This window comes from Streptomyces sp. MCA2 (genome assembly GCF_023544705.1).
In the GTDB taxonomy this organism is placed as follows: domain Bacteria; phylum Actinomycetota; class Actinomycetes; order Streptomycetales; family Streptomycetaceae; genus Streptomyces; species Streptomyces decoyicus.
Map to the genome: position 1 here is coordinate 1 of NZ_JAMJFM010000004.1, position 113,632 is coordinate 113,632.

Below are 113,632 nucleotides of genomic sequence, written 5' to 3' on the forward strand. Positions count from 1 at the left end.
GATGCACTCTCTCTCGTCGACGAGTGGGGCCCCGAGAAGATCGTCGTCGTCTCGCACCGGCGCACCGGCATGAAGGGCGTCCTGGTGATCGACAACACCGCCCGCGGCATCGGCAAGGGCGGCACCCGCATGAGCCCCGGCGTCACCGTCGACGAGGTGTCCCGGCTGGCCCGTGTCATGACGTGGAAATGGGCCGCGGTCGACCTCTTCTACGGCGGCGCCAAGGCCGGCATCGTCGCCGATCCCGCCTCCCGCGACAAGGAGGCGGTGCTGCGCGCCTTCGCCCGCGCGCTGTCCAACGAGGTGCCCCGCGAGTACGTGATGGGACTCGACATGGGCCTGACCGAGAGCGACGCCGCCATCATCCAGGACGAGCTGGGCGACCGCGGCGCCGCCGTCGGCACCCCCGAACATCTCGGCGGCGTGGCCTACGACAAGCTCGGTATCACCGGCTACGGCGTCGCCGAGGCAGCCGACGCCGCGGCACAGCACCTGGGGCTGCCACTGAGCGGCTCCCGGGTCGCCCTCCAGGGCTTCGGCGCGGTCGGCAGCGCGGCCGCCCGGCGCTTCGCCGAACTCGGTGCCACGATCGTGGCGGTGTCCACCGCCCACGGGGCGCTGCACGACCCCAGCGGCCTCGACGTCGACGCGCTGCTGGCGGCGCGCGACGAGCACGGCGACCACTTCGTCACCCGCCACTCCGCCGCCACCACGCTCGCTCCGGGCGCCGAACTCGCCGTGGACTGCGACATCTTGGTGCCCGCCGCCCTCCAGGACGTCATCACCCGCGCCACCGCGCACGAAGTGAAGGCGAAGATCCTCGTGGAGGGAGCCAATCTGCCCACCTCCGCGGAGGCCCAGGGCATCCTCGCCGAGCGTGGTGTCACCGTGCTCCCCGACTTCGTGGCCAACGCCGGAGGCGTGGTCGCAGCCGCCTTCGCCATGGACGCCCGCTACTCCGGCTTCCGGCCCGACACGGCCGGCATTGTCGAGACGGTCTCGACGAGGCTGCGAGCCAACGCCGTGACCGTCCTGGACGCAGCCCGGCGACAGGACGTCACTCCGCACGCCGCCGGCCGCCGCCTGGCCGAGGAGCGCGTCCGCACCGCCATGCAGAGCAAGGGGCGCATCCCGCGCGACTGACACCCGGCCGGCGGAACGGGCGGGCGCACCGCTACCGGCACGACTCCTCGCGCTTGACCACGGTGAGCGTGACCCGTCGGCCCTGGAGGGGGGTGCCCGCCTCCGGGTTCTGCGCACACACCTTCCAGGCCGCGGGCCACAGCACATGGCGGCCCGCGCCGCGCCCGTCCTTCAGCTGGACGGAGGTGTCGTAGCGGAGGGCGGCGTAGGCGGGGACCAGCCCCTGGCCCGCCACGTGCGGCATCTTCTCGGGCCCGTCGGCATGCGCCGGAACGGCGGGAACGAGACAGAACAGGGCAAGGACCGAGGCAGTGACGATTCTCTTCATCACCGGAGAACGATCACCGAGGGCAACGGTCACCGCAGGACCTCACTCTTCCGGGCCCAGGATCATCAAATTCCCGGGATGCGGAAAGGGGACGAAGCCGGCCTTGGCATACACCTCGTGAGCGTCGAGGGTGGACAGCAGCACCCGCTTCAGCTCGTAGGGGGCGAGGTGGTCGCGGATCGCGGTGGCCAGCCAGGTGCCGAGCCCGTTGCCGCGATGCGCGGGGGCGACGTAGACGTCGCAGAGCCATGCGAACGTCGACAGGTCCGTGACGACTCGCGCATAGGCAGCCTGCGCCCCGTCCGCGTCGTAGAGGCCGAAGTTGAGCGAAGCATGCACCGACCGCCCAACGGTTTCGCGGCTGCGTCCCAGCGCCCAGAACGCATCGGTCGAGAGCCAGTGGTGAATCAGTTCGATATCGAGACGGTCCGGATCGATGGCTATCTCGTACCCGTCATCCCTGCGCGCGATCATGCTCGTGGAGGGTAGTGCACGGCGGTTCCTGCGGTGCGCGGAACGGCGAGGCATCCGCTCGGCGGCCGGTCCGCTCTCCTGACCGCTCCCCGGCCGTCGTTGTGGGGAAGGCCGACGACGCGTCACCGTCGTCGCGGCCGTGCGCCTCTGCCGTTATGACAGGGGCCGGCAGAGCAGGGCATCGGGGCTGCCCTGGTGTCCGAGGCGGCTGGTGTAGGCGATGCCTGCCGCGTAGGCGTCGGTCGGGCACTGTCCTTTGTAGTGGCCGTGGGCGAAGTCGCCGCCGGGGTCGCCGGGCGGGCGGTGGTCGCCGCGGTCGAACCAGGGGGTCTCCCCCGCCCTGCCGAGCGAGGCGCGGGCGGGCATGCACAAGGCGGCGGAGACCTTCGTCCCGCGCAGGCTGTAGCCGGTGAGGAAGTGCCGTTCGGGGCACTGGAGTTTGCTGTAGCCGGGGGCCCAGTCGCCACCCGCGGGGACGTACCGCTCGTCCCGTACGACCTCGGGGGCGCTGCCGGGGGTGCGCAGATCGCCGGCGGTGGGCGCATCGGTGCACAGTCCGCGGCCCTGGGTGTGGCTGAGGCCGATCAGCCGTTCGCCGTCGGGGCAGGCGGCCTTGCGGGCTCCGCTGTCCCAGTCGCCCAGGGCGCGTGTGCTCAGGGACTGGATGAAGTCGCGGTGGTCGAGGGTGAGCATGTGCCAAGCGGGGGTCGGCGGCACCGCTCCCGTCCGTTGGGGTGCCGTCGTCAGCCGGTGCCACGCGGCCGCCCGCCAGTCGCCGCCGTCCAGGACCCCGGTACGGCCCCCGGCGTTGTCGTACCGCAGCAGGGCCCAGCTGTCCCCGGCCGGGCGGCCCTGGCGGTCGGTGCTCCAGCCGACGAGCGGCCAGTAGGCGAAGTCCGTGTCGGTGGCGGCAAGGTAGTCCGTCAGACCGGCGAACCAGGTGCGGGCCGCCGTTCCCGACTCGTCGGAGCCGATACCGAATTCGCTGATCCACAGGGGTGCGGTGAAGTGCTGCCCGCTCTCGGCGGAGACGAAGAACGCCTGGTCGTGCAGTACGGCGCGCAGCTGATCGCCCGTCAGATCCTGATAACGGGGGTCGCTGGTCTCCCCCACGCCGGTGGCGCCGCTGTGGTGCGGGCCGGTGTAGCCGTAGAAGTGGGCCGAGTAGACGAGCCTCCCGGAGCGGACGAGGGTGTGCGAGAGCGTACGGGCCGGGGCGAGGGTGGGGCGGCCGTGCGGCAGCCCGTCCACCGGCACACCGGTCCAGTTGATGCCCTCGATGATGAGGAGAAGACGGGGGTTGGCCTCGGTCTGGATCCGGTCCGCCGCCTCCTGGGCGGCGGCCTGCCAGTCGTGGTTGTCGCCCAGGCCCCAGTTGGGGTCGTCCCAGATGTCGCGGCGCACCTCGTTGTAGAGGTCCGCTCCCACGACACGGCTGTTGTCCTGGTAGCGGCGGGCCATGAAGACCCAGTCGTCGGCCCATTGCCGCGTGGTCCGGCGGCTGTTCCATCGCTCGTTGCCGTCGAGGCCGCAGCACCAACGGGTGCTGTTCGTATGGTTGTTGAGGATGACGGCGAAGCCCTCCGCGGTCAGGGCCGCGATCACCGCGTCAAAAATTTGGAGCGGGGTCTTGCCGCGCAGCTGCGGGTTGGCGGCGACCGCGGCATCGGGCACCGGGGCCACGGAGTGGATCATTTCGTTGGAGAACGGCAGCCGGATGCTGTTGAGGCCCAGTGCGTGGAAGTCGTGCAGCAGCGAGGCGATGTGTACACGGTCGAGGCCGAGCGGGATGCCGTGGGAGTTCTGGCCGCTGTGGTGCGCGGCGTCGTCGCCGATGTCCCCCGCACCGTTCCAGGAGCCCTGCGCGCCGTCCCAGTTCCCCGACTTCAGCCGGAACCGCTTGCCGTCGGCGTCGACGATGTAGCGGCCCCTGGTGGACAGCGGGGCCGTCCACGCCGCGGCGGGTTTACGGGCGGCCGACGGTCCGGCGGCGGAAGCGTCCGGCATGGCCTGCGCCGCGGCCGTGCCGGGGGCGCCGAGGCCCGCCATGACAAGGGCGAGGCAGAGCGTCACGGCACCGCACGCCGAGCGTAAGAAGGGCTTCACGTCATCTGCCTGTTTCGTCGGTGGTGCCCGTCGGTTCCTCCGGCGAGCAGCCCTCGGTGGCGACACCGCCGTCGGGGCATCGACAAGTTACCGACGAGTGGCTGACGGGGCCATACCCATGCGACCGCTTTCGGCCCCGGACGCGGCACGACCCGGCACGGTACGGCGCGATGCGGAGCGATGTGGCGCGATGTGGGTACGTGTCGGCCGGGCCCTGAGGGAAGCGCCGGCCACCTGCCGGACATCCGCCGGCAGGACGGCGCGGCCATAGGGCTGGGCGGCGTACAGCCCGGCCTGGCGCACCACGGCCGCCACGGAACCGCCATGGTGAGCACATAGAGTGACCACTCCATCACGGAATCGAGTGCTGCGTAGGCATCCGTTGGCACTCGCTCCCACCGGAGAAAGGGACATGCATGCGCGCTCGCCCTCTCGCCACGGCTGCCGTTCTGGCGCTCACCACCGCTCTTCTCTCAGCCGCCGCTGCCCCGGCGTGTCCTTCCGCCGCCACCGCCGCGTCCGACGGCCGGGCCGTCACCACCGCCCGCCTCGCCGGAAACACCGAGGTCCCCGTACGGGGCGGCTCGGCCCGCTTCGACGCGCCGCCGGCCCTCCTCGCCGCGCTCAGAGCCCGCGGCGTGGCGGTAGCGGAGATCGACGCCCAGGGCCAGATCAGCCCGCACTACTCCACCGGCGGCATGAGCCTCGGCATCAGGAGCGGTGCGGTCACCAACAGCGGCGGCAAGGTCGGCGGCGAGCTCCGGTTCACCCGCGCCGGTATCGCGTTGATCAACATCAAGACCAAGAAGGTCGCCCGGGTCACCGGCTTCGTCGGCAACCTCAGCCAAGGCACCCTCAGCGCCGTCGTGAACCGGGGCGCGAGAATCACCCTCGGCACCTTCACCCGGCCGCGTACCCATGCGTCCATCGACACCGAGGCCGCCGCACTGCGGATGAACATTGGCATCACGGTCACCGCGGCCGCCGCCGCCCGGCTCAACGCGGCCCTCGGCACGACAAGTTTCCGGGGCGGCGGGCCGCTGCTGGACGTCCGTATCAACGCCTCTCTCGACCCGTCCGTCGACCTCCCCACCGCCCTCAACCTGGGTCACGGTGCTCGCCGGGCCGGCCAGGAAGACCAGGAGGCCCATGGCGCATGGGGATGAGCGGAGCCCGCCCGCCCCGGCCGCCCGCCCCGGCCGCAGCAGCAGTGACGGGGTGAAGGAGCTGCCGGCGGCGCTCTCTGCACAGGTCGGCGGCCCCTTCACCCCGTCACTGCTGCTGCGGGGTCCAGGGCAGCGGCAGACCGTCGCTGTGGCGTCGGGGGACCAGATGGACATGGGCGTGGAAGACCGTCTGTGTCGCCGCCGGACCGACCGCCGTGATGAGGTTCAGGTCGCCCGTCAGTTCCGCGCCGAGCTCCGCCGCGCGCTGCATCACCGCGGCCGTCACGGCGGGGTCGGTCGTCACGTCCCGTACATGGCGGCGCGGCACGACCAGGAGGTGGCCGGGTGTGACCGGGCGGCGGGGCACGATCGCCAGGGCCTCCGGCCAGTCACGGACGAGCTGGGCGGGCGCGGCGCCGGCGGCAATGCGGCAGAACACGCATGACTCCAGTTGTCTGGCGGGTTCGCGGTGGATCAGCGGGCGGGTGATGTCGCGGTGCTCGACGTCGGCGGCGGTACCGTGCGCGGCCAGCCAGTCGGCGACCGCCCGGGCGACGGCGGGAGCGCGGTGGCGGCCGTACCAGCAGGCGACATACAGGTGAACAGCCTCCTCAACGACGGCCCGTTGCAGGGCGAGCACCTGACGGCCGGTGCGCTCGATGGCTCTCCGCGCCTCCGGATCGGACAGGACATAGTCACGTACGTCGGGGTCCAGGCCCGTCAGCGGGACCAGCGGCGCGGTGACCGCGGTGTCGGCCGGGTCCCATTTCCAGTCACGCACGTCCAGCACGAGTGCGCCGGTGTCATGCCGGGGCGGGGCACCCCAGCGGGCGCCGTAGGACGTGATCCGGACCGGGGCGACGGTAGTGGGCATGACCTCTCCTGTCATGGGGGACGGGGGACCGCATGAACGGGAGACCCTTGCCGCGTGGTGCCGGCGCGTGAATACCGTCGGCGGGCGCGGATTCCCCTCCGACAGATGTACATGACATGGCGTCGGCCGGCCCATGAGATCGGCACACAGCCAGGTCCTCTCCACTCCCCTGGGGCCCGTGAACGCCCCTTCCACGACCGCTCCATCCGGAGGCAACGGCGGGGAGGCCGGAGCCCGGAGGCCATGGCCCGGAGACCGCAGGCCGTAGCCCGGAGCCCGGAGGAGCGCGTTCCGGTCGCCACGGCCGAGGGGCCGCCGCCCATACCGACGGGCAATAGGTGTGCCCAGTTCCGGGACCGTTCAGCTTCTGGCCACGCTCACCCCGGAAGCTTTGGAATGAGACATTCCGCTTGGTGACACATGGCTGTGGTCAGGCAGACCGACCACGGCTCGGAGGGCCTCATGGCCGGTATGCCGACCCACCTTTCCCCCAACCGTCGTCGCTTCCTTCTCACCTCCGGTGCCGCCGTCGCCGGAACCGGCGCCGCCCTGGCACTGCCGGGCCAGCGCAGCAGCAGCGGGGCTCCGGGCACCGCGCACGCACAGTCGCTCAGCCGTACGTCGCCGGCCCGCCCCGGTGGGCGGCGAGCGGCACCGTTCGCGGCCACCACGCTGGACACCGCAGCCCGACTCGTCGGCAGCGGCGGCTACCGCCGCCTCGCCTCCGGACCCGGATGGCCCCTGGCCGTCCGGGGCGAACTCGCCTCCGCCGCGACCGGACGCCAGGACCGGCGGACCGCTCTGGCGTGCTTCGTCCAGTTCACCGACCTCCATGTGGCCGACGTCCAGAGCCCGTTGCGCACCGAGTACCTGCGCGCCGGATCGCCGGGATCCTGGCGGGCGCAGGAAGCACTGTCGGTGGCCGGGGCGGTGTCGCTGGTGGAGCAGGCCAACGCAGTCGGCGGCGGACCCCACACCGGGCGGCCGCCGGCCTTCGTCATGTCCACGGGCGACAACATCGACAACCACTCCATGAGGGAGCTGGAGTGGTTCCTCACCCTCATGAGCGGCGGCCGCATCACCCCCAACACCGGTGACCCGACGTCGTTCGAGGGCGTACAGAACTCCGGACTGGCGCTGTACTGGCACCCGGACGACACCCTGCGCGACCAGGACAAGAGACGCGGCCTGCCGGCGATCCCCGGCTACCTCGAAGCCGCGATGCGCCCGGTCGTCAGCCCCGGATTGCGCGTTCCCTGGTACTCGACGCCCGGCAATCACGACGACCTGCCGGGTGGCTGTCTCGCCCCGCAGGACCCCATGCTCGCGGAGTACGTCACCGGGGCACGCAAGCTGTTCACCGTGCCGGACACCGACGTGGCCGCCTTCGCCAAGGTGCTGAAGACCGGCGGCGACCCCAAGAGCACCGTGCTCAAGGAGATCCTCCGCAACAACGCCGCCCGCGCACGCACCGTGACCGCCGACGAGCGCCGCCGGATGTTCACGCCTCACGAGTACCTGCGGGCACATCTGAACCCGGCCTTCGCCGGAGCGGGACCGGTCGGACACGGCTACACCGAGGACCACCTCGACGACGACCGGATGTACTACTCCTTCACCGTCGCCGAGGGTGTCATCGGCATCAGCATCGACACCACGTACCGCAGCGGTCACTACGAAGGGTCCCTGGGCACCGGGCAACTCCAGTGGCTGGAGCGGACATTGGCCGCCCACAGCTCACGCCACTACGACGCGGACGGCCGGCTGGTGCGCAATACCGGCGCCGACGACGCGCACATCCTGGTGTTCAGCCACCACCACAGCCCGAGCATGACCCGGCGCCCCGACGCGGCCCGTGCGGAGGAGAAGCGGCACGACGGCCAGGAAGTCATCGCCCTGCTGAGCCGGTTCCCGAACGTGGTGGCCTGGATCAACGGCCACAGCCACGTGAACCGCATCACGCCGCATGCCCATCCGACGGCCGCCCGCTCCTTCTGGGAGGTCAACACCGCCTCGCACGTGGACTATCCCCAGCACGCACGGATCATCGAGCTCGTGGACAACCACGACGGCACGCTGTCCCTGTTCACCACCCTCATCGAGTCCGCCGCCCCGCACCGCACGGACTTCGACGACCTCTCCTCCGTCGGCCTCGCTTCGCTCTACCGTGAGCTGTCGTACAACGCTCCCGGCCTCGCCGCGGGGCTGACCGACGGTGTCCACGAAGCAATGGCGGGCGCCGCGACGGACCGCAACACCGAACTCCTGGTCCGCCGGGCCTGACACGGGCCACGGGCCCTCTCCGCCATCCGCAGCTCCTTACCGGTCCCCGCCGGTCGTCCTCAGCCACGCCCCGACGGCACCGGCGGCGGGCCGGCCACGCAGCTCACATCACGGTCCGGAGCCGCTCCGCCGAGGAGATAGGCGTCCACGATGCCGTCCACGCACGCATTGCCGTTCTGGTACTGGCCGTGGTCGCCGCCGCCCGTCACCGTGACCAGCCGTGAACCGCGCAGCGCACGGTGCGCCGCGCGGGCGCCTTCGTAGTACGTGGCCGGGTCGTGCACCGAGTTGAGCATCAAGGTGGTGGGCAGACCCCGTCCGGTGACGCGGACGCGGGGCGCGGCGGGCACCGGCCAGGCCGCACAGGTCGCCGCGTAGGCGAGCTCGCGCGCCCCGACGAGCGGGTGGGCCGCGGTGTCCTTCGCGCTGCGGTCGAGCCAGTAGCCGATGTCACGGCGCCACGGCGTGTCGTTGCAGGTCACCGAGAAGAACGCGGCGGCGAAACCCGGGGACAGATAGTGCTCGAAGAGCTTCGCGACCAGGGCGCGCTCGGCCGGTGTGGCGGACGGCCAGTGGTCGAGGGTGCTGAGCGCGGCGGCCAGTTGCGGGAACTGCCGATGCGCGTTGTAGATGTTCTGGATCGTGGCGTTGTCCAGCTGGTTGGGCCCGATCGTCAGGGCACCGACGGTCAGCGGATGGTCGCGCAGGGCACGGCGGCGCGCCTCCCACCTCGCCTTCGCCTCTGCCGCGGTGCGCCCGTAGTGGTACGTGGCGTCGTTCCGTGCGATCCAGGGCAGGAAGTCCTGCTCGAAGCGGCGCTGGAAGCTTCGCGGCTGGCCTCCTTCGGCCTCCTGCCATGTGCCGCTGAAGTCCAGGTTGCTGTCCAGTACGGCGCGCTCGATGCGCCCCGGGAACACCGTCGCGTAGTACGCACCGAGCCAGGTGGCGTACGAGGGCCCGTAATAGGAGATCTTGCGCACGCCGAGCAGTGCGCGGAACAGGTCCATGTCGCGCACCGCCTGGTCGGTGGTCAGCCAGGGGACCAGATCGCCGCTGTGCCGCAGACAGCCGGCGACGAGCCGCCGCGACCGGTCCAGTACACCGCGGAGGGCCGCGGGCGAGCGGTCGCGGAAGTCGTGGGCGTAGAAGTCCTCGAATTCGGCGTCGGTCTGGCACTGCGCGGGCGTGCTGCGGCCGACGCCACGCTGGTCGAAGCCGACCACGTCATACCCGGCCCCCACCGCGGGCGAGCGCGCCGCGAAGTCCGCGGGCCGGGTCAGTCCCGACGCCCCCGGCCCGCCCGCCGCCATCATCAGCACCCCACGCCGCCGGGCAGGGTCGGCCGCCCGGTGCCGGGACACCTCGACGGTGAGATCGGCCCCGGTGCCCGGATGGTGCCAGTCGCGCGGCACGGTCATACGGGCGCACTCCAGTGACGGTTTCGCCGCGCAGGGCTGCCAGTTCAGGTGCTGCTGGACATAGCGCGCCGGTACGGACGACCCGGACGGGTCCGCCGCCCGGGCCGGCGGCGCGGCGGGCAGCACCGCGGACATCAACACGGCGGCCACCGCTCCCGACAGGGCGGCCACCGGCCACCGTGTTTTTCTGAACGCGGACATCGATCCTCCCATCGGCGCGCGGGGTGCGCTGCCATGACAGAGATCCTCGGCTCTCCGGGGCCCACGTTCGATCCCCCTGGTGCCCGCTTACGGGGTGGCACCAGCACCACCCCCTCGGGACGCGCCATGGCCCTGCGACCGCGCGGACAGGCCCACCCGGGGCGGCTTTCGCCCCGCCCGGGTCGCGTGCCCCGGGCCGGTGCGCTGAGGCGTCCGGGGGACCCCGGCCGACGTGGTGCGCCCCTGCGGTAGTGGTGAGCAGTACCTTCAGGGGGCTGATAGCGGTAGATATACGACAGATCAACACCATTGGTGGAGTCTGCATGTCACCCTCCGTCCCCCGCAGGACAGCCCGAAGGCGTATCGCCGGCACCGTGGGCGTCCTGCTGGCCGTCGGCGTCGTCATCACCGGCCTCGTCCAGGCCGCGCCGTCCTCCGCGCCCCCCACGCTCGATCCCCGGATCACGTCGATCCTGCGGAAACCGGAGTACCGGCACGCCCAGTGGGGGCTGTTCCAGCAGAACCCGCAGACCGGCAAGGTGACGCAGTCCCGTTACGCCGACCAGTTCTTCATCCCCGGGTCAACGGCCAAGCTGTTCAGCGTCAGCGGCACCTGGCACACCCTCGGCGGCGGCCACCGGTTCGTCACACCCGTGTACGCCGTCGGGCAGCGCCGGGGCGCCACGCTCAGGGGCGACCTGGACCTGGTCGCGCAGGGCGACCTGACCCTCGGCGGCAGAACGCGCAAGGACGGTACCGTCGCCTACACCCCCATCGACCACACCTACGCCAACGACGTCCCGGGAGCCACCCTCACCCCGCAGGACCCGCTGGCCGGTCTCCATCAGCTCGCCCAGCAGGTGCGCAAGTCAGGGATCCGCCGGGTCGACGGTGACGTGGTCGTCGACGCACGGCTGTTCCGGCCGGACCCCGCGCTCGTCCCGAGCCCCACCCCGCTGATCATCAATGACAACCTCATCGACCTGCTGACCTCCCCCGGCGCCCGGGCGGGCGCCCCCGCCGGCCTCCAGTGGCGTCCGAAGGTCGCGCCTTACCACGTCACCTCCTCCGTCCGTACCGTCGCGGCGGGCAAACCGGCCGACATCACCGTGAGCAGCTCCGCCGACGGCACCCGTATCCGCCTGACCGGCACCATCGCCGCCGGCTCCGCTCCCGTTCTACGGGTGTCCGCCGTCAAGGACCCCAACGCCTTCGGCCGGACCGCCATGATCGAGGCGTTGAAACGGGCGGGAGTCGAGGTCCGCGCCAAGGCCATCGGCCCCAACCCGTCCGGCCAGTTGCCGAAGTCCTACCAGGGCGCGCCCGTGGTGGCCCGGTACACCTCCCCCGCATACGCCCAGTACGCCAAGCTCATCCTCAAGGTGAGTCACAACCTCGGGGCGAATCTGGGGATCTGCCTGATGGCCACCACCACGGGAAGCACCAACTGTGAGGACGGCTTCCCCGTACTGGCCAGGTTCCTGGAACATGCGCGGGTGGACCGCAAGGCCGTACAGCTCGCCGACGGCCGCGGCGGCAACCCGGCCGACCGGACAACACCCCGCGCGCTGGCCCAGATCCTGACGTACTGGCAGCACACCCCCGACGCGCTGCGCTTCCGTATGGCGCTGCCGATTCTGGGGGTCGACGGGACGCTGGCCGATTCCTGCCACAGCTGCCCGTCGCGCGGCAAGGTCTTCGCCAAGACCGGTACCGCGGCGGGCGGTGACACCCTCAACGACCGGGTGGCCGTGGGCGCCGAGACCGCGGCCGGCTACCTGGAGACGCGTCCGGGCCGGTTCGATGTGTTCTTCACCGGAGTGAACGGAGCCTCGACACCCGACGCCGATATCAACGGCGTCCTGGCCATCGGCAACGATGTGGCCGATGTCGCCGCCCGCCTCCAGCAACAGGCCTCCGCCCGGCACTGAACAGCCGGGCGGGCGCACCCGGGCGGGGACGGCGCTGGGCCGTCGCCCTTCCGGATGGCTCTGGACCGCTCGTTCCTCCGGCGCGGGGAGGAAGGGGGAAGGGGGCGCCGCCGTATGCCCGTTGGAGACGTACGGAGACACGGACCACCGGTTCGGCACCTCGCCGTCGATAGCCTCGGGCCATGCAGCGAAAGTCTGAAGGTACGCAGCGCCTCCGGCGGTCGGCGCGCACGGCCGGAGCCGTGGTCGGCTCGGCGGTGGGTGACGCCCTGGGAGCTCCCTTCGAGTTCGGCGCCGCGGGTGTGTTCTCCGCGCGCTTCCCTGATTCCGTCGCTGCGGACGAGATGTGCGGAGGCGGCGGCTGGGACCCCGGCGAGGCCACGGACGATACGCAGATGGCCGTCCTGGTGGCCGAATCGCTACTGGAGCGCGGCGGACCGGACCTGCCGGACATCTTCGCCCGTTTTCAGCGGTGGGCCGCGTCCGGGCCCAAGGACGTCGGCCTGCAAACCGAAGACGTCCTCACCAACGGCATGCCCTGGGACAGGGCCGCCCCGGTCCACTTCCAGGTCAACCGACGCGCCGCGGGCAACGGTTCCTTGATGCGGGCCACCACCTCCGCGGTCCACTTCGCACCTGCCGGACAGCAGGCCACCATGAGCGCCGCCCGGCGCATCGCCGCGCTCACCCACGGCGACCGCGCGGCCTGGGAAGGCACCGCCGTCTTCCACGAACTCATCCGGGTCACGCTGGAAGGCGCCGATCCCCTGGCCGCGCTCCCCGACATCGTGGGGCTCATCGACCCGTCCCAGCGCCCGCGCTACGCCACGGTCCTCGCACCCGACTGGCACCCCGACCAGGCCACCGAGTTCAACGGAGCCGTCTGGCCATGCCTGGGCTCCGCCGTATGGGCCCTGCGCACCACCGCCACCTACGAAGACGCGATACGCGCGGCGATCGACCTCGGCGGCGACACCGACACCGTCGCCGCGGTCACCGGCGGTCTCGCGGGCGCCTGTTACGGCGTGGACGCGATCCCCGCGCGCTGGACCGCGCCCCTGCATGTTCCGCTGCCGGGCTTCGGTGGACGGGTCCTCAGGCTGCCGGAACTTCTGGACCTCGCACACCGCCTCACGGCATGAACCCCCCTCCTCGCGTCCGCGCACGGTCGCTCCGCTCGCGGTCCCTCACGTTCCCTCCGCTCGCGGTCCCTCACGTTCCCTCCGCTCGCGGTCCCTCACGTTCCCTCCGCTCGTAGTCCCTCACGTTCCCTCCGCTCGCGCCCCCTCACGCTCCGTCCCGTCCGTCTTCGCCGCGCTCCTTCACCCGCGTCCTCAGTCACGCCCCCACCCCCCTGCGAACCATAAATTGGCATCTTGGATACCACTTCAGTAGAGTGCGAATGTGCGACTCACCAAGAGCACTGACATCGCCCTGCGGATCACCATGCGCCTCGCGGTCCTCGGCGCCACGGACGATGCGCCCACCACCCGCGAGGTGGCGAGCGCCGTCGAAGTGCCGTACACCCACGCAGCCAAGGTCGTGAGCAAGCTTCAGCATCTCGGTGCCGTCGAGGCGCGGCGCGGGCGGGGCGGAGGCCTGACGCTGACGACCGCGGGGCGTACGGGCTCGCTCGGGCGGTTGGTGCGGGAGCTGGAGGGGGTCGATGACGTCGTGGGGTGCGAGGACGACCCACCCTGTCCGCTACGCGGTGGCTGCCGACTGCGCGGCGCACTGCGCGCGGCCCAGGAAGCCTTCTACGCCTCGCTCGACCCGCTCTCCGTCGCCGACCTGGTCGAATCCCCGACCGGGCCACTCCTCCTCAGCCTGACACCCCGGCCCACGGACTGACCGCACCGGCGCGGACGAACACACCCGACGACCCGGGTCCGCCGCACGAAGCCCGTACCCACTCCGCACGCACGCACGTCCCACACCGCCCCGCCCACGCCCACGCCCACGCCCAAAAATACGAATCCAAGATACGAGTTTTCCCACCCTTCCCCCTCCCCCTCCTTCCCTCCCCACCCCAAGAGTCCAAGAGTCTGGAGTTGCCGATGCTGTCGCCGAAGTCCGCCGAGACCGTGCATGCCACACTCCCCGCCGTCAGCGGATCCCTCAGTGAGATCACGACGCTCTTCTACGAGAAGCTCTTCGCCGCCCACCCCGAGCTGCTGCGCCACCTCTTCAACCGCGGCAACCAGGCCAACGGCAGCCAACGACTGGCTCTCGCCGGGGCCGTCGCCGCCTTCGCCGGTCATCTCACCGAGCACCCGGACCGCCGGCCGGACACCATGCTCACGCGCATCGCGCACAAGCACGCCTCTCTCGGGGTGCGTGCGGACCAGTATCCGATCGTGCGGGAGCACCTCTTCGCGGCCATCGCGGAGGTACTCGGCGAAGCGGTGACCGATGAGGTGGTCCGGGCCTGGGACGAGGTGTACTGGCTGATGGCCCACGCCCTGATCGCCATCGAGAAGCGGCTCTCGGCCGAGGCCGGCGTCGCGGAGGACGGGGTGTGGCGTCCGTACCGAGTGGCCGCCCGCGTGCAGGAGACCGACGAGGTCGCCACCTTCCTCCTGCGTCCGGCCGATGGCGCGCCCGTCCCCCCGGCCCGCCCCGGCCAATACGTCTCCGTACAGGTGCAACTCCCCGACGGTGCACGGCAGATACGCCAGTACAGCCTGTCCGGGCAGCCGGACGGCGGCTTGCAGATCTCCGTGAAGCGGGTGGCGGCGGCCGGCCGGCCCGGCGCCCCGTCCGACGCCCCCGCGGGCGAGGTCTCCGGCTACCTGCATGCGCACGTCCATGGCGGCGAGACCCTGCACGTGAGCCCGCCGTTCGGTGACGTGGTGCTCGACGACGGCGACGGCCCCTTGCTCCTGGCCTCGGCGGGCATCGGGTGCACTCCGATGGTCGGCATGCTCGCGCACCTCGCCGCCGCCGGCTGCCGACGCCGCATCATCGCCGCCCACGCCGACCGGTCGCCCGCCACCCACCCGTTCCGTACGGATCTCCGCCGGCTCACCGACAAACTCACCGACGCGACAACGGAACTCTGGTACGAGGAGGGAGTCCGGTACGAGGAGGGAGTCCGTCACGCGGACGGGATTTGGTACGAGGACGGGGTCCGGCGCAAGGAGGCGGTCCGGCACGGGGAGGAGCGCGCGGAGGCGGAGACCGGCGGCGCGGCGGATCCGGTGACCGTGCGCACCGGGCGGATGGATCTGACGCGGATCGTCGTTCCGGCCGGTACCACCGCGTATCTCTGTGGACCCGTGCCGTTCATGAAGGCCGCCCGCGCCCAACTTCTGGCATCCGGCGTACCCGCCTCGAACATCCACTACGAGGTCTTCGGGCCGGATCTCGGGCTGTAGAGGAAGACACCCCCTGGGCACAGCCGGCGGCGCGATGCGCTCCGGGGCCCGCTACGCGTCTGCGAAGCGCCGTACGTAGCGTCGCTGCCACGGGGTCTCCACAGCGCGATGGTGGTAGTGCCGGCGGACGAACGCCACGGCTCGTTCTGCCGGCACTCCGTCGAGAACGGCCATGCACGCCAGGGCTGTTCCTGTCCGCCCGCGGCCACCGCCGCAGGCGATCTCGACGCGTTCGTTCGCTGCCCGGGCAAGCGCCTCCTGGAACACCGTCCGAGCCTGCTGACGGTCCTTGGGGAGCCGGAAATCGGGCCAGTGCAGCCATCGGGCGTCCCACTCGGTTCGGGGAGGCTGCTTGCCGAGCAGATAGAGCGCGAAGGTTGGTGTCGGTCCTGTGGGGAGGGGGTGACGCAGGCCCCGGCCGCGCACCAGAGCGCCCGCGGGGAGCCTCATGACCCCGAGGTCCGACGAGCTCCAGTTCTCCGCCATATACGCAGCCTATCGGGGCCGGTGCAGGCCCCAGCGAGGGCAAGCACTACCGCCCGCTCCCCTCCACGAGCCGCTATCTTGCAGCGGTGACCGGTCCCGCGGAACGCCCGCTCCTCTTTCTCGACGTCGATGGACCACTCCTTCCCTTCGGGGCGGCGAACCATCAAAGTGCGGGCGGGTATCCGACTTACCCCACGGCCCACGACCCCTCGGAAACCGGCGCGAATCCCCTGCTGGCCAGGATCGACCCCGCGCTCGGGCCCAGGTTGGCGGCGCTGCCGTGCCACCTCGTCTGGGCAACGACATGGATGGCGGAGGCGAACGAGTGCATCGCGCCGCGACTCGGGCTGCCGGAACTGCCCATGGTGACATGGCCGGACCCGTCCTTCGACGAGGAGCGAGACACCCGGGCAGGGCTGCACTGGAAGACCCGCACGCTCCTCGACTGGGCTGCCGGGCGGGTATTCGCCTGGGTCGACGACGAGATCACGGACACCGATCGGACGTGGGTGTCGGCGCACCACGGTGAGCGGGCCCTGCTCCACCGCGTCGATCCCGGCCGTGGCCTCACGGACGCCGACTTCGCCCTCCTCGACGACTGGTTGCGCAGATGGGCAACGGGCTGACCGGGAACTGCGGGCGCCGCTGCGGCGGGTCGCTCCCCGGTGCCGCGCTTGTCCGCGAGGCCGACAGCGTCGACAAGGGCATTGTCCGCGGCGGGTACGGACAGCATGATGCGGATCATGACCACACACCTTCCTCCGGCCTCGTTCACCGCCGTCCGGCTCGCGCGCTACACCAAGACGGAACTGAGCGAGATCGTCGGGGACGACGACGACCCCTTCGGAGTCTCCGAGGCCGGTCTGACCTGGCTGCCCAAGCAGGAGCACTTCGGCATCAGACTCGACGGCCGCCTCGTGGCACACACGGGCCTCCTGCCGGTTCCGCTTTCGGTCGGCTCGGCCGAAACGCAGGCCGTCGGCTTCGGCGGGGTGGTCGTCGCTCCTGACCTGCGCGGGCACGGACTGGCACGGCTCGTTGTCACCTCCGCCCTGGAACACGCCCGCACGATGGGACCGCAGTACGGAATCCTCTTCTGCCGGCCGCATCTCGTCCCGCTGTACCAGCGGCTCGGCTGGCGGACGCTGGAAGGGGACGTACACGTCGAGCAGGCCGAAGGTCCGGTGGTCATGCCGCTGCGGACCATGTGGACGCCGCTGCGCGACGGGGCACAGTGGCCCGTGGGGCCGGTACGTCTGCTGTCCTTCCCGATGTGATCGACCGCCCCCAGGCCTCGTCGGCGGTCCGTCCGTGGCGGCTTGCGGCCGCCGATGCGGTGCGTCGGCGGCCGCCTCGCCTCCCTCCCGTCCCAGGGCTCACCGTCCCTGGGACGGGAGGGGAACGGCCTGGCCCGAGACCCGCACCCGCGGGTCATCGGGGTGGAGGTCGACGTAGAGGTCGCTGGGCCGGCCCATGTCCTCGCCCTGCCGGATATGCACCCGCAGGGGCTCCGTGACCAGGCCCAGGGCGCGCAGATAGCCGCCGAAGGCCGCGGCGGCGGCGCCGGTTGCCGGGTCTTCCACGACGCCGCCGACCGGGAAGGGGTCCCGGGCGGAGAAGTCGAGGCGGTCGGGTGCCGTGCGATGGACGAGGTGCACGGTGGTCCAGCCGTGGTGGCGCATGAGGTCGTGCAGCGCGTCGAAGTCGTAGTCGAGGGCGGCCAGTTGCGCCCGGCTCCGGATCCCCAGGACGAGATGGTCGTTGCCCGCGAAGGCGATATGCGGCGGAAGGCTGTCGTCCAGGTCGGCCCTGGTCCAGTGCAGAGCCCGTAGCACCGGCTCGACCTGGGTGGTGTCCTCGGCCGGGCGGGAATGCGCCGGGACGCTGGTGAGCGTGGCGCGGATCAGCCCGTCGACGAGGCTGGTCCCCACCCGGATCTCGCCCACGGGCGTGTCGAACAGCAGCTCACCGGTTCCGGTGCGTGCGGCGAGGGCAACGGCCGTGGCGATCGTGGCATGTCCGCAGAAGGCGACCTCGGCGCGCGGGCTGAAGTAGCGCAGCCGGTAGCGGCGTGCGGCGGTGTCCTGTGCCGTGATGAACGCGGTCTCCGAGTACCCGACCTCCGCCGCGACGCCGAGCATCCGCGCGTCGTCGAGGTCCGCGGCGTCGAGCACCACACCGGCCGGGTTTCCGCCGGCCGGGTCGCTGGTGAAGGCGGAGTAGCGCAGCACCTCGACGGTGCCGGAGCTCTGGAGGGCGTCCGGGCTCTCGATGGCGTCCGGGCTCTCAGGGGTCTCCGGACTCGCGACGGGGTCCGGACTCTCGACGGTGTCCGGGAGCGGGGTGGGGCCGGTGGGCGGCGTCTGTGTGGTCATGGCTTCACGATGGCAGCGCGATCCGATCGCGTCCAACGATGGTTCTCGCTTGCTGCCATCGGATATCGCGATAGCGTGCGCCGGTGGACACCAGACTCCTGCGTACGTTCGTGACGCTCGCCAGAGCGGGAAGCTTCACCGCCGCGGCCCGCACGCTCCATCTCGCCCAATCCACGGTCACCGTCCAAATTCGTACCCTGGAAAAGGAGTTGGGGACCCCGCTGTTCGACAGACTGCCCTCGGGGACGGTGCCGACCCGGGCCGGGCAGCGCCTGCTGGAAGAGGCCGAAGAGGTGCTCGACGCGGTGGCCCGGCTCCGCGCGACGGCTTCGGCCGGACGGCGCGACGCGGACGGCGGGACGGTCGAGGGCCAGGTCGCCGTCGGCGCGGGCGATTCGCTGTGCTCCTCACGGCTGCCCGCGGTGATCGCCTCCTTGCGGCACGCCCACCCCCGACTGGATGTCCATCTGCACGCCGTCAGCACGGACTCGGCGGTGGACGGACTGCGGACCGGCCGGCTCGACCTCGCACTGCTGCTGGAGCCGGAGGTCGGCGAGAGCGATCTGCTGGCCCGCAGGATCGCGGACGAGCCGCTGGCATACGTGGCGGCACCCGGTCATGCGCTGGCCGGGCGGGCGGCCGACTGGGAGGCGCTGGCCCGCGAGAGCTTCTTCGTCCATGAGGAGGGGTGCTCCTACAGTGACCGGCTCGTACGCACCTTGCTGAGCCTGCCGGGTGCCGCACCCCGGATCACCCGGTTCGGCAGTATCGATGCCGCGCGGTCGTGCGTCGCGGCCGGTCTCGGCCTGACGCTGCTCCCGCAGGTGACGGTCGAACGCCACCTCCACGACGGCCGGTTGACGGTCGTGGAAGGCCCCGAGGCCCAGCCCGTTCCCGTTCAGCTCGTCCGGCACCGGAGACGGTGGTTCGCGCCGGGCGCGCAGATCGTGGCCGAGGAGCTGACCCGCGCCTTCGCGGCGGCGTGAGTGCTGCATACGGGCTGAAGGCCGTACGGGGGTGACATCGCGTCAGCCGGGAGCCCCACAGGAGTTCGGTGTGGTCCTTCGTCCGCGTGGCCGCTCGGCGCGTCGTTTGGACAGTCCGCGGGCCTCCGACACCGTGAGGACGTGCGCCTTCTACTGCTTCGCCTCGCCGCAGCGGCGGCCGTCCTCCTGACCACCAGCGGCTGCGTGTCCCTTCCGGCCGGCGGATCCTTGCACGAGCCCGGTCGCGCACCGGGCGGACGCACCGTCGCTCCGGCCCGGCCCTCACCGCTCCTGCTGCCCACGCAGGGTTCGTCACGTGAGCGGCTGGTGGATGTGGCGTCCGCCGGGCGAAAGCCGAAACGGCCCTCGAAGTCACACAAGAAAGATGCCACCTCGCGGCACGCAACAGCCGTGCCCCGACGGCAACGGCAGGTGGTCCAGGCGCCACCGCACCTCTCGCACGCCAGGCCGGCGAGGCCCCGTCCGGTACCGGCACGCACGACACCCCGGCAGGGACACCACGCGCCCGCGCCCGCACAGGAACGCCCGCGGCAGTCCCGGCCACGGCCGACGATCGATCCCGGCGTGGTGTGCCGGATGGCATCCGGCCGCGTCCGTCCGGATCTTTTGCGGCTGTGCCACAGGACGTACGGACGCTGAGGGGTCTCCGAGGGATCTCCGAGGGGCGTCCGTAGGCGGACATCCGTCGTGGCCGCGGATGCCGGCTGGTTTTGGCGTCAGCCGGCGGCCGGCAGGTCAGGACGGAGCTTTGCCCTCAGCTGCTCGAAGGCGGTAGGAGCGGGTCGTCGCGGCAGGAAGTCCTTGATCTGCCGCGCACAGTCCTCCGCGTCGGCCGCGGCGGTGTCGCACTCGATGTCGTACAGGCCGTGGGCGTGGACCTGATCCCACTGACGGGCCGCCAGCCCTGCCGGACGGTCGCCTCGTTGGGTCTCGCGCCGTTCCAGTTCCCGGAGCGGACAGCGCACGCCGACCAGGACGACATTCCGGGGAGGGAAGAGCTCGAGGCAGTCCAGCAGACGCCACGGCTCGCTCAGCACATGGTCCACCACCACGTTGTTGCCGCCTGCCGCCATTCCGGCGACCGCGCGGTGGAAGCCCCTCCATGTGCGATGAAGAACGGCGGGCAGCTCTTCCGGCGATATCTCGTGGCGGGATCGCATGGCGTGGAAGGCATCGACGGGCATGTGGAAGTACGTCTCGTCCAGGGTGCGAAGGAGTTCCCGGGCGATGCTCGACTTTCCGGAGCTGGAGGTGCCGTTCAGGAAAATGATGCGCCCGATGTGCCCGCCATGAGGGGTGTCCGCGCCGTCGGCGTCGGACGTGGACGACCCGGTCGGGTGTCTGCTTCCTTGGGTCATCTCGGCTCCCTCTCGGCTCCCTTTCGCTGACGTGCCCGGCGGTCAGGAGAAGATCGCGTGGACCTGGTCAACCGCTTCGGGGCCGTAGCCGACCACCCCCACGGGGACCGCGCCCTCGATCGCCTCGATGATCCGCCCGGCCCATACCGGCCCAAAACCGCCGCACAGTTCGATGAGTTGCGCCCCCTCGTCGACGAGGCGGCGCGCGGCCTCGATGCCCTCCTCCGGCTTTTCGACCCCCACCAGCACGGTGCGGCACCGGCCGGTGTCGACCACGTTGATGCTGTTGCTCGCGTCGCTGCCTGCCGCGGTGTAGATGAAGCCCCAGTGCGTGAGCGCCATGAGCTCAGCCTCCTCGTTCCTTGTCGACGTCTTCGCCACCCAACCAGACGCGAGTGAGCTCGCCCTCCGAGTGGCCGGAAAACGCTGCATCGTGACCCGCGCCGCCGGGACGGTCGGCGCGCGCAGTGTCCCTCCGCAGGCGCCCCCGGCAGCCGTGCGTCACTCCAGCCGGATGTCCGACCCTGCCGACTGTTCGCGGGCAGCCGCGACGACCAGGGCGGCGGCTGCCGCGTCCTGCACCGCCACGCCTACGGACTTGTAGAGGGTGATCTGGTCCGGAGAGGTGCGGCCCGGCTTGCTGCCGGAGATGAGTTCGCCCAGCTCGGCGTGCACATGGGCTTCCGTGATGACGCCGTCGCGAAGGGGGAGCAGCAGGTCGTTGCTGCCCGCCGGGAAAGGTGCCAGGGCCGCCTGCCGCGACTCGACGCACACCAGCGCTTCGGCGATCGTGGCGTCGTCGATCTCGCGGCCGTCCGGGTTGAAGCCCACCGAGGTCACATGCACGCCCGGGGTCAGCCAGGAACGGCGGATCACGGGCTCGACGGCGTGGGTGGTCGCGGCGGCGATCTCGGCGCCGTCCAGTGCCTCGGCGTAGCTCGCTGTCGCCTCGGCGGGGACCTGGAGTTCGGATGACAGTACCTCGGCCAGGGCGGTCGCCTTCGCCCGGTCGCGGCCCGCCACGCGAATGTGCCGGATCGGGCGGACCCGGCACATCGCCTCGGCATGCGACCGGGCCTGGGCTCCGGTGCCCAGGACCGCCAGCACCGAGGCGTCCTCCCGGGCCAGCAGGCGCGCGGAGAGAGCCGAACCGGCCGCGGTCCGCGCGGCGGTGATGGCCGTACCGTCCAGCAGCGCCGCGGGCTCCCCGGTGTGCGGGTCGAAGACGACGATCAGTGCCTGGTGGGTCGGAACAGGGGTACCGCCGTTGTGCGGGAAGACGGAGACCAGCTTGCTCATGAGGACCCCGGCCGAGGGTACGTAGCCCGGCATGGCTGCCAGGAAGCCGTCCCGTTCGGGTACCAGGGCGGCGACGCGGTCCGGCGAGGAAGCGCGGCCCGCGCTCAGGTCCGCCATCGCCGACGCCAGGGCGTCGATCAGCGTATCCGGGTCGAGCAGCGCCTCGACCTGCGAGCGCCCGAGAACCAGCATTCGTCTCAACCTCCTGATCACAGCCGTACGGCACCTCCTGATCACAGCCGTACGGCCGACGTTACGCCGGGACGAGGGAGCGGCCGTAGCCCCTTGCGTGATCTTTCTGGGATGGACGGGGGATGTCTCCGAGCAGGCCGTTGACGAGCACGGTGACCATGGAGCGACCCTGAGGCGCTCTCCCGGCGGCTCCCGGGACCTCGGCCGCGAGACCGGTGCGGCCCCGTGGCCCGCGCGGTGCAGGAGTGCCGCGTGGAACTCGGGGTAGGCGGCGCGGTGGCCGAACACAACGGTGATCGCGCCGCGCCCGACCGGATACGCCGGCCGGCGACGGCGGCGCATTGCGGGCGCAGGATCGGGCACGCGAGGACAACAGGACGGCCGGGCACGGCAGTTGAGGACGTGCACAGCGCCCGGCACCTCGCCGTAGTGGACTCGACCGCGCTCGGCCGCGGAGAACGGAGGCAATCATGGACTGGCGTCACGACGCGGTGTGCCGCGAAGTAGATCCCGAAATTTTCTTTCCGGTCGGCAACACCGGCCCGGCGCTCCTCCAGATCGAGGAGGCCAAGGCCGTCTGCCACCGCTGCCCGGTGATGGGGCAGTGTTTGCAGTGGGCGCTGGAATCCCGCCAGGACGCAGGTGTCTGGGGCGGGATGAGCGAGGACGAGCGGCGCGCCATGCGGCGTCGGGCCGCCCGGAACCGGGCCCGCAGCGCTTCCGCATAGGGGCGCCGGGCCGGGCAACGGCTCCTGCGGGCCCGGAGTCGGCCAGGACCCGGTGGAGCCGGTCAGGACATGGCGTGGTGGGTACCGGGTGTGCCGCCGGTGCGCCTGTACGCTTTCGTCACCCCAGGCGGTGGCCGTGTGAGTGCGGCAACGGGCACGCGCATGCATGTGCCGGAAGGACGTCACCATGCCCACGGATGCACACCCCGGACCGCTGCGCGTCCTTGTTCTCGGCGCCTCGCTGCGGGCCGGATCGAGCAATGCCCGGCTGGCTTCCCTTGTCGGCCGCATGCTGACGGACGCCGGCGCCGTCGTCGACCTCGCCGCGATGCGGGACTTCGACATGCCGCTGTACGACGGCGACGTGGAGGCCGCACACGGGCTGCCGGCGGGTGCTCTGGCGCTGCGTGACCGGCTGGAGCGATGTGACGCCTTCGTGCTGGCCTCCCCCGAGTACAACGCGTCCGTGCCGGGAGTCGTGAAGAACGCGATCGACTGGGTGTCGCGGGTCCGGCCGCAGCCGTTCAAGACCAAGCATGCGCTGCTGGTCTCCGCTTCCCCCTCACTCGTCGGCGGCAACCGGGGGCTGTGGGCGCTGAGGGTTCCGCTGGAGCACCTCGGCACCCGCGTCTACCCCGACATGTTCAGCCTTGCCGCGGCGCACCAGGGCTTCACCGAAGACGGGCAGCTGACCGATTCCGCGCTGCAAGAGCGGCTGAGTGAGACCGTTCTTGCCTTCCTCCGTCTCGTCGAGGCCGATGCGCGCTATGTCTGTCTCCGGCGCCGGTGGTACGAGTTCCCGGGAGACCGCACCGAGGCTCCTGTCACGCAGCGGGCGGAGGACTGAACCGGGTCGCCGCACCCAAGTCGGCGGCCCTGCACAGGTGTTGGCGTCGCACCGTGTGCTGCCCCTGTTCCCCGTACGCCCCTCCGGCACGGTGGGGCGTACGCGTCGTCTTCGGTGCGGGCTCAGCGGTCCGCGGCCGTCTCGGAGTCCGCGGCCGCGGCCGCGCTCTCGGCACCGTCCACCAGCTTGCGCATGTCCGACAGATCGGTGGGGGCCGGCGAGGCGGGCGACGGTGTCGCGTGCGGGGTGTCGCCCTCGGTGCGCACCCCGTTGCCGCATCCGGCGACGAGCAGCCCGCACAGGAGGGTGGTGGCCGCGAAGACGGCGGCCTGGCCGGCGCGGGTCACGACGAGGCCGCGTTGTGGTGGGTGCGGCACCAGGTGGCGACCTTGGCGAGGTCCTTCTGCCGCTGCTGGAGGGTGGGGACGAGGGACTTGCGGCGGGTGAGCTTGTGGTCGAGGAAGTTCGCGATCTCGGTGTGCCCGGCGGCCTTGGCCTTCTCCAGCCGCTTCTCCAGGCGGGCGACGGAGCCGCGGCGCCCGGCCTTGCCCTCCAGCCGCTGAAGTGCCCGGTGGATGCGCTTCTCGATCTTCGGGACGCGCTTGCACAGGGCCTGCGCACCGTCGCCGGCGCCGGACTTGGCGGCGGAGGTGGAGGTGGAGGTGGAGGGCGCCGGGGTGCTGTCCGCGGCGGCGGTGCCCGCGACGCCGAGCAGGGCGGTGGCCGCAGCCACCGAAGAGAGGGCGATGTTCCGGGTGCGCATGAAGGTCCTCCTCAGGTGCGTGGCGGGCACGGTGCCCGCCTGCGAGGAGAAGTTAGAGATGCTCTTTGTGGAAACCTTGTGGCCGGTCACCGGGATCCGCCAGCCAGTCCCGGTGCGCGGGCAGTGCTGTGTGCTGAGGGCAGTGGGCGGGCGCGGCGGGGAACGTCACCTCGAAGCGGGCGCCCCGGCCCCCGGCGCCGTCCAGGACCCGCAGCCTCGCCCGGTGCAGGGCGGCCTGCTGTGCGACCAGGGTGAGACCGAGACCGGAACCCGGGCTGTCCGCGCGGCGCTGGAAGCGCTGGAAGATCGCCTCCCGACGCTGCTGCGGTACGCCCGGCCCCCGGTCCTCGACACCGAGGACGACGCGGGGCGAACCGCTCTCCTCTCCGGCGCGGAGGCAGAGCGCGACATGGGCCCGCTCCTCGGCGGACCGGCCATGGACCAGCGCGTTCGTCAGGAGGTTGTCCAGCATCGAGCGCAGACCGGGCTGCCATCCGTGGACCGTCAGCCCCGGGCTGCTGTGGACCACCACCTCGGCCCCGGGGTGCCTGCGCCGGATGTCGGCGACCGCCTCGTCGGCGAGCTCTGCCAGGTCGATGGCGGCAAAGGAGTCCGCCTCGACCAGATCGCCCTGCGCAAGTGCTCGGAGCATCACCAGGAGGCCCAGCAGACGGGCGTGTTCGTGCCGCAGATCGTCGACGGTCTCCGCCCGGTCGGCGGCGTCGAGATCCTGGAACGCGTCGAGGATGTCGAGGTTGGTCTGCATGCTCATCAGCGGTGTGCGCAGTTCGTGGGACGCGGCGGCGGAGAACGAGCGGGCCGAGGCCAGCGCCTCGGCGGTGCGGGCGGCCTGCTCGTCGTACCGGGTCAGGAACGTCTGGAGCGTGCGGGCGAGGTCGTCGACCTCGGTGATCCGGGTCGGGGCGTGATCCAGCCGAGCGGCGCTGGTGTGCGGGTCGAGACCGCCGGCCGCCTGCTGGAGGCGCCGCAACGGGCGGGCCGCGCGGGCGGCGAGCAGCCAGGCCGCGGCGCCGGCCAGGGGTGCGGCGAGCAGCGCCACCGTGACGACTCTGCGGCGCACCATGCCGAGCTGTGCGTCGCGCGCCGTGTCCGGGGAGAACAGCCACAGCGTCCCCCGCACTCCGGCGCCGCGACCGGTGACCGGCACGGCGAGCACCCGCCAGCTCCTGCCCTGTGACCGCACGGTGGAGGGGTGATGCGTCCTTCTGGGCAGGGGAACCGACGCCGCGGGTTGCGGGCCGTCCATGACGGTGCCCTCGGGGCCGGACAGCCGGACGCCGACGTCCAGCGCCGCGGTGAACAGCTTCCGCTGGCGGGCCTGCTCGGCGCGCGGGCGGTCGTGGGAGGTGGCGCGCAACAGGCCGCGCGCGGCGACGGCGACGCTCTGCGCACGTTCGGCGAGACGCTGATCCGCCTGGGTGCGCAGATCCTTGCCCACCAACTGCACCAGGAGCCAGCCGGACACCACCACCAGCAGCGGCACCACCATCCCGACCACGAGCGCGATCCGCGTCGACAGCCTCATCGCGCCGCCCCGCTCTCGTCGTCCCGCAGTACGAAGCCGACGCCGCGCACCGTGTGCACGATCCGGCTCCGCCCGCCGGCTTCCAGTTTGCGCCGCAGATAGCTGACGAAGGTGTCCACGGCGTCGGTGCGCACCTCGAAGTCGTAGCCCCATACGCGCTCCAGGAGCTGGTCGCGGGTGAGCACCTGCCCGGCGTTCCGGGCCAGGACCTCCAGCAGGGCGAACTCGCGTCGCGTCAGCGCCACTTCCCGGTCGTCGAGCCGTGCGCGGTGCGCCGCGGTGTCGAGCGCGAGGCCGCCGACGCGCACGGCATCGGTGGGGGCGGGCGGCCTGCGCCGCAGCAGTGCGTGCAGGCGCAGCACCAGCTCGTCCAGGGCGAACGGTTTGACGAGGTAGTCGTCCCCGCCTGCTTGCAGTCCGGCCACCCGGTCGGTGACCTCGTCGAGCGCGGACAGCATCAGCACGGGTATGTCGTTGCCGTTCTCCCGGAGCCGCCGGCACACCGCGATGCCGTCGAGGCCGGGCATCGAGATGTCGAGGACCATGACGTCCGGCGGCGTCTCGGCCATCCGCTCCAGCGCGGCCCGGCCGCCGTCCGCCAGGCCCACGGTGAAGCCGTTGAGCCGCAGGCCGCGCCCGAGCGACCGCCGGATCGCCGCGTCGTCATCCACCAGCAGGACCCGGCCGGTACTGCTTTGTCCGTACATGCGTGCCTCCGTGGTACCGCCGCCTGACGACATCATCCGTCATGGGCTCCGCGGGGCATCGGCCACGGTCCGGGCCTGGGCGTGCGGCTGTGAACTGCCGGTTGCGGGCCGCGTCGGCTCCGGCAGGCCGGCTGCCGGGCGCCGGCAGGGGCGGGGAAGGGCAGGGGAAGGGGCGGGGCAGGGGCAGGGCCGGCGCTACAGGAGGTGCTCGATCCTGATCGGCAGTTCCCTGGCCCGGTAGCCGGTCGCGTGGAAGACGGCGTTGGCGATGGCCGCCGCGGCGCCGACCATGCCGACCTCTCCGAGGCCCTTGACGCCCAGCGGGTTGACGACCGTGTCCGTGACCTCCACGAACTCGATGTCGACGTCCGGAGCATCGGCGTTGACCGGTACGAGGTACTCCCCGAGGCTTGCGTTCGCCCAGCGGCCGTCGCGGGTGTCGACCAGACTGCCCTCCAGCAGTGCCTGGCTGAGACCCCAGAGCATGCCGCCCATGACCTGGCTGTGGGCGGTCCTGGCATTGAGGATCCGGCCCGGGGCGAAGGCGCCGACCATCCGGCGTACGCGGACGATCCCGAGGTCCGGATCGACGGCGACCTCGGCGAACTGGGCCCCGAAGGTGGCGAGCCCGTAGGGCACGTTCGGTGCCGGCGGCTGCCAGCTGCCGAGCGCGTCCATGTCGGTCATGGAGTGACGCTGCATCAGGTCACGGTAGGACTCGCCGCTGCCGGGCTCGTCCCGCAGCTCCATCCGCCCGCCGCGGACCACGACGGCGGCCGGGTCCGCCTGGTGCAGCGGGGAGTCGGGGTCGGCGATCGCCTGCTCGATCATCTGGTCGCGGAGCGTGGTGACCGTCGTGTGCACCGCGGCACTGAGCATGCCGGCGCCCGCCGAGCCGACCGCGGCCGCGACGTTCGGCAGGTCGGTGTCGCCGTACTCGAACCGGACGTTCTCCACGGAGACGCCCAGGCCGTCGGCGGCGACCTGGGTCATCGCGGTACCCGATCCGGTGCCGAAGTCCTGTGTGCCGGCCTGCACCACGGCGGACCCGTCGGCGTACAGGCGGGCCCGGGCGCGTTGCGGCTGCATGGGGAAGAACACCGGGTATCCGGAGGTGGCCATGCCCTTGCCGATGAGCCAGTTGCCGTCCCGCTCGGAGCGGGGTTCGGGGTTGCGCGACTGCCAGTCGAAGCGGGCCGCGCCGCGGCGGTAGCACTCCTGCGCGCCGTCGCTCGACCACGGGTGGCCGGTGTTGGGGTCGGCCTCGGCGTGGTTGCGCAGCCGCAACTGCACCGGGTCGACGCCGATGCGGTGCGCGAGCTCGTCCATCAGGCATTCCAGGGCGAACATGCCCGTGGTCTCGCCGGGGCCGCGGGTGAAGGTGGGCGTCATGGTGTTGCCGCGGATCAGCCGGTAGACGCCCTCGTAGTGGGGGCAGGCGTAGGCCTGCGAGGCGATGCTGAGCGAGGGTTCGGCCCATTCGTCGAAGGGCGAGGTCAGCGAGAGCTTGTGGTGGCGCAGGGCGGTGAGCCGGCCGTCGTCCGTGGCGCCGAGTTCGACGCGTTGCTCCTGCTCCTCGCGGTGGCCGCAGGAGGTGAACATCTGCTCGCGGGTGAGCGCCAGCTTGACGGGGCGCCGCACATGCCGTGCGGCCATGGCCGCGAGGGTGACGTGCGGCCAGATCATGGCTTTGCAGCCGAATCCCCCGCCGACGTACGAGGCACGGACCCGTACCTTCGACGGCGGGATGCCCAGCAGCGCCGCCACGGTGCTCTGGCTGGCCACGATCCCCTGGGTGGCGTCGTAGAGAGTGAGCCGGTCGCCGTCCCAGACCGCTGTGGTGGCCGAGGGCTCGATGGGGTTGTGGTGATTCGCTGCGAAATGGTACGTCGCGTCGAGCCGGTGGGTCGCCGCCTCGAAACCGGCCTCGACATCACCGCGCACGCTGCGTGCCGGGATGAACCCCGCGAAGATCGCCTCGGGTTCATAGGCCTGGTCCCGGCCCTCGTCGAGGGTGGTGATGGAGGCGCTCCGCTCGTAGTCGACGTGCACCTGCCGGGCCGCGAACTGGGCGCGTTCGTGCGAGTCCGCGATCACCATGGCCACCGGCTGTCCGAAGTAGTGGACGACGTCGCTCTGTAGGGGGAAGAAGCTCTCCCCGGGGGCGGCGTGGCCTGCCAGGGACGGCAGCAGGTGGGGCGGGGCGGCGATCTTCGGCAGGTTACGGTGCGTCAGCACGGCGAGCACACCGCCGGCGTTCTCCGCGGCACTGGTGTCGATTCCGACCACCCGCCCGCCGGCCGTGCGGGCGCCGACGAGGGCGGCATATGTGGTGCCGGGCAGCGTGAACTCCGCTGCGTAGCGGCCGCTTCCGGTGACTTTGGCGGGACCGTCGACGCGGGCGAGGGGCCGGCCGACGGCCGTGAGTGTGGCGCCCGTGGTCATGCCGTCCCTCCTCCTTGCGCGGCGACGGTCTGTAGCGCCCGGACGAGGGTCCGCCGGGCGAGTTCCGCCTTGAAGCCGTTCATCGGGCGGGTGACGGCGGGGGCCAGCTCGGCGGCCGCGGCCCGCACGAACACCTCCACGTCGGCGCGCTCGCCCACGAGGATGTCCTCGGCCCGGTGCGCGCGCCACGGCTTGGTCGCCACGCCGCCCAGGGCGAGCCGGGCCTCGCGGATCACGCCGTCCTCCAGTGCCAGCGCCACGGCTGCCGAAGCGAGGGCGAACTCGTAGGACTCACGGTCGCGCACCTTGAGATACAGCGATCTGCGCGCCATCGGGACCGAGGGCACCTCGATCGCGGTGATCAGTTCGCCGGGGGTGAGGGGGTGCTCCCGCTCGGGGGTGTCCTCCGGGAGCAGGAAGAAGTCGTCGACCGGGATGGTGCGGGATCCCTTGGTGCCCTCCACATGCACGACGGCGTCCAGGGCGACCAGCGCGACCGCCATGTCGGAGGGGTGGGTGGCGATGCAGTGCTCGCTCGTGCCGAGGATCGCGTGACCGCGGTGGACGCCTTCCAACGCGGAGCAGCCGCTGCCCGGAACGCGCTTGTTGCACGCGGATTCGGGGTCGCGGTAATAGGAGCACCGCACGCGCTGCATCAGATTTCCGCCCATGGAGGCCATGTTCCGCAGCTGGGCGGAGGCCCCGAGGAGCAGCGCCTGGGAGAGCATCGGGAAGCGCTCCACGACCGCGCGTGCCTGCGCCACCTCGCTCATCCGGGCCAGCGCGCCGATCAACAGTCCCCCGTCGGAACGGTCCTCGATGCCGGCCAGCGGCAGTCGGTTGATGTCCACCAGACGATGGGGGCGCAGCACATCCAGCCGGAGCAGATCGACTTCCGTGGTGCCGCCCGCCAGGTAGGAACTTCCGGGATCACTCGTCACCGCCGCGACCGCGGCGGGTACGTCCGTCGCTCGGGTGTAGCTGATGGCACGCACGTCACTGTCCTGTCTTCCGGCCACGCACCTGACGAATGGCGGCGCGGATATGGGGATAGGCCGCGCACCGGCAGATATTGCCGCTCATCCACTCGGCGATCTCGCTGTCGCTCCCGGCATGTCCTTCGTCGAGCAGGGCGACGGCCGACATGATCTGCCCGGGTGTGCAGTACCCGCACTGGAAGGCGTCGTGTTCGAGGAAGGCGCGCTGCATCGGGTGCAGCTCACCGTCCTCGGCGAGGCCTTCGATGGTGGTCACTTCCCGGCCTTCGCAGGTGAGGGCGAGCGTCAGACAGGCAAGCACTCTGCGCCCGTCGACCCAGACCGTGCACGCCCCGCAGGTTCCCTGGTCGCAGCCCTTTTTGGAACCGGTGAGAGCCATGTGCTCACGCAGGGCGTCCAGGAGGCTCACCCGGGGTTCCAGATTCAGTACGTGGGAGATGCCGTTGACGACGAGGTCCACTTCCACGCTGTCGGGCCCTCGCGTCAGCAAGGCGGAGGACTCGGCGATGGATATTGACGCGCCTTTGTCTGCCACGACACTCACCTCGGAGTCGATGCCGTACGTCGAGCCTCCGTCCGGTCGTCCGGGCTCGCAACCGGACGGGGAGGCTCCGGGGCAGCGGGCCCGGTCGCACCCGGAGGTCCCGCGCGGCGCCCCTTACGGGATAATGCGGGGCATGCGGATTTCAGCCAGAGCGGACTATGCCGTGCGGGCGGCGCTGCAACTCGCCACCGCCCGGGACGCGGGGCCGCTCAAGGCGGAGGCCATCGCCCAGGCACAGGACATTCCGCATAAATTCCTCGAAGGCATCTTGAACGACATGCGCCGGGGCGGGCTCGTCGACAGCCGGCGCGGCGGCAACGGCGGCTACCGGCTGGCCAAGCCCGCCGAGGCCATCAGCATCGCGGATGTCATCCGGGTCGTGGACGGTCCGCTGGTGTCGGTACGCGGAGTCCGCCCGCCGGAGTTGTCGTACACGGGGCCCGCCGCATCGCTGCTGCCGCTGTGGGTCGCCCTGCGGGCCAACGTCCGCCAGATCCTCGACGGCGTATCCCTGGCCGATGTCGCCTCGGCCGAGCTGCCGGCCCAGGTGTCCGCACTGACCGAGGACCCCGCTTCCTGGACGAATCCCTAGGGGGTGTCGTTTTGCCAGACCCCGTGAACCCGGCCTGATCCAAACGCCAGGCCCTGGGACCGTCCGGCCGGTCGGACGCGTAGCCGGGGCCACCAGACGCCCCGTCCGGATGCCGAGACCGGACTGTCCACCCCTCGAACGCCCCTTGATCCGCCCGCAGTCCGGCAGCATCCTATTCCCTATCAATCCAGTGGGAAAACTAGGGAAGCCGGGTGGGCGAAGTGGGCGTGCGGGCAGCGAGGCGTTCCGCTCCTCCGGTCGACGGCCCGTTCTCCCGGCCCGCGCCGGAGACACCCGACAGGACGGTGAACGGCGCCATGCCGAAGAAATCCGCAGCACGGCCCGCCTTCATGGAGCTCAACCACCTTGCCGATGAAGGGATCCGGCTCCGGGTCACCCGGGAGATCGCGGATGACCTCGCCGTCGACGCCCTCAGCCGCGACCGGGCGGGCAAGCCTCCGTTCGACGAGGTCTCACGGCTGCGCGAAGCGGGGCTGCCCGCGCTGCTGACACCACCCGGCCCGGCCCGGCGCGGCGTCGACTGGCGCACCGCCTGCGCGGTCATCCGGGAGATCTCGGCGGCCGACAGCTCCATCGGTGAACTGCTGGCCCGGCACTACGTGTTGTCGTGGAGCGCACGGTTCTTCGGCACCCCGGAAAAGGCCGACGGGCTGGAGCTCCGGACGGCCGCGGAGCAGTGGCTCTGGGGCGGGAGCGCCGACATTCCGGACCCGGAGCCGACGGCAGGCCCCGACCTCACTCTCACACCGGCCGACGGCGGGTACCTCCTCAACGGGTGCAAGGCCCTTGCCTCGGGCGTCCTTGTCGCGGACCGGCTGGTGCTCGGCGCGGTGTGCACGGATACCGGCGATTCGCTGATCGTGTGTGTCGACCCGGACCATCCCGGTGTGGTGGCCGACCCCGAGGACGACCGCCTCGGCCAGCGGCTCACCGGCGCCGGCCGTATCAGTTTCGACAGTGTCCCGGTCCCCGCCGATCACGTCCTCGGTGCCGTCCCCCGTGACGAGCACGCCGTCTCCCCCTTCGCCACGCTCGCCCCGCTGGCCCTCCGGCTCGCCCTCGTCCACGTCGGTCTGGGAACGGCCGAAGGCGCCCTTGCCGAGGCACGGGACCTCGACCTGGCCGCACCGCGCGGCTGGCCGGCCACGGGCCAGGACGCCGACGCGTACCCGGAGCGGCTCGGTCCGGATCCCTACCTCCTCCTCGCGTACGGGGAATTGGTGACGGCCGCTCACACCGCCGCGGCGGTGGTCGAATCGGCGACGGAGGCGCTGGCGCGGGGCCTGCTCGCGGGGCAGGAGCTCGGTGTGGACGAGCGTGCCGACATCGCGGTCCTCGTGGCCGCGGCCGAGGCCGTCACCAGCAGGTCCGCGATGGAGATCACCACCCGTGTCCTGGAACTCACGCGGGGCGCCGACTCCCCGGCCGGCGCTCCGGGGTTCGACCGGTTCTGGCGCAACGCACGCATCCTGACAGCGCAGGCCTCCCCCACCCACCAGCTCCGCGACATCGGCGACCACTATCTGAACGGCACACACCCGCCCCTGACCATGCGTGTCTGACATCGCTGCCGCGGCCCGCAGGGTGGAGCCCGTCCGCACCCGCGATGCCGTACTGCCGCGACGCGGGGGTAATTCGACGGCGCCGTCGGCGTAGCTTCGGACCGATCCGCGCTGTGGGCTGCTACATCTCGTGGATGCCCCCGGAGCGGGGGAAGCCCCGTCGGTCCTGTGAGGTGGCGCCTTGTCCGTAGGTCGCAGCGATTCCCTGCCGCCCGGCAGACGGGCGGAACCCCTCCAGCGACTGCTGTTCGGCGGGGTCTACGGTTCGGTGCTCGCCAGCGCGCTGGCCGCCGCGCTGAGCCATGAAGGCACACCGGCCAACCCGGGGTACGACGCGCTGTGGGTGGCGCTGTCGGCAGTGGCGTCGGCCGCGGCACACGGCTACGCCCACTCCGTCGCGCACCAGACGGACGAGGACACCCACGTCACCACCAGCGCGGTCCGTTCGATGCTGACGGAATGGCCGCTGGTGGCCGCGGTGGTGCCGACGATCGCCGTGCTGCTCGGTTCGCACGCGAAGTGGTGGGGCGAGGCGAGCGCGATCGACGTCGCCCTGACCATCAATACGGTGGCGTTGTTCGGCTGGGGGGTGTGGGCGGCCCGGGTGGCGGGCCGGAACTGGCCGGGGTCCTTCCGGGTCGGTGGGGTGGATGTGCTGATCGGGCTGTTCATCGTGTTCGCGAATGTTCTGAGCAAGTAGCCGGGAGGCGGCAGACGGCTGGGGCGCGCCGGGCTCGGGGGTCGGCGCGCCGGGACCGCGTGGACGAGGCAGGGTGCACAGCCCTCTGGCCTCGCGACGCCGCGGTCCCGGCGTCCGGCTCCGCTGCGGGTCAGGTGGCGGGTTCCACCGCCAGCCAGGTGGCTATGGCCTGGGCGATGGGCTGATCGGTCTCCAGTTGGACGAACCCGAACTGCCCGCCCTGGTTGCATTCGAGGAACCACCATGCTCCGTCCGGGTCTTCGGCGAAGTCAAAGGCACCATAGGCAAGTCGGGCGGTTTTCATGTAGTGGTCCACCGCCCGGTGGATGGAGTCGGGCACCTCGGCAGGCTCCCAGGTGCCGTTCTGGGTGAAGCGGCTGTCCACTTCCTCGGGATCGGCTTTCTTGCGGGCGGCGAACAGATGCTCACCGACGCAGGTCAGCCGGATATCGGCCTCCTTGGGGATGTGCTGCTGGAGCAGGGTCGGACCGGCCGCGACGCCGCTGAAGTCCGCGTCCGGGCTGATGCGTGTGGTGGGCAGCACCAGCGGCGGGTCGCCGGGGTGCTTTCCGCTGACCGATTTCACCACCAGGTCCTGGTGGGCGGCCGCGAACTGCCGGGCAACCGCCGGGAACGTGGTGATCAGTGTGGGGGGCACGAGGAAACCGCTGCGGCGGGCGATCTGGAGCTGCCACGGCTTGTTGCGTGCCTGCACGGACGCGGCGGGATGGTTCATCCAGCGTGCCGGGGTGCAGGCGAGCATGCCGTACAGCGCCTGCTCGGACTCGGCCGTGATCCAGGTGGACTGTTCAGGGGCGCGCGCGCCGGGGGTGCCGGGGCGGCGGACCCAAACCGAGCGCAGACTGCTCAGGCTCACCATGCGTTCGCCCGATTTGAGATATCCGTGGAAATCGTTCTCGGCGAACTCCGCCGACAGGGCAACCCGCCCGGGCAGGTCGGCGGGGTCGAGGCGGACGAGCGGGACACCGAGGTCCTGCAACGTCGACACCACGATGTCCGCCGTCAAATCTTCCTCGCAGGTAAGGACCAGGACGGTCATCGGCGCTCAGTCGTCGAAGTGGGTCTTGGAACCGGCGGTGGAGGCGGTGGTTCCGGTTGCCAGCAGCACCGCCCGGCTACAGGTAGCCGGGCGACCATCCGGGAGGACGTTGAGTTGCCGTGTGGCGTCATAGCTGTAGGGGGTGGTGGTCGGTGATTTCACCGCCGGACGGGCGTAGCTCAACGCAAACGGTCGCATACCTTCTCCTTCGGAAGCCCGGTTTCTGAGCCCTTGGCACGGGGCATACATCAAGGCCCCGTTTGATGACTCTGCACGGAAGACGCGACAATCTGGTCAGTAAGTTGCCTCTTTTGCTCGTTTCCGGCGATCCTCTTGACTGAAAAGCGACGATCGCGTAATCGCCGGCCTTGCCAAGTACCGCCGTCGAGGCATGCCCTGACGGCCCGTTCGGGCAGGGGACACTCACTTGCCCCCACCCTCAAGAAGGCTTCCCCGCCCGGGAGTTGGGCACGCGGAAGGGGCCCCGGCACGGCGATCCAGGGGCGCGCTGCCGCGCGCCGGATCGCGCACTTCCGCCTCCCTCTCACCCCGTGAATAACTGACGAGACGTCAGAAAAAAGTGTGGCGTGTGGGGCTGCTGATACGCGTGGTGCGGGTGGTTCAGCCGGGGAACCGTCCGTCGGCCGATACCTCCAACGGTGTGCCGGCCAGGATGGCGACGACGAGATCCACGGTCAGGCGATGCCACTGGCGGGCGCCACGGAGCATGGTGTGTCCGCCGCGCGGCATGGCGACCGAGTGGGCCCGGGCCCCCGACTGCCGGGCACGGTCGGCGAAGGCCCACGAGCCCTCGGCGTCGGTGACCCGGTCGTGCTTGTCGTGCAGCAGGACGACGGTCCTGCCGCGCAGATGGGAGACGGGTTCGCCGGGCGGGCACCAGGGGGCGAGCGCCACGATGCCGCGGACTGCCGGGTGTCCGCCGGTGAGCAGGGCGGCCCTGCCGCCCATGGAGTGGCCGACGAGCACGACCGGTACGTCCGCGGCGAGCGCGGTCAGCTCGTCGAGCGCCCGGCGGGCGTCCTGGGCGGCGTCCGCCTGGGGACCGTTCCACCCCCGGCAGCGGTAACGCACGGAGGCGAGCAACAGATCCCGGCCGCCGGGTGGCCGGGACATCGCGGAGCCGAAGGGCCGCATCCGCAGTGCGGGGAGGTTGAGCCGTGGTGGCGGGGTCAGGCCGTCGGCCCGCCCTCCGTGCATCAGCAGCACCGCGGCCCGCGGCACTTCCGGGCGGCGGTGGACCACCAGCGGACGGTGCGCGCCGCGCTGTCCGCCGCCGCTGTCGGGGTGTGCGGGCCGTGCCGGGCCTGTCCTCATGGGCGGTGGTCCTCCGGGTGGGGGCGTCGGCGCGGTGGCAGCGGCAGGAAACCGCTGGTGCGGGCCGTGTAAGCGGCGTAACCGGGGCGGTCGGCCAGGTGGTTCTCCAGCAGTCGCTTACCGCTGCCGCAGATCAGCAGGTACGACATCACCAGCGGCGAGACCACGGCGACCGCGCCACTTTGCAGGGTGCCGCAGGCCGGCAGGAACAGTCCCCACCAGACGAGGAAGTCGCCGAAGTAGTTGGGGTGCCGGGTCCAGCCCCACAGGCCCCGGTCCATCACCCGGCCCCGGTGGGCCGGGTCGGCCTTGAACCGGGCGAGCTGGAAGTCCCCGACGCTCTCGAGGACACAGCCGGTCGCCCACAGCAGCCCGCCGGCGACGGCGCTCGCCCCCAGCGGCACCGCCGCATACTGAGCCACCTGCACCGGCAGCGAGATCAGCCACACCAGTGCGCCCTGCGACAGGTACACCGTGCGCAGGGCGTAGGCGTCGCGGCTGCCGGGGGCCTTGGCCAGCATGCGGGCGTAGCGCGGATCCTCACCGTGCCCGCGCCCCCGCCGGGCGATATGGACGGACAGCCGCAGCCCCCACACCGCCGTGGCGGCCGTGACCAGGATCCGCCGGCCGTCGTCCCCGTAACCGGCGGACAGGGCACACGTCGTCAGGGCCACCGCGGTGAAGGCCGCTCCCCATGCGATGTCCACCAGCCGGTGCACCCCTTTGGCCCGGGCGACGGCGAACGTGATCAGCATGACGGCGAACGCGGCACCGGCCGCCACCGCGAGGCTGACGGCGAAGGCCGCCCAGGGGAATCCGGTCATCGCCCGCCGTCCCGCGCGTACCAGTCGTACGGCGTCGCCGGCAGGCCGGACTCCCCTTCCGGTGTGGGGCGTACGGCGAGGATCTGGTCGACGCCCATCCGGCGCTCGGTGAACGCCAGGCCGGCCCCGGCCAGATACAGCCGCCAGACCCGGGCGGTCGGTTCCCCGGCCAGTGCCACGAACTCCCCCCAGCAAGCCTCCAGTGTGCGGTGCCAGGCGGCGATGGTCCGTGCGTAGTGTTCCCGCAGCGACTCGACGGACCGGACCTCCAGCCCGCCGGCCTCCAGCAGGCCGACGGTCTCGCCCAGCGGGCGCATATGCATGTCGGGAGCGATATACGACGCGATGAACGCGCCGCCGCCGGGTGCGGCGACGCCGCGGGACATCTGCTGGACGAGCACCCGCCCCCCGGGGCGCAGCAGCGCGTGCAGCCGGGCGGCGAAGGCCGGGTACTCGGCGTCGCCCACATGCTCGCCCATCTCGATCGCGCTCACCGCGTCGTAGCCGCCTCCCTCGATGTACCGGTAGTGCCGCAGCTGGACCTCGACCTGATCGCTCAGGCCGAGCTCCTGGACGCGAGCGGCCACAAAGGCGTGCTGCTCTCGCGAGAGCGTGACCGCGGTGACCTGCGACTGGTGCTCCCGCGCCGCGTGGAGCGCGAGACTGCCCCAGCCGCAGCCGACGTCCAGGAGGCGGGCGCCGGGGCGAAGGCCCAGCTTGCGGCAGACCAGCTCCAGTTTGTCCCGCTGGGCGTCGGCCGGTCCGTAGGAGGGGTCGGCGGGGCGCGTCCAGTAGCCGCAGGAATAGGCCATGGTCTCGTCCAGCAGCAGGGCGTACCAGTCGTTGGACAGGTCGTAGTGATGGCTGATGGCGGCCCGGTCACGGACGGTGCTGTGGAGCGTGCCCCGCAGCCGTGCCCGCGGGGCTCCGGGAGCGGGCGGGCGCGGGCCCAGTGCGCCGAGCCGCAGTGCGGTGACGGCCATCCTGGCCAGTTGCCGGGGGCCGGGGGAGCCGGGGGCCGGGCCGTGTTCCCGTACCGAGCGCCACACTCTGCTCAGGCCGTCGGCGAGGTCACCGTCGATGTCCAGCTCGCCCGCGATGTAGGCCTGGGCCAGCCCGAGTTCACCGGGCTGCCACAGCAGACGGCGCAGGGCTCGCGGTGAGCGCAGCACCACGACCGGCGCGGCCTTCGGCCCGGCCTCGCTGCCGTCCCAGGCCCGCAGCCGCACCGGCAGGCTGCCCGCGAAGTGGCCTGCGAGCAGTGCGGCGAGACGGGGCGCGACGCGCGTCATCGGACCCCGCCGTCCCGCGCCGTCGTGGCGGCCTTGGTCAGGAGCAGCTGGCGTACGTCCAGGTAGCCGGCGCGGAATCCGGCCTCGCAGTAGGCCAGATAGAACTCCCACATGCGGCGGAACACCGCGTCGAAGCCCAACGAGGCGACCGTGGCGGGCTGGTCCGTGAAGCGCTCGCGCCACAGCCGCAGCGTTTCGGCGTAGTGGCCGCCGAATCCGTCGTTCTCCTGTACCCGCAGCCCGGCGGATGCGGCGCACTGCCCGATGGCCTCGACGGAGGGGATCAGACCGCCGGGGAAGATGTACTTGTGGATCCAGGTGTAGGTGGTGCGGGTGGCGCGCATCCGGTCGTGCGGCATGGTGATCGCCTGGAGCGCGATCCGGCCGCCGGGCACCAGCAGGCGTGCGAGGGTGCCGAAGTAGACGGGCCAGTAGTCCTCGCCGACGGCCTCGATCATCTCCACGCTCACCACGGCGTCGTACACACCGGTCACCTGCCGGTAGTCACACAGCTCGACCGAGACCCGGTCCGCGTAACCGGCCTGCGCGAGACGCGCCATGGCGAGCTCGCGCTGCTCCTGTGACAGGGTCACGGAGACGACGCGGGCACCGCGGGCGGCGGCGCGCAGGGCCAGCTCGCCCCAGCCGGTGCCGATCTCCAGCAGCCTGGTGCCCTCGCCGACGCCGGCCAGGTCCAGGAGCCGGTCGATCTTGCGGTGCTGGGCGTCGGCGAGATCGCTCCAGGTGGCGGGACGCTTGCGGAAGAGGGCCGAGGAGTACGTCATGGTCCGGTCCAGGAAGAGCGCGAACAGCTCGTTGGACAGGTCGTAGTGGCGGTGGATGTTCTCCCGTGCGCCCTCCAGCGTGTTGCGCTGTCCGCTCGGCCTGCGGTGCGCCCAGGCGCCGCGGAGCCGTTGCAGGGGGCGGGGCACCAACGCGGTGAGATGGCGGGCGAGCACGGTCAGTGCGCCGACCGGATCGTCCGCGTCCCACTCCCCCGCCATATAGGACTCGCCGAAGCCGATGAGCCCGTCGGTACCGATCCGGCGGAAGAACGCGTCCGGGTCGTGTACCCGTACCAGGGGCCCTTCCTCGCCCGTGGCCGGGGCCTCGCCGAGCGCGACGCGCAGCGGCAGCGAGGCGAGCGCCCGTCGGACGATCAGCCGGGTCACGGCGGTACGGACGGCCGAGCCGCGCGGACCGCGCGCCACATCCGGCCACCTGGCCGCGTCCACCCGTTCCCGGGCCGTCGTGCGTGCGGCGAACGGGGCGAGGGCGGCCCCGGTTTCGGTGCGGTCCGAGACGGAAGTCTTCACTGCATACCTTCCTGGAGACGGTGACGGGGGCGGGGCTGGACGGGCAGGCCGCGCAGGAACAGCGCGATGCCGTGGCGGCGGATCCCGGCCGTGAGGGCTGCTGTCGACCAGGGGTGGCGCAGCACCGTGGCCAGCAGTTGCCGCGTGGTCGCGGGCCGCCGGGTGCCGCGCACGGTCGCGGTGAACGGCCGGGTGTCGCCGCGTCGCAGCTGTACGGTCAGATCGAGCCGGCCGGCCGGCTCGGGCAGACGCATCCGGTAGGCGCCGTCGACCGGGAAGAACGGCGAGACATAGAACTCCTTGGGGACGTCCGCCCGGCCCCGCTCGTCGGTGTGCAGCAGATAGCAGTGGCGCTCGCCGTAGGTGTTGTGCACCTCGGCCACGACGCAGACGGGCGCGCCGGACCGGTCGTGGCACCAGTACAGGGTCAGCGGATTGAAGACATGGCCCAGGACCCTGGCGTGGGTGAGCATCAGCACCCGGCCGCCGTCCAGCCGCACTCCACGGCTCGTCAGGAACCCTTCCAGTCCGGCCCGGAGGGACGGTGCGGTGCCGGCGAAGTGGTCCCGTGGGTCGAACCGGGCCAGCGGGCGCAGGGCGACGGGGAGGCGCGGCGGGCGGTCGAGGTCGACCAGCCACATATAGGTGCGGTGGCGCAGGGAGTGGTGCACCGGGGCGGTGCGGGCGTGGGAGACCAGGCACTCGTAGAGCGCGGGCGTGCGGACGCCGGTGGCGGGAGCGGCGGCCGGTGCGGCCGTACGGGGCGTCACCAGCGCACCCCCAGTGCCGCGGCGGCCTGGACCCCGGAGCGGCAGCCGTCCTCGTGGAAGCCCCAGCCGTGATAGGCGCCCGCGAAGGCGGTGACGGCCGTGTTCAGCTGCGGCAGACATTGCTGGGCGGCCACCGACTCCGGTGTGTAGAGGGGGTGTTCGTAGACCATGCGCGCCAGGACCCGGTGGGTGGCGACCCGGTCGGTGGCGTTGAGGGTGACGAGGTAGTCCTCCGGGGTGTCCAGCCGTTGCAGACGGTTCATGTGGTAGGTGACCTGCACCTTGTCCGCCGGGGTGGTGCAGGAGGCCATCAGGTAGTTCCACGAGGCCCGGGCCCCGTGGGCACGGGGCAGCAGCGAGGTGTCGCTGTGGAGCAGGGTGGAGTTGCGCGAGTAGGAGAACGCGCTCAGGACCCGGCGTTCGTCCTCGGTGGGGTCGGCGAGCATCCGCAGTGCCTGATCGGGGTGGACGGCCACCACCACCGTGTCGTACGTGCGCTCCGTGCCGTCCTCGGTGACGACCGCGGCCCGGTCGTGGCCGCGGTGCACCGCCCGTACCGGCGTGCCGGTGCGGACCACCGTGAGCTGTTTGCCGACCCGGCCGACGTACTCCACCGAGCCGCCGGTCACCGTCTTCCACTGCGGCGACCCGCTGACGGACAGCAGCCCGTGGTGGTCGAGAAAGCGGAACAGATAGACGGCCGGGTACCGCATGGCGGTCGAGGGGGCGCAGGACCACACCGCGGAGACCAGCGGTGTGACGAAGTGGGTGACGAAGTACCGGGAGAAACCGCAGTCGGCGAGGAAGCGCCCGAGGGTCAGGGTGTCAGCGCGGTCCGTGGCGAGCGTGGTGCGCGCCGCGCGGTGGAAGGCCCGGATCTCGGTCAGCATCCGCAGATAGCGGCCGCGCAGCGCGCTGCGCGGCTGGGCGAACAGGCCGGCCGGTCCGCGGGCGCCGGCGTACTCCAGGCCGCAGCCCTCGCACCGTACGGACATGCTCATCTCGGAGTCCTGGGTGGCCACCCCGAGTTCGCGGAACAGCCGCAGCAGCAGCGGATAGGTGCGTTCGTTGTGGACGATGAAGCCGGTGTCCACCCGTACCACCCGGCCGTCCCCCGAGACCGTGTCGTGGGTGTGGGCATGGCCGCCGAGGCGGTCCTCGGCCTCGTACAGCGACACCTCGCATCCGCCTTGCTGGAGCACATACGCGGCGGTGAGGCCCGCCACTCCGCCGCCCACGACAGCTATCCGTCGACGCTCCACAGCAGGTGCCTCCTCGTCTCGGGGCGGGGCCGCGTTCCGGGGGCGGCAGCCCGCTCACTGAGGGATTCGGTGCCGGGGGCGGCGCGGATTGGTCCCGGTCTTCCGGGCCACCGCGACGCGTGGGACTGCGTGGTGCAGGGTGCGCCGCAGGCCTCGGCGGCGTGGGCATCGGGTCTGGTGGCCCGGACCGGACACACCGACGGGACCGGCGGCCGGCCGTGGCGGGCCGGCCGCCGGTCTCACCCGTCGTCTCCGGAGGTCACACCCGCAGGAGGCCCAGCGGCGCACTGGTGGGACTGCTGGAGCCGCCCGGGGGTTCGGCCGTGACACCGACCCCGTCGGCGCCCTGTGGTCCGCCGGTCAGCAGCATCGTGCCCGTGGAGCGGCCGGGTTCGACGAGTCCGGCGGGCACCATGGTGCCGTTGCGGCTGTACCAGAGTTCGTACACCCGCTGACCGGAGAGGGCCGGCAGGCCGTGGTACAGGAAGGCGGCCCGTCCCAGTCGCTTGGAGGCCACCACGGTCCCGTTGCCGCCGCCCTTGAAGGCCGTGGTGTGGAAGGTGGCGTCCGGGGCGGCCATCATGGCGCTGACCGCGGCCGCCTGTGCTTCGGCCCGGGTGGTGCGGTCCCGCTGCTGGTCGGCCTCGTGCCGGGCGTTGACGGCCAGACCGCCGGCGACCGCGGCGACGGCCAGACAGGCGGCGGCCGCGAAGTAGGGCAGGCGAGGGCGCGCGCGTCGGCGCAGCGGAACCACGGTCGCCTCGTGCCGTACCGGCGGCAGTTGCCGGACCTCGGGCAGGGCCGCCATCACCCGGAGCCGCAGATCCGCCGGGGGCACCTCGGCGACCGCCAGGGCGAGCCGGGCCGCGGTTTCCTGCAACTCCCGCACTTCCTGGGTGCAGGCCTCGCAGTGGGCGAGATGGCGGGTGAACTCCGCCGCCTCCTGCTCGGACAGCGCGCCCAGGGCGTAGGCGCCGGTGAGTGTGTGCAGATCGACGGTGTTCATGCCGACACCCCCAGGCAGTCGCGGAGCCGGATCAGACCGTCGCGCAGCCGGGTCTTGACCGTGCCCAGCGCCGTGCCCAGCAGGTCGGCGGTCTCCCGGTAGGTGTAGCCGCGGTAGTAGGCGAGCGTCACCGACTCCCGTTGCAGTTCGGTCAGCTGTCCCAGGCAGCGGCGCACCTGCTCGCGCTCCAGCCGCCGCTCGACGTGCTCGCTGACCTCGTCGAAGGCCGCGGTGTAGGCGTGCAGCCCGGCCCGGTGGTCGCGGTCGGCCGCCGCCTGGACCGAGCGCACCCGGTCCACCGCGCGCCGGTGGGTCAGAGTCATGATCCAGGCCATCGCGCTGCCCTGCCGTGCGTCGTAGCGGGCCGCGGACCGCCACACCTCGATGAGCACCTCCTGCGCCACCTCCTCGGACTGGGCCGGATCCCGGACCACCCTGCGCACCAGTCCCAGTACGGAGCCGGCCACCGCTGTGTAGAGACTCTCGAACGCTTGCTGGTCACCACGTGAAACGCGGTCGAGCAGTGATTCCAGCGCACCGGAATGGGGCGCTGAGGATCGGTCGCCGCGGGCTGCGACGGGCATGAACACCTCCGGACTGTGACGTGGTCACCAGTGATTCGGCGCCGGGCGACACCCGGATTGGTCGCAATGGATTCTGGCCCATGCCACGGCGGACACCGCAGGCGGGCCCGGCGCACGATGCCGTCGCCGTGCGCCGGGCCCGGCCGGCCGGCGAGGCGGCGGGGTCGACCGGTCCACCGGTTTGCGCGCGTCGTACGCCTCTCCCCCGCCCGGTACTGAGGAAGGATCACCGTCGGGTGCACCGAGGCGCGGAGAGGACTGGGCGTGCAGGACGCGGATGCCGTCATCGTGGGTGCGGGAGCGGCCGGGCTCTCGCTCGCCTACCGGCTGTGCGAACCGGCGGCAGGCGCCCGGCGGCTGCGGGTGCTGCTGGTCGACGCACCGCGCGGGCCGCTCACCCCGCAGGAACGGACCTGGTGTTACTGGGAAGCGCCGGGCGGCCCCTTCGACTCCGCGCTGACCGCTTCCTGGGAACGGCTGCGCGTGCACGGCCCCGACGGGACGGCCACGCAGGGGCGGCCCGCGCCCTTCCGGTACAAGATGCTGCGGTCGTGCGACTTCGAAGCCCTCGTCGGCGCCCGGCTGTCCGGCCAGGACACCGTCGTCCGGGTCGGGGCAACGGTGGAGTCCGTGCGGGACGTTGCCGGTGGCGCCGAGGTACGGGGCCGCGACGAGGCGGGGCGGCCGGTGGCGCTCCGGGCCCGCTGGGCCTTCGACTCCCGGCCGCCCGTCCGGCTCCCGCCGGCCCGCACCACGCTCCAACAGCACTTCCGGGGCTGGTTCGTCGACAGCCGGCGGCCGGCGTTCGACACCACGACCGCGGATCTCATGGACTTCCGCACCCCGCAGCCCGCACAGGGCCTGTCCTTCGGATATGTCCTGCCGCTGAGCGAGCACACCGCGCTGGTGGAGTACACGGAGTTCTCCCGCCGTATCGCGGACACCGCCGCCTACGAGCGGGCGTTGGGCCAGTACACCGCGCGGGTGCTGGGGCTGGACGCGTTCCGTGTCACCGCCGTCGAGCAGGGCGCGATCCCCATGACCGATGCCCGTTTTCCGCGGCGGGCGGGCCGTTCGGTGTTCCGCATCGGGACCGCGGGCGGCGCCACCCGCCCGTCGACCGGGTACACCTTCGCCGCCGTGCAACGGCAGTCCGCGCTCATCGCGGCCGCCCTCCTGGCGGGCAGGCCTCCCCTTCCCCCGCCTCCGCACCCGGCCTGGCACCGGGCGCTGGACGCCGTGCTGCTGCGTGCGCTGGACAGCGGCCGGGTCGACGGAGCCGAGTTGTTCACCGGGTTGTTCCGCACGGTGCCGATGGAGCGGCTGCTGCGGTTCCTCGACGGCCGCTCCCGCCTGTGGGAGGACGTCACCATCGGCCTGCGCACCCCGGTGCTGCCCATGCTCCGGACCGTCGCCGAACTTCCGCTGCTGCCCCGCCGGATCACCGTGCGGTGACCCGGCCGATCGCGCGTCCCCGGACCCCGGAGGAGAGACATCCATGGCGCTGCTGATGGCACTGCTGCACGAGGGCGGGCACCTTCCCGCACGCGCGCTTCGGGAGGGATCGTGACAACCGGACGGGAACACGGCAGAGCCGCGCGGCACGGACGCGACCGCCGGGCAGAACGGGTGCCGGGGCCGCCGGGGCGGGACCGGGCCGCGCCCGACGGACCGGGCGTGGCGGTGATCGGCGGCGGGATCGCGGGCCTCTGCGCCGCGACCGCGCTGGCCGAGCGGGGGGTGCGGGTCACGCTGTACGAACGGGAGGGGAGCCTCGGGGGGCGGCTGGCGGGCTGGCCCGTGCGGCTCGCCGACGGTTCGGCGGCGACCATGAGCCGTGGGTTCCATGCGTTCTTCCCGCAGTACTACAACCTGCGGGGGCTGCTGCGCCGGGTCGATCCGGGGCTGGACATGCTCCGCCGGCTGCCCGACTATCCGCTGCACCACCGGTCGGGCCTGCGGGACAGCTTTGCGCGGGTGCCGCGGACACCGCCCTGGAGCGCACTGGGTTTTGTGGCGCTCAGCCCCACCTTCACCTGGCGGGATCTGGCGCGGATGCGTCCCGGCGCGGCCCTGCCGCTGCTCGACGTGCGGGTGCCACAGGTCTATCGGCGTCTGGACCGCATCAGCGCCGCGGACTTCCTCTCCCGTATCCGCTTCCCCGATGCCGCGCGCCACCTGGCGTTCGAGGTGTTCTCCCGGAGTTTCTTCGCGGACCCGCAAGAACTGTCCGCCGCGGAACTGGTGTTGATGTTCCACATCTACTTTCTCGGCTCCAGCGAAGGGCTGCTGTTCGATGTGCCCGCCGAGCCCTTCCCGCAGGCGCTGTGGCACCCCCTCGGCCGCTATCTGGCGGGGCACGGGGTCCGGGTGCGTACGGGCACGGAGGTGACACAGGCCGAGCCGACGACGGACGGCGGGGTGCACGTCGTCGCGGAGGGCGCGGGCCGGCGGTTCGACGCGGTGGTTCTGGCGCTGGACCCGGGAGGGCTGCGTCAACTCGTCGCCAAGTCCGGTGAGTTGGGCGACCCATCGTGGCGCGCGCGGGTCGGGCGGCTGCGGACCGCGCCGCCCTTCCTGGTGTCGCGGCTGTGGCTGGACCGCCAGGTGCGCGCCGACCGGCCCGGCTTCCTGGGCACCAGCGGTTTCGGCTCGTTGGACAATGTCAGTGTGCTGGAGCGCTGGGAGGGAGAGGCGGCCCGCTGGTCCGCCCGCACCGGCGGCTCGGTGCTCGAACTGCATGCCTACGCCGTTGCCCCGGAAGCCGACCGTGCACGCGAACAGCGGCGCCTGGTGGACCAGTTGCACTCCGTCTATCCGGAGCTTCACGGCTCCCGGATCATCGATCAGCGGCACGAGTGGCGTGCGGACTGCCCGCTGTTCCCGGTGGGCGGTTTCGGCGACCGGCCGACCGTGCACACACCCGACCCGCGGGTGGTGGTCGCGGGCGATGTGGTGCGGACGCGTTTCCCGGTGGCGCTGATGGAGCGTGCCGCGACCACCGGCTTCCTCGCGGCCAATGCGCTGCTGGCGCGGTGGGGCGTACGGGGCCAGACCCTGTGGACCGTGCCGGGCAGGGGACGCTCCGCGCCGCTGCGGTGGGCGGCGCGGCTGGCGGACCGCTGACCGGGGTACGCTCCGGCACCGTCGACGGCGCGGGGCCCCGGCGGCCGGGCGGTGTCACCCCGGGTGGCGTCCGCTGCTGCGCAGCTCCCAGCGGCGCTCGGCGTAGGCCAGGTCATCCCGCCACAGCCTTCGCGAGGCGGCGCGCATCAGCGGGCGCAGGGCGGGCGCGGCCGCGCGCACGAGGGCGAATCCGGGGCGCCGGGAGGTGGCGACGATCGCCTCGGTGACCGCGGTGCGCGGGCGTCCCCGGTCGTCCGGGCCCAGCGGGGTGGCATGGGTCTCCACCACGGAGCCCTGTCCTTCGCCTTCCACGATGTGCATCACCACGGTGCGGGGCTCGGGGGCGGTGAAGAGCGCCTTGACCGGTACCACCGCGCGCCCGGCGACCTTGAAGGAGACCTCGACGGCGAAGCCAGCGGGCCGCTCCCCGTCGCTCTCCGCGGGGGTGTCGAGCACGGTGAGGTCGACGAAGGAGTAGGGGTGGAACCATGCGCCGTGCCACGGGTCGAGGCGGTTGGCCAGCACGTCCTCGGGTTCGCACCCGCCGGTGGTGGTGTGGACGGCGGTGACGGCACCCTCCGGCCGCGGCCGCACGGGGACGACCGGCTGCCGCAGCGGCCGCTCCCCGCCGGCCTCGTCGAGGCGCACCCAGGCCAGCAGGCCGTCGTCGTGGACGGGGAACGGCTCCCAGCCGGTGAACGGGGCGCCGTCCAGGGGGAGTCCGTGCCAGCGGCAGCGGAGGGTGCCACCGTGCACGGGGCTTCGGTCCAGTGGCGCGCCGAGGTGCGGGCAGGCACCGGGCCCCGCGACCAGACGTCCTGCCGCATCACGCCAGGCGACGACCTCGGTGCCGGCCACGGTGCGTCCGAAGGCCCGGTGGGCGCCGATGGCGTGTGCCGCGCCGAGGACGAACCAGTTGCCGGACGGGCGGGCGAGGGCGGCCTTGACGGCGTCGGCGATGAGCGCGGGCTTCGCGTCGCGCCACGTCGGACGCTGCCGCTCCCACGGCACGGCTCCGCGGCGCAGCCGGAGCGGGAGGCGCGGAGCGCGGCGGGCCTCCCGGGTCATGAGGCTTCCTCCCGCACGTGGTGCGGCATCCCGGCACGCCGCCCGGCAGCGTGCCGGGCGGCGACGCGGCCGGCGACAACCCGGGCCAGACCGCCGAAGGCGGTGGCCATGCGGCGTCTGCGGGGGACCACCGAGCGGCGGTGCAGCACGGCGTATCCGTCGTCGCGCACGGCGTCGAGGATGGCGCCGTAGAGGACGAACGCGGTGCGGATACACGGGCGGGAGACCGGGTCGAGCATGGCGAGGCCGGGCGCCGCCTCGCGATAGACACCGCGGGTGAGCTCGGCGGCGTCCTCCATGGCCGCGGTGATGCGCGGGTCCCGGATGCCGGTGTCCCGGCTCCACCGGAGCAGCGCGCGGTCGACGCCGTGCGCCGCGAGCAGATCCGCGGGCAGATAGATCCGGCCCCGGTCCAGGTCCTCGCCGACATCGCGCAGGAAGTTGGTGAGCTGGAAGGCGACGCCGAGGGCCGCGGCGTGCGGCGCGGCTTCCTCCTGCGGCACGACGGTGCCGAGCACCGGCAGCATCTCCAGGCCCATCACCGCGGCCGAGCCGTGCATATAGCGCGCCAGATCGGCGTACGTCGGGTAGTCCGTCACCGTCAGATCGCTGCGCATCGACGCCATGAAGTCCGCGAAGTGCCGGTGGGCGATGCCGTACACGGCAGCGGTGTGCGCCACCGCGCGCACGACCGGTTCCGTGCTCTCGCCGCCGCGCAGGCCCTCCTCCAGACGACGCCGGAGGGCATCGAGCGCCGGGGCGCGGTCGGCGGCGGTACGGCCGGGGCCGGGTTCGTCGACGAGGTCGTCGGCCCAGCGGGCGAAGCCGTACAGGGCGTGGACGGCCGGCCGGCGTTCCGGGGGCAGCAGCCGGGTGGCGAGGAAGTAGGTCTTGCCGTGCCGGGCGTTGAGCCGGCGGCAGTGGGCATAGGCGTCGCGCAGGAGGGGGTCGGTGATGCCTGCGGCGTCCAGTTCGCGAGCGGTCATGCCGGGATGCCTCTCGGGGTGGGGCGGGCGGTGCCTGCGGTGGAGCGAGCGGCCCGCAGGCCGGTGACCCGGGCCGCGGCGAGCTTGCCGGAGATCACGACGGTGGGGATGCCGACGCCGGGGGTGGTGCCGCAGCCCGCCAGCACGGCGTTCACCGTGCCGCGCACGAGGTTGCGGGGGCGGAAGGGGCCCGTCTGCGCCAGGGTGTGGGCGGCGGAGAAGGGGGTGCCGGCGGCGAGCCCCTGGGCGGTCCAGTCAGCGGGGGTGACCAGGTGCTGCATCTCGATGGCGGCGCCGATGCCGGTGAGTCCCCGGCGTTCCAGTACGGCGAGCAGGCTGTCGCGGTACCGGGGGGCCAGGTCGTGCCAGGACCCGGCGCCGGGGCCGGTCTCGGTGTTGGGGCAGGGCGCCAGGATGTAGTGCAAGTGGCGTCCTGGCGGGGCGAGTTGCGGGTCGGATGCGGTGGGGCGGGTGAGGAGCAGCGAGGGGTCGCTCATCAGCTGCCCGGTGCGGGTGAGTTCGTCGAAGGTCCGCTCCCACGCGGCACCGAAGGAGATCGTGTGGTGCGCCAGCCGCGGCCAGGTCCGGTCGGTACCGGCATGCAGGATCACCGCGGAGGGCGAGTGGCGCAGCCGGAGCGGGCGGCGGGGGCGCCTGCCGACCAGTCGGTGGACGACCGGCAGGTCGGGGGTGAGGACCACGGCGTCGCAGGGGATGCGCTCGTGCGCGGTGACCACCGCCGTGATCCGGTCGCCGCTGCGTTCCAGCCGCGTGACCGGGTGGCCGTAGCGGAAGGCGGCACCGGCGTCGGCGGCAGCGTCCGCCATCGCCCGCGGCAGGGCGTGCATCCCGCCGCGGGGGAAGTACACCCCGGCGACCGTGTCCATGTAGGCGATGACGGCATAGGCGGCGAGGGCGCGCGCGGGCGGTACGCCGGCGTACAGCGCCTGGAAGGAAAAGACTCTGCGCAGCCGTGGGTCGGGCAGGAACCGGCCGATACGGTCGTCGAGCCGGCCGAATCCCCCGAGGGCGGCGAGGCGGACCAGGTCCGGGTGCATCAGCTGGAGCGGTGAGTCGAAGTTGGTGTCGATGAAGCGGTGGCGCTGGACCGCGTACAGCTGCTGGAGCCAGTGCCGCAGCCGGCGGTACCCCTGGGCCGCCGGGGCGCCGGCGAACCGTTCGACCTCGGCCTCCATGGCCTCCGCGTCCGTGTGCACGTCCAGTTCGCTGCCGTCGGCGAACCGGGCGCGGTACGCCGGGTGCAGTGCCTGGAGTTCCATCCGGTCGGTGAGGCGTTCGCCGACCGCGGCGAACGCCTCGTCGATGAGGTCCGGCATGGTCAGCACGGTCGGTCCGGTGTCGATGCGGTAGCCGTGCCGCTCGATCCGGCCGGCCCGCCCGCCGGGCAGTTCGTCGCGCTCGACGACCGTCACCCGTCGGCCGGCGCCGAGCAGATGGAGCGTGGCGGACAGCCCGGAGAGACCGGCGCCGACCACCACCACATGGTCGGTGGGGCCGGTGACGGCTCTCATGAGCCGCCCCCTGCGGCCCTGCGGGCGAACAGGTCCCCGGAGGGCCGGCCGGCGGGCGGCGGGCCGTTGTCGCACCGCTCGTCTGCGCACGGCGCCGCGGGGTGTGCCGTGGCCCCGGTACGAGGGCGCATCGTGATTCCTCTCGTCACGTCGAAGAAGTCGAAGGAGGAGGTCCCGGCGCGCACCGTGGGCTGTTCGCGGCCCGGCGCGCGCGTCAGGCGGACCGGAAGACGAGTGCGGCGTTCTGGCCGCCGAAGCCGATGGAGAGGCTGGCGGCGGCGGATTGGGCCGTGGTGCGGGGGCCCTTGGCCACGATGTCCAGATCGATGTCGAGGTCGAGGTCTTCGTGGTTGGCGGTGGGAGGGATGGTGTCCCGTTGCAGGCTCATGACGGTGACGGCCGCTTCGATGGCGCCCGCCGCCCCGATGGCGTGGCCGAGCGCGCCTTTGAGGGACGTGACGGCGGGGGGCTCGGGGAAGACGGTGTGCAGCGCCTTGGCCTCGGCCAGGTCGTTGCGACGGGTTCCGGTGCCGTGCGCGTTGATGTGGTCGATGTCCCCGGGCCGCAGACCGGCATCCGCCAGGGCGGCGGTGAGGGCCGCCGCGGCTCCCCGGCCGTCCGGCTCGGGGGCGGCGTAGTGGTAGGCGTCGCAGCTCGCCCCGTAGCCGGCCAGATGTGCGCGCGGGCGGGCTCCGCGGGCGCGGGCGTGGTCGGGGTGTTCCAGCACCAGCACGGCGGCGCCTTCGGAGAGGACGAATCCGTCGCGTCCGGCGTCGAAGGGGCGGCAGGCGCCCGCGGGGTCCTCCCTCCGCTGGGAGAGGGCTCCCATGCGGTGGAAGCAGGCCGCGGGGATGGGGTGGCGGGCGGATTCCGCGCCGCCGGCCAGCACGATGTCGCACGTCCCGGCGCGCAGCAGGTCCCGGGCGACGCCGAGGGCGCTGCTGCCGGAGGCACAGGCGGTGGAGACGGCGAAGTTCGGCCCCGTGACCGTCAGGTCGAGGGCGATTTCGGCGGCCGCCATGTTGGGCACGCTGCGGGTGATGGCGAGCGGCGAGATGTCCAGGGGGCGGCCGGCCGCGAGCTTGGCGAACTCGCCGACATAGCGCTCCATGCTGGCCGTGCCGGTGCCGATGACCACACCGACGCGCGCGGCGTCCCAGTCGGTGGGGACGAGACCGGCGTCGGCGACGGCGTGGCGGGCGGCGAGCAGGGCCATGGCGACGAAGCGGTCCAGCCGCCAGGCCGCTTTCCGGCCGACCCTGGCGGCCGTGTCGAAGTCGGGCACCTGGCAGGAGATGTCCACCGGCAGGCCCGCGAGTTCCGGGTCCCGGGCGGCCGTGGACCGCCCTGTCAGCAGGCCGTCCCAGGTAGCCTGGGCGCCGATCCCGGCCGGGCTGATGACCCCGAGGCCGGTGACGGCGACCTCGTGGCACTGGCCGGGCATCAGGTGCCGCTGTTCGGCGCGGTGGTCAGGGCCTTGTCGGCGTCCTGGGCATCCATGAGCGCCGCGAGCCCGCCGATGGTCGTCGACAGGGGGATGTCCTCCAGCGAAAGCCCGGTGCGTTCCTGAAGCATCAGGCCCATCTCGACGAGAGCCAGCGAGTCCAGCCCCAGGTCCTCGAAGGTGCGCTCCGGGGTGACCTCGGCCGGGTCGAGATCGAAGGTTTCGGAGAGGGTGCTGGTGATCAGCTCGGTACTGGTGGGCACGGGTGACTCCTTCGGTGGGTGAGGTGGTGCCGGCGAAGGCCACGGTCGCGGTGCTCCACGGTGCGTTCCGTCGGTGCGGACGGGCGGCGCGCGTCCGTTCAGCGGGAGCCCGGGGCGCCCTTGGACGTGCGGGTGCGGCGGGGGGTGGTCATCGCGGCTCCAGGCGGGCGGGCGGCGGTCGGCACCGGGACCGGTGCGCAGGGGGCGGTCTCGCGCTCCCTACTGTCGCCGACCTGACACTCCGTCAGCGGGCTTGAAGGCACCTCCGAACGAATGATTTATCGCTCAATACCACCAGACGGGCTGCCTCCCGGGGCTCCGGCCACTACGGGCTCAGCGGCGTGCCCCTCACGGGGGCGCCGGGCGTCGCGGGGACCTTCCGGCCGGCCGAGCCAGCGTGCGGCCGCGGCGGCGGTGACCAGGGTGACGGCTCCGGCGACGACAGCGGTGAGCGTCATCGCGTCCGTGAAGGCCCGGCGCGCGGCGGCCAGCACCCCGGCGCGCAGGGGGCCGGGCAGGCGCATCGCCTGTGCGGGGACGGACAGCATGCTGTGCTCGGCCGCTTCCGCCACGAGCGCGGGGGCGTGCAGATCGGTGAGGGAGGTGGCGAGCCGGGAGGTGAAGACGGCGGCGAGCAGGGAGCCCTGGACGGCCACCCCGAGGGCGGAACCGACCTGGCGGGTGGCGTCGTTGATGGCCGAGCCGAGTCCGGCGCGTTCGGTGGCGACCGATCCCATCACCGACTCGGTGGCCGCGGCCGCCACGAGTCCGGCACCCACGCCCGCGACCAGCTGGAAGGCCGCGCAGTGCGAGTAGTCGGAGTCGGGGGTGGTGGTCGCGAGGATGGCGAAGCCGGCCGTCACCAGCAGCAGGCCGCCCACCACGGGAACCTTGCCGCCCAGCCTCGCCCGTACGGGCACCGCGCACACCGCGCCGAGAGCGAGTCCGGCCGGCAGCGGCAGCGTCCGCACGCCGGCCTGCCAGGGGCCGTAGCCGAGCACCCCCTGGAGGTACAGGGTCAGCACGAACAGCGCCCCGAACATGGCGAAGGACATCAGGGCGAGCGCCACCGCGGCCACTCCGATGCCCGGCACCCGCAGCAGGTACAGCGGGAGCATGGGCGCGGGCGCACGCAGCTGGCGGCCCACGAAGGCGGCCAGCAGCAGCACGGCGACGGTGAATCCGGTGAGCGCGGCCGGGCTGGTCCAGCCGCGGTGCGGGCTCTCGGTGATCGACCACACCAGGGCCAGCAGCCCCGCGGCCGACAGCGCGGCACCGGGCACATCGAAGCCGGTGCGCCGCCGCGCATGGGATTCGGGTACCAGGGCGAGGGCCAGGACGATGAGGACGGCGGCCAGCGGCAGATTGATCCAGAAGGCGGCGCGCCACGAGGAGTGCTCCACCAGCCAGCCGCCGATGACCGGGCCGCACAGGCCTCCCATGCCGCCGACCGCGGCCCACGCGGCGATCGCCCGGCTGCGCAAGTGGGCCTCGGGGAAGAGATGGTGCAGGACCGCCAGCGTCGCCGGCATCAGCAGCGCGGCCCCGGCCCCCATGACACAGCGCGCGGTGATCACCTGCCACGGATGGCCGGACAGCGCGCCGCCCAGCGAGGCGCCCGCGCAGACCGCCACACCGCAGACGAAGGAACGCCGCCGGCCCCAGGCATCGGTGAAGGCTCCGACGGCCAGCACCGTGCCGCCCAGCACCACGGCGTAGCCGTCCACGATCCACTGCACCTGCGCGGTGGAGGTGTCCAGGTCGCCCTGGAGGTCGGGGACGGCGACGTTGAGGACCGTGAGATCCAGGCCGAGCATGAACAGGCCGAGGCACACCACGGCGGCCGCGCCCACCCGCCGCGCGGGTCCGGCCGGTCCGCCGGCCGGCGCAGCGGCGGTCATGCCGTCGCCACGGGGCGGTTGATGACCGTGTCGAGCGCACCCGTGAGGTGGTCGACCAGCGCCTTCGTCCCCGTATGCAGAAAGGTGTGACCACCGGGGAAGAGCTGGGCCGGGCTGGACGTGGTGACCAGGTCGTTCCACGCCTGGAGTTCCCGCACGGGGGTGACCGGGTCCTGCTCGCCACCGTAGAGGGCCAACGGCACGTCGAGCGGGGGCTCGGGGCGGTGCCGGTAGTGCAGGAGCAGCAGACAGTCGGCCAGCAGCGGCGTGCAGGCCGCGGCCATCAGACGTGCGTCGGCCAGCAGTTGCTCGGGGATCGGACCGACGAGTTCACGGATGCCCTCCAGGCCGGCCGTCAGCCGCGGCGGCAGACCGGCGCTGTAGGCGTCGATATGCGGCGCCGACAACGAGGACAGCGCCAGCAGCGAGGGCAGCCGGCCGTGGGTGCGCCGCAGATGACGGGTCGCCTCGTAGGCCAGCAGCGCGCCCGCGCTGTGCCCGAAGACGGCGAACGGGCGGGGGTCGGCCCAGTCGTCCAGCACCGCGGCGAGCCGGGCGCTGAGGTACGCGGGATCGGTCAGCGACGGTTCCGCGGAGCGTGTTCCCCGGCCGGGCAGCGCCACCGAGCACGGCTCGACCCAGGGCGGGAGCAACGGCGCCCACCGCAGATAGCAGTCCGGACCGGCCCCGGCGGGCGGCACGCAATACAACCGCAGCGCCGCCTGCGGACGGGCGGCCAGTACCACGCGCTGCGGCACCGCCGACGCCGCCACCGTCACCGACGTCGACTCTTCCGTGAAACCGACACCCACGACACACGCCCTTCGCCTCGCGCTCCACTGGTCCGGGCTCCGCCCTCGTACCGCCGGGCGCCCCGAGCGGGGCCGCGTTCACCGTGGCGTCGGCGCCGTCCCGGCACCACCGCCGGCCGACGGGACCCGGGAGCCGGCCGGCCGGGCACAAGACCGATGCCCACGCCGACCCTGCACTCCCCCGCCGTCTCACTCCACACACCACGCAAGGCACGGCCCCCCTCTGACACCAACGGCGGCAGCTTGCGCACCCATGGCGCGAAGCCGTGCCCGGGCCCGCGGCGCGCGTTGCAAGATCGAACGGATCCTCAACTGGGCCCACCGCCGGCGCATCCGGGTCGTCCTCGACGCCCACCAGGACGTCTTCGGGCCCGCGTTCGGCCATCGCGGCATCCCGGAGTGGGTGACCCGCACCGACGGGCTGCCCTTCACCCCGCATCCGGACGACTGGTTCGCGGAGTACTTCGAGCCCGCCGTGCAGGCGGCCTTCGAGCACCTCTACGAGGACGCCGACCTCCAGCGGGCGCAAGCCCGTATGTGGCGCGTGCTGGCCCAGCGCTTCGCCCACCACCCGGCCGTGTTCGGCTACGACCTGATCAACGAGCCCATGGGGCGGCTCCGCGAGGGCGAGGACCTTCCGGCAGCCGCCCACCGCATCGAGTCCGAGCAGCTGACCCCGATGTACCAGCGGATCGCGGACGCGATCCGCACGGCCGACCGCCACCACAGACTGTTCGTCGAACCGACCCCGATCGCCGGCGAGGGGCTGCCCACCGGCCTCGGCCGCATCCACGACCCCGAGGTCGTCTACGCCCCGCACTTCTACAACGCCACGATGGAAGCCGGCGGCGACTACGACCCCTCGGCGCACTGGCTCGAAGCCTATGAGAACGCCGTCACCCGCTATCCGAGCGCCCAGCACATTCCGGTCGTCGTCGGCGAGTGGGGCCCCAGGGACAGCTCGCTGCCCCACATGGTGCGCTTCTACGGCGATGCCCTCGCCTCCCTCGACCGCTACAGCTCCGGCTGGGCGGGCTGGGAGTGGTGCTACGGCGGCGGGTACTGCGCCGTCGGCCAGGACAGCCGCTTCCTCGCCAACAAGGAACAGACCGCACGTCCCTATGCCCCCGCCGTCGCAGGCACCGTACGCGAGCAGCGCTACGACCCCACGACGCGGACGTTCCGCCTCGTCTACAACTCCTCGGGACGGTCCGACGACAGCGAGCTGAGCGCGCCGCCCACGGCCGCGGGATGGCAGGTGTCGGTTCAGGGCCCGGCCCTGGCCCGGCCACGTGTCGTGCCGGCCGGGGAGCGCGGCACGATCCGGGTACGGACGCGGCCAGGTGCCTCCGGCCGCGTCACGGTGACGGTCTCGCCACGTGGATGAGTGCGGGCCCGTCCGCCCTCCTCGCCCTGTCAGCCGAGGAGGTAGATGAAAACGCCCGGTGCGGTGGCGCTGCCGCCCGTGGTGGTGAGCGCGATGGTGACCGCACCCAGGGAATGGGTGGGGGCGACGGCGGCTACCCGGGTGCCGGACAGCACGGCGAACGTGGCCGGGACGCCGCCGAAGGTCACGCCGGTGGTCGTCGACAGACCGGTGCCGGTGATGTCGACCAGGGTGCCGCCCGCGGGGAGGCCGGTGACGGGGCTGAAGCCCGTGACGGTCGGTGCGGCCACGAAGCCGAAGGTCCCGGACGCGGTGTCGCTCCCGCCGAGCGCGGTGACGACCAGGGCCACCTGACCCGTCGCGTGGGCCGGGCTCACGACGGTGAGTTGGCTGTCGGACACCACCGTCGGCGTCACCGCCGTCGCGCCGAACGCCACGGACGTCACGGTGGCGAGGCCGCGCCCGGTGACGGTGATCGTGGCGCCGCCCGCCACGGGTCCTGAGGTGGGCGAGACGTCGAGGATGACGGGCGGGGGAACGTAGTAGAAGGCCACCGGGTTGCTGGTCCCCCCGGGCGTCGTCACCGTGGCGGCGACCACGCCGGCTCCCGAGGGAGCGACCACCGAGACGGATGTGGCCGTATTGGCCGTGATGGTGGCCGGCTTGGTGCCGAAGCGCACCTCGCTGGCATTCTCGAGGCCGGTGCCGGTCAGCGTCACCGCGGCACCGCCGCCGGTGGAGCCCTGGGTCGGATCGATCGGCATGTCCTCGCCACCTCTGTGCGGTAACTCCCCTGTCATGCCTGTCGCTCACCAGTTACCCAGGGTCGTTCGAGCGTGACGAGGGCGCGCTTCGCATCTTCACCCGGATGGCGCAGCGTGGGCCTGCCGCATCTCACTCGTCCCCGGCCTGCCGCGCACGCCCCTGCCACGACCGGCGCGGGCCGCAACCGTCCGCCGTGCCGGCGGTCGCCCCCTACCCGTAGTACCTGAGAGCTACGCGGGAAGTGCGCTCCACGGCGGGACGCCGACCAAGTGGGGTGATCCATAGCGTCGTTCCGGAAGCACGACCGGCTTCCGGAACGGAAGGACCCTCCCTCATGGCGCCCCGCCCGCCCGGCAGCCGCCCGCTGCGCACCCTGCTCGCCGCACTCGTCGCCGCCTCGGTGGCCGTACCCGTGTCGGGTGCGGCCCGCCCCTCGGCCGTTCCGGCACCTGTCCCGGTGGCCCTCGCACCGTTGCGGTCCCCCGGCCCCGCTGCCCTCGCCGAGCGGTACGCCGTCAACCGCGACAGCATCCGCGCGGCGGAGCGGATGGCCGAGGGCCACGGCGACCGGGCGCGGGCCGACGCACTGCGCGTCATGGCCGGTCCGGCACGGCAGTTCCTGTCCTTCGACGGCCGCAACGGGGGCCGCACCGTCGAGGTCGTCGGCAACCTGGCGCGGGCCGACCGGATCGCCGTACTGGTACCGGGTTCGGACACCAACCTCGACCGGTACGAACGTCTGCGGGCCGGTGCGACGGCGCTCCGGCAGGAGCTGGGCGACCGGTCCGCCGTCGTCGCCTGGGTCGGATACGAGACGCCGGCCACGATGAGCACCCGGGTCGTGACACCGGGCCTCGCCGAGGAGGCCGCTCCCCGACTGCGGGCGTTCGTCCGTGAGATGGCCGCACTTCGGCCGCCCGCCCGGATCACCGTCCTCTGCCATTCCTACGGTTCCGGGGTCTGCGGCCGGGCCGCTCCGGGGCTCGACGCCTCGGACATCGTCCTGTACGGCAGCCCCGGGGCGGGTGCCGGCAGCGTCGCGGCGCTGCACACCCGAGCGACCGTGTGGGCCGGCCGGGGCGACGACGACTGGATCGCCGACGTGCCGCACGCTCAGGTACAACTTCCCTTCTTCACCCTGGGGTTGGGGTCCGACCCGGTCTCGCCCGCCTTCGGCGCCCGGCCCTTCCCGGCAGGCGCCGGCGGCCACAGCGACTACCTCGCGCCCGGTTCCGTATCCCTGCGCAACCTCGCCCGGATCGTCTCCGGGCAGGACCCTGCCGAGGAGGGCCACCGTGCGTGACCTCGCCCGGCGGATCGCCTCCGCGACCCCGCCCGATCGTGACCGTGGCGTCGACGCCCTGCGTGCGCTCGCCATCCTCGGTGTGGTGCTCGGGCACTGGCTGGTGACCGCCCTGGTCGCCGACAGCGGCGCGGTGCACGTCGCCAGCCCGCTGCACCACATGCCGCAACTCACCCCGGTCTCCTGGGTTTTCCAGACCCTGGCGGTGTTCTTTCTGGTGGGCGGCCGGGTGGCCGCGAGGAGTTGTGCCGCCACCCGTGCCCGGGGCGGCACGTACGGGCGGTGGCTCCGTGCCCGGACAGCCCGGCTGTTGCGGCCGGTTGCTGCCGTCCTGGTGGTGTGGAGCGTGGTGGCGGGCGCGCTGCTCGCCTCCGGCGCCGGCCTGGAGACCGTACGCACGCTGGGCAAACTGGCACTGTCCCCGCTCTGGTTCCTGCTGGTCCTCATGGCGCTGACGGCGGCGACCCCGCTGGTCGCCAGGCTGCATCCGCTGTGGCCGCTCGCCGTCGTCCTGCACGTCGACCTGATCCGGTTCGGTCTGGGCGGGCCGGCCTGGCTGGGCTGGATCAATGTCCTGGCGGGCTGGCTGGTGCCGTACTGCCTGGGCGCGGCTTGGGCCCGGGGCGGGCTGCGGAGCCGCCCGACCGGCTGGGTGCTGCTGCTCGGCGGCGCCACCGTCACCGCCGGCCTCGTCGTGTGGGCCGGCTACCCCGCCGCCATGGTCGGGGTGCCCGGCGCCGACATCTCCAACCTCAACCCGCCCACTCTCGCGGCCGTCACCTTCGGTCTCGCCCAGTCGGGGGCGGCGCTGCTCCTGATCGGCCCGCTGCGCCGGATGCTGCAACGCCCCGCGCTCTGGGCGGCGGTGGCGCTGACGAACCTGTCGGCGATGACGGTCTTCCTGTGGCATCAGACCGCGCTGATGGCGGTGACGGCGGTCGGGCTGCTGGCGGGCGATCCCCTGCCCGGCCTGCACACCGTCCCCACCGGCTTCGGCTGGGTGCTCGCCCGGCTGGCCTGGCTGCCGGTGTTCGCGCTGACGCTGCTGATGTGCTGGGCCGCGTTCCGTACGTACGAGCAAGGACGGCGGGCCGGCACCCGGGTGGTACAGGAGGGGCGTCCCGCACGGACCACGGCGGTGCGGCGTGCTTAGGATGCGTCGTGTGAGCAAGGGGGGCGGGACCAACGGGGGGCGGCTGTGGGAAGCCGTGCGGGCGGTGCCACGCACCCTGCGCGAGGACCTGTGCACGGTGGCGCGTGATCCCCTGCCGAGCCTGCGCTGGCTGGGCCGGCTGCCGCATGCCCACGCGGTGCTGTTCGCGGTGCTGATGGGTCTGGCCAATGCGAATCAGTACGAGCCGCAACTCGAACCGGCCACGACGTCGGCCGCGACGACAACCGTGGCGACGGCCGGCGCGATGGCCGTGACGCTGCTCGTCGTGCTCCAGTCGGGCGCCGCCATCCTCGCGTTGTCCCGTCCGGTGCCCGCCTGGTGGCTGTCGACGCTTGCGCTCTTCCTGGCCAGGACCGTCGGCGAGACCAAAGTCAGCCACGCCCCGCTGTGGTCCTGGAGCTTCCCGGGGATCGCACTGCACACCTTCGTGCTGTTCCTCCTCGCGCTGCGGGTCCGCCCCCGGGTCGCGGCCGAGGCGCTGGGGCTCACCCTCCTGGCGGGATTGGCCGCATGGGCCTTCGCGGCACCCGCCCAGCAGCCGAGCCTCCTTCAGGACGCCATGACCTGCACGACCGCGGTGGTGGTGGGCGCCTCGCTGCGCGGCCGCCGGGTGGCCCGTACCCAACTCGTCGAGCAGGAGGTGCGGACCGCCGACGAGCGGGCCCGGCGCACCCTCCTGGAGGAGCGCAACCGGATCGCCCGCGAGCTGCACGATGTGGTCGCCCACCACATGTCGGTGATATCCATCCAGGCGCAGGTCGCCCCGCACCTGGTCAAGGAACCCACCGACGAACTGAAGGAGAATCTCGCGGGCATCCGCGAGAACGCCGTCGAGGCGCTGACCGAACTCCGGCGGGTCCTGGGCGTACTGCGCTCGGAGGACGCCCCGTCCGACGGAGTACGGCATGCCCCGCAGCCCACCCTCGGGCGGTTGGACGAGCTGGTCGGCAAGGTGCGCGCAACGGGACTCGCGGTCGTCACCGAGACCACCGGCCAACCGCGTCCGCTGCCGCCGGGAGTCGACCTGTCGGCGTTCCGTATCGTCCAGGAGGCGCTCAGCAACACGATGCGGCACGCGCCCGGAGCGGCGGTGCGGGTGGACCTCGGGTACCGGCCCGGCGGGCTCACCGTGCGTGTCACCAACACCGCGCCGGACCGGCCCGCCCCGCCCTCGCCGGGCGCCGGCCACGGATTGCTGGGCATGCACGAGCGCACCGCCATGCTCGGCGGTGAACTGGCCACCGGCCCCACTCCCGACGGCGGCTACGAGGTGACCGCGATCCTCCCCACGCACACCGCCGAGCCTGCCGAACCCGGTGAGGATGCCCCATGACGCCCATCCGTGTGCTGATCGCCGACGACCAGATCATGGTCCGACAGGGGTTCACGGTGCTGCTCAACGCCGAACCCGGCATCGAGGTCATCGGCCAGGCGGTCGACGGCCTCGATGCCGTTGCCCAGGTCGCCGAACTCGCCCCGGACGTCGTCCTGATGGACGTCCGGATGCCCCGGCTCGGCGGCATCGAGGCGACCCGTCAGCTCACCGAACCTGCCGGCGCCACCGTCAAGGTCCTGGTCCTGACCACCTTCGACCTCGATGAGTACGTGTACGAGGCGCTGCGCGCGGGTGCCTCCGGGTTTCTGCTGAAGGACGCCTCGGCGGCCGAACTCGCCCAGGCGGTACGGGTGGTGGCGGCCGGCGACGCTCTGCTCGCGCCGAACATCACCAAGCGCCTCATCGCCGAATTCTCCCGGGTCACCAGCTCCCCTCGCACCCCCCTCAAGGACCGTGTCGGTGATCTGACGGAACGCGAGACCGAGGTGCTGGCCCTGATCGCCCAGGGCCTGTCGAACGGGGAGATCGCGGAGCGTCTGGTGGTGGCGGAGCAGACCGTGAAGAGCCATGTGGGCCGGATCCTGGTCAAGCTGGGCCTGCGCGACCGGACACAGGCCGCCGTCTTCGCGTATGAGACGGGGCTGATACGCCCGGCCGGATACTGAGCCGGCCCGCGGCAGGGCGCTGCGCGAACGGCGGCCGCGGGGAGTTCCGACGGTGAAGTGGGCGGCCCCGGCGCGGCATCGGCCTCCGGTACCCCTCGCCCTTCCGCCGTGCGGCGGAGCGGCACCCACCTGGGGAGCGATGCAGGGCGTCGCGGCGAACGGGACCGTGGTGAACGGCAGGAAATCGCCTCCCTGCCGCACCGAATCCGGTCGATGACCGCATCCGCAGGAGGAAGCAATGCCCCGAATCCGCCGCCCGCTCGTCGTGGCCGCCGCCGCTCTCGCCGCCTGTACGGCGACCGCACTGACCCTGGGCACGACCGGGCCGGCCGCGGCTGCCGAGGCCGGGCCCCGGGCCGCCCGGCACAGCGCCGACGCACCGTCGCTGACGGGCTCCGCCAAGCTCGCGCGACAGCCCGGCGACAACGTCCACTTCCGCATCAACGCCCACGGGTTCGCCGACAAGGCGCGCGGCACGTTCTACGTGAGCCATCATTTCGGCAAGGTCTGGGGCGGACATTTCCAGGGCCGTATCGACTGCCTGGTGACCGGTGGTCCGGTGGCCGTCGCCACCGGCATCGTGACCGCGTCGCACTTCAAGAGCGCACCGGGCCTGCCGGAGATCGGGGACCTCAAGGGCAAGCGGTTCGGCTTCACCGTGCTGGACGGCGGCAAGAAGGGGGACCGGCTGGGCTACAGCTGGGCCATGGACGGCGTGCCGAAGAACAGCGTCGGCAAGTGCCTGGGCTCCGCCCCGTTCGAGACCCTGGAGAAGGGCGACTACAAGGTGCACCACTGGACGCCGTCGCACGAGGCCGCCAAGAACTGACCACCGCCCCTGAGCGACCCGGGGTGGCAGGCCTGCGCGCACCACCCCGGGCTGCCGTGCCGTCCGATCGCCCTTCGGCCTCGCCCAATCGCCCTTCGATCTCGCCCAGTTGCCCGTCCCCCTCACCCCGTTGTCCTTCCGCCCCGGCCGGGCGCGCTCTCGCAGCGACGGCCGGGGCGGAAGTGCGCCATGGCCCGCGCGCTACAGCTGGAAGGAGTCGGCCAAGATGTCGAGCTGCGCGGTCAGCAGGGTCTGCGCCCGGTGCCCCATCCCGGCGTATTGGCCGGACACCTCCAGGCTGACCGTGCCGTGCAGTTGGGACCAGGCCAGCACCGTACCGGCGAGGGCGGTCCCGGCGGCCGCGTCGTGCGGAGCCAGCCCGGTGTGCTGGGCCAGCCAGCCGGCGACATCGGCCTCCCGGCGCACCCAGGCGTCCATTTCGTCGACGACCGGCCGCAGCGTCTTTGTGGGGTCGCCCTCGGCGAACACCTTCAGGAACGGGCCCAGGACGGCCCGCGCACGGAGCAGGGTGTCCGGCGGAGCCGCGTAGCCGGGGACCGGAGTGCCCTGGATCAGCAGATAGCGGTGCGGCTGCGCGACGGCCCAGTCCCGGTAGGCGTCGGCGAGGGCGTGCAGGGTGGCGCGCGCGTCGTCGGCGGCGGACGCACCGTCGACGTGCTCGACGGCCCGCGCCACCTCGTCGTAGGCGTCCCGGATCAGCTCGCTCAGCAGGTCGTCCCGGCCCGCGAAGTAGCGGTAGAGGGCGGGACCCGACAGCCCCATGTCCTTGGCGATACGGGTGAGCGCCACGGCTTGCACGCCCCCTTCGGCGAGCTGCTGAAGCGCGGCCGCCTTGATCTCCGCACGGTTCTGCTCGCGGTAGCGGGCCCGGGGACTCCGTGCCTCGGCGGCCATGTTCTCCTCCTGCGTTCGCGACGGTGTCCAGCGCGTATGAGCCGGGTGTGAGCGGCTCTGAGCGGGTGTCGCCGATCGTAGCCAACCCTCCTCTTGCGATGGTGCGTCGCTGTAGTTATAGTCTCTAACAGAAGCGAGAGAGCGAAACGAAACCCGCCCCCCCGCTTCCGTCACAGGTCATTGCTCATCGGTCATCGGCTCGTAGAGAAGGAACCGCCATGTCTGCCGCAGAACTCTCGCTCCACGCAGTGCTGGGCGCCGGCCCCGCAGGCACCACGCTCGCCGGTGAACTCGTCCGCCGCGGCCACGCCGTACGGCTGGTCAGCCGCTCGGTCCCGGACAGCGCCGCCGAGGGCATCGAGCGGTTCGCCGCCGATGTGAGCACGCCCGAGGGGGCCTTGGCCGCCGTCCAGGGCGCCGCCGTCGTCTACCACTGCGTGAACGTCGACTATCACCGCCAGGTCGAGGTGATGCCCCGGGTCCAGGAGGCGGTACTGGCCGCCGTCGAGGCCACGGGCGCCCGCCTGGTCGTGCTGGACACGCTGTACCCGTACGGCCCGACGCACGGCGAGGTGATGACGGAGGAGACCCCGTGGCGGGCGACCAGCCGCAAGGGGCGGATGCGCGCGCAGCTGGACGAGCGCTATCTCGCCGCCCACCGTGCGGGGCGCGCCCGTGTCGTCCTCGGCCGGTCGGCCGACTTCGTCGGTCCCGGCGTGCTCAACTCGTCGCTCGGCGGAGCGGTCTTCCCCGGCGCGCTGACCGGTGGCGAGGCGCTCGGCATGGGCGACATCGACCTGCCCCACAGCTACACGGACATCCGGGACGTGGCGACCGGACTCGCCACGCTCGGTGCCCACCCGGAAGGCGACGGCAGGGTCTGGCACCTTCCCACCGCGCCCGCCGTCACCACACGCGAGATCTACTCGATGATCGAGGAGCGGGTGGGGCAACCGGTGCGGAGCGTGACCCTGGCCGAGCCCCGCCCCTTCGGGCCGTTCGACGCGACGTTCATGGACGAGTACGCGGAGATGTTCTACCAGCACACCGAACCGCAGATCGTGGACTCCACCGCCTTCGAGCGCACCTTCGGCATCCAGCCGACACCCCTGGACGCGACCCTCGACGCCACCGTCGACTGGTACCGCGCGCTGCTGGCCGGCGCCCGGAGCTGAGCGGGACGCACACACGCCGAAGGCCGACGCCCGGTGCGTCGGCCTTCGGCGTGCCCGTGGTGGTCAGGAAGCGCTGGGCAGCTTCGCCGACCAGGCCGTCACCGACAGCGCCCCGCCGTCCACGAGGGTGTCGAACGGCACGACGCTGTGCGAGTTGCTGCCCGTCGGAGACACCTGGAGGTACTTGGCCTGCGCCGAGGACGGACCGGCGTGCGTCCAGACCAGGTCCGCGAAGGCGCTCTTGCCCGGCTTCAGCGTGACCTGGTGCGCGCCCGGGTCCTTGGCGAAGTAGGTGTCACCGTGGTGCGCGGTGGTCTTCAGGGCCGTGTGACCGGCACCCTCCAGCGCCAGCCCCGGGTAACCGTTGATCGCGCAGGTGCTCTGGCCGGTGTTGGTCACCTTCAGGTAGGTGCCCGAGTGACTCATTCCGGCCTGGCTCGACCCCGCGTCGGTGGTCGTGACCTTCAGGGTCCCCGGTGCGCACGAGCCGGCGCCGGCCGCGCCGGTGCCTGCCGCACCTGCCGCGGAGGCAATTCCGGCGCTCGCTCCCACCGCAAGGGCGACAGCAGCGGTGACGGTGGCGGCGGTACGCAGACCACGGATGGTCATCAGTCATCAACTCCCTCTTCTCCGGAAACCGGAGAAACTTCGGTACAACTCCCGCCGTGCGACCCGCTCGGCTCTCCCCGGCCGCCCGCGAGGGGCGACGCGCCGCGGAGGAGCCGGAAGCGCGGATCCGGGCGGTGAGTTCTTCTTCGTTCCGCGTCACTCACTCTCGGTGTGGCCACTGATGATCGGCTAACGCCTCGCTAATACCGGGGAAACCAGGGCGGGCGAGGAGAACGAAGAGGTGCGAGGGATGCGAGGAGTGCGAGGGGGTACGAGGAGTTCGCAGGTGGGCGCGGCTGCGCCGGGATGATGCGGCGGAAGCCGTTCCGATCAGACGTGCGATGCTGGAGCACTCCGGAGCACGACAAGAAGTGGGAGTGTACGGCAGCGTGATCGCAGCGATACGGCGGGCTGGGACGAGCACCTGGGACCGCTTCGCGGCATCCGACCCAGGGCTGCTGCGACTGATGGCGGGGCTGCGGACGGTCGGAGCGATCGTGCTCACCCTCGTCTGTCTCGCGCCGCTCCACACCGACGTGACCTTGATGGTCGCGGGCGCCATGGCGGCCATGGTCGCCACCTTCGCGATCAAGGAGAAGGAGGTGCCGGGCCAGGCGATCACCCTTGCGCTGGGCCTGCCCGTCGCGCTGGCCGCCATGTCGCTGGCGGCGCTGCTGCACACCCTGGTCATCGCCGGTGATGTGTTCTTCGTCCTCCTGATCTTCGGTGCCGTCTACTCCCGGCGGTTCGGCGACCGCGGCACCGCACTCGGCCTGATCGGCTTTCAGGTCTACTTCGTCTCGCTGTTCGTGCACGCCACCGTCCCCGCCCTCCCCGAGCTGTGTCTGACCCTGGGCATCGCCTTCGCGTGCAGCGCGGTCGTACGGTTCGCCGTCGTCCCGGAGACACCCCAGCGCACCCTGGGCCGTCTGCGTGCCGCCTTCCGGGCACGCCTGGCCCAGCTGCTGGCAACCCAGCTGGAGCTGCTGGACGCGGGCCCCGACGAACTGGACAAGGTCCTCGACGACCTGCGGCGGCACACCGCCCGGCTGCACGAGGCGGCCTTGATGATCCAGGGCCGCCTGGAGGAGGGGACGCGGGACGCGGCCGCGGCGGGGCTGGTGCAACGCCGCGTCGCGGATGCCGAGATCGCCGCCGAACGGCTGGGCATGCTGATACTCAACGCCCGCAGCGCGGAGCGGGCGGACACCCTCACCATGCATCTGCCGCACGCCCCCGTCCCGGCCACGGCGACCCGTACCCAGGCCGAGGACGACGCGACCCGCACCCTGCGCCGGGATCTCAATGCCCTGCTCCTGCTGGTCGCCCGGCGCGCGCCCGACGACCGCGGCACCGCGCTGGCCCATGTACGCAACCGGCTGCTCGGCTACCGGGACGAGGACACTCTGCCGCGCGCCTCGTCCATCGTCCAGGACGTCTTCCGTGGGCTCGGTGAGGCCGCACGTGCCGTCCTGGGTCTGCGGCTGGCGCTGGACGGGCCACAGGACGAATCGGACGACTCCCCGGCCACCACGCGCTCACGTGAGGAGTTCGACGCCGAGGATCTCGCGATCGTCGGGGCCGAGGAGTCGGACGACACGGAGGAGGACCGCACCGGGCTCCAACGGCCCACCACCCGGGCGGCGTTCCAGGTCTCCGTGGGCTCGACCCTGGCCATCATCGGCGGTGAGTTCCTCTCCAGCCAGCGCTGGTACTGGGCCGTGCTGGCCTGCTGGGTGGTCTTCCTCAACACCGCTTCCACGGGCGAGATCCTGGTCAAGGGATACCGCCGGCTGGTGGGCACGGTGCTCGGCGTGGTCGCCGGTGTCGCCCTCGCCGGGCTGGTCGGCAACCACACCTGGGCCGCGTTCGCGCTCGTTCTGCTGTGCATCTTCGGGATGTTCTTCACCGCACCGCTCTCGTATGCGCTGATGTCCTTCTTCGTCACCGCGATGCTCGGGCTGCTCTACACCCTGCTCAACACCTACAGCCTGTCCGTGCTGGTGCTGCGCATCGAGGAGACGGCGCTCGGCGCCGCCTGCGGGATCATCGCCGCCATGGTGGTGCTGCCGGTGCACACCGACCGCCGTACGGACGAGCTGCTGGGCACGGTGCTGGTCCGGTTGCGGGATGTCGTCTCCGCCGCGGTGGAACAGCTCAGCGGCGGCCCCGCCGTCGACCTGCTGGGCAAGGCACGCGATCTGGACACGGCGCTGGACGATCTGCGCGCCTCCACCAAGCCTCTGACCCATCCGATCACCCCGCTGCGGGTCCGGCGGCAGACCGCTCGTTACCTGGTGGCGCTCCTGGAGACCTGTGCCTACCACGCCCGTTCCCTGGCGGCGACGGCCGAACTGGTGCCGTACAGCAAGACCGTCGCGGCCGACCCGCGCCTGGAGCGCGCCGGCCGGCGGATCGGGCACAACATCGATCTGATCGTCGCGCGCGTGCTGGAGGAGACCGCCGAAGGCGAGGTCGAATCCGGCGTCAGCATCGCCGCGATGCTGGACGCGGCCGGCTCCGGTGCCCTGCGCTCGGGCTCCGTCACCTTCCGCGTCCTCCGGCATCTCCAGCGCCTCGACGAGGGCGTGGTCGGCATCGCCCGCCCCCTCGACGTACCGGTGGCGGGGCCGAAGGCGGGCAAGAGCATCTAGGGCCAGTTGGCGGCCGGCCGCAACACGCCCTGCCCAGGGCGCGTTGCGAAGGTGCCCGTCAGACCATGCCGTTCGAGGCGGCTGCTGCCGAATTCGCTTGTCCGCCCTTGCGGTGCCGCACTACCGTGCCGATGTGGATCTCTTCTCACGCTCTTGGACGGCGTTGCGCACGGCGGTCGCCGAACTCCCGGACAAGGACTTCGCGCAGCCGTCCGGCTGCACCGGCTGGCTCGTGCGGGACCTGGTGTGCCACCTGATCATCGACGCGCAGGACGTCCTGATCACCCTCGTCACCCCCGCCGAAACCGAACCGACCGTCGACGCGGTGACCTACTGGAACGTCGAGAGCCAACCGCCGACCGGCGAGGACCCGCTCGACGCGCTGACCGTCCGGCTGGCCGCCGCGTACGAGGAACCCCGCCTGCTCAAGTTCCACCTCGACGACGTCGGCTCCGCCGCCGGACGCGCCGCCGCACTCGCCGACCCCGGCGTCCGGGTGAGCACCCGCGACCAAGTCCTCACGGCGGGCGACTACCTCACCGCGTACGTCCTGGAATGGACGCTGCACCACCTCGACCTGATCGCGTACCTCCCGGACGCGACGGACCCGCCCGCGGAGGGCCTGGCCCGATCCCGCGCGACGCTGGAGAAGATCGCCGACGCCGCGTTCCCCGCGTCGTTCAGCGACAAGGACGCACTTCTGGTCGGCACCGGCCGCCGGACACCGACCGACGCGGAGAATGCCGAACTCGGCGAGCTGGCCGCGAAACTGCCGCTCGCCCTGGGCTGATACGTCACCTGTGGACTGGCCGGGTGTGGGTGAGGCAAGGGCGACCCCCTGCCTCACCCCTCAGCGGTTCATGCCGGCCTCAGGGCTCGTCCGGCGGCAGGCCGGCGGCAGGACCTGGGTCCCCGTACGCGTCCGGACCGTGTACGCCCGTGCGCCTTCGTCGAAGGAGCTCAGTCGTCGGCCACGCCGGAGCGGCAGGCGGGGTGCCCCCAGCCCTCCGGGTTCTTGGTGATGGGCTCGCCCGCCGCGTAGGAGCGTCCGCAGCGGCAGCGTCCGGGGAACTTGGCGTTGAGGGTCCGCGTCGAACTTCCCGAGGTGCGCCGCTTAGGCGAGGACGCCGTTTTCGCCACCGCGCCGGAGGCACCTCGGCGAGAGCCGGAAGGCCGGACGGTGTCAGGGGCGGGCGGTGGCTGCGGGGAGCCGAGCTCGCTGCCGGCGGCCTCCTGGACGATCGCCGACTGGCTCGCGGCCCGGTCGGCGAAGTCGTTGAGCGGGTCGCCGTCCACTTGGTGCGCGGGCACGTACCGGAACTCCACGGAGCGGTCCGTGAGCAGTGCGTCGATGCGCATGACGAGTTCCTGGTTGGCGACCGGCTTGCCCGCCGCGGTCTTCCACCCCTTGCGCTTCCAGCCGGGCAGCCAGGTGGTGACGGCCTTCATCGCGTACTGGGAGTCCATCCGGATCTCCATCGGAACGGCCGGATCGGTGGCCGCCAGCAGACGTTCCAGTGCCGTGAGTTCCGCGACGTTGTTGGTCGCGGTGCCCAGCGGGCCGGCCTCCCACCGGACGACGGTCTCCGCACCGTCGGCGATGACCCAGGCCCAGCCCGCGGGCCCGGGATTTCCTTTCGACGCGCCGTCACAAGCGGCGATCACGCGTTCAGCCATGCGCGCGATCATGCCAGCCGCCGACGCCCCGAGCGAAGCCGCCTCCGTCGGCGCCCCGTGTGCGGCCACCGCCTGAGTCCCAGGTCACACTCTGCGCCACGGGCCGCGGCGGCCGGGAGCGGCGTCCGGTGCATGGAGCGGTGTCCGTGCACGGAGCGGCGTCCGGGCTGCGAGCCCGCGCCCACGGCCGTCCGCGCCGGCCCGGCCCGGATCAGTTGCCCGCTGTCTTCTCCGGGCGGAGCTCACTCGGCCGTACGATCACGAAGCCCTCGCCGTCGAGGCGGAGTTGGACTGCCTCACCGGAACCGCCGCGGAGCATCGAACCGAGGCTCTGCGAACGGTGCAGCGAGGTCTGGAGGCCGCTGCTCCAGCCGACCACCGCATCGGTGTCGACGAAGACCGGGGACTGCGGGGAGACGGGGATGACGAGGGGATTGCCCTCGCACATCACGGCCAGCTTGCCCTGGCCGCTGAAGACGGAGTTGAAGAGCCCGCCGCCGACCATGCCGGCGCCCTTGACGACCTTGATCTCGTAGGAGAGGGACGGGTCGAAGCACAGCACGTTGCGGCCGTTGACGGTGATGCCGTCGCCGGGGGCGAGGTCGATGATGAAGCAGTTGGCGGCTTCGTGGGCGAACCACACCTCGCCCCGGCCCCGTATGGCCATCAGCGCCAGCCCCTCACCGGTGACCGCGCGCTTGAGGAACTTGCCGACGCCCTGCCCCTGCTTCTCGAAGTGCAGATCCCCGCGGTAGGCGATCATCGAGCCCTGCCGCGCGTAACACTCGCCGTCCAGCGCGTACTTGATCGACTTGGCGTTCTGCTGGGTCATTCCGGGGGCGGTGGCCGGCGTGGCCATGTTCTCGGACGCGAAGAGATCACTGTTCATGGCAGCATGCTAAGCGGGTCCGGGAGAGGGCACACCGGAACGCCCGGCCGCGGGTACGGAGGCGCCTCGGCCCACCCGGCCGCGGCCTCCGGAGCGGCGGCCGAAACGCGACCACGAGTCCGTTGCTTTGTAAACAATGAGACACAAGAACACTCAAAATAGGTAAACCACAGCAGTCGGGCGCAACGTGCTCTAGCGTCACGTCCGACACGGGGCGGTTGTGTGGCCGGGGGGCTCCAGCCGCGCCGGAAGTGAGGGGACGACCAAGTGGGGGGCCATGGGGTTGTTCGAAGCTGCCGGATCACGGGTGATCGAATCACCTGCCGGAACAGCCAAGTTGGATCGTGCGCCGGAGCGCAGCGAGAAGGGCGGACACAGGTCGACGGAACGACGTCTTGTGCAGGCGGCGTTGGCCGTGGACGCCATAGGTGCCCTGGTGCCGGTCGGTGTGCTCTGTGCCGTGACCGGGCAGCCACAGCCATGGCTCACGGCGCTGCTGGCCTGCCTGTCGTGGCTGGCCGTCGGGCTGTCGAAGAATCGTTACACCAGGGATGAGCCGGGCGGTGGCGCCGCGGTGATGCCGGTCGTGTGGGACTGGCTGACCATGCTCGGCGTGCTGGCCGTCGTCTGTGTCGGGGCGCGGGTCGAGGTGGGTCTCAAGGTCTGTGTGGTCGCCCTGCTGCCCTGCCTGGCACTGAGCGTGGCCCGGCGCAAGCTCGTGCACCGGTACCTGCTCGCCATGCGGCGTCGTGCGCAGGCGTTGCGCCGGGTGCTGGTCGTCGGGGAAGCGGGCGCCGTCGACCTGGTGCTCGCGGAGCTGGCGCACGGTACCGACCACGCATACGTCGTCGTCGGCAGCTGCATCGTCGGGGAGGGAGCCACCGAATCAGCGCTGCCCGTCCCGGCCCGGCTCGCGTCCGACGGAGAGGCACCCGAAGGGGCACTGGACGGGGAGACCGTGCTCGGGTGCGCCGCGGAACTCGATGCCGATCTCGTCTTCGTGGCGCCGGGCCGTCAGCTGTCCGCCGCGCGGGTGCGGCGGCTGGCCTGGGCGCTGCACGACGGAGGCCGGAATCTGGCCATACTTCCGGGCCTGATCGATGTGTCACAGCACCGGGTCCGGCTCGCCAAGGCGGCGGGTCTGACCGTGATGCACATAGACCCGGCGGCCCGACGGGGTCTTCCGGTGCTGCTGAAGCAGGCCACGGACCGGTTGGGGGCCCTGCTGCTGCTCGTGCTGCTCGCCCCCGTGTTCGCCGCGGTGGCCGCGGCGATAAGGCTCACCACGGCAGGGCCGGTGTTCTACTGGCAGATCCGGGTCGGCCGGGATCTGATGCCGTTCCGGATGTGGAAGTTCCGCACGATGGTCGTCACCGCCGACCGGATGCGGGCCGCGCTGGAGTCGGCGAACGAGCACGACGGGGCGATGTTCAAGATGCGGCGGGATCCCCGGGTGACACGGGTGGGCCGTCTGCTGCGGCGCTTCTCGCTGGACGAACTGCCCCAGCTCTTCAATGTCCTGGCCGGCCATATGTCGCTGGTCGGCCCGCGGCCCCCGCTTCCCGAGGAGGTCGAGCGGTACGACGGGACCGAGGTCCGCCGGTTATCCGTCAAGCCGGGGCTGACCGGCCTGTGGCAGGTCAGCGGGCGCTCCGATCTCTCCTGGGACGAGACCGTCGCACTGGACCTGAGCTATGTGGACAACTGGTCCTACGCCGGCGACCTCGGTGTGCTGATGCGGACCGTGCGTGCCGTCGTGGACGGGCGCGGTGCGTACTAGAACCATGGGGCACGGGTGTGTGTCCGGCGCGCCGCCGAAGGGCGGGCGCCGGACGCACACCAGGGGACCGGCCCGGTCACACCCGGGCCGGCTCCGCCTGCCAGGCCCGGTAGGTCCGGGCGATGCCCTCGGCCAGCGGGACGGTGGGCGACCAGCCCAGGGCGCGCATCTTGCTGATGTCGAGCAGCTTGCGCGGGGTGCCGTCGGGGCGGGACGGGTCGAAGGAGATCCGTCCTTCGTATCCCACCGCGGAGGCCACACAGGAGGCCAGGTCGGCGATGGTCAGGTCCTCGCCGCATCCGACGTTGACGGTGTCGTCGCCGTCGTAGCGGCGCAGCAGCACCTCACAGGCCGCGGCCAGGTCGTCGACGTGCAGGAACTCGCGCAGCGGGGTGCCGGTGCCCCAGAGCGTGAGCTCGGCCAGTCCCTTCTCCTTGGCCTCGTGGAAGCGGCGGATGAGCGCCGGCAGGACGTGCGAGGTCTCGAGGTCGAAGTTGTCGCCGGGCCCGTAGAGGTTCGTCGGCATGGCGGAGATGAAGGAGGCACCGTATTGCCGGCGGTAGGACTTGACCTGCACCAGGCCGGCGATCTTGGCGATCGCATACGCCTCGTTGGTGGGCTCCAACGGCCCGCTCAGCAGGGCGTCTTCGGTGATGGGCTGGGCGGCGTGCTTGGGGTAGATGCAGCTCGATCCGAGGAACAGCAGCCGGCGGACGCCGGCCTGGTGCGCGCCGGCGATGACGCTGAGCTGGATGCTCAGGTTGTCCTCCAAGAACTGCACGGGGTAGGTGCTGTTGGCCATGATTCCGCCGACTTTGGCGGCCGCCAGGACGACGGCATCGGGCCGGGCCGCGCGCAGAAATGCCGCGGTGGCGTCGGCGTCACGCAGGTCGAGTTCCGCGTGCGTACGGGTCAGCACGTCATAGCCCTGGGCGGTCAGCCGCCGGGCCACGGCGGATCCCACCAGACCTCTGTGGCCCGCGACAAAGACGCGAGCGGGTGTGGGCAGCAAGTCATCCATGGGCCGGATTGTGTCATTGAACCCGATACGTCCACCGACTATTTCAGGAAATATCTGCCGCACTTCGCTCTCGACCACCGGCCACGGAGCGGGTAGCGTCCACGCCCCGCGGTCCGCAGGCGCGTGGGAATTCCATCGATCGATCCCGATGTACATCACTTCTCGTGGGGGGAAGCCATGCCGAAAACCGCGGTCATCACCGGAATCACCGGCCAGGACGGTTCATATCTCGCCGAATTGCTGCTGAGTAAGGGCTATGAAGTGCACGGGCTGATGAGACGCTCGTCGAGCTTCAACACCGAGCGCATCGACCACATCTACCAGGACCCGCACACCCCGGACCGACGGCTGCTGCTGCACCACGTCGATCTGTCGGACGGGGTCGCGCTGGTGAATCTGCTGCGTGATGTGCAGCCCGACGAGGTCTACAACCTCGGGGCCCAGTCCCATGTCCGGGTCTCCTTCGACGCGCCCCTGTACACCGGCGATGTGACCGGGCTGGGCGCCCTACGGCTGCTGGAGGCCATCCGGGCCGGCGGGGTGCAGACCCGGCTCTACCAGGCCTCGTCCTCGGAGATGTTCGGCGCCACCCCGCCGCCGCAGAACGAGGCGACGCCCTTCCACCCGCGCAGCCCGTACGGCTGCGCCAAGGTCATGGCGTACTGGTCCACGGTCAACTACCGCGAGGCGTACGGCCTGTTCGGCGTCAACGGCATCCTCTTCAACCACGAGAGCCCGCGGCGCGGCGAAACCTTCGTCACCCGCAAGATAACCCGCGCGGTGGCCCGCATACAGGCAGGTCTCCAGGAACATCTCTACCTGGGCAACCTGGACGCCGTCCGCGACTGGGGTTACGCCCCGGAGTACGTCGAGGCCATGTGGCTGATGCTCCAGCGGGACGAGCCGGACGACTATGTGGTGGCGACCGGTGTGGCCGCGACCGTCCGCGACTTCCTGGAGGCCGCCTTCCGCACGGTGGGGCTGGACTGGGAGCGCTATGTGCGCTTCGACCCGAAGTACGAGCGCCCCTCCGAAGTGGACGCGCTCATCGGCGACGCGTCCAAGGCCAAGCGCCTGCTGGACTGGTCGGCGAAGGTGCAGTACGACGAACTCGCCCGGATCATGGTCGAGTCGGACGTACGGCAGCTGGCGGACGAACTCTCCGGCCACCGGGTGCGGGTGGACCGATGACACCTGTTGTCACCACCCGCCGGCTGCGCGGTTTCACCGGCGCCGGCTACGACAAGGGCCGGGGCCTGCTGACCCAGGCCGCCTGGTTCGCCGTGCTCAACCTGCTGTTCCTGAAGTGGTGGTTCCCGCCGCGGCTGCGGCCCCCGCTGCTGCGGGCCTTCGGCGCCCGCGTCGGCGAACGGGTGCTGATACGGCACCGGGTGCGGGTGCAGTGGCCGTGGAAGCTGACGGTCGGCGACGACGTCTGGATCGGTGAGGATTCCTGGCTGATCAACCTGGAGCCGATCAGCATCGCCAGTGATGTCTGTGTGTCGCAGGGCGCCGTGCTGTGCACCGGAAGCCATCAACGGCGCTCGCCCACCTTCGAGTTCGACAACGCACCGATCCGGCTGGAGCCGGGTTCCTGGGTGGCCGCCCGCGCCATGGTGCTGCGCGGCGTCACCGTCGGGGCGGGCGCGGTGGTCGGCGCCGGCGCGGTCGCCCACCGCGATGTGCCGGCGGGGGCCGTGCACACCACCGGGGGTGCCGTATGAGGATCACCCATGTCGTGACCCTGGTCAGCGATGACGGGGCGTACGGCGGTCCGGTGAGCGTGGCCACCGGGCAGCTGGGCGAACTGGCCTCGCGCGGCCACGAGGTGGAGCTGATCTCGCTGTGGCGGGGGCGGGGCGCGCCCCCGGGGTCCGTGGACGGCGTGCCGCTCCGCGCCCGGCCGGCCCGCACGCTGGTGCCGGGGCAGGGCTTCCTCGGCCTGTTCCACCCGGGACTGCTGCCGGTGCTCTGGCGGCGGGCGGGCCGGGCCGACGCCCTGCATCTGCACGCCGGGCGCGATCTGGTCTCGCTGGCCGCGCTCGCGGTGGCCGTGGTGCGCCGCCGCCCCTTCGTGGTGCAGACGCACGGCATGGTCCAGCCCCGCCGCTCGGCGGTGGCGCGGCTCTTCGACCGGGTCTATGTCCCGCTGCTGCGCCGGGCGGTGGCGGCGCTGGTGCTCACCGACGAGGAGGAGGCCGGGCTGCGGCAGGTGCTGGGTCCGCGCGGGCCGCGCCTGGTCCGGCTCCCCAACGGGGTCCGTGCCCGGCCCCTCGACGCGGAGCGGAGCGAGACGGATGTGCTCTTCCTCGCCCGCCTCCAGAGCCGCAAACGCCCCGAGGCCTTCGTGCGGATGGCGGCCCTGGTGCACCGCAAGCGGCCCGAGGTGTCCTTCACCCTGCACGGTTCGGACGAGGGGCGGCTCGCGGAGGTCCGGCGGCTGATCGCCGACGAGGGGCTCGGCGAGGCGGTGACGTACGGCGGGGCCCTCGATCACGACGCCGCGGTGCGACGGACCGCGCGGGCCACCGTGTACGTCCTGCCCAGCGTCGACGAGCCGTTCCCGATGAGCGTGCTGGAGTCCTTGGCGGTGGGCACGCCGGTGGTCTGCACGGACAGCTGCGGTATCGCCGCGGCTCTCCAGCGGCGCGAGGCCGCTCTGGTGACCGACGGTTCGCCGGAAGAGCTGGCGGACGCGGTGCTGCGGCTCCTGGAGGACCGCACGCTGCGGGAGCGCCTCACCGGCGCGGGCCGTGCGGCCGTCGAGGCGGAGTTCTCGCTGGCGGCCGTGACCGACCGGCTGGAGGAGTGGTACGCCTCGCTCGCCCGGCCCGGCGGCGGGTGACCCGGGGCGGCGGGTGCGGACACCGCCCCCGCCGCCCGCGGCTACCGGCTCGCGGTCGCGGTCGCGGTCCGCAGCAGAGCGGTGATCCGCTCCAGGCCGGCCCGGCTGCTCAGCCGCTGCTCGACGTACTGCGGACCGCACGCTCCCAGCCGCGACGCCCGCTCGGGGTCGTCGGCGAGCGCCCGGACCTCCGCCAGCAGCGCCTTCGGGTCCTCCGGTGCGATCACCGACCCGGCGCCCGAGCGCAGCACCTCCTGGGCGGTGCCCCCTTCGGCGGCCACCGAGGCGATCACCGGCCGGCCCGTCATGAAGTACGAGGTCAGCTTGGACGGCAGGCTCATGTCCAGCACGGAGGCCTTCTGGGTCACCGCGAGCACATCGGCGGCGGCGAGCACATCGGGGAAATCCTGGGCGTCGGCGGGCGGCAGGAAGGACAGCGCGGAGACGCCCGCGGCGAGCCCTTGCAGATGCGCGCGCTGGTTGCCGTCGCCCATCAGCACGATCCGTACGGGCGCGGCCTCCTGATCGGCGAGCCTGGCGGCCTCGACCAGGACCTCCAGTCCCTGCTTGAGCCCCATGTTGCCGGCGTGCAGCAGCACGGTCTCCTTCTCGGACCAGCCCAGGCGTGCCCGGGTCCGTTCCCGGTCGCCGCTCGGGCCCTCCACATGCGTCCAGTTGGGCACCACATGCACCCGTGCGCGCGGCACGCCCATCGCCGTGACCCGGTCCACGAACGACTCGTGCACCACCCCGACGACGGCCGCCCCGCGCAGGACCCTGGCCTCCACCGCTCCGGCCAGGGCGGCCGCCCGGCCACCGCCCTGGATGCCGCTCTGTTCGGCGGCGGCTCCCATCAGGTCCTGGACGACCACGACATGCGGCACCCCGGCCTGTCGCGCGAGGCGCCCGCCCAGCACTCCCCCGGCCAGACTGGGCATCTGGGTGAGCACCACGTCGGGGCGGATGCGCGGGGGCGACATGGCACCGTGGGCCAGGATGCTCGCCTCGAACAGCGCCCGGCGCAGGGCGGTCTGCCGCGGCGGAACGGTGTGGCGCCTGCGGTGCACCGTGACCCCGCCGCGGCGCTCGCGTATCCGCCAGCGGCCGCGATAGCCCTCCGCGACCCGCCAGGCGGGGTAGTGCGGCATACCCGCGAGGACATGGGTGTCGGCGCCGGTTGCGGCCAGGTGCTCGGCGATCTGCGTCGAGTACGGCCCTATACCGGTGTGTTCGGGTGCGTAGTTGGTCGAGACCACGAGCACACACCGGCCCGCGAACGAGTTTTCCACGACTGGTCCCCCTCTGGATGTGCGGTCATCGTAGGAGCCCGCCGGGGCCCGCGGGCTGTGATTTGGGTTGCGATTGTGTCCCGAAGGCGACCTTGTTTCCCGATGTCCCTTACATTGTGGTCGCTGGTGGGGAGTTGGGGGGAGGTGGGCGGATGCTGCACGGGAGTCGGCCGGGTGCCATGACGCCGGTACGCGGCATCGCCGCACTGTGCTGCTGGGCACTGCTGCTCGTGGTGCTGCTGCCGGTAGTGATCCTTCAGTCGCTGGACGCCCGCTTCGGTGCCGCGCTCGCCGTGCAGTGCGTGGTCGTGGTGCACACCGGTGCGGCGCTGGCCCGGGTGCTGACGGATGTCCGGGCCCGGGTGATCGCCTTCGGCTTCTGGCTCTTCTCGTACGTCTGGCTGGGGCTGGCGCCGCTGGCCATGCTCGCGACGGACGCCTATCCGCGGGGCTTCGTCGTCGACGCGAACACCGCGTTCGTGACAACGGCGGTGGTGGAGACCGGACTTCTGGCCTACAGCGCGGGCTCGGCGCTCGCGTCGTGGCGTTCGGCGCGTACGTCCACGTTCCTCGAACCGCTGCTGGCCCGGCGGCTGTCGCCGGGGCGGGTGCTGCTGTTGTGCGGGCTGGCGCTGCTGCTGGCGGTCGTGCTGATTCCCGGTCAGGGCGGGTTGTCGGCGTTCTTCCTCAGCCGGCAGGCCGCCAACGAGGCCGCGGCACAGGCGGCACCGGCCGGGTCGGCGGACCGGGCGATGGCGGCCTGGGCGCTTTCGGTACCGGCGTTCTGGGCACTGGTGGCGCTGTTGCATGTGCCGCGGTTCACCCAGGGCGACCGGACCCTGCGCGGGTTACGGTGGCTGCTGCTGCCGCTGATGATCGCGGTGAACGTCGTGGTCAACAACCCCATCAGCCAGCCGCGCTTCTGGGCCGGAACGGTTCTGCTGGCGCTGGTCTTCAGCGCGTCCTGGCTGCGCGGGCCGCGGGCCTTCCGCTTCGGCGCGGCGGGCGTGGCGGCCGTCGTGCTGGTGGTCTTCCCGTACAGCGACTACTTCCGCTACGACAAACGGGAACCCGTCCATGTCGTCTCGCTCGCCGAGCAGTTCACCTCCAACGGCGACTATGACGCGTTCCAGCAGATCCAGACGGGCGTGGACTACGCCCGCACCCATGGCTTCACCCCGACGGCCGCGCTGGGCCCCCCGCTGTTCTTCGTGCCGCGCGCCGCATGGCCCGGCAAGCCCGACGACGCGGGGATCCTCCTCGCCCGGCACGCGGGCTACACCTTCACCAATCTGTCCGCGCCGCTCTGGGTCGAGACGTATATGTGGGCCGGCTTTCCGTCGGTCATCGCCGTGTTCGGCCTGGTCGGCGCGGTGGGGCGGCGCATCGACCACCTCCGGCACCAGCTGCGGCGGCGCCGGGGCACCCTCGCGGCGCTGCTGGTACCGGCGTTCGGCTTCTACCAGCTGGTGTTGCTGCGCGGCAGTCTCATGGCCATCGTGGGCCCGCTGGCGCTGCTGGTGTGCATCCCGCTGCTGATCACTCGTAAGGCGGGACGGCGGGCCCTGCCGCCGTCCGCGGCGCAGCCCGCACACGCACCGGCGCCCCGGGCGCAGCGCGACGCCTTGTCTCTACCCACAGGAGGAGCACGTACGTGAGCGTCTTCGACGAGCCCGCGGAGGAGCCGGACCAGATCCGCGACCAGCTGCGCCAGCTCTTCCGCTATCGCGCTTTGCTGGTGCTCGGGCTGGTGCTGGGCATGCTCGGCGGCGCCGCCGTGTCGGTGCTGGGCGGCTCGACGTACACGGCGACCGGTGAGGTGGTGGTGCATGCGATCAGTACGGCACCCTTCGAGGCCGGCGGTGTCTCGGCGGACAAGCAGATCAGCATGGGCACCGAGCGGCAGATCGCGCAGAGCGCCTCGGTCGCGACCGCCGCGGCGAAATCCCTGGGGATCCGCACCGATCCGGCCGGGCTCCAGCGCGATCTGCGGGTGAGCAATCCGCCCGAGACCCAGACCCTGATGTTCGAGTACAGCGCGGACTCCGCGGACCGGGCGTCCGCGCTCGTCAACGCCTTTGTGCATGCGTACCTCGACTACCGCCAGGACGCCGCGACCCAGCGGATCGACAAGACCGTCAGCAAGCTCGGCACGGAGCTGAAGCCCCTTCAGGAACAGCGCAAGGTGCTGGACCGGCGGATCGCGGGCGCGAGCGGCGGGGCGGGGCGGGCCACCGACGAGTCCGAGCGCAGCAATCTGGTGTCGGAGATAGCGGATCTCCAGGGCCGGATATCCAGCCTCAAGTCCCTCGACACCACACCGGGCGACATCGTCCGCAAGGGCGATCCGCCGGCCTTCCCGTCGAGCCCCGGTCTCGTCATGCTGTTGCTCACCGGGGCCGTGATCGGTCTCGTCCTGGGCATTCTGGCGGCCTGGGTCCGCTCGGTGCTGGAACCGCGGGTCCGGTCGGTGGCAGATGTGCAGGACAACCTGCGGGCACCGGTGCTGGGCATCCTGCCGCGCCGGCAGGACAGTACGGAGCTGCTGGAGGTCGGCCGGAGCGGCCGCGGCAACCGTGCGGAGGCCTACCGCACGATCGCCTTCCGGCTGGTGCACGACCAGCGGTTCGCCGGGCGGGGCAGTCTGCTGATCGTCGCCCCCCGGGAGAACGCGGATGCCGTCTCGGTCGCGGTCAACCTGGCCGGTGCGTTCGCCGAGATCGGCAACGACATCCTGCTGGTCGAGGCCGATCTGCGCACTCCCCGACTGGCCCAGCGGCTGCCGCTGCACCCCGGTCACGGCCGGCCGGTGCCGGGCGGCTGGGCGGACGGCGAGCGGCGCGCCGTGGACGCGGGCGTCGACGGACGCTTCGATCTGCTGCCCGGCCGCGAGGTGCCCAACCCCGGACGCGCCCTGTCCTCACCGCAGTTCACCCGGCTGCTGAACGAGCCGTCGGGGCCGAACGAGAATGTCGTGGTGGTCACCGGGCCGCTGCTGTCGCATGCGGACGGGCTGGCCGTCGCCAAGCAGGCGGCGGGCGTCGTGGTGGTCTGCGATCTGACCGAGGTCCGGCGGGACGATCTGGACCGGGTGTGGGAGCTGATCACCGGGGCCGGCGGGCACATCCTGGGCGCCGTCCTGGACAAGGGCAGCCGCGGTCCTTCGCTGCGCCGGCTGTCGGACGGCGGACCGACCCACCGCAAGCGCGGCCGGAGCCGCCCGCACACCGCCGTGGTGGCCCCGCCTCAGCTGCCCGGCCCGCCCCCGCCCGGCTCCGGCCCCGCGGCGCCGGCCGGAGCGTCCCTCGATACCGACACCACCTCGCTGCGCAGGTGACGGCCATCCGCCCGGCCGGCCCCGGCGGCCGGCCCGCGCCGACGGCACCCGGACCGGCCGCGGCCGCCGGGCGCGGGGTCGGCACGACCGCACGCGGCAGTCTCTTCGGCCTGGCGGGCTCGGCCGCGAACGCGCTGTTCGGGTTCGTCCTCGTCGCGGTCGTCACCCATGGGCTCGGGGCCCGCGGGGCCGGTGCGGTCTTCACCGGTGTCGCGGCCTTCACCATCCTGAGCAATGCGCTGAAGCTGGGGGCCGATACCGCCCTGGTCCGCTTCGTCTCCCGGGACCTCGAACTGAGCGGCGGCGCCGGTGTACCGGGGCTGTTGCGGATCTCGGTGCTGCCGACGCTGCTGGCGAGCGCCGCCGGGGCGGCGGTGCTGCTGTTCTCCCCCGGGCTCGCCGGTCTGCTGCTGCCCGATCTGGAGCCGGGCCAAGCCGCCGCGCTGATGCGGCTGTTCGCGGTGTTCCTCCCGGTGACGACGGTGGCGCTGGTGCTGCTCGGGGCCACCCGGGGGTTCGGTTCGGTGGTGCCCTTCGTGGGCGTGGAGCAGATCGGCAAACCGGCGCTGCGGGTGCTGCTCGCCGTGCCGCTGGTGCTGCTCGCGCCGAGCGTGGCCGCGCTCTCCGCGGCCTGGCTCGTGCCGGGGCTGCTGGGGGCGGTGGCGGCGGGCATCTCGCTGCGCAGGTCCTGCCGTACGCACCCGGGCACCGGCCGGCCGCCTCCGCAGGCACGGGAGTTCTGGGCCTTCGCCGGTCCGCGGGCGGTCTCCTCGGTCTTCGACATCACCGCGGTGTGGATCGGTGTGATCCTGCTGTCGGTGCTGGGCACCGCCACCGAGGCCGGTGTCTACACCGCGATCGGCCGTCTGGTCACCGCAGGGAGTCTGCTCCAACTGGCGATCCGGCTGGCGGTCGCTCCCCAGATCAGCCGTCTTGTCGCGGGCGGCGACACACCCGGGGCCCATCATCTGCACCGGCTGTCGACACGCTGGATCGCGCTCTTCTCCTGGCCGGTGTTCCTGGTCCTCGCCGCCTACCCGCGCACCGTGCTGTCGCTCTTCGGGCCCGGCTTCTCCGGAGGTGCGCCGAGCCTGGTGGTGCTGGCGGCGGCCTGCCTGGTCAACGTCGGTGTGGGCAACGCGCAGACGGTCATCCTCATGGCGGGACGGAGTGTCTGGAATCTGGCTGTTGCCGGCGCCGCGTTCGTGGTCCAACTCGGCAGCGCGGTATGGCTGGTGCCGCGGTACGGGGTGCTGGGGGCCGCGGTTTCCTGGGGCCTGGCGATCGTGGTGGACAACGGCGCCTCGGCGCTGCTGGCCCGCTACCGGCTGGGCTTCGGCACCGTCGACCGGGGTTATGTGTACGCCGCGCTAGTCGGCGTCGTGGCGGTGGCGCTCCCGGTGTTCGCCATGCGGACATTTCTCGGGGACAACGTTCCTGGTGCGTTCTTGGGAATTGTTTTGTCCATTGGGGCTTTCGGGGCCGCCGTCTGGCGCTATCGTTTGCCGCTGGGGGTAGGGGAGTTTTTCGGGGCGCTACGCAAGCGTGGTTCGGAAAACTCGCGATGAACACTGGGCTCATTTCCGCACAGAACTCGTCTCGTTCCGGCTTCCTATCCTGACAATTCCCATCGCGCCATGCTTCCAGGGGGGACCTGTGCGCCAAAGAAGCAGACCCGTCCATCTCTTGCTCGCGGCCGCGGTACTGGGTACCGCAGCAACGGCTCTTTCCGCCGGTCCCGCTCAGGCCACCGGCGAAACCACACTGACCGCCGATCCGCTGAGCACCTGGCAGACCGACGGCATCGTGTGGGCCATGGCCTACGCCAAGGGCATCGTGTACGTAGGAGGCACGTTCAGCCACATCCGGCCGCCGGGCGCCGCCCCGGGCACCGGTGAGGTCGCCCGCACGAATTTCGCCGCCTTCGACGCCAAGACCGGTGAACCGCTGCCGTGCGCCCCGGCGTTCACCGGCGGCACGGGCACCATCCGGGCCATGAAGGCCTCGCCCGACGGCTCGATGATCTACATCGGGGGCTCGTTCGGGAAGGCCGGCAGCGTGGGGCGGTCCAACACGGCCGCCCTCGACACCTCCGACTGCACGATCGGTGCGGACTGGAAGCCGACGGTCAGCTCGACCGTACGGGCCATCGACGTCACCGACGACGCCGTCTACCTCGGCGGTGGGTTCGCCACCGTCCAGGGGCAGACCCGCGAGCGGATCGCCGCACTGCGGCCCGACAGCACCCTGCTGCCGTTCAAGGCGACGATCCGTGGCTCCTCGATCGGCAACGACCCCACACCGGGGGTCAACGCCATCACGGTCGCGCCCCAGCTCAACAAGGTCATCATCGGCGGCCGGTTCACCTCGGTGAACGGGAGCCTGTTCGGCGTGCACGCGCTGGCCGGGCTGGACGCGACCACCGGCAAGGTCGTCAACTCCTTCACCGGCTGGATCCCCAACCGGTCGGCCGTCAAGACGCTCGTCAACGACGGCACCAACTTCTACCTGGGCGCCGAGGGCACCGGCGGCGGGGTCTTCGACGGCCGGGCGGCCGGACGGCTGTCCGACGGCGCACAGCTGTGGAAGGACACCTGCCTGGGCGCCACCCAGGCGGTGCTGCCGTACAAGGGCGTGCTCTACAGCGGTTCGCACGCCCACGACTGCTCCAACACCCCGGGCGGCTTCACGGACATCAACAACCGCCAGCACTTCCTGGCGCAGTCGATCTCCGACAAGACCATCCTGCCGTGGTTCCCGGACACCAACGACGGGATCGGCGAGCAGATCGGCCCGCGGGCGCTGACCGCGGCGGACGGCATCCTGTGGGCGGGCGGCGAGTTCACCACCGTCAACGACGCACCGCAGCAGAGCCTCACCCGGTTCGCGGCGGGTCCGGACACCGGGGCGCCGCAGGTGCCGCTGCTCAGCGGCGCGAGCAGGTCCCGGGGCAAGATCACGCTGAACTGGAAGGCCTCGTGGGACCGGGACGACGGCGTCCTGACCTACAAGATCTACCGCGACGGCACCTATCTGACCTCGCTCGACCAGGACTCGCGCTACTGGAACCGGCCCGACATGAGCTTCACGGACACCGTGGAGCCCGGGTCCCAGCACCGTTACTCGATCGAGGTCACCGACGGCACGAATGTCTCGGGTCGCAACGGCCCGGTCTATGTGACCGCCAGAAACTGACCGCACGGCGAGTGGGGGGTAAATGACACAGACACACCGAGTAGGTTATGCGCCCGGGGTCTACGACCTTTTCCACGTCGGGCACCTGAACATTCTCCGGCACGCCAAGAGCCAGTGCGACTATCTGGTGGCGGGTGTGGTGTCGGACGAAATGGCCACGCAGGCCAAGGGAAAGGCACCGGTTATTCCGCTCACCGAGCGGCTGGAGATCGTACGCAGTGTCCGTTTCGTGGACGCGGCGTTCGTCGAGACGGTGCCCGACAAACTGGAGACCTGGCAGCAGGTGCGGTTCGACGTCATCTTCAAGGGCGACGACTGGCGGGGAACGAGCAAGGGCGACAAGCTCGAACGGGATTTCGCGACGGTCGGGGTCGATGTGATCTATTTCCCCTACACCGTGCACACCTCCAGCTCCTTGTTGCGCAAGGTGCTCGACGGGCTCGCGAATTCGGCGTGACCCGTTGCGGCGGCCCGACGCCCTGTCCAGGCCGCTCGCCCTGGTGAATTGTCCGTCCCCGGCCCGTCAGCGGCCGGGGGCGGACAATTCGCGGTACCACTTGACCAGGAAGGCCACCATGAAGAGGACATGGGCGGCGAACAGGGCGCAGTACAGCACCATGAACACCTCCCGGCTGCCGAACAACAGGAATATCGCGCAGAACACCCCGTAGTCGACGGGAAGCAGAGCGACGGAGCGCAGCGTGGATGCCGGTGCCGCGGGCGCGGGGCCGGCGCCGCTCTTGAGCCGGTCGGCGCGTTTGAGTTGTTCGGTGAGGATGCCGCCGAAGAAGACCATCACCGCGGCGAACTGGAACGCGACGGGAATCAGCAGATAGCGAGGGTCGGAGAAACCGAAGTGGCGGTAGAACGAGAGAAGCACGGCCATGTGGAGGGCCAGCATCTTCGCGCAGTCGACCACATGGTCCAGCCACTCCCCCGCTGCGCTGCCGTTTCCGGTCAGCCGGGCGAGCTGTCCGTCGGCGGAGTCGAGGGCGAAGCCGAGTACCAGGGCCGCGAATATCCCGGCCGCCACAGCGGGCGAGGGGCGCAGCGTCGCAATCATGACCACGCCGGCGAAGGTGAACACCGCACTGATCATGGTGACTTGATTGGGTGTCAGTTTCAGGGTGTAGCCCGCGGCGGCCAACACCCGTCCGGCCGGCCGGTTCACATAACGCGAGTAGAGGGACACCCCCTTCGCTGATTTCTGGGCCGCCGACAGCTGTCCGATCGCATACCCGAACTGGCTCATGTCCCCCACCTGATGAATGGACCCCCCGAAGGAGCAACATCATGGCAGGCAGAACCTCCCCGTCAACCGGTGCCGCCACCCGCCGGACGATGCTGGCGGGCACCGCCGCCGCGCTGGCCGCCGCCCTCACCGGGTGCGACTCCCAGCCGTCCGCTGCCTCCCGGCAGTCCTCCGACGACGCCAAGGCCCCCGTGGTCACCGGCCACAAGCCCAAGGGCAAGGACGTCATCGACGTGGTGGCGGACTTCGGCGCCAAGGGCGACGGACGCACCGACGACAGCCGGGCGTTCGCCCGCGCCTACTCCTACGCGGCCGGCCGGGTGTGGGACCACGTCGGCCGGACCGTGATCGACATACCGGCCGGCACGTACCTCATCCGTGCACCCAACGCGCTGCTCAACGCCCAGGGAGGAAAGCTCAAGGCCAACGGCTTACGGTTCCGCGGCGCCGGCAAGCGCATGACCCAGCTGCTCTTCGCCCCGCACCAGGCCGAGAACGCCTACCTGTGCCGCAACGAGGACAGCTGGGCCAATGTGATGTTCGAGCAGATCGGCTTCGCCGCCGCCACCCCCGGCGCCTCGTTCTTCTACTCCTACTCGACCGGCCAGGCACAGGACTACCGCTTCACCGAATGCGAGTGGACCGGCGAGTGGACCTACGGGGTCGCTCTCGACGGCAGCAACACCAACTCGGAGATGCGCTGGGACGCCTGCCGGGTGGGCGGCGCCTACCGCAAGGCGTTCCTGTACTCCGGCCTGTCCCAGAAGTCGCTGAGCCGCACGCAACAGGACCAGTTCCTCAACTACTGGTTCAACGACATGAAGGTCGAGTACGCCTGGGGCAACTTCCTGGAGTTCCCCTACGGGGGTTCCATCACCTGCCGCGGTGGTTCCTACATCGTCACCGGGCGCCGCCCCGAGGGCTCCGACGACTACGGGCGCACCAGCACCTTCTTCCGCTTTCCGCGGGGTCCGCACCACGACTCCGTGCAGCACTTCCACGCCGAGGACATCCGCTTCGAGGTGCGCGACCCGGACACCGTCGTGATCGACTGCGCCTGGGACAGCGGCACGGTGCACTTCAACGACTGCGACGACACCGCGAACGCGTTCAAATCCTTCGCGGAGGAGAGCAGCCCGCACCGCTACCGCGTCGGAGCCCAGGGCCCGCTCGTGCGCTACGACTCGTGCCAGCTGTCCGGGCAGCACGCGTACGAGCCGGACGGGGGGTCCGGTCCCCGGGCCCGCTACGACATGTGCCGCCTGCGCAACCACTCCCCGCAGGACTTCATCAAGGGCGCGGGCGACCGGGTGCGGTTCGTCGACTGCCTGGGGGCCTGAGCGGGCCGCGGGCGGGCGGGAACCGGAGGCGGGGGGCGACGCCGCCCGCTGCCGCACGGTGATCAACGGCACACATACTGGCCAGTAGCTTTCTCGCCGTGCGGGCCTAGAGTGAGGCGCGAATGGCGCCGCCGGGCACCCGGCGGCAGACCGCCCTCCGAGCCGACCAGGGAGACTGCATGCGCTCTCCGAAGGACTTCTTCCGCCCGCTGGCCGTCGGGGCGCCGACTCCGGTACGCGAGGTACCGTTCCGGCCGTCCCGGATGATCCACTTCTTCGACCCGGGCAACGAGAAGATGGCCGCGAAGGTCCCGTCCATCGCGCCCACCGTGGACGTGCTGCTCGGCAACCTGGAGGACGCGGTCGCCGCCGACCGCAAGGAAGCGGCCAGGTCGGGCCTGGTGAAGATCGCCAAGGCCACGGACTTCGGCGACACGCAGTTGTGGACCCGGGTCAACAGCCTCGACTCCCCCTGGGCGTTGGACGACCTGGTGACCCTCGTCGGCGAGATCGGCGACAAACTGGACGTCATCATGGTGCCCAAGGTCGAGGGCGCCGAGGACATCCACTACGTCGACCGGCTGCTGGCCCAGCTGGAGGCGAAGGCGCAGGTCCAGCGGCCGATCCTGGTGCACGCCATCCTGGAGACCGCCACCGGCGTCGCCAACGTCGAGGAGATCGCCGGCGCCAGCCCCCGGATGCAGGGCATCTCGCTCGGCCCCGCCGACCTCGCCGCCAGCCGCCGGATGAAGACCACCCGGGTGGGCGGGGGCCACCCCGGATACCTGGTCCGGGAGGACCCGCACGGCGCGGACGGTGCCGCGCCGCGGGCCACCTTCCAGCAGGACCTGTGGCACTACACCCTCGCGCGCATGGTCGACGCCTGTGCGGCGCACGGCATCCTGCCGTACTACGGGCCGTTCGGTGACATCAAGGACACCACCGCCTGCGAGGACCAGTTCCGCAACGCCTTCCTGCTCGGCTGCGTCGGCGCCTGGAGCCTGCACCCGGTGCAGATCGCCATCGCCAAGAAGGTCTTCTCGCCCGCTCCCGCCGATGTCGCCTGGGCCCGCCGGGTCATCGAGGCGATGGGCGACGGCACCGGCGCGGTGATGATCGACGGCAAGATGCAGGACGACGCCACCTACAAGCAGTGCCAGGTGGTCGCCGAACTCGCCGCCGCCCTCGCCACCCGCGACCCCGAGCTGCGCGACGCCTACGCCGCGGCCGAAAAGGAGTAAGTACCGTGTCCGACGCGATCCTGCGGCCGCGCCGCTCCGTGCTCTACATGCCCGGCGCCAACGAACGCGCCCTGGAGAAGGCCAAGTCCCTGCCCGCCGACGCGCTCATCCTCGACCTGGAGGACGCCGTCGCCCCCGAGGCCAAGGCCGAGGCCCGTATGCGGGTCGCGGCGGCCGCGGCCTCGGGCGAGTACGGCTACCGCGAGGTGACGATCCGGGTCAACGGACCGGGCACCGAGTGGCACGCCGACGACCTCCGGGCCGCCGCCGAGGCCGGTCCGGACGCCGTGGTGGTGCCCAAGGTGGACTCCGCCCAGACCGTACGGGACGTCGAGCGAGCCCTGGAGGCCGCCGGCGCTCCGGACCATACGGCCGTGTGGGCCATGGTCGAGACGCCGCGCGCGATGCTGGACGCCCGCGCGGTGGCCGCGGCCGGCGAGCGGCTCACGGTGCTGGTGATGGGCACCAACGACCTGGCGAAGGAGCTGCACGCCGAGCACGTCCCCGGCCGGGCCCCGCTGCTGACCGGGCTGTCGCTGGCGCTGCTGGCGGCCCGTGAGTCCGGCAAGGTGATCCTGGACGGTGTCTACAACGACGTGAAGAACCCCGAGGGGTTCGAGGCCGAGTGCGTCCAGGGGCGGCAGTTCGGTTTCGACGGGAAGACGCTCATCCATCCGTCGCAGGTCGAACCCTGCAACCGGGTGTTCGCCCCGTCGACGGAACAGATCGCCCGCTCGCGGAAGATCATCGACGCCTTCGACGAGGCCACCCGAGAGGGACGCGGCGTCGTCACCGTCGACGGCAGGCTGATCGAGAACCTTCATGTCGAGGACGCCCGCAGGATCCTCGCCCTCGCCGAAGCGCTCGCCGGGCGCGCATAGGGGTGTGCCGCCGACGGCCGTCCCGGTGAATCCCATGATCGGACAGGGTGAATACGCAGGACGGGCCGTTGCTCCTGCTTGGTGGATGCGGGCATCCGGGATAGCAACATCCCGGGGACCAACCATGAGGTGCAGGAGCACACTGTGAAGAACATGGCACGCATCAACTTCGTGATTACAGGGGCTTGCGGTCTGCTCCTGGCCGCCGGAGGGGTCGCGCCCGCCCAGGCATGGGCCGGTTCGTCCGGCGGGGACAGGATCACGAACAGCGACACCGTCCAGAGGGTCAACGCCTCGTTCCGCTGCGGACCGCGAGCCAGATTCTGCGTCAACGGGCCGCTGCGAAGCGGAAACCCCAGGGGAGGGGACGTTCGCATCTCCGGCGGCAGCATCAACAACAGCGGCAGCCCGACCAACACCATCGGAAACACCAACTCGAAGGACGAGACAACCGGCCCGACGACGAAGAGCAGCAATAACGCGCAGGCCCTCGGCGGCGGCAACACGCAGAAGGCTTCGTGACCGCACGCTGATCCGAAAGAACGGCCCCCGGCTTCCGGGGGCCGTTCTTTCGGTTGCGGGGCCGGAAACGGGCGATCGCCCGGCGGTTTCGCCGGGCGATCATATGACGGTGCGCGAGCTCGACGTCTCCGTCAAGCGCCGTATCCGGATCAGTGGAAGAGCAGTCCGAGGACGCTCTGCACGTTGTTGTCGCTGCCCGTCGAAGCGCCCGAGACGGAGTCGGCGCTGTTGGTGGACCCGTTGGTGTTGGCGAGATTACCGCTGTTGTTCGGGTTCCCGTGGTTGACGAAGTTACCGCTGTGCAGGCTGTTGCCGCTGTTTACCGGCCCGTTGATGCAGCCGTGGCCCGACAGGAGCACCGGCGACTTGTAGTGGATATGGCCGAGGCGGTTGTTGCAGATCACCCCTTGGACCGTGCCGGTCACGGTGCCGATATCGGCGTCCGTCACTGCCGACAGCAGGGAGTCCGGAATGGTCACCGCCTGAGCGGCCCCGCTGCCGAGCAGCACCAGGCCGCACGCCCCGACGATGGTTCCCGCCCGCATAGTTCTTCTCACGACGCTCCTCGCCTCTTCATCCTGCTGATGCCACACGTATCGTGCTGCCGTTGTCGGCCCGCACCACCGTTCAACCCGCGGGGAGCAAAACGCCCGCCGGCCACAATCAGCCGGGTGGCCCAACAATCAGTTTTTCGCCGCCCCGGGGAACAGGGGCCCGGCGTGCCACCCCTCAAGTGGCGCTGTGCGGATGGCAGGCCGTGGCCGAGCGCGGCGGCCAGGTCTGGGGGTCGAGGATGCCCAGGACATAGGCGCGGGCGACGAGGGCGGGTCTGGTGGGGGCGTCGAGGAGGTCGCGCAGGCGGCTGAGGTGGTAGTCGACGGTCTGCCGGGAGAGGTGCAGGGAGGTGGCGATCTCGGCGTTGCTGCGGCCGGCGGCCAGCAGGGACAGGATGCGGACCTGACTGGCCGTCAGCTGAGGATGCGCGTCATGGGCGAGTCCCTGATGGGTGACGACCGCCCAGACGCTCGTGGCGCGGGCCGCGCTCCGGCCGACCGTCGTGAGATGCAGCCGGGCGCGGCGCTGCCGGCCTCGGCCGTCCAGGAGCACGGCGGAGGTCTGGATCCGCCGGCTGCGGCGCGCTATCAGATCGTGCCAGCCGCGGCGCAGTCCCGGTAATTCCGAGGCGGGCGCCAGCACGGTGTGCGCGCGGCGGCCGACGAGGTCCGACAGGCGGGTTTGCAACAGCTCGGCGGCCGCCGCGCTCGCCTGCTGGATCCGTCCGCCCGCGGAGATCAGCGCGCACGCCAGGCCGCTGTGATCGCGCAGCGCATGCAGACTCTCCTCGGCCTCCCGGCGTTGGCGCAGGGCGCGGGTGTAGTCGCTGATGTCGACGTAGATGCCCGCGACGCAGGTCTGACCCGCCTCCCTGACGGGGAAGCGATGGCCGGCCGCCTGCCCGCTGCTGCCGTCGGCGCGGTGATAGGTGAGGGTGTGCCGCACGGGCTTGCCACGGGCCAGAACCTCCCGGTCCAGGGCGAGGACCTGCGCGGCGTCGGCCGGGCCGTCGACGTGCGCGACGCACTCGCCGATGATGTGCTCCGGCGTGGTCCCGTACAGATGGGCGTAGGCGTGGTTCGCCCAGAGGTAACGCCCGTCCGCGTCCCGGATGAAGGCCGCGGCGGGGGCGAGGTCCGCGAAGGCGTCGTAGCGGCGGGCACCGGCCGCGCGGGTGCCGACCTCCACCGCCAGGCCACGGGAGCGGCCCTGCCGGGGCACGCCGAGAGCCCAGTTCACATCGAAGACACGACCGTCGAACTGTGCCTGCCAATGGCTGGTTTCGGGCGCTGCGGCGGGCTCGGGGAGCTCTTGGCGCACGGTGTCGAGGAACCGCTGCGCCGTCATCGTGTCATCGAAGGCTCCTCCCCCACTGTCGATCACGCGCAGCTCACGGTCGGCCTCCCACCAGGACACCGGGAGGTGTTCGAGCAGCGACTTCAGACTGGTCTCGTCCACGACGGGCCCCTTTTGTGGTGAAGAGTTCAACGGGTTTGAACGGCGCGCCACCGCCATGCGTATCCCTCAGCGTTGCGTGGCATGCCCGGTTCTCGGCCGATCTGGCGTCGTCCGCGCGCCTCTGCGCTGCTCCGCCGCCATACGGCATCACGGAACCTTCACAGCGGATGGACGGTATCCACAACTCTGGCATTTGCCTGAGCGGTTGCGGCCCGATGCGGGGAACCGTGTGCCGCACGGCTGCTTCGCTTGAAGCATGGCGTCCGGCGGTGAGATCCGGCGCCCTCGGCCGTTCGATGGCCCATCCCCGTATGAAGAGGAGTCGGATTCCAGTGAGCAAGGTGCTGTTCGTGTATGCCAAGGGCGGACCGCCCTTGGGGTACGCCCTGTCACGGGTCGCCGCACGGTCGGCAGTGCACCTGCTGGCGCTCAGCGCGCTCCCGCCCTCCGTTGCCGCGTCCGCGGACCGGCTGTGTGCTTCGGTCCTGATCCCTTCCGAGTCCGAGCGACACGACCTGGTGTCCCTGATCGTCTCCCGGGCCCAGGAAGTGGGCGCGGAAGCGGTCGTCACCTTCTCCGAGTACGCCGTCGTCGCGGTCGCGGAGGCCTGCGAGAAGCTCGGCCTGGCCGGGGCGGGCAACTCCTGTGCGCTCGCCCGCGACAAGCGGATGATGCGGCGCACCTGGCAGGACCAGGGGATATCCCAGCCCCGGTTCCGCCCCGTCGCCACCGAGCAGGATCTGCACGACGCGGCCGCCACGCTCCGCTTCCCCCTGCTGCTGAAGGCCGCCTGGAGCGCCGGCTCCACCGCGCACCGCACCCTCCGCTGCGCCGGCGAGGTGCGGGCGGCCTGGGAGCGGGCGCGCGAGGTGATGGCCGAATCCGCCCAGCTGGGGTACGCCGAGCTGCATGTCGCCGGTGCCGGGGCGGACTTCATCGTCGAGGAGATCGTGCCGGGCACCGCGGCGGAGTGGTTCGACCAGGAGGGCTGGGGCGACTACGTCAGCGTCGAAGGCGTCGTCGTGGACGGGGACTTCCGTCCGGTCTGCCTCAGCGGGCGGATGCCGACCGTGGAGCCGTTCACCGAACGCGCCGGCATCACGCCCGCCGCGCTGCCGCACGATGCCCAGCGGCGCATCGTGGCCCTGGCGCGCGATGCCGTCGACGCGCTGGGGCTGCGCAACTGCGGTACGCACACCGAGATCAAGCTCGGTGCCGACGGGCGGATGTGGGTGATCGAGACCGCCGCCCGGTTCGGCGGCGCGATGACCGTCCCGCAGATCGAGGAGGTCTTCGGCCTGGACCTGATCGGCATGCTCACCGACCACCTGCTGGGCCGTCCGGTCTCCTGGCCCGCCGAGGCCCGCACGCCGCAGGAGGCACACGGCGCGGCCGGCTCGCTGGTCGTCCTGGCCGTCGACGGCGCCGGTGACGCCTGGCCGGACCGGCGTATCTGGGACTTCCCGACGGTGCACGACAACGTGCCGCTCAGCGCGGGCAGCCGGCTGTCCGTGGTGGCCGAGAACTCGCTCCCGGACGGGACGCTGGTGCCGGTGTACGACCCGGCCGCGGGCGCCAACACCATGGCGGCGCTGTGCCTGCTGTCGGCCACCGACCCGGAGACCGTGATCCGCGACTTCCGGACCCTGGTGGACGCCCTTCCCAAGGTCCTCCCCCACGGCACCACGGAGGCGCAGTCATGACCACCACCGTCCTGCCCGCCGGCGCGCCCGGCCCGCTCACCGATCGCACCGTCGTCGGCGAGAACCTCTCCCTGCCGCTCTTCCGCACCCTCTCCGGTGTCCTGGCCGGCCACCCGTACCTCAAGGTCGTGGTGGACCGCATCGAGAACACCTGGCATCTGCTCGACACGGCTGCCCATCCGTTCCACGTCAACTACATCGCCACCCGTGTCCTCGGCATGGAGCTGGACGCGCTGGACTCCTGCCTGGACGCCTTCAACGCCTCGGTCTACATGGACCCCGAGCGCCGCTTCCTGCTGGGTGTGCTCTCGCTGCACACCGACGAGGACGCCGAGGGACGGGAGCGGCCTTTCCTCGTCCTGGAGACGACCGAGGCCGACACCATGAACGGCAGGCTGCTGGAGGAGTTCTACACGTTCGTCCGGCACCGGGTCGACGGCCGGCTGCCGCTGCTGCTGAAGCCGGCGAACCACGGGCAGGAGCACGAGCTCGCCGCGATCAGCGACGTACGGGTGCCGCGGATCCTCGGTCATGAACTCTTCGGCAACCGCACCCGTACCCCGCTGAACCCCGGCGAGGCCATCGGCCGGCTCCGCTACTTCCGGACCCCCGAGGAGTACGCGGCCGCGGCCGCCGAGCTCGGCTGGTCCGACATCGTGGCCATGCCGTCGCTGCCGGACGATGTGCCGCGGGTGGCCGGCTTCCTCAACACCGCGCCCGGCACGCCGCTCTCGCACACCAATGTCCTCGCCTCCGGCTGGGGCATCCCCAACGCGATCGTCCGCGATCTGGACCGGCTCGTCGAGGCGGACGGCCTGGACGGCGCCTGGATCCGCTACCGGGTGCAGGACGACGAGATCACCCTCGCCCCGCTGGCCCATGTCCCGTCGCTGGAGGCCCCGGCCTGGCACCAGCAGCGGATCCGGATGGAGCCGCCGCTGCTGGAGGACGTACCCGCGCTGTACCTGCACCGGCTGCGCCGCGCGGACCAGGACCGGTACGGCACCAAGGCGGCCAGCCTCGGGGAGCTCCATCACGTCCTCGACAGCCGCTCCGCCGACCTCACCGCCTTCTACGGGCAGCCGAGGCCGCCCCGCGCCGACCTCTACGGCCACCTCGCGGCCCGTCTGGGCACCCCCGGCGCGACCCCCGGGGAACTCCAGTCGCTGGCGGCCGACTTCGTGGCCGGCACCATCGCCGCGCCCGACGGGATCGCTCTCCCCTTCGCCCTCCAGCACCGCTTCCTGACGTCCTCCCCGGCCGTGCAACAGGGCATCGGCAAGCTGAAGATGGCGCTCGAACTCGATGCCGTCGACGTGGTGGACGCGCTCTGTCTGCACCTTCAGCAGCTCATCCGGAACACCCCGATGCCCGACGAGGTGACCCGCCAGATCACCCAGGCGCTGCCCGACGGCCCCGACGCGGCCAACCGTCTCGTGGTGCGCTCCTCCTCCAACGCCGAGGACCTCCCGGGGTTCTCCGCTGCCGGGGTCTACGACTCGGTCACCACCGTGCACGGCCCGGACGAACTCCTGGACGCGGTACGCCAGGTGTGGGCCTCCCTGCTGTCGCCGCGCAGCGTCCGGCTGCGCCACCAGGCGGGCATCTCCCTCGACGACACCTACATGGGCGTCATCATCCAGCGGTATGTGCCCGCGGACCTCGGCGGTGTCCTGGTGACCTGCAACCCGACCAAGCGCACGGACTTCCGCAACGTCTACCTCAACTGCTCCCCCGGCTCGCCCGAGACGGTCGTCGACGGAACGACGCTGCCGCTCCAGTACCTGTACAACACGGTCGAGGGCGGCGGCCGCACCGTCGCGCTCGGCTCGACCGGCCAGGACCTGCCCGTCGCCACCCGGGACAAGCTGGCCCGGCTGGCGCTGACCGGCCGGCTGCTCCAGTCCCACTTCAGCGACACCGATGTGGACCATCCGCTGGACATCGAGTGGCTGATGACCGATCAGGGGGACTTCCGCCTGGTCCAGATCCGCCCCTACGCGCTGTGATCCGCCCGTTCTCCGGTCTGCGAGGCGCCCGCGGTCCCCGGGCCGCGGGGGTGCCGCTGACGCCGCGGGCCCGTCGGATCATCAGGCTCAACAACGGCTTCCAGCTGCTGTTCAATCTGCTGTGGTGGATGCCGGTCTTCTACGCCTACCAGCGGGAGGCGGGGCTCTCCGACGGCCAGATCTTCGGCATCCAGAGCATCTACTACGTCGCGTTCTGCCTCTTCGAGATCCCGACCGGGATGGTGGCCGACCGCATCGGTGCCCGCAACTGTCTGCGGGCCGGTGCCGTCGTGATGACCGCGGCGAACCTGGCCCCGGTCCTCGCCCCCAGCTACACCGGCTTCCTGGTGCACTTCCTGGCCATCGCCGCCGGCCGCTCGCTGACCTCCGGCGCCGCCAGCGCCTATCTCTACGACGGCCTGGCGGCCGAGGGTGCGGGAGAGCACTATCTGAAGGCGGAGGGGCAGGCACGGGCGCTGGGTCTGGCCGCGAAGGTGCTGTGCTGGCCACTGGTCGGCCCGTTGATGGCCGTCGCACACCCCACGCCGTATGTGCTGAGCGCCGCCAGCGCGGCGGGCTCGCTCGTCTGCGCCATGGCGCTGCCGCGGCACGCCGCGCCCGACCACGGCCGCCGGGACCGGGCCGCGAAGACTTCCCCCGGCGGGGTCGCGTTCCTCCGCGATGCCACCACGGCGCTGCGCTGTGTGTGGGCGACGCCCTGGCTCGCCCTGCTCATGGTGCAGGGCGTGGCCGTCTTCACGCTCTCGCGCATCTGCCAGGTCAACCTCTTCCAGCCGGTGCTGCTGGACCACGGCATCCCCGAAGGTTCGCACGGCGGTGTGCTGGCCGCCATGACCGTCGCGGAGGCGGTGGCCTCGGCCCGGCCCCAGTGGCTCGGCTCGCGGCTGTCACCGGTCGCCTGGGTCTCGCTGCTCAGCCTCGCGATGGCGGCGGCGCTGGCGGGCAGCACCCTCGGCGGGCCCTGGACCGTGATCGCCCTGCTGTGCGTGTTCGCCGCGGTCACCGGCTTCGCCTACCCGCTCCAGCGCAAGCTGGTGAACGACGCGATCCCGGCGGGTGCGCCACGGGCCACCCTGCTCTCCGTCGAGAGCATCGTGGACCGGGCGGTGTGTGCGCTGGCGGCCGTGGCCGCGGGTGCCTATCTCTCGGCCGGGCGGCTGGACGCGCTGCTGTGGCACAGCGCGGTGGTGACCGGCGTGGTGATGCTCGTGCTGCAACTGGTCCTGCGGCGGGCCCCGGGAAGGCCCCGGAAGCGGCCGGAGGAGGAGCCGGCCCTGGAGCTGGTCACCACAGCAGGAAACCCCTGAGCGTCACCGTCATACTGGGGACGTGCGGGGTACCGATGCCGGGCGCTACGGCGAAGGCATGTTCCGCCCGGAAGAGACCGGCGAGGCCGGTCGTATCGACCTGGGAGCGCTCGCCTACGACGAGGTGAGCGCCGCCCGGTTGACGGCGTTGGGAGCCGGTCCCGGCTGGAACTGCCTGGACGTGGGCGCGGGAACCGGCACCCTCGCACGGTGGCTGCTGGAGTCGGCCGGTGTCACGTCGGTCCTCGCCGTGGACCGTGACACCCGGTTCCTCACGGCGGACGGCACACCGGGTCTGTCGGCGCTGAGCGCCGACATCACCGCGCCGGACTTCGATCCCGGCCGGTTCCAGCTGGTCCACGCGCGGTTCGTCCTGATGCATCTGCGCGCATGGCGCCGCATGATCGCCAAGCTGGCGTCGCTGGTCGCCGACGATGGTGTGCTGGTGCTCAGCGACGCCGTGGACCTGACGTCCGCCACCGCGCCGAGCACCCCGTACACCACGGTCATGCGGGCGATGTGGCAGGCACTGCGGGAGACCATCGGCACGGACATCTCCTGGGTACCGGATTACCCGCAGCTGCTGCACGAGGAAGGCCTGTGCCAGGTGGCCGCCGAGATCCGTGTGCCGCCGTTGGTGCCGGGCAGTGCCGTCAGCCGCTTCTGGGCCGAGACGTGGGAGCGGGCACGGGGCGCCATGCTGGCGACGGGGCGGGTGGACGAGGCGCAGATCGAGCGGGCCCTGCGCGATCTGTCGTCGCCCCGCTGCGCCGGCCTCTCCCCCGGGATGCTCACCGCTTGGGGATGGAAGACCGAGGAGGCCGCCCGTGACCAGTGCATCTGACCGGGAACGGGAGCGTGTCTGGGAGCTGCACACCACCAGCGAGTTCAGCACTCTCGATCTCGACACGACGATGGCCACCATGTCGGACGACCCGGAGGTGGTGCATGTGCCCACGGCCATGGGCGCCCGCGGCAGGGCGTCCGTGCGGCACTTCTACCGCCGCTGGTTCGTGGGCCACAACGCGGCGGACTTCGCCATCGCCCCGCTGACCCGCACCACGGGCGGGACGCGGATCGTCGACGAAATGCTGGTCTCCTTCACCCATGACGTGGAGGTGCCGTGGATCCTCCCCGGTGTGCCGCCGACCGGACGCCGCGTCGAGATCCCGGTCCTCGCGGTGGTCTCGTTCGACGGCGCGCTGATCTCCGGCGAGCACATCTACTGGGACCAGGCCGCGGTGCTCGGCCAGACCGGCCTCCTCCCGGCGGAGACGATGGCGCGGCTGCCGGTCGTGGCGGATCAGCGCGGGACGCTGACGGACGGCCCGCTCAATCAGCTGGCCGGCGGCCAGCGCCGCGGCTGAGTCCGCCACCGGCCACGCGGCCTCTCGCTGCCATGACCGAAGCCACCTCAGCGCCGCGACGGCCGTCCCGGGCGGTGAGGTTCAGCCTGCCTTGGGGAGTTGCTGGGTGGAGCAGTGGATACCGCCGCCGCCCTCGCCGAGGTGGTCGACGGGCACCGGCACCACCTTCCGTCCCGGATACAGCTCCCGCAGCAGGGACGCGGCCTTGCTGTCGGCCTTCTTGTCTCCGAAGCGGGGCATGACGACCCCTCCGTTGACCACGTAGTAGTTCGCATAGCAGGCCAGGAACCCCTTCCCGCGGCGCCCGATGTCGGCCGGTTCGGGCAGCTCGACGACGTCGAGCCGCTTCCCCCGGGCATCGACCGCCCGGTCCAGGACCCTGCGGGCCTGTTCGTAGGCGCCGGTGAACTCGTTGGGGCGGGCGTTCTTCGCCGGGGTGCTCAGGACCACGACGCCGGGTTCGGAGAACCGTGCCAGCGCGTCGATGTGATAGTCCGTGATGTCCTTGCCCTTGACGCCCTTGACCCAGATCACCGTGGTGGCGCCGAACAGTTCCTTGAGCTCCCGCTCGATGTCCTCGCGGGACATCCCGGGGTTGCGGTTGTCGTTGACCAGGGAGCTCTCGGTCACCATCAGGGTGCCCCGGCCGTCGCCCTCCACCGCCCCGCCTTCAGCGGTGATCGGTGCCTTGATCCTGGTGAGGCGCTCGTCGTCCAGGATCGCGCGGGCGACCCGGCTGTCGCGGCCGTGCTCCTGCTTGTTGCCCCAGCCGTTGAAGTGGAGATCCACTCCGGCGACGCCGTCGGGCCCGAGCACGAAGACCGGCCCGGTGTCCCGCATCCACAGATCGTCCACCGGCGCCGGGACGACTTCCACTCCGGACCCGCACGCCCGCCGGGCCGCCTGTGCCTCCTCGTCGTTGGCCAGCAGGGCCACCGGCTCGAACTCGGCGATCGTCCGTGCGATACGGGCGATGTCGTCGCGCACGCCGGTGATCTCCGGCCCCCAGATCCGGCGGGTGGGCCAGGCCATGTAGGTCGCCTCGTGCGGATGCGCCTCGTCGGGCAGCCGCCACCCGCCGGCCCGCTTCGCACCCGCGGGGACGGCGCGCCCGTCGTGTGGCGCGGGCCCGCTGCTGTCCTTGGTGCCGCAGGCGCCCAAGGCCCCGCCGACGGCGGCGACGACCGCCGCTTGCAGTGTCTGACGTCGGGATATATCCATGATCAGCTCCCTGACTGAAATTTTAGTCAGGACGATAGTAGGGCATGATCGGAGCCGAGCCACCTAGATTCCTCGGACCGCGGGAGCATGCGATGCCGGACAGGCCCACCCAGATCCTCGAAGCCGCCGCCCGGCTGATCGCCCGGCGCGGCGTGCGCGGGCTGCGCGTCGAGGAGGTGTCCGCGGAGGCCGGCGTCTCGACCGCGCTGATCTACTACCACTTCAAGGACCGCACCGGACTGCTGCGCCGCACACTGGAGTTCATCAACCGGCGTGCGGTCCGCTACACCGACGCCGCCCTCGACACCTCCGACGACCCCCGTACGCAGCTCACCGAGATCCTGCTGCTGGAACTCCAGGACATCCCCCACGTGAGGGAGAACAGCGCGGCCTGGGGCGAGTTGCGCGCCACCGCCGTCTTCGACCCCGACCTGCGGGAACTGCTGGCCACCGCGACCCGCGAGTGGACCGAGGACCTCGCCGACCTGATACGGCAGGCCCAGGCGGCCGATCCGGCCCTCACCGGGACCGATCCGTACGCGGCGGCCGAGCGGCTCACCGCGCTGGCGGAGGGCCTGAGCGAACGCTGGCTGAGCGGCACCACCTCGCTGGAGCGGGCGCACGAACTGCTGCGCGGCGCCGTGGACGCGGAACTCCGGCCGGCCTGAGCCGCGCTCCGGACCGCGGATGCCACAGCGGATGCCATAGCGGATGAACTGAACGCTTCGACCAATAAGCGGACATCAGGAGCAGTTTTCGGTCGGATTCCGGCACGTGACGGTCTGCACTCGATCACCCGATCTCACTTCGTCATCACCCTGGAATCCCTTGCCCATCAGGAAGGGCGACATGTGCCGGTCATCCGGTGGTTGGCAGGATCTGACGGAGAATTTTCGGTTCCGGTGAGTAAATGGTGAAGAAAACCGGCCGAAAGTGTGCATCGGGTTTTGACCCGTGATCGTCCGTTCCGCGATGGTCAATCGCATGCCCGTCATACCCCGACCCGCGGCCAGCGGCCCGCTGCGTCTGCGCGATTTCCGCCTTCTGCTCGCCGGTGCCGCGGCCGGACAACTCGGCGCCCAGGTCACCCTGGTCGCCCTGCCGCTCGTCGCGGTGCTCGAGCTCAACGCCCCCGCCTTCCAGGTGGGGTTGCTCACCGCCGCGGAGACCGCCGCGTTCTTGCTGGTCGGACTGCCGGCCGGGGCCTGGGTCGACCGGATGCGCAAGCTGCCGCTGATGATCCGCGCCGATGTGGTGCGGGCGGTGGCGATGGCGAGCATCCCGCTGGCCGCCGTCGCCGGCGTGCTGACGATGGTGCAGCTGTACGTCGTCGCGCTGATCACCGGCGTGGCGACCGTCTTCTTCGACGTCGCCCACCAGAGCTTCCTGCCCCAGCTGCTGCCCAAGGACCAGCTGGTCCCGGGCAACGGAGCGCTGGAGACCATCCGTTCGTCGGCGCAGGTCGCGGGTCCCGGGATCGGTGGCGGTCTCGTCCAGGTGCTCGGGGCCGCCCTGGCCATCGTCGCCGACGCGGCCGGCTATGTGCTCTCCGCGCTCTTCCTGTGGGCCATCAAGCGGCCCGAGAGCCGCCCGGAACCCCGGCCGGAAGCCTCCCTGCGCCAGGACATCGCCGAGGGGCTGCGCTTCGTCTTCGGACACCGCCTGCTGCGGGTGATCGCCCTGACGACCGGGCTGGCCAACTTCTTCACCGCCGTGCTGATGGCCACGCAGTCCGTCTTCCTGGTCCGCGTGCTGGAACTGGCGCCGGGAGTGGTCGGCCTCCTGCTGGCCGCCTCCGCCGTGGGCGGGCTCGCCGGCGCCCTGTGCGCGGGACGACTCGCCGCCCGGCTCGGCCAGGCCCGGATCATCTGGCTGTCCGCGCTGATCACCGGCCCGTTCGCGCTGCTGTGGCCGCTCTCCACGCCCGGCGCGGGGGCGGTGCTGTTCGCCCTCGGCTCCGGTGTGGTCTTCTTCGGCGCCGTCGTCTACAACGTCGCCCAGGTGAGCTTCCGTCAGGCCCTGTGCCCGCCCCGGCTGCTCGGCCGGATGAACGCGACGCTGCGGTTCCTGATGTGGGGCACTTTGCCACTCGGGGCCCTGGCCGGCGGTGCGCTGGCCGATGCCTACGGAGCCCGGGTGGCGCTGGTGTGGTGCGCGGCCGGATTCCTGGCCGTACCGCTGCCGCTGCTGCTCTCCCCGCTGCGCCGGATGCGCGAACTGCCCGTCACGGAGCAGGCCGAGGCCGGCCCGTCCGACACCACCGGCCCGTCCGGCACCGCCGACCCGGCCGAGCCCGCGTCCATCGGCTGACGGCGGGCCACCGCGCCCCGCCTCGCCTGCCCTCCCCCACCTGCCCCGCCGCCTGCCTTCGCGCACGGCCTTCCCACCCGCCTCGCCTCCGGCGACGCGTGCCCGCCACGTCAAGAGAGGATCACGTGCTCAGCATCACGAGCCAGTACCTGGCCCGCTACCGGCGACTCGACACCGACGACGGGGCCGCGGTCCTGCTGCCCGTCACGGGCGCCCAGCGTCGCTTTGCACTGGTGCGTGCCATGGACCCCGCCGGGCGGCCGGATCTCGTGCCGATGTTCTTCGCCTTCCCGCGTGGCACGGTGGATCCCGTACGCCTCGCGGCCGCCGCGAACCGGCTCGCCGCCCTGCACCCCGTGCTGCGCGCCCGGCTCACCGTGCGGCGCGGCACGCCCGCGCTCCACCTGGAGGAGCCGCAGGTATCCGTGACCCGCACGGCGTGCGCGCCCGGTGAGGACGCGGCCACCGTGCTGCGTCGCGCCCTGGGCGGTTGGACCCCGCAGGGCCCGCCGCTGCGGCTGTTCCTGGTGCAGGACGGCCTGGAGGAGGTGCTCGCCATCGTGCTGGACCACACCGCGTGCGACGGCCAGTCGCTGGCCCGGATCGTCGGGGAACTCGGCGCCGCCTACGACGAAGGTCCCGGCGCCGAGGGCCCCTCCCCCGCCGAAGTCGGGGCCGAGCTGGCCGCCTACCGGGACGCGGTGCTGCTACAGCTCGACGCGGAGGAGCGCGCGGGCGTGCCGGCGGCCATGGCGTACTGGGGCGAACGGCTCCGCGCGGTGCGCGAACAGGCCCCCGCGCCACGTCCGGAATCCCTCTCCGCCGGGACGGCGCCGAGCGGTTCGGCGGCGCTGCGGCTGCCCGCCCCGCCCGCCGGCGTGCCCTTCCCCGAGCTGCTCGACGCCTGCCAGGCGGCGGCAGCGGCGCTGTTCGGGGCGGGCCATGTGGTGCCGCTCGGCTACCCGTGGGGCGGCCGGCCGCCCGGTGCCGCGCCGGTGCTCGGCTGCTTCCTCAACACCATGGTCTTCCCCACCGTGACCGGGGACGCGTCCCCGGCCTCGGCGACGGCCGAGGCCTGGTGGGACGACCTGGACCATGCCGCCACCCCCTTCGACGCCGTGGTGCACGCCGCCCGGGCGGCCGGCTCCGGCTGGACCGGCCGGCTCGACGGCATGCTGACCGTCGACGATGCCCGCCGGCATCCCCCGCTCCGCCTGGGCGGTGTGACGGGCCGTGAGATCTCTGTCGACGGCAGGGCCGTGCGCGGCCCCTTCGCGGTCTCCGTCACCCAGGGCGCCGAGCTCCATCTGCGCATGGTGTGGGACCGCACGATCCTCCCCGACCGCACCGCCGAGAGCGCCTTCACCGCCCTCGCCGACGCGCTGCGGACCCCGGCGCCGACAGCCGCCTGACCCGCGCGGCGACACCGCCCCTTCCTCACCTTCCGACACTGCCGGACCTGCCGCGCGATCCGCGGCCCGGTCCGCGCGTCCCACCGGCCCGGGCTCGACCATGCCCGGGCCGGAGAACCCCCACCCCGACAACCTCAGGGATCGCCCATGCTTCCGCTCTCCTCCTCGCAGGAGATCGTCTGGCTGCACGAACAGGTGCAACCGGGCAGCCGCGCCTACAACTTCACCGCCGCACTCGACCTGTGGGGCACGCTCGACACCGACGCGCTGCGCCGCGGACTCGCCGCCGCCCTCGACCGGCACCCCGGTCTGCGGCTGGAACTCGTCGCCGTCGCCGGGGCGATGCCGGGGCAGCGGGTCGCCGAGGCCTGTGTGCCGCGGCTGCACACGGTGGACCTGAGCGGGGAGGCGGACCCGGAGAGCGCGTTCCAGGAGCTGTTGCGCACGGAGGCGGAGACTCCGCTCGACACCTTCGAGGCACCGCTGCTGCGCTGGACGCTGGTCCGGCTCGCGGAGAACCGGCACCGGCTGATCCACGTGGAACACCATCTGATCCACGACGGCCATTCGTTCGCGATCCTGCTGCGGGATGTGTTCACCGTCTACCGGGGCCACGTTCTGGGCGAGCCGGTGGAGCTGCCGTCGGCGCCCTCGTACGCCGACCATGTCCGGGCCCGCTCCCAGGACGAGGCCGGCGGGGAGCGGCGGGACGGTCTGGACTTCTGGGCCGGTGAACTGCGCGAGGTCTCCTACGACATGCCGCTGCCCGGTCTGACCCGGCCCGGCTCCCGGCGCCGGCACCACGGCGGCCAGTTGCGTCAGTCGATCGGTGCCGATCTGGCGGAACGGCTGCGCGGCCATGCCCGTGAGCGCGGTCTGACGCCGTTCGCCACGCTCCTGGGGCTCTTCGCCGAGCTGCTGCGCCGGCACAGCGGCCGCTCGCAGATGGTGATCGGCACCGCGGTCGGCAACCGCCCGCGCGGTTTCGAGGAAGCCGTGGGCATGTTCGTCAACACCATCCCGCTCGCGCTGCGGCTGGACCCGGCCGCCCCGGCCGAGGAGTCCATGGACGAGGTGACCGACACCCTCATCCGTGCCCTGCCGCACCAGGAGGTGCCGATCCAGGAGCTGACCCGCGCGCTCGGCCTGCACACCTCGGGCGCCGACAACCCGCTGTTCAGCGTCATGTTCAGCGCCCACGACGCCGAGCTGCCCGAGGTCGACGTCCCGGGTCTGGACATCACCCTGTTCGAGGGCTTCAACACCGGCACCACCCGGTTCGATCTGGACGTGGTGCTGCTCCCGGACGACCGGCGCGGGGTCGGGCCCCGGCACGGTGCGGCGGGGATGACGCTGGTCTGGGACTACGACGCCGACATGTTCGGCGAGGATGTGGCGAAGCTGCTCGCCGGGCGGTTCCTCGACCTGCTGCGGGCGTATCTCGACGCGCCCGGCACCGCCCTCACGGATCTGGCGCCGCCGCCGTCGCCGCAGGCCCTCCCGGCCGCCGCGCCGCCGGCGCCGGAACACGATCCGCTCGACCCGGCCACCGCCCACGACCCGTCCCTGCCCGCGCTGCTCGTCGGCGCCCGCCGGATGACCTACGGCGACCTCGACGCCCAGGTCTCCTCGCTGGCGCAGCGGATGCGGGCGGCCGGAGTGACCGCCGGGCAGCCGGTGGCCGCCGTGCTGCCCCGCGGCGCCGACTCGGTCGTGGCGCTGCTGGCCTGTCTGCGGACCCGGGCGGTGTACTGCCCGCTCTCGCCGTCCGACCCGCCGGCCCGGCTGGAGCTGCTGCTCGGCCGGCTGGGCCCGGCGCTGGTCCTGACCTCGGCGGACGCCGCCGTCACCCTTCCCGACGGGCTGCCGACGGCCACGGTCGACGCCCCGGTCCTGCCGCAGGCGCGGGCGGCCGAGGTCGTGCCCGGCGCCGCGTACATCATTCACACCTCCGGCTCGACGGGCATCCCCAAGCCCGTCGCCGTCGGCCGCGCGGCGCTGGAGAACCATCTGACCGGGGCGGCCGACCGGTTCGGGCTGGGTGCGGGTGACCGGGTGCTGCTGTTCGCCCAGCCGTCGTTCGACGTGGCTCTTGAGGAGGTGCTGCCGTCGCTGTACGCCGGAGCCTGCCTGGTCGCCCCCGAGCGCGAGGTGCCGACCGGCGCCGAGCTGGCGGGACTGCTGGTCGCCGCCCGGGTCACCGTGGCCAATCTGCCCACCAGTTACTTCCTCGCCACCCGCGAGGAGATGCGCCCCGTGCTCCGCGACAGCCACTGGGCGCCGCGGCTGCTGGTGCTCGGTGGCGAGCGCCTCCCGGCGGATGTGATGCGCGCGTTCCTGGCCGACAGCGACAGCACCGTGCTCAACGTCTACGGCGTCACGGAGGCCGCCATCAGCTCCACCGTCCACGAGATCACCCGGGACGGCCTCGCCGACGGTGCGGAGATCCCGCTCGGCACCGAGCTGCCCGGCGAACGGGTCCATGTCCTGGACGCACACCACCGCCCGCTGCCGGACGGCGCGGTCGGTGAACTGGCCATCGCCGGGGCCGGGTTGGCGGAAGGATACGTAGGCAACCCCGAGACCACCGCCGCCCGGTTCGTCCATGTCGAGGCGCTCGGTGGTGAGCGGGTCTACCTCACCGGTGACCTCGGCTACCGCGGCCGCGACGGGCTGCTGTACTTCCTGGGGCGCCGGGACCACCAGATCAAGCTGCGGGGCTACCGCATCGAGCTGGAAGAGGTGGAGGCCGCCGCCTCGGCCGCGCTCGGCGGCCGCTCCTGCGCCGTCGTCCTGGACCGCGAGGCCCCGGGCGGGCCGCGGCTGGTCGGCTTCCTGGAGAACGCGGACGACGGTGAGCCGTGGGACGAGCAGGCGTTGCACACGGAGCTGGGCCGACGGCTGCCGAGCGCCCTCGTACCGGGTCGCTGGGCACGGCTCGACACCATGCCGCGACTGGCCGGCGGCAAGCCGGACCGCACCGCGCTGACCCGCCGGGCCGCCGCACTGGAGCCGGCCGCCCCGGCCGCGGAGAGCCAGAGCGTTCCCGCGCAGCTGCCGGCCGACCCGATGACGGAGCTGCTCGCCGAGGGCTGGCGGGAGGCTCTGGGCCACAGCCGCTTCGACGCGTCCTCGGACTTCTTCCGGACCGGCGGCCACTCGCTGCTCGCCGCGCAGCTGGCGGCCTGGCTCGAACCGCGGCTGGGGCAGCGTCCGCCGCTGCGGCTGCTGTTCCAGAACCCGGTGCTGGCCGACCAGGCCCTCGCGCTCGCGGCCGTCGGCACCGCCGCCGCGCCTGCTTCCGCCGCTTCGACCACCGTGACGGAGTCCCGATGACCCAGCCGATGACCGCCCGTACGGCGGCCCCGACGACCACCGCCGGCGTGCAACGGCCCGCGCCGGAGAGCCCGCTCAGCATCGCCCGCGGTGCCCTGCCCGCCACCGACGGCGCGACCGGGGTGCTCGCCCTCTTCGAGGAGTGGACCCAGCGCTCCCCGGAGGCTCCCGCGGTGATCGACGGGGAGCACAGCTGGACCTACCGGCAGATCGACACCGCCGCCGACGAGGTCGCCACGGCCCTGCGCGACCGGGTGCGGCCCGGAGACCTGGTCGGCGTCTGCCTCGACCGTTCGGCCGCCCTCGTGGTGACCGCGGTCGCGCTCGCCCGGATCGGCGCCGTCTACCTGCCGCTGGGCCCCCGCCCCGGTGAGCGCCGCACCGACGCCGTCACCGAGGACCTGAACGTCGTCTGTCTGATCGGCGATCCCGAGGTGCTGCCGCCCCGTCACCGGACGGCCGACCATCTGCGGCTGGCGCTGCCCGGGGAGGGCGCCAACGCCGCCGCCACGGTCGTGGCCGCTTTCGCCGCGCCGGGCACGGCTGCCCGTTCCGCGCCGCCCGAGGCGTTCTACGCCGTGCTGACCTCCGGCTCCACCGGGCGCCCCAAGGCGGTGGCCGTCGGCGAGCCCGCGCTCGGCATGCTGCTGAGCTGGTACCGCGCCACGAGCGGCCTGGCCCCCGGTGACCGGCAGTCCCTGCTGATCGGCGTCGCGTTCGACCCCCATCTGCTGGAGCTGTGGGCCGGGCTGACGTCCGGGGCGGCTCTGGTGCCCGCCCCGGACGAGGTCCGCTGGGACCCGACGGTGCTGGCCGACTGGTGGCGTACGTCCGCGGTGTCGGTGTGTGTGTCGGCCACGCCGATGGTGGAGCCGCTGCTGGAGCGGCCCTGGCCGCAGGACCTGAGGCTGCGTCATGTGTTCGTGGGCGGCGACCGGTTGCGGCGCCGTCCCGGCGCGGACGTGACCTCCACCGTCCACAACGCCTACGGACCGGCCGAGGCCACGGTGGCCTCCACCGTCCACTCCATGCACGGCACCGACAGCGCGGAGGGCGCGGAATCCGCACCGCCCATCGGCCGGCCCCTCCCGGGCGTGACCGTCGTCGTCGCCGATGCGGACGGCCGGCCCGTCGCCCGCGAGACGGAGGGTGAACTCCTCATCGGCGGAAGCGGTCTGGCGCTCGGCTATCTGGACCCCGAACTGACCGCGCGCCGCTTCCTCGCCGTGCCCGAGGACCTCGATCTGCCGGGTGTGGAGCGCTTGTACCGCACTGGGGACCGGGTGCGGATGCCGGCTGACGGGGAGCTGGAGTTCCTCGGCCGTCTCGACGACCAGGTCAAGATCAGCGGCGTACGGATCGAACCGGCCGAGGTGGAGGCCGCGTTCGAGAAGGACCCGGCGGTCCTGAGCGCCGTCGTCACCGCGCCGCGTACCGCCGACGGCCGCACCCGTCTGGTGGCGTACGTACGGGCGGCGGCCGGCGCCGCGCTCACCGCGGACGCGCTGCTGCCGGGCGTACGGACCTGGCTGCCGGAGCAGGCCGTGCCCTCGGACGTGCGGATCGTGGACTCCTTTCCCCTGGACGCCAACGGCAAGGTGGACCGGGCCGAGCTGGCCCGGCAGGCGGACCGCTCCGACGAGCGCCCCGGCGACGCCCCGGCGGCCGACGACGGGCCCGACGACGCCACCCCGGGCGAGCGGCTCGTGCTGAGCGCCGTACGCGATCTGCTCGCCCGCCCGGGAGCCTCGCTGACGGACAACTTCACCGAGGCCGGCGGCACCTCTCTCCTCGCCGCACGGCTGCTGACCGTCATCGAGAAGGAGAGCGGTGTGCGGCTGCGCGCTCCCGAACTGCTCCGCCAGCCGGACCTGCGCGCCGTCGCCCTGCTCGTCGACACCCGCCGCGCCGCCCGGCAACCGGCAGGAGCCTGAGATGACCACCCGCACCCCGCTCTCCCCCGACACCCGGAAGGAAGGCCCCGTGCCCACCGAAGGCACCCCGAAGGACGAGCACACCGCGTCCGGTGACCGCACCGCGTCCGCCCCGGCGGCCGGCCGGCCCGCGCCCGCGGCCGGCCTGCCGGCCCTCGTGGCATGGCATGCCGCACGGACCCCGCAGGCGCTGGCCGTCGCGGACGGCGACACCACCCTCACCTACGCACAGCTCGTCTCCTCGGCCCGCGCGCTCGCCGCCCATCTGCGCGAACACGGCGTCCGCCGGGGTGACTCGGTGGCACTGCTGATGCCCCGCTCGGCGCGCACCGTCGTCGCCCAGCTCGCGCTGTGGTGGGCGGGCGCCGTGTGCGTACCGCTCGACCCGGCCCATCCGCGCTCCCGTTCCGAGGCACTGGCCGCCGACGCCGGCGCGACCCTGACCGTCGGGGACAGCAAGCTCCTCGAATCGGCGGGGCTCGCCGGCGCCACCCTTGCGCTGCCCGGTGAGCCGCTGATGGGCGGCGACGACGTTGCCGGGGCCGAACTCGGCACGGACGCCACGGCGTTCATCATGTTCACCTCGGGCTCCACCGGCCGTCCCAAGGGCGTCGCCGTCCCGCACCGCGCGATCGCCGAGCTGGTCTCCGATCCGGCGTACCTCACCCTCACGTCCCGCGACCGGGTGCTCTTCCACTCGCCGATGACGTTCGACGCCTCGACCTTCGAGGTGTGGGGAGCGCTGGCCAACGGCGCCGCCGTGGTCGTGTGCACCGCGGAGCGGCCCTCGTTCGAGGACCTGGCCCAGCACGTGGAACGCCATGGCGTCACCGTCGCCTTCTTCACCACCGCGCTCTTCCACCAGCTGGCCGGCCGCCGCTCGCGTGTCTTCTCGCTGCTGCGCACGGTGATCGTGGGCGGCGAGGCGCTGTCCACGCACCATGCCCGTGAGGTACTGCGGGCCTTCCCCTGGCTGGAACTCGTCAACGGCTACGGGCCGACGGAGGCGACGACCTTCACCACGGCCCACCGCGTCACCGACGCCGACTGCGACGGCCAGATGCCCATCGGCCGGCCGATCGCGGGCGCGACCGTGCATCTTCTGGACGACTCCGGCAATCCGGTCCCGGACGGGGAGCGCGGCGAACTGTGGATCGGCGGCAGCCGGCTGGCCCACGGCTACACCGGGCAGCCGCAGCTGACCGCCGAGCGCTTCAGCGACCACCCCGGAACGGGGCGTCTCTACCGCACCGGCGACCTCGTCTCCCTGCGTCCGGACGGCACCCTCGACTTCCACGGGCGGACGGACGACCAGGTGAAGATCCGCGGCTTCCGGATCGAACCGGGGGAGATCGAACACGCCCTGCGGGAACAGCCCGAAGTGGCGGACGCCGCCATCACCGTGCACCGCCCCTCCCCCGACGACGCCCGCCTGGCCGCGTTCGTGGTGGCCTCGCCCGGACCGGTGCCCCGCCCCGACGCCCTGCGGGACCGGCTCACCGCCGTCCTGCCCGCCCATCTGGTCCCCGACGAGGTGCAGTTCGTCGACGCGCTGCCGCTCACCGCCTCCGGCAAGGTCGACCGCCGTGCGCTGACGGATCTCGTCGGCGCGGCGCGGCCCGACGCGCCGGCCGGGCCGCTGAATCCGCTGGAGCAGGCGGTCGCCGAGGTCTGGGGCCGGTCGCTGGGCCGTGACGTCACCCGCCCGGATGCCGATTTCCTCGCGCTGGGCGGGCACTCCCTGCTCGCGCTCGCGGTCACCGACGACCTCCGTGAGGAGCTCGGCGTCGAGCTGACGCTCGCCGACTTCTTCGCCGCCCCCACGGTGGCGGGGCACGCCGCGCTGGTCGAGCGCGCGCTCCTCGCCGCGCACAGCGATCTGCGCCCCGGCGCCCCGGAGGACACCGATGGCCACTGACACCCCCGCCGCCGCGGCGCTCCAGGAGGAACTGCTGCGCCGGGCGCGCTCCCGCACCGCCCTCCCCGCTGCCGCCCCCTCGGGCATCCCCTCGGGCGTCCACGACGGGCCCGCGCCGCTCTCGCACGCCCAGCGCCGTATGTGGCTGATGGACCGGCTGGGCCGCGGTGACGCCTCGTACAGCGTGCCCTTCGCCACCCGGCTGCGCGGTCCGCTCGATCTGGACGCGCTGGCCGCCGCGCTGACGTCGCTGGTACGCCGCCACGAGATTCTGCGTACCCGTTACGGGCAGCACGACGGCGAGCCGTACCAGGAAGTGCTGCCGGCTCCGGAGGCGATCGCGCTCCGCGTCGTGGAGACGGACGCGGACGGCGCCGGCGCCCTGCTGGCCGAGGAGGCACGCCGCCCCTTCGATCTCGCCGCCGGCCCCCTGCCGCGCGCCCTAGTCCTGCGGCACGGCGCGCAGGACCACACCGTGCTGCTGACGTTCCATCACATCGCCATCGACGGTGCGTCGCTGGAGACCGTGGCCGGTGAACTGGCGCGGCTCTACTCGGCCGCCGCCGGGGGCACCGCTGCCGAGGAGCAGCCGGAGCCGGTGCAGTACGCGGACTTCGCGCGGCGCGAGCGGGCCGCCGCCGACCGCCTCGAACAGGGCCTGAGCCACTGGGCCGGCCGCCTCGAAGGCGTCTCCCCGCTCCGGCTGCCCCGCCCCGCGCACCCGCCCGCCGACGCCGGCAGCCGCCCGGCCGGCAGCCACACCGCTCCGCTGGACCCGCGGGTGCCGGCCGCCCTGCGCGAACTGGGCCGGCAGCACCGGGCCACCCTGTTCACCGTGGCGCTCGCCGCGTCCTTCGCCGCCCTGCACCGCTTCACCGGCCAGGACGACCTGGTGATCGGGGTCGCCGGCACCCACCGCCAGGGCGCGGACATGCGCGGTCTGGTCGGACTGTGCGTCAACACCCTCCCGGTCCGGGTGGACACCGCCGGCGACCCGGCCTTCACCACGCTCCTGGAACGCGTACGGGACGCCCTGCTGGACGCCCAGCAACGCCGCGAGGTGCCCTTCGACCTCATCCTGGAGCGCCTCGGCGCCGCCGCCCGCGGCGCGGACGGTACGGCGCTGATCCGGGTGACCGCGGACGTCCTGGGCGCGCCCACGACGCTGCGGCTGCCGGGCCTGGTGGACGAGTACGTCGAAGTCGGCGCCGGCGAAGCCAAGTTCGACCTCTCCTTCGGCATGGTGGATACCGACGCCCCCGCCGGGCTCGTCCAGTACAGCCGGACCGCGCTGGATGAGGAAGCGGCGGCCGACCTCGGCGCGCACTATGCCGCCCTGCTCACGGCGGTGGCGGACGAGCCGGGCCTTCGGCTGTCCCGGCTGCCCGGTGCGCCGCCGGCGCCTCGGGGCGAAACCGGCGGGCACCCGGCCGAGGTGCTGCTGCGGTCGCACCCCGAGGTGGCCGAGGCCGCCGTGGTCGAGCCGGCCGGCGGCCCGCTGCTGGCGTATGCCGTCCTGCGCGGCATCGGCGGCCCCTCCCCCGCCGAGCTCCGCTCCCGTCTGCGCACCGCGCTGGCCGCGGAACTGGTACCCGCCGCGGTGACCTTGCTGGACGCCCTGCCGCGCACGGCCGACGGTGCGCCCGACCCGGCCCGGCTCCCCGGGTTCCCGTCGGCCCCCGCACCGCACGGCGCGCGCGCCGAGGCCGTGACCGAAGGCTTCACCGACCTCCTGGGCCATACGCCCGGACCGGACGACGACTTCTTCCTCCTCGGCGGCCACTCGCTGATCGCCGTCCAGCTCGCCGAGCGTCTGCGCCGGACGCTGAAACTGCCGCTGACCGGCCTGGACGTCATGCAGGCCCGCACCCCGCGGGCGGTCACCGCCCTGTTGGACGCACGCGAGGCGGAGCGTGCCGCCGCGCCGTCGGCCACCTCAGCCCGCCCGCGGCGCTCGCGCGAGGGCACGGTCCTGGTCACCGGCGGCACCGGCGGGGTCGGCGCGTTCGTGCTGCGCGAACTGGCCGCCCGAGGACGTCCGGTCCTGGCCCTGGCCCGCCCGGAATCCGCGCATCTGGTCGCCGCGGAGGGCGTGGACGTCATCGAGGGCGACCTCACCGATCTGGACGGTCTGCGCAAGGCCGTCGACAGTGCCGATGCGGTCATCCACGCGGCCTGCACCTTCACCCGTCCCGAGGTCGATGTGACGGCCATGGCGGCGATGGTCGGCGCCTGGTCGCGCGGTCCGTTCGTCTTCGTCAGCAGTGTGGACGCCTACGGCCACCCGGCCGGTGAGCGGGTGGCGGAGGAGTCCGCCCCGCGGCAGCCGCTGAGCGGGTATGGACAGGCGAAGCTGGACTGCGAAGGGCTGCTGCTGCGGGCGGCCGGCGCCCAGGGCCGGGGCGGCGCGAGCGCCGTCCGCTCCCCGCTCGTCTGGGGGCCGCACCACCGGCTGCGGGACCAGTTGCGCTGGGGTGCGACCGGCCTGCTCTACCAGGCGGCGCGGGAGGGCCGGCCGCTCGTCCTTCCGCGGCCCGGTACGCACGGACATGCGTGGTACGGCGCGGCCTGGGTGCATGCCGCGGCCCTGGCCCGGGCCGTGGTCTCGTGCCTGGACTCGCCCGTGCACGGCGTCGCCAACGCCGTCAGCGGACACCTCGCCTGGCGGGACCTCGCCACCGGGCTGACCGAACTCCTCGGCAGCGACAGCGAGATCCGGGAGACGGACGAGGTCCACCCGGACCTGAACCACCGCTGGCACTACGACGCCGACCGGCTGGCCCCGTCCCTGCGCGCACAGCAGGGCGAGGACTGGCGCTCCGTACTGGCCGCCATGGTCGGTCCGTCGGAGCGCTGAGCGGCACGGCATGACGGCGGGGCGACGCCCGATGGCCCCCCGGCCACCGGGTGTCGCCCCGCCGCCGGTCCGCTCAGGCCGTGCCGGGCAGCGGCGGTCTACTTGTAGCCGAAGTCCTGCGTCCAGTACGCCCGGAGCTTCCCGCCGAAGGCGACGCCCACGCCGGTGGAGTGCGACGAGCAGCTGAGGATGTTGGCCCGGTGCCCCGGGCTGTGCATCCAGGCGCGGAAGGCGCCCTCCGGCTTGGTCTCCCAGGCGTCGATGTTCTCCGCGTGGGCGTCCTGGTACCCCTGGGCCTCCATCCGTTCCTTGGGACCGCGGCCGTCCGGGGAGGAGTGCGCGTAGTAGTGGCGGGCGGACATGTCCTGGCTGTGCAGGCGGGCGGCCTTCGCCAGGCGCGCGTCGCGCCGCAGCGGCCCGCAACCGTGCTCCGCACGGGCCTTGTTGACGAGCCGGAGGACCTTGGCCTCGTAGCGGGCGGCCCGCTTCGTGTCCTGCTGGGCGGCGGGCTTGCCAGTAGCGGGCTTCCCGGTAGCGGACGCCGGGGCCGGGGAACCGGTGGACTCGGTCGCCTTCGCGTCGGCCTGGGACGAGAGCAGGGCCAGCGCGCCGATGAGCGCACCGGCCGCGACGACGATGCCGAGGGGAACTATTCGGGCCTGCCCCCGGTGTGCACCACCAGAGTCGCGCTCGGAGGGGGACGAGCGTTTCGTATTCAACTAAATATTCTCCATGCGTGGGGGGAATTACCTGGGAGAGGGCGCACCGCATTCAACGCGGCGCCCATTCACCGGAGGTGAAGCCCGGTCACGCGAACGGGCTCTTCCAGGAGCCGGATCACCGTAACAAGACATGGGAACGAGCCACCCGCTCAGACCTCGCCCAGCAACAACCTGTGCCCTGACCTGGGAAATCAGGGTGGCGCAACCGCTCGATTCCCGCCCCGGGCGGGCATTCGGCATCGGCGCAATGATTCTTCGACATACCGGACTCATTCCGGCACAACTCCGCTTGCGCAATGCGGCAATTTCCCCGCCTCGACAGCCGCATTCGTCGGCGGCAGCCACAATGACCGCCGGTGCGCCGGGGCATCCCGACGCCTTTCCGCCCGCACCGCCGACGCGCGAACGGCACCGCACCGGAGCCCGACGCACACGCTCCGTTCGGATAGCCGCCACTATTGACATAGCAATCACTATCTCTACAGTTGATGCCATGAGCCTTGACGCCGACGCGACCCCCAAACGGCGCCCGACCCGAGCGGAAGCCAAGGCCCGCACGCGCCAACTCCTGCTCGACGCCGCCGCACGGACCTATGCGCGCAAGGGATTCGCCGGAGCGTCCGTGGAAGAGATCGCCGAGGCGGCGGGATTCTCCATCGGCGCGGTCTACTCGAACTTCGGCAGCAAGGAGCGGCTCTTCGTGGAGCTGCTGCGCGAGCGCGCCAGCGAGCATGTGTCCCGGGCGACGCGGATCGTGGCCGACGCACAGGCCGGTGTCGACGATCCGGCTCCGGCGCTCGGCCGGCTGCTGGCGCATGTCGCCGACGACGATCCCGACTTCGCTCCCCTCCAGGACGAGTTCTGGCTCTACGCGGTGCGCAACCCCGAGCTGATGGAAACGCTGGCCGAACAGCTGCGCGGCCCCCGGGCCGAGATGGAAGGCCTGATGGGTACGGCCCTGGAGCACATCGGCGCGCGCGAGTCCGTATCCGCCGAAGCCGTGGCCACGATAACGATGGCGCTCTTCCAGGGGCTGGTGCGCCAGCGGCGGATCGACCCGGCCAGTGTGCCGGACGACCTGCTGGGCCAGGCCATGCAGTGGCTGTTCACCGGCATCGCCGCGAGCACCGGCCCGGCGGGCACCGCGGCCACGGACGAGACCGCGGCCGCCGACGACACCGCAGCCCCGGACGACACCGCACCCGCCGATCCGCCCGAGGAGAAACGATGACCCGCATCGACACCACGGCGACCCTGCCCTCGCTCCAGGAGCTGCTCGCCCCGCGGCATCAGGCCGACCCCTACCCCCTCTACGCCGGCTGGCGGACACGGACGCCGATCGCCCGCATCGACGACCAGTTGATGGTGC

99 protein-coding genes (1 of these 99 cut by a window edge) are annotated in these 113,632 nt (G+C 72.2%); 53 read left to right on the top strand and 46 right to left on the bottom strand.

What is annotated here, in order from left to right:
- A partial coding sequence (locus M8I34_RS04405) for a Glu/Leu/Phe/Val dehydrogenase (protein ID WP_250047975.1) occupies nt 1-1,143 on the top strand: 1,143 nt, incomplete at its 5' end.
- 31 nt (nt 1,144-1,174) lie between these two features.
- Here the strand turns inward: M8I34_RS04405 and M8I34_RS04410 are convergent.
- From M8I34_RS04410 to M8I34_RS04420, 3 genes are all read right to left on the bottom strand, one after another.
- Nucleotides 1,175-1,471, bottom strand: coding sequence for a PASTA domain-containing protein (locus M8I34_RS04410; RefSeq protein ID WP_250048153.1), 297 nt, complete (start codon nt 1,469-1,471; stop codon nt 1,175-1,177).
- Nucleotides 1,472-1,513: 42 nt separating this feature from the next.
- A complete protein-coding gene (locus M8I34_RS04415) occupies nt 1,514-1,945 on the bottom strand; it encodes a GNAT family N-acetyltransferase (RefSeq protein WP_250047976.1) in 432 nt (143 codons plus the stop codon).
- Between the two features lie 153 nt (nt 1,946-2,098).
- Complete coding sequence (locus tag M8I34_RS04420) at nt 2,099-3,994, bottom strand: glycoside hydrolase family 5 protein (RefSeq protein ID WP_374210856.1); 1,896 nt, start codon at nt 3,992-3,994, stop codon at nt 2,099-2,101.
- Between the two features lie 473 nt (nt 3,995-4,467).
- On the opposite strand from M8I34_RS04420, the gene M8I34_RS04425 reads away from it, so the two are divergent.
- Nucleotides 4,468-5,217 carry a hypothetical protein gene (locus M8I34_RS04425; protein WP_250047977.1) on the top strand — a complete coding sequence of 250 codons (750 nt, stop codon included), beginning with the start codon at nt 4,468-4,470 and terminating at the stop codon, nt 5,215-5,217.
- Nucleotides 5,218-5,323: 106 nt separating this feature from the next.
- On the opposite strand, the gene M8I34_RS04430 is transcribed toward M8I34_RS04425, so the two are convergent.
- The gene (locus M8I34_RS04430) at nt 5,324-6,091 is read right to left on the bottom strand and encodes an HIT domain-containing protein (RefSeq protein ID WP_250047978.1); all 768 of its coding nucleotides are present in this window, start codon (nt 6,089-6,091) and stop codon (nt 5,324-5,326) included.
- 462 nt (nt 6,092-6,553) lie between these two features.
- Here M8I34_RS04430 and M8I34_RS04435 point away from each other — a divergent pair, with 462 nt between their 5' ends.
- Complete coding sequence (locus M8I34_RS04435; RefSeq protein WP_250048155.1) at nt 6,554-8,374, top strand: TIGR03767 family metallophosphoesterase; 1,821 nt, start codon at nt 6,554-6,556, stop codon at nt 8,372-8,374.
- A gap of 59 nt (nt 8,375-8,433) precedes the next feature.
- Here the strand turns inward: M8I34_RS04435 and M8I34_RS04440 are convergent, their stop codons facing one another.
- The gene (locus tag M8I34_RS04440) at nt 8,434-9,993 is read right to left on the bottom strand and encodes an alpha/beta hydrolase (protein ID WP_250047979.1); all 1,560 of its coding nucleotides are present in this window, start codon (nt 9,991-9,993) and stop codon (nt 8,434-8,436) included.
- Nucleotides 9,994-10,316: 323 nt separating this feature from the next.
- On the opposite strand from M8I34_RS04440, the gene dacB reads away from it, so the two are divergent.
- The 4 genes from dacB to M8I34_RS04460 all read left to right on the top strand — a co-directional run bounded on the left by dacB (nt 10,317) and on the right by M8I34_RS04460 (nt 15,301).
- Nucleotides 10,317-11,924: a D-alanyl-D-alanine carboxypeptidase/D-alanyl-D-alanine-endopeptidase gene (gene dacB, locus M8I34_RS04445; RefSeq protein WP_250047980.1), complete on the top strand. Its 1,608-nt coding sequence runs from the start codon at nt 10,317-10,319 to the stop codon at nt 11,922-11,924.
- A 182-nt stretch (nt 11,925-12,106) separates the two neighbouring features.
- Nucleotides 12,107-13,066, top strand: coding sequence for an ADP-ribosylglycohydrolase family protein (locus tag M8I34_RS04450; RefSeq protein WP_250047981.1), 960 nt, complete (start codon nt 12,107-12,109; stop codon nt 13,064-13,066).
- Between the two features lie 262 nt (nt 13,067-13,328).
- Entirely contained in the window at nt 13,329-13,775 is a 447-nt protein-coding gene (locus M8I34_RS04455) for an Rrf2 family transcriptional regulator (RefSeq protein ID WP_030982773.1), read from the top strand.
- Nucleotides 13,776-13,981: 206 nt separating this feature from the next.
- Nucleotides 13,982-15,301, top strand: coding sequence for a globin domain-containing protein (locus tag M8I34_RS04460; RefSeq protein ID WP_250047982.1), 1,320 nt, complete (start codon nt 13,982-13,984; stop codon nt 15,299-15,301).
- A gap of 51 nt (nt 15,302-15,352) precedes the next feature.
- On the opposite strand, the gene M8I34_RS04465 is transcribed toward M8I34_RS04460, so the two are convergent.
- Nucleotides 15,353-15,787 carry a protein-tyrosine phosphatase family protein gene (locus M8I34_RS04465; RefSeq protein ID WP_250047983.1) on the bottom strand — a complete coding sequence of 145 codons (435 nt, stop codon included), beginning with the start codon at nt 15,785-15,787 and terminating at the stop codon, nt 15,353-15,355.
- A gap of 86 nt (nt 15,788-15,873) precedes the next feature.
- Here M8I34_RS04465 and M8I34_RS04470 point away from each other — a divergent pair, with 86 nt between their 5' ends.
- Nucleotides 15,874-16,413, top strand: a complete 540-nt coding sequence (locus tag M8I34_RS04470; protein ID WP_250047984.1) for an HAD domain-containing protein — start codon at nt 15,874-15,876, stop codon at nt 16,411-16,413.
- A 117-nt stretch (nt 16,414-16,530) separates the two neighbouring features.
- Entirely contained in the window at nt 16,531-17,064 is a 534-nt protein-coding gene (locus M8I34_RS04475) for a GNAT family N-acetyltransferase (RefSeq protein WP_250047985.1), read from the top strand.
- Nucleotides 17,065-17,163: 99 nt separating this feature from the next.
- Here the strand turns inward: M8I34_RS04475 and M8I34_RS04480 are convergent, their stop codons facing one another.
- On the bottom strand, nt 17,164-18,162 hold the full coding sequence (locus tag M8I34_RS04480) for a PhzF family phenazine biosynthesis protein (RefSeq protein WP_250047986.1): 999 nt from the start codon (nt 18,160-18,162) through the stop codon (nt 17,164-17,166).
- Nucleotides 18,163-18,245: 83 nt separating this feature from the next.
- Between M8I34_RS04480 and M8I34_RS04485 the strand changes: the two genes are divergently transcribed.
- Nucleotides 18,246-19,148, top strand: a complete 903-nt coding sequence (locus M8I34_RS04485) for a LysR family transcriptional regulator (protein WP_250047987.1) — start codon at nt 18,246-18,248, stop codon at nt 19,146-19,148.
- A gap of 737 nt (nt 19,149-19,885) precedes the next feature.
- Here the strand turns inward: M8I34_RS04485 and M8I34_RS04490 are convergent.
- From M8I34_RS04490 to M8I34_RS04500, 3 genes are all read right to left on the bottom strand, one after another.
- Nucleotides 19,886-20,527 carry a chloramphenicol phosphotransferase CPT family protein gene (locus M8I34_RS04490; protein ID WP_250047988.1) on the bottom strand — a complete coding sequence of 214 codons (642 nt, stop codon included), beginning with the start codon at nt 20,525-20,527 and terminating at the stop codon, nt 19,886-19,888.
- Nucleotides 20,528-20,569: 42 nt separating this feature from the next.
- Complete coding sequence (locus tag M8I34_RS04495) at nt 20,570-20,869, bottom strand: DUF6506 family protein (protein WP_250047989.1); 300 nt, start codon at nt 20,867-20,869, stop codon at nt 20,570-20,572.
- Nucleotides 20,870-21,028: 159 nt separating this feature from the next.
- Nucleotides 21,029-22,018, bottom strand: coding sequence for an ornithine cyclodeaminase family protein (locus M8I34_RS04500; protein ID WP_250047990.1), 990 nt, complete (start codon nt 22,016-22,018; stop codon nt 21,029-21,031).
- Between the two features lie 470 nt (nt 22,019-22,488).
- Here M8I34_RS04500 and M8I34_RS04505 point away from each other — a divergent pair, with 470 nt between their 5' ends.
- Nucleotides 22,489-22,746, top strand: coding sequence for a WhiB family transcriptional regulator (locus tag M8I34_RS04505; protein WP_250047991.1), 258 nt, complete (start codon nt 22,489-22,491; stop codon nt 22,744-22,746).
- Nucleotides 22,747-22,933: 187 nt separating this feature from the next.
- Nucleotides 22,934-23,593 (top strand): NADPH-dependent FMN reductase, encoded by a 660-nt coding sequence (locus M8I34_RS04510; RefSeq protein WP_250047993.1) that lies wholly within the window; start codon nt 22,934-22,936, stop codon nt 23,591-23,593.
- 122 nt (nt 23,594-23,715) lie between these two features.
- On the opposite strand, the gene M8I34_RS04515 is transcribed toward M8I34_RS04510, so the two are convergent.
- The 7 genes from M8I34_RS04515 to M8I34_RS04545 all read right to left on the bottom strand — a co-directional run bounded on the left by M8I34_RS04515 (nt 23,716) and on the right by M8I34_RS04545 (nt 30,587).
- Nucleotides 23,716-23,940, bottom strand: coding sequence for a hypothetical protein (locus M8I34_RS04515; protein WP_250047994.1), 225 nt, complete (start codon nt 23,938-23,940; stop codon nt 23,716-23,718).
- Nucleotides 23,937-24,356 carry a hypothetical protein gene (locus tag M8I34_RS04520; RefSeq protein WP_250047995.1) on the bottom strand — a complete coding sequence of 140 codons (420 nt, stop codon included), beginning with the start codon at nt 24,354-24,356 and terminating at the stop codon, nt 23,937-23,939. The genes M8I34_RS04515 and M8I34_RS04520 overlap by 4 nt, the downstream gene beginning before the upstream one ends.
- Before the next feature lie 52 nt (nt 24,357-24,408).
- Entirely contained in the window at nt 24,409-25,902 is a 1,494-nt protein-coding gene (locus M8I34_RS04525) for an ATP-binding protein (RefSeq protein ID WP_250047996.1), read from the bottom strand.
- Nucleotides 25,899-26,609 (bottom strand): response regulator transcription factor, encoded by a 711-nt coding sequence (locus M8I34_RS04530; protein ID WP_250047997.1) that lies wholly within the window; start codon nt 26,607-26,609, stop codon nt 25,899-25,901. Before M8I34_RS04530 ends, M8I34_RS04525 begins: the two co-directional genes overlap by 4 nt.
- Before the next feature lie 195 nt (nt 26,610-26,804).
- Nucleotides 26,805-29,054, bottom strand: coding sequence for a xanthine dehydrogenase family protein molybdopterin-binding subunit (locus tag M8I34_RS04535; protein ID WP_250047998.1), 2,250 nt, complete (start codon nt 29,052-29,054; stop codon nt 26,805-26,807).
- Nucleotides 29,051-30,049: a xanthine dehydrogenase family protein subunit M gene (locus M8I34_RS04540; RefSeq protein WP_250047999.1), complete on the bottom strand. Its 999-nt coding sequence runs from the start codon at nt 30,047-30,049 to the stop codon at nt 29,051-29,053. Before M8I34_RS04540 ends, M8I34_RS04535 begins: the two co-directional genes overlap by 4 nt.
- Before the next feature lies 1 nt (nt 30,050).
- Nucleotides 30,051-30,587, bottom strand: a complete 537-nt coding sequence (locus M8I34_RS04545; protein ID WP_250048000.1) for a (2Fe-2S)-binding protein — start codon at nt 30,585-30,587, stop codon at nt 30,051-30,053.
- Between the two features lie 142 nt (nt 30,588-30,729).
- On the opposite strand from M8I34_RS04545, the gene M8I34_RS04550 reads away from it, so the two are divergent.
- The 3 genes from M8I34_RS04550 (at nt 30,730) to M8I34_RS04560 (ending at nt 33,471) form a co-directional block, all read left to right on the top strand.
- The gene (locus M8I34_RS04550) at nt 30,730-31,188 is read left to right on the top strand and encodes an Rrf2 family transcriptional regulator (RefSeq protein WP_250048001.1); all 459 of its coding nucleotides are present in this window, start codon (nt 30,730-30,732) and stop codon (nt 31,186-31,188) included.
- 317 nt (nt 31,189-31,505) lie between these two features.
- A complete protein-coding gene (locus M8I34_RS04555; protein ID WP_250048002.1) occupies nt 31,506-32,771 on the top strand; it encodes an acyl-CoA dehydrogenase in 1,266 nt (421 codons plus the stop codon).
- A gap of 181 nt (nt 32,772-32,952) precedes the next feature.
- On the top strand, nt 32,953-33,471 hold the full coding sequence (locus tag M8I34_RS04560) for a hypothetical protein (protein WP_250048003.1): 519 nt from the start codon (nt 32,953-32,955) through the stop codon (nt 33,469-33,471).
- Between the two features lie 130 nt (nt 33,472-33,601).
- Here the strand turns inward: M8I34_RS04560 and tgmB are convergent, their stop codons facing one another.
- The 10 genes from tgmB to sigK all read right to left on the bottom strand — a co-directional run bounded on the left by tgmB (nt 33,602) and on the right by sigK (nt 42,920).
- Complete coding sequence (tgmB, locus tag M8I34_RS04565) at nt 33,602-34,531, bottom strand: ATP-grasp ribosomal peptide maturase (protein WP_250048004.1); 930 nt, start codon at nt 34,529-34,531, stop codon at nt 33,602-33,604.
- Between the two features lie 6 nt (nt 34,532-34,537).
- Nucleotides 34,538-34,729 carry a putative ATP-grasp-modified RiPP gene (gene tgmA, locus M8I34_RS04570; RefSeq protein ID WP_030079154.1) on the bottom strand — a complete coding sequence of 64 codons (192 nt, stop codon included), beginning with the start codon at nt 34,727-34,729 and terminating at the stop codon, nt 34,538-34,540.
- Nucleotides 34,730-35,152: 423 nt separating this feature from the next.
- Nucleotides 35,153-35,866: an alpha/beta hydrolase gene (locus M8I34_RS04575; RefSeq protein ID WP_250048005.1), complete on the bottom strand. Its 714-nt coding sequence runs from the start codon at nt 35,864-35,866 to the stop codon at nt 35,153-35,155.
- A complete protein-coding gene (locus M8I34_RS04580) occupies nt 35,863-36,690 on the bottom strand; it encodes a DUF1295 domain-containing protein (protein WP_250048006.1) in 828 nt (275 codons plus the stop codon). The genes M8I34_RS04575 and M8I34_RS04580 overlap by 4 nt, the downstream gene beginning before the upstream one ends.
- Nucleotides 36,687-37,982, bottom strand: a complete 1,296-nt coding sequence (locus M8I34_RS04585; RefSeq protein WP_250048007.1) for a cyclopropane-fatty-acyl-phospholipid synthase family protein — start codon at nt 37,980-37,982, stop codon at nt 36,687-36,689. The genes M8I34_RS04580 and M8I34_RS04585 overlap by 4 nt, the downstream gene beginning before the upstream one ends.
- Nucleotides 37,979-39,217, bottom strand: a complete 1,239-nt coding sequence (locus tag M8I34_RS04590; protein ID WP_250048156.1) for a cyclopropane-fatty-acyl-phospholipid synthase family protein — start codon at nt 39,215-39,217, stop codon at nt 37,979-37,981. Before M8I34_RS04590 ends, M8I34_RS04585 begins: the two co-directional genes overlap by 4 nt.
- Nucleotides 39,218-39,294: 77 nt before the next feature.
- The gene (locus tag M8I34_RS04595) at nt 39,295-40,068 is read right to left on the bottom strand and encodes a DUF1365 domain-containing protein (RefSeq protein WP_250048008.1); all 774 of its coding nucleotides are present in this window, start codon (nt 40,066-40,068) and stop codon (nt 39,295-39,297) included.
- Nucleotides 40,065-41,330, bottom strand: coding sequence for an FAD-dependent oxidoreductase (locus M8I34_RS04600; RefSeq protein WP_250048009.1), 1,266 nt, complete (start codon nt 41,328-41,330; stop codon nt 40,065-40,067). Before M8I34_RS04600 ends, M8I34_RS04595 begins: the two co-directional genes overlap by 4 nt.
- Before the next feature lie 259 nt (nt 41,331-41,589).
- A complete protein-coding gene (locus tag M8I34_RS04605; protein WP_250048010.1) occupies nt 41,590-42,336 on the bottom strand; it encodes an anti-sigma factor domain-containing protein in 747 nt (248 codons plus the stop codon).
- Nucleotides 42,333-42,920, bottom strand: coding sequence for an ECF RNA polymerase sigma factor SigK (sigK, locus tag M8I34_RS04610; RefSeq protein ID WP_030982713.1), 588 nt, complete (start codon nt 42,918-42,920; stop codon nt 42,333-42,335). Before sigK ends, M8I34_RS04605 begins: the two co-directional genes overlap by 4 nt.
- Before the next feature lie 264 nt (nt 42,921-43,184).
- Here sigK and M8I34_RS04615 point away from each other — a divergent pair, with 264 nt between their 5' ends.
- Both M8I34_RS04615 and M8I34_RS04620 read left to right on the top strand, forming a co-directional pair.
- Nucleotides 43,185-44,375, top strand: coding sequence for a lycopene cyclase family protein (locus M8I34_RS04615; RefSeq protein WP_250048011.1), 1,191 nt, complete (start codon nt 43,185-43,187; stop codon nt 44,373-44,375).
- 111 nt (nt 44,376-44,486) lie between these two features.
- Nucleotides 44,487-46,046 carry an NAD(P)/FAD-dependent oxidoreductase gene (locus tag M8I34_RS04620; protein ID WP_250048012.1) on the top strand — a complete coding sequence of 520 codons (1,560 nt, stop codon included), beginning with the start codon at nt 44,487-44,489 and terminating at the stop codon, nt 46,044-46,046.
- Nucleotides 46,047-46,100: 54 nt separating this feature from the next.
- Here the strand turns inward: M8I34_RS04620 and M8I34_RS04625 are convergent, their stop codons facing one another.
- From M8I34_RS04625 to M8I34_RS04655, 7 genes are all read right to left on the bottom strand, one after another.
- Nucleotides 46,101-47,114 (bottom strand): DUF5914 domain-containing protein, encoded by a 1,014-nt coding sequence (locus M8I34_RS04625; RefSeq protein WP_250048013.1) that lies wholly within the window; start codon nt 47,112-47,114, stop codon nt 46,101-46,103.
- Nucleotides 47,111-48,100 (bottom strand): phytoene/squalene synthase family protein, encoded by a 990-nt coding sequence (locus tag M8I34_RS04630; protein WP_250048014.1) that lies wholly within the window; start codon nt 48,098-48,100, stop codon nt 47,111-47,113. Before M8I34_RS04630 ends, M8I34_RS04625 begins: the two co-directional genes overlap by 4 nt.
- Nucleotides 48,097-49,632: a phytoene desaturase family protein gene (crtI, locus tag M8I34_RS04635; RefSeq protein WP_250048015.1), complete on the bottom strand. Its 1,536-nt coding sequence runs from the start codon at nt 49,630-49,632 to the stop codon at nt 48,097-48,099. The genes M8I34_RS04630 and crtI overlap by 4 nt, the downstream gene beginning before the upstream one ends.
- A 214-nt stretch (nt 49,633-49,846) precedes the next feature.
- Nucleotides 49,847-51,076, bottom strand: a complete 1,230-nt coding sequence (locus tag M8I34_RS04640) for a beta-ketoacyl synthase (RefSeq protein ID WP_250048016.1) — start codon at nt 51,074-51,076, stop codon at nt 49,847-49,849.
- Nucleotides 51,076-51,339 (bottom strand): acyl carrier protein, encoded by a 264-nt coding sequence (locus M8I34_RS04645; protein WP_250048017.1) that lies wholly within the window; start codon nt 51,337-51,339, stop codon nt 51,076-51,078. The genes M8I34_RS04640 and M8I34_RS04645 overlap by 1 nt, the downstream gene beginning before the upstream one ends.
- A gap of 278 nt (nt 51,340-51,617) precedes the next feature.
- On the bottom strand, nt 51,618-53,240 hold the full coding sequence (locus M8I34_RS04650; protein ID WP_250048018.1) for an MFS transporter: 1,623 nt from the start codon (nt 53,238-53,240) through the stop codon (nt 51,618-51,620).
- Nucleotides 53,237-54,052, bottom strand: coding sequence for a thioesterase II family protein (locus tag M8I34_RS04655; RefSeq protein ID WP_250048019.1), 816 nt, complete (start codon nt 54,050-54,052; stop codon nt 53,237-53,239). The genes M8I34_RS04650 and M8I34_RS04655 overlap by 4 nt, the downstream gene beginning before the upstream one ends.
- A 253-nt stretch (nt 54,053-54,305) precedes the next feature.
- Between M8I34_RS04655 and M8I34_RS04660 the strand changes: the two genes are divergently transcribed.
- Nucleotides 54,306-55,439, top strand: a complete 1,134-nt coding sequence (locus M8I34_RS04660; protein WP_250048020.1) for a cellulase family glycosylhydrolase — start codon at nt 54,306-54,308, stop codon at nt 55,437-55,439.
- Between the two features lie 29 nt (nt 55,440-55,468).
- On the opposite strand, the gene M8I34_RS04665 is transcribed toward M8I34_RS04660, so the two are convergent.
- A complete protein-coding gene (locus M8I34_RS04665; protein ID WP_250048021.1) occupies nt 55,469-56,203 on the bottom strand; it encodes an IPT/TIG domain-containing protein in 735 nt (244 codons plus the stop codon).
- A 335-nt stretch (nt 56,204-56,538) separates the two neighbouring features.
- On the opposite strand from M8I34_RS04665, the gene M8I34_RS04670 reads away from it, so the two are divergent.
- The 5 genes from M8I34_RS04670 to M8I34_RS04690 all read left to right on the top strand — a co-directional run bounded on the left by M8I34_RS04670 (nt 56,539) and on the right by M8I34_RS04690 (nt 61,511).
- A complete protein-coding gene (locus tag M8I34_RS04670) occupies nt 56,539-57,507 on the top strand; it encodes an alpha/beta hydrolase (protein ID WP_250048022.1) in 969 nt (322 codons plus the stop codon).
- The gene (locus M8I34_RS04675; protein WP_250048023.1) at nt 57,500-58,660 is read left to right on the top strand and encodes an acyltransferase; all 1,161 of its coding nucleotides are present in this window, start codon (nt 57,500-57,502) and stop codon (nt 58,658-58,660) included. The genes M8I34_RS04670 and M8I34_RS04675 overlap by 8 nt, the downstream gene beginning before the upstream one ends.
- A gap of 1 nt (nt 58,661) precedes the next feature.
- A complete protein-coding gene (locus tag M8I34_RS04680) occupies nt 58,662-60,014 on the top strand; it encodes a sensor histidine kinase (protein WP_250048024.1) in 1,353 nt (450 codons plus the stop codon).
- Nucleotides 60,011-60,682 carry a response regulator transcription factor gene (locus tag M8I34_RS04685; protein ID WP_250048025.1) on the top strand — a complete coding sequence of 224 codons (672 nt, stop codon included), beginning with the start codon at nt 60,011-60,013 and terminating at the stop codon, nt 60,680-60,682. The genes M8I34_RS04680 and M8I34_RS04685 overlap by 4 nt, the downstream gene beginning before the upstream one ends.
- Nucleotides 60,683-60,920: 238 nt before the next feature.
- Nucleotides 60,921-61,511, top strand: a complete 591-nt coding sequence (locus M8I34_RS04690; RefSeq protein ID WP_250048026.1) for a hypothetical protein — start codon at nt 60,921-60,923, stop codon at nt 61,509-61,511.
- Between the two features lie 201 nt (nt 61,512-61,712).
- Here M8I34_RS04690 and M8I34_RS04695 read toward each other — a convergent pair whose 3' ends face one another.
- The gene (locus M8I34_RS04695) at nt 61,713-62,426 is read right to left on the bottom strand and encodes a TetR/AcrR family transcriptional regulator (RefSeq protein WP_250048027.1); all 714 of its coding nucleotides are present in this window, start codon (nt 62,424-62,426) and stop codon (nt 61,713-61,715) included.
- A gap of 218 nt (nt 62,427-62,644) precedes the next feature.
- Between M8I34_RS04695 and M8I34_RS04700 the strand changes: the two genes are divergently transcribed.
- The gene (locus tag M8I34_RS04700; protein WP_250048028.1) at nt 62,645-63,601 is read left to right on the top strand and encodes an NAD-dependent epimerase/dehydratase family protein; all 957 of its coding nucleotides are present in this window, start codon (nt 62,645-62,647) and stop codon (nt 63,599-63,601) included.
- A 63-nt stretch (nt 63,602-63,664) separates the two neighbouring features.
- On the opposite strand, the gene M8I34_RS04705 is transcribed toward M8I34_RS04700, so the two are convergent.
- Nucleotides 63,665-64,210: a DUF4232 domain-containing protein gene (locus M8I34_RS04705; RefSeq protein WP_250048029.1), complete on the bottom strand. Its 546-nt coding sequence runs from the start codon at nt 64,208-64,210 to the stop codon at nt 63,665-63,667.
- Nucleotides 64,211-64,677: 467 nt separating this feature from the next.
- Between M8I34_RS04705 and M8I34_RS04710 the strand changes: the two genes are divergently transcribed.
- Both M8I34_RS04710 and M8I34_RS04715 read left to right on the top strand, forming a co-directional pair.
- Nucleotides 64,678-66,864, top strand: a complete 2,187-nt coding sequence (locus M8I34_RS04710) for an FUSC family protein (RefSeq protein WP_250048157.1) — start codon at nt 64,678-64,680, stop codon at nt 66,862-66,864.
- Between the two features lie 133 nt (nt 66,865-66,997).
- The gene (locus tag M8I34_RS04715) at nt 66,998-67,654 is read left to right on the top strand and encodes a maleylpyruvate isomerase N-terminal domain-containing protein (RefSeq protein ID WP_250048030.1); all 657 of its coding nucleotides are present in this window, start codon (nt 66,998-67,000) and stop codon (nt 67,652-67,654) included.
- 170 nt (nt 67,655-67,824) lie between these two features.
- Here M8I34_RS04715 and M8I34_RS04720 read toward each other — a convergent pair whose 3' ends face one another.
- Together M8I34_RS04720 and M8I34_RS04725 are read right to left on the bottom strand one after the other, a co-directional pair.
- Nucleotides 67,825-68,553, bottom strand: coding sequence for a ribonuclease H (locus M8I34_RS04720; RefSeq protein WP_250048031.1), 729 nt, complete (start codon nt 68,551-68,553; stop codon nt 67,825-67,827).
- Nucleotides 68,554-68,752: 199 nt separating this feature from the next.
- Complete coding sequence (locus M8I34_RS04725; RefSeq protein WP_250048032.1) at nt 68,753-69,430, bottom strand: AIM24 family protein; 678 nt, start codon at nt 69,428-69,430, stop codon at nt 68,753-68,755.
- A 277-nt stretch (nt 69,431-69,707) separates the two neighbouring features.
- Between M8I34_RS04725 and M8I34_RS04730 the strand changes: the two genes are divergently transcribed.
- Entirely contained in the window at nt 69,708-71,210 is a 1,503-nt protein-coding gene (locus tag M8I34_RS04730) for a sugar transferase (protein WP_374210853.1), read from the top strand.
- 76 nt (nt 71,211-71,286) lie between these two features.
- Here the strand turns inward: M8I34_RS04730 and M8I34_RS04735 are convergent, their stop codons facing one another.
- On the bottom strand, nt 71,287-72,231 hold the full coding sequence (locus M8I34_RS04735; RefSeq protein WP_250048034.1) for a GDP-L-fucose synthase: 945 nt from the start codon (nt 72,229-72,231) through the stop codon (nt 71,287-71,289).
- 177 nt (nt 72,232-72,408) lie between these two features.
- Here M8I34_RS04735 and gmd point away from each other — a divergent pair, with 177 nt between their 5' ends.
- Genes gmd through M8I34_RS04750 form a run of 3 tightly spaced genes read left to right on the top strand, consistent with a single transcriptional unit; the run spans nt 72,409 to nt 75,076 of the window.
- Entirely contained in the window at nt 72,409-73,422 is a 1,014-nt protein-coding gene (gene gmd / locus M8I34_RS04740) for a GDP-mannose 4,6-dehydratase (protein ID WP_250048035.1), read from the top strand.
- The gene (locus tag M8I34_RS04745) at nt 73,419-73,955 is read left to right on the top strand and encodes a putative colanic acid biosynthesis acetyltransferase (protein WP_250048036.1); all 537 of its coding nucleotides are present in this window, start codon (nt 73,419-73,421) and stop codon (nt 73,953-73,955) included. The genes gmd and M8I34_RS04745 overlap by 4 nt, the downstream gene beginning before the upstream one ends.
- Nucleotides 73,952-75,076 (top strand): glycosyltransferase, encoded by a 1,125-nt coding sequence (locus M8I34_RS04750; RefSeq protein WP_250048037.1) that lies wholly within the window; start codon nt 73,952-73,954, stop codon nt 75,074-75,076. Before M8I34_RS04745 ends, M8I34_RS04750 begins: the two co-directional genes overlap by 4 nt.
- 41 nt (nt 75,077-75,117) lie before the next feature.
- Here M8I34_RS04750 and M8I34_RS04755 read toward each other — a convergent pair whose 3' ends face one another.
- A complete protein-coding gene (locus tag M8I34_RS04755) occupies nt 75,118-76,332 on the bottom strand; it encodes a glycosyltransferase (RefSeq protein WP_250048158.1) in 1,215 nt (404 codons plus the stop codon).
- Nucleotides 76,333-76,517: 185 nt separating this feature from the next.
- On the opposite strand from M8I34_RS04755, the gene M8I34_RS04760 reads away from it, so the two are divergent.
- The 5 genes from M8I34_RS04760 (at nt 76,518) to M8I34_RS04780 (ending at nt 83,354) form a co-directional block, all read left to right on the top strand.
- Complete coding sequence (locus M8I34_RS04760) at nt 76,518-78,023, top strand: hypothetical protein (RefSeq protein WP_250048038.1); 1,506 nt, start codon at nt 76,518-76,520, stop codon at nt 78,021-78,023.
- Nucleotides 78,020-79,702 (top strand): polysaccharide biosynthesis tyrosine autokinase, encoded by a 1,683-nt coding sequence (locus tag M8I34_RS04765; protein WP_250048039.1) that lies wholly within the window; start codon nt 78,020-78,022, stop codon nt 79,700-79,702. The genes M8I34_RS04760 and M8I34_RS04765 overlap by 4 nt, the downstream gene beginning before the upstream one ends.
- A complete protein-coding gene (locus tag M8I34_RS04770; RefSeq protein WP_250048040.1) occupies nt 79,699-81,270 on the top strand; it encodes an oligosaccharide flippase family protein in 1,572 nt (523 codons plus the stop codon). The genes M8I34_RS04765 and M8I34_RS04770 overlap by 4 nt, the downstream gene beginning before the upstream one ends.
- Nucleotides 81,271-81,358: 88 nt before the next feature.
- The gene (locus tag M8I34_RS04775; RefSeq protein ID WP_250048041.1) at nt 81,359-82,897 is read left to right on the top strand and encodes a fibronectin type III domain-containing protein; all 1,539 of its coding nucleotides are present in this window, start codon (nt 81,359-81,361) and stop codon (nt 82,895-82,897) included.
- Between the two features lie 22 nt (nt 82,898-82,919).
- On the top strand, nt 82,920-83,354 hold the full coding sequence (locus M8I34_RS04780; RefSeq protein WP_030079248.1) for an adenylyltransferase/cytidyltransferase family protein: 435 nt from the start codon (nt 82,920-82,922) through the stop codon (nt 83,352-83,354).
- 66 nt (nt 83,355-83,420) lie between these two features.
- Here the strand turns inward: M8I34_RS04780 and M8I34_RS04785 are convergent, their stop codons facing one another.
- On the bottom strand, nt 83,421-84,149 hold the full coding sequence (locus tag M8I34_RS04785; RefSeq protein ID WP_250048042.1) for a CDP-alcohol phosphatidyltransferase family protein: 729 nt from the start codon (nt 84,147-84,149) through the stop codon (nt 83,421-83,423).
- Between the two features lie 41 nt (nt 84,150-84,190).
- Here M8I34_RS04785 and M8I34_RS04790 point away from each other — a divergent pair, with 41 nt between their 5' ends.
- From M8I34_RS04790 to M8I34_RS04805, 4 genes are all read left to right on the top strand, one after another.
- On the top strand, nt 84,191-85,489 hold the full coding sequence (locus tag M8I34_RS04790; RefSeq protein WP_284049946.1) for a glycosyl hydrolase family 28-related protein: 1,299 nt from the start codon (nt 84,191-84,193) through the stop codon (nt 85,487-85,489).
- A gap of 179 nt (nt 85,490-85,668) precedes the next feature.
- Nucleotides 85,669-86,730: a CoA ester lyase gene (locus tag M8I34_RS04795; protein ID WP_250048043.1), complete on the top strand. Its 1,062-nt coding sequence runs from the start codon at nt 85,669-85,671 to the stop codon at nt 86,728-86,730.
- Nucleotides 86,731-86,735: 5 nt separating this feature from the next.
- Nucleotides 86,736-87,611, top strand: a complete 876-nt coding sequence (locus M8I34_RS04800) for a CoA ester lyase (RefSeq protein ID WP_267959177.1) — start codon at nt 86,736-86,738, stop codon at nt 87,609-87,611.
- 153 nt (nt 87,612-87,764) lie between these two features.
- The gene (locus M8I34_RS04805; RefSeq protein ID WP_250048160.1) at nt 87,765-88,133 is read left to right on the top strand and encodes a hypothetical protein; all 369 of its coding nucleotides are present in this window, start codon (nt 87,765-87,767) and stop codon (nt 88,131-88,133) included.
- Between the two features lie 149 nt (nt 88,134-88,282).
- Here M8I34_RS04805 and M8I34_RS04810 read toward each other — a convergent pair whose 3' ends face one another.
- Together M8I34_RS04810 and M8I34_RS04815 are read right to left on the bottom strand one after the other, a co-directional pair.
- On the bottom strand, nt 88,283-88,678 hold the full coding sequence (locus M8I34_RS04810; protein ID WP_250048161.1) for a hypothetical protein: 396 nt from the start codon (nt 88,676-88,678) through the stop codon (nt 88,283-88,285).
- Between the two features lie 184 nt (nt 88,679-88,862).
- Nucleotides 88,863-90,146, bottom strand: coding sequence for a helix-turn-helix transcriptional regulator (locus M8I34_RS04815; protein ID WP_030982637.1), 1,284 nt, complete (start codon nt 90,144-90,146; stop codon nt 88,863-88,865).
- Between the two features lie 332 nt (nt 90,147-90,478).
- Here M8I34_RS04815 and M8I34_RS04820 point away from each other — a divergent pair, with 332 nt between their 5' ends.
- The 5 genes from M8I34_RS04820 to M8I34_RS04840 are packed head-to-tail and all read left to right on the top strand — an operon-like array spanning nt 90,479 to nt 96,553.
- The gene (locus M8I34_RS04820; protein ID WP_250048044.1) at nt 90,479-91,849 is read left to right on the top strand and encodes an ATP-grasp domain-containing protein; all 1,371 of its coding nucleotides are present in this window, start codon (nt 90,479-90,481) and stop codon (nt 91,847-91,849) included.
- Nucleotides 91,846-93,858 (top strand): PEP/pyruvate-binding domain-containing protein, encoded by a 2,013-nt coding sequence (locus M8I34_RS04825; protein ID WP_250048045.1) that lies wholly within the window; start codon nt 91,846-91,848, stop codon nt 93,856-93,858. Before M8I34_RS04820 ends, M8I34_RS04825 begins: the two co-directional genes overlap by 4 nt.
- Nucleotides 93,855-95,186, top strand: coding sequence for an MFS transporter (locus tag M8I34_RS04830; protein WP_250048046.1), 1,332 nt, complete (start codon nt 93,855-93,857; stop codon nt 95,184-95,186). Before M8I34_RS04825 ends, M8I34_RS04830 begins: the two co-directional genes overlap by 4 nt.
- 22 nt (nt 95,187-95,208) lie before the next feature.
- Nucleotides 95,209-96,030, top strand: a complete 822-nt coding sequence (locus M8I34_RS04835; protein ID WP_250048047.1) for a class I SAM-dependent methyltransferase — start codon at nt 95,209-95,211, stop codon at nt 96,028-96,030.
- The gene (locus M8I34_RS04840; RefSeq protein WP_250048048.1) at nt 96,014-96,553 is read left to right on the top strand and encodes a nuclear transport factor 2 family protein; all 540 of its coding nucleotides are present in this window, start codon (nt 96,014-96,016) and stop codon (nt 96,551-96,553) included. Before M8I34_RS04835 ends, M8I34_RS04840 begins: the two co-directional genes overlap by 17 nt.
- 81 nt (nt 96,554-96,634) lie before the next feature.
- On the opposite strand, the gene M8I34_RS04845 is transcribed toward M8I34_RS04840, so the two are convergent.
- Nucleotides 96,635-97,774 (bottom strand): agmatine deiminase family protein, encoded by a 1,140-nt coding sequence (locus tag M8I34_RS04845; protein WP_250048049.1) that lies wholly within the window; start codon nt 97,772-97,774, stop codon nt 96,635-96,637.
- A 92-nt stretch (nt 97,775-97,866) separates the two neighbouring features.
- Between M8I34_RS04845 and M8I34_RS04850 the strand changes: the two genes are divergently transcribed.
- The 7 genes from M8I34_RS04850 (at nt 97,867) to M8I34_RS04880 (ending at nt 111,541) form a co-directional block, all read left to right on the top strand.
- Nucleotides 97,867-98,442, top strand: coding sequence for a TetR/AcrR family transcriptional regulator (locus M8I34_RS04850; protein ID WP_250048050.1), 576 nt, complete (start codon nt 97,867-97,869; stop codon nt 98,440-98,442).
- Nucleotides 98,443-98,758: 316 nt separating this feature from the next.
- Entirely contained in the window at nt 98,759-100,084 is a 1,326-nt protein-coding gene (locus M8I34_RS04855) for an MFS transporter (RefSeq protein WP_250048051.1), read from the top strand.
- A gap of 125 nt (nt 100,085-100,209) precedes the next feature.
- Nucleotides 100,210-101,496 (top strand): non-ribosomal peptide synthetase, encoded by a 1,287-nt coding sequence (locus tag M8I34_RS04860; protein ID WP_250048052.1) that lies wholly within the window; start codon nt 100,210-100,212, stop codon nt 101,494-101,496.
- A gap of 147 nt (nt 101,497-101,643) precedes the next feature.
- Nucleotides 101,644-104,832, top strand: coding sequence for an amino acid adenylation domain-containing protein (locus M8I34_RS04865; RefSeq protein WP_250048053.1), 3,189 nt, complete (start codon nt 101,644-101,646; stop codon nt 104,830-104,832).
- The gene (locus M8I34_RS04870) at nt 104,829-106,766 is read left to right on the top strand and encodes a non-ribosomal peptide synthetase (protein WP_250048054.1); all 1,938 of its coding nucleotides are present in this window, start codon (nt 104,829-104,831) and stop codon (nt 106,764-106,766) included. The genes M8I34_RS04865 and M8I34_RS04870 overlap by 4 nt, the downstream gene beginning before the upstream one ends.
- Before the next feature lies 1 nt (nt 106,767).
- Nucleotides 106,768-108,684 carry a non-ribosomal peptide synthetase gene (locus M8I34_RS04875; RefSeq protein ID WP_250048055.1) on the top strand — a complete coding sequence of 639 codons (1,917 nt, stop codon included), beginning with the start codon at nt 106,768-106,770 and terminating at the stop codon, nt 108,682-108,684.
- A complete protein-coding gene (locus M8I34_RS04880) occupies nt 108,674-111,541 on the top strand; it encodes a condensation domain-containing protein (RefSeq protein WP_250048056.1) in 2,868 nt (955 codons plus the stop codon). The genes M8I34_RS04875 and M8I34_RS04880 overlap by 11 nt, the downstream gene beginning before the upstream one ends.
- A gap of 98 nt (nt 111,542-111,639) precedes the next feature.
- Here M8I34_RS04880 and M8I34_RS04885 read toward each other — a convergent pair whose 3' ends face one another.
- Nucleotides 111,640-112,260: a CAP domain-containing protein gene (locus M8I34_RS04885; RefSeq protein WP_250048057.1), complete on the bottom strand. Its 621-nt coding sequence runs from the start codon at nt 112,258-112,260 to the stop codon at nt 111,640-111,642.
- Between the two features lie 496 nt (nt 112,261-112,756).
- Here M8I34_RS04885 and M8I34_RS04890 point away from each other — a divergent pair, with 496 nt between their 5' ends.
- The gene (locus M8I34_RS04890; RefSeq protein WP_250048058.1) at nt 112,757-113,494 is read left to right on the top strand and encodes a TetR/AcrR family transcriptional regulator; all 738 of its coding nucleotides are present in this window, start codon (nt 112,757-112,759) and stop codon (nt 113,492-113,494) included.
- Nucleotides 113,491-113,632 carry the 5' portion of a cytochrome P450 gene (locus M8I34_RS04895; protein ID WP_250048059.1) on the top strand. 1,100 nt of this gene lie beyond the right edge of the window, so the window shows 142 of its 1,242 coding nt (coding positions 1-142); its start codon is at nt 113,491-113,493; its stop codon lies beyond the right edge, outside the window. Before M8I34_RS04890 ends, M8I34_RS04895 begins: the two co-directional genes overlap by 4 nt.

Excerpts from the sequence above, each read along its gene's own strand:
- M8I34_RS04460 (WP_250047982.1), top strand. The coding sequence starts at position 13,982 with ATGCTGTCGCCGAAGTCCGCCGAGACCGTGCATGCCACACTCCCCGCC.
- M8I34_RS04630 (WP_250048014.1), bottom strand. The coding sequence starts at position 48,100 with ATGACCGCTCGCGAACTGGACGCCGCAGGCATCACCGACCCCCTCCTG.
- M8I34_RS04585 (WP_250048007.1), bottom strand. The coding sequence starts at position 37,982 with ATGACGCGCGTCGCGCCCCGTCTCGCCGCACTGCTCGCAGGCCACTTC.
- M8I34_RS04710 (WP_250048157.1), top strand. The coding sequence starts at position 64,678 with ATGGCGGGGCTGCGGACGGTCGGAGCGATCGTGCTCACCCTCGTCTGT.
- M8I34_RS04580 (WP_250048006.1), bottom strand. The coding sequence starts at position 36,690 with ATGACCGGATTCCCCTGGGCGGCCTTCGCCGTCAGCCTCGCGGTGGCG.
- M8I34_RS04490 (WP_250047988.1), bottom strand. The coding sequence starts at position 20,527 with ATGACCCAAGGAAGCAGACACCCGACCGGGTCGTCCACGTCCGACGCC.
- M8I34_RS04850 (WP_250048050.1), top strand. The coding sequence starts at position 97,867 with ATGCCGGACAGGCCCACCCAGATCCTCGAAGCCGCCGCCCGGCTGATC.
- M8I34_RS04555 (WP_250048002.1), top strand. The coding sequence starts at position 31,506 with ATGCCGAAGAAATCCGCAGCACGGCCCGCCTTCATGGAGCTCAACCAC.
- M8I34_RS04670 (WP_250048022.1), top strand. The coding sequence starts at position 56,539 with ATGGCGCCCCGCCCGCCCGGCAGCCGCCCGCTGCGCACCCTGCTCGCC.
- M8I34_RS04700 (WP_250048028.1), top strand. The coding sequence starts at position 62,645 with ATGTCTGCCGCAGAACTCTCGCTCCACGCAGTGCTGGGCGCCGGCCCC.
- M8I34_RS04660 (WP_250048020.1), top strand. The coding sequence starts at position 54,306 with ATGGCGCGAAGCCGTGCCCGGGCCCGCGGCGCGCGTTGCAAGATCGAA.
- M8I34_RS04795 (WP_250048043.1), top strand. The coding sequence starts at position 85,669 with ATGCGCTCTCCGAAGGACTTCTTCCGCCCGCTGGCCGTCGGGGCGCCG.
- M8I34_RS04735 (WP_250048034.1), bottom strand. The coding sequence starts at position 72,231 with ATGGATGACTTGCTGCCCACACCCGCTCGCGTCTTTGTCGCGGGCCAC.
- M8I34_RS04625 (WP_250048013.1), bottom strand. The coding sequence starts at position 47,114 with ATGACCCGGGAGGCCCGCCGCGCTCCGCGCCTCCCGCTCCGGCTGCGC.
- M8I34_RS04890 (WP_250048058.1), top strand. The coding sequence starts at position 112,757 with ATGAGCCTTGACGCCGACGCGACCCCCAAACGGCGCCCGACCCGAGCG.
- M8I34_RS04695 (WP_250048027.1), bottom strand. The coding sequence starts at position 62,426 with ATGGCCGCCGAGGCACGGAGTCCCCGGGCCCGCTACCGCGAGCAGAAC.
- M8I34_RS04870 (WP_250048054.1), top strand. The coding sequence starts at position 104,829 with ATGACCCAGCCGATGACCGCCCGTACGGCGGCCCCGACGACCACCGCC.
- dacB (WP_250047980.1), top strand. The coding sequence starts at position 10,317 with ATGTCACCCTCCGTCCCCCGCAGGACAGCCCGAAGGCGTATCGCCGGC.
- M8I34_RS04810 (WP_250048161.1), bottom strand. The coding sequence starts at position 88,678 with ATGCGGGCGGGAACCATCGTCGGGGCGTGCGGCCTGGTGCTGCTCGGC.
- M8I34_RS04790 (WP_284049946.1), top strand. The coding sequence starts at position 84,191 with ATGGCAGGCAGAACCTCCCCGTCAACCGGTGCCGCCACCCGCCGGACG.
- tgmA (WP_030079154.1), bottom strand. The coding sequence starts at position 34,729 with ATGCGACCGTTTGCGTTGAGCTACGCCCGTCCGGCGGTGAAATCACCG.
- M8I34_RS04535 (WP_250047998.1), bottom strand. The coding sequence starts at position 29,054 with ATGACCACGGGCGCCACACTCACGGCCGTCGGCCGGCCCCTCGCCCGC.
- M8I34_RS04745 (WP_250048036.1), top strand. The coding sequence starts at position 73,419 with ATGACACCTGTTGTCACCACCCGCCGGCTGCGCGGTTTCACCGGCGCC.
- gmd (WP_250048035.1), top strand. The coding sequence starts at position 72,409 with ATGCCGAAAACCGCGGTCATCACCGGAATCACCGGCCAGGACGGTTCA.
- M8I34_RS04780 (WP_030079248.1), top strand. The coding sequence starts at position 82,920 with ATGACACAGACACACCGAGTAGGTTATGCGCCCGGGGTCTACGACCTT.
- M8I34_RS04425 (WP_250047977.1), top strand. The coding sequence starts at position 4,468 with ATGCGCGCTCGCCCTCTCGCCACGGCTGCCGTTCTGGCGCTCACCACC.
- M8I34_RS04500 (WP_250047990.1), bottom strand. The coding sequence starts at position 22,018 with ATGCTGGTTCTCGGGCGCTCGCAGGTCGAGGCGCTGCTCGACCCGGAT.
- M8I34_RS04855 (WP_250048051.1), top strand. The coding sequence starts at position 98,759 with ATGCCCGTCATACCCCGACCCGCGGCCAGCGGCCCGCTGCGTCTGCGC.
- M8I34_RS04720 (WP_250048031.1), bottom strand. The coding sequence starts at position 68,553 with ATGATCGCGCGCATGGCTGAACGCGTGATCGCCGCTTGTGACGGCGCG.
- M8I34_RS04575 (WP_250048005.1), bottom strand. The coding sequence starts at position 35,866 with ATGAGGACAGGCCCGGCACGGCCCGCACACCCCGACAGCGGCGGCGGA.
- M8I34_RS04505 (WP_250047991.1), top strand. The coding sequence starts at position 22,489 with ATGGACTGGCGTCACGACGCGGTGTGCCGCGAAGTAGATCCCGAAATT.
- M8I34_RS04465 (WP_250047983.1), bottom strand. The coding sequence starts at position 15,787 with ATGGCGGAGAACTGGAGCTCGTCGGACCTCGGGGTCATGAGGCTCCCC.
- M8I34_RS04475 (WP_250047985.1), top strand. The coding sequence starts at position 16,531 with ATGACCACACACCTTCCTCCGGCCTCGTTCACCGCCGTCCGGCTCGCG.
- M8I34_RS04640 (WP_250048016.1), bottom strand. The coding sequence starts at position 51,076 with ATGCCCGGCCAGTGCCACGAGGTCGCCGTCACCGGCCTCGGGGTCATC.
- M8I34_RS04520 (WP_250047995.1), bottom strand. The coding sequence starts at position 24,356 with ATGCGCACCCGGAACATCGCCCTCTCTTCGGTGGCTGCGGCCACCGCC.
- M8I34_RS04880 (WP_250048056.1), top strand. The coding sequence starts at position 108,674 with ATGGCCACTGACACCCCCGCCGCCGCGGCGCTCCAGGAGGAACTGCTG.
- M8I34_RS04665 (WP_250048021.1), bottom strand. The coding sequence starts at position 56,203 with ATGCCGATCGATCCGACCCAGGGCTCCACCGGCGGCGGTGCCGCGGTG.
- M8I34_RS04550 (WP_250048001.1), top strand. The coding sequence starts at position 30,730 with ATGCGGATTTCAGCCAGAGCGGACTATGCCGTGCGGGCGGCGCTGCAA.
- sigK (WP_030982713.1), bottom strand. The coding sequence starts at position 42,920 with ATGCCCGTCGCAGCCCGCGGCGACCGATCCTCAGCGCCCCATTCCGGT.
- M8I34_RS04730 (WP_374210853.1), top strand. The coding sequence starts at position 69,708 with ATGGGGTTGTTCGAAGCTGCCGGATCACGGGTGATCGAATCACCTGCC.
- M8I34_RS04525 (WP_250047996.1), bottom strand. The coding sequence starts at position 25,902 with ATGAGGCTGTCGACGCGGATCGCGCTCGTGGTCGGGATGGTGGTGCCG.
- M8I34_RS04690 (WP_250048026.1), top strand. The coding sequence starts at position 60,921 with ATGCCCCGAATCCGCCGCCCGCTCGTCGTGGCCGCCGCCGCTCTCGCC.
- M8I34_RS04725 (WP_250048032.1), bottom strand. The coding sequence starts at position 69,430 with ATGAACAGTGATCTCTTCGCGTCCGAGAACATGGCCACGCCGGCCACC.
- M8I34_RS04650 (WP_250048018.1), bottom strand. The coding sequence starts at position 53,240 with ATGACCGCCGCTGCGCCGGCCGGCGGACCGGCCGGACCCGCGCGGCGG.
- M8I34_RS04440 (WP_250047979.1), bottom strand. The coding sequence starts at position 9,993 with ATGTCCGCGTTCAGAAAAACACGGTGGCCGGTGGCCGCCCTGTCGGGA.
- M8I34_RS04785 (WP_250048042.1), bottom strand. The coding sequence starts at position 84,149 with ATGAGCCAGTTCGGGTATGCGATCGGACAGCTGTCGGCGGCCCAGAAA.
- M8I34_RS04875 (WP_250048055.1), top strand. The coding sequence starts at position 106,768 with ATGACCACCCGCACCCCGCTCTCCCCCGACACCCGGAAGGAAGGCCCC.
- M8I34_RS04480 (WP_250047986.1), bottom strand. The coding sequence starts at position 18,162 with ATGACCACACAGACGCCGCCCACCGGCCCCACCCCGCTCCCGGACACC.
- M8I34_RS04680 (WP_250048024.1), top strand. The coding sequence starts at position 58,662 with ATGCGTCGTGTGAGCAAGGGGGGCGGGACCAACGGGGGGCGGCTGTGG.
- M8I34_RS04450 (WP_250047981.1), top strand. The coding sequence starts at position 12,107 with ATGCAGCGAAAGTCTGAAGGTACGCAGCGCCTCCGGCGGTCGGCGCGC.
- M8I34_RS04865 (WP_250048053.1), top strand. The coding sequence starts at position 101,644 with ATGCTTCCGCTCTCCTCCTCGCAGGAGATCGTCTGGCTGCACGAACAG.
- M8I34_RS04415 (WP_250047976.1), bottom strand. The coding sequence starts at position 1,945 with ATGATCGCGCGCAGGGATGACGGGTACGAGATAGCCATCGATCCGGAC.
- tgmB (WP_250048004.1), bottom strand. The coding sequence starts at position 34,531 with ATGACCGTCCTGGTCCTTACCTGCGAGGAAGATTTGACGGCGGACATC.
- M8I34_RS04805 (WP_250048160.1), top strand. The coding sequence starts at position 87,765 with ATGGCACGCATCAACTTCGTGATTACAGGGGCTTGCGGTCTGCTCCTG.
- M8I34_RS04530 (WP_250047997.1), bottom strand. The coding sequence starts at position 26,609 with ATGTACGGACAAAGCAGTACCGGCCGGGTCCTGCTGGTGGATGACGAC.
- M8I34_RS04410 (WP_250048153.1), bottom strand. The coding sequence starts at position 1,471 with ATGAAGAGAATCGTCACTGCCTCGGTCCTTGCCCTGTTCTGTCTCGTT.
- M8I34_RS04420 (WP_374210856.1), bottom strand. The coding sequence starts at position 3,994 with ATGGCGGGCCTCGGCGCCCCCGGCACGGCCGCGGCGCAGGCCATGCCG.
- M8I34_RS04510 (WP_250047993.1), top strand. The coding sequence starts at position 22,934 with ATGCCCACGGATGCACACCCCGGACCGCTGCGCGTCCTTGTTCTCGGC.
- M8I34_RS04750 (WP_250048037.1), top strand. The coding sequence starts at position 73,952 with ATGAGGATCACCCATGTCGTGACCCTGGTCAGCGATGACGGGGCGTAC.
- M8I34_RS04435 (WP_250048155.1), top strand. The coding sequence starts at position 6,554 with ATGGCCGGTATGCCGACCCACCTTTCCCCCAACCGTCGTCGCTTCCTT.
- M8I34_RS04495 (WP_250047989.1), bottom strand. The coding sequence starts at position 20,869 with ATGGCGCTCACGCACTGGGGCTTCATCTACACCGCGGCAGGCAGCGAC.
- crtI (WP_250048015.1), bottom strand. The coding sequence starts at position 49,632 with ATGAGAGCCGTCACCGGCCCCACCGACCATGTGGTGGTGGTCGGCGCC.
- M8I34_RS04760 (WP_250048038.1), top strand. The coding sequence starts at position 76,518 with ATGCTGCACGGGAGTCGGCCGGGTGCCATGACGCCGGTACGCGGCATC.
- M8I34_RS04845 (WP_250048049.1), bottom strand. The coding sequence starts at position 97,774 with ATGGATATATCCCGACGTCAGACACTGCAAGCGGCGGTCGTCGCCGCC.
- M8I34_RS04605 (WP_250048010.1), bottom strand. The coding sequence starts at position 42,336 with ATGAACACCGTCGATCTGCACACACTCACCGGCGCCTACGCCCTGGGC.
- M8I34_RS04685 (WP_250048025.1), top strand. The coding sequence starts at position 60,011 with ATGACGCCCATCCGTGTGCTGATCGCCGACGACCAGATCATGGTCCGA.
- M8I34_RS04430 (WP_250047978.1), bottom strand. The coding sequence starts at position 6,091 with ATGCCCACTACCGTCGCCCCGGTCCGGATCACGTCCTACGGCGCCCGC.
- M8I34_RS04705 (WP_250048029.1), bottom strand. The coding sequence starts at position 64,210 with ATGACCATCCGTGGTCTGCGTACCGCCGCCACCGTCACCGCTGCTGTC.
- M8I34_RS04825 (WP_250048045.1), top strand. The coding sequence starts at position 91,846 with ATGACCACCACCGTCCTGCCCGCCGGCGCGCCCGGCCCGCTCACCGAT.